This is a genomic window from Pseudomonas caricapapayae, assembly GCF_001400735.1.
GTDB lineage: Bacteria > Pseudomonadota > Gammaproteobacteria > Pseudomonadales > Pseudomonadaceae > Aquipseudomonas > Aquipseudomonas caricapapayae.
Genome location: NZ_LJPW01000150.1, coordinates 1 through 103261 on the forward strand (window position 1 = coordinate 1; position 103261 = coordinate 103261).

Sequence of the window (103261 nt, forward strand, 5' to 3'; positions counted from 1 at the left end):
GACGCTCTGCGTCCGATCTTGAGTGCACGGTGTCAGCACCAGCATGTGACGCGGAGCGTCACGAACGGCATGCCAACGCGGAGCATTGGCACGATAGTCAGAGCGTATTTAAAGGCTACGAATTACTTACCGACCACGTCGCCACGCATTGGCGCCAACCGGGCGATCAAGCGGTTCTGAACCGGAACCGGGACGTTCTCGGTGTCCATCGCTGCGATCAGATTTTCAACCAGCGCGTTGAAATCGCTGGGGGTAAGGTTCTGGCCCTTGTGCGACTCGGCCATACTGTCACCGGTGTAGCGGCACGGACCGCCGGCCTCGACGCAGAGCTTCTCGACCAGTTTGTCGCGTAGACGCACGATGTCGACCTTCTTGAAGTGCTCGACAATCCGGTCATCCCTGGCCACGTTCATGAGCATGCCTTCGACAATGCGCTGGATGCCGGCACGCTGGCCAAGGTCTCGATAAAGACTGTCATCCCTGGGGGGCTGTTGCTGTTGGGCGCAACCGGCCAGTACCGTCAGCATCAGACAGATCAGCAAGCGTCTCATCAGAAACTCCCCTGCACAGACAGATACGTGCCGTTCTGGTTATCCAGCGTAGCGATTTCGCCCAGGCGGGCGTAAGCCAATACAACGGACAAATGCTTGTTGGGGAAATAACCGAGAAACACATCAGCCCAGTCACTTTCGCCCGCAAACGACAGGTTGTCCGGTTTTTCGCGATATTCGACGCCCAGCGCCCAGCGCGGATTGAACAGCACCGCTACCGAACCCTCCTTGAGCAGGCTGCGGCTGTCACGCCGATCCCCGCCAAAGCCCAGCAGGCCGGTTTCATTCGCGCGGCTGTAACGCACGCCGCCGTTGACCACGACGTTGTAGCCGAATGCCGCTCCCATGAACAGCCGGCTGGCCGTCAAGTAACCTTCGACATCCGAATCACGCTGAGCCCCCACCAGGCTGGGGATCAGGAAATCGTTCTGATGCTTGTACTGCACACCCAGAGAGACCTGCGGCAGGCTTTCGTAGATCAGGTCGCCGAACAGGCGCACCTTGACGCCGAATACGTCCTGGCTGAGGTTATCGTCCGGCAGGCTGAGTCTGTGCTGAAGGTTGCTGATATCGAAACGTTGATGAGCGTAGGAAAACTCGACACGGTTGCCGTAGGCGACGGCGAGCCCTGCCACATCAAGGTTGTAATCCGGCAGATTGACGTGCGTGGCGAAGGCCGTCGCGCCCCATTCGCCCTGCTCGCTGTAACCGGTGATCACCGCCCAAGGGGTTATACCGCCCCCAGCACTGCCTTCAATGCTGGTTGCGCCGCCCGTGGCGATCAAACGGCCGTTGTCAGCCCATGCAAGCGCCGGAACGACGCCCGCCAAGCCTGCCAGCAGATACCCCAACAGCAATGATGTTTTGTAGAGCATGGATTAATTCACCATAAGACTGGGTGATGCCTGGAACGTGGCAATCCATGCCTCGAATGCTGACGCCGTCAGCGGTCGACTGATCAGGTAACCCTGGGCCGTATCGCAATGCCAACGCCGGAGCAGGTCCAGACTGTGTTGGTACTCGACACCCTCTGCCACCACCTTGAGTCCGAGGTTGTGGCTCATTTCGATGGTCGACCGCACGATCACCGCGTCTTCGCTGGTTTCATCCAGGTTGCGCACGAAAGACTGATCGATTTTCAGCTCCTGCACCGGCAGACGCTTCAAGTGAGCCAGTGACGAGTAACCGGTTCCGAAGTCATCGACCGACAGGCTGATGCCGCAGTCGCGCAGACGATGGAGGACAATCAGCGCTTTTTCCGGCTCGCTCATCACCGCGCTCTCGGTGATCTCGAATACCAGTTGTTCGGCAGGGACCGCGTATTGCTTAAGCAATTTCATGACGTAACCGGCCAGGTCGTCGCCGAGCAGATCGTCAGCGGAAATATTCACCGATACCTGCAGCACCAGACCACGCTGGCGCCAGTCGGCCAACTGGCGCATCGCCTCTTCGATAACCCAGTTGGTCAGCAGATGAATGCTGCCAGTGCGCTCGGCCAAGACGATGAATTCAGCCGGCGATACGTTGCCGAACTGCGGATGAGTCCAGCGCAGAAGAGCTTCGGCCTGGCGTACATAGCCCTGACGGATATCCAGCTTGGGCTGGTAATGCAGCATCAGTTCGCCATTTTGCGGTGCCTTGCGCAGGTCGCGAATCAGACTGATCTGACGTTGATGGGCGAGGTCGCGCCCGTCCTGATAGATCTGCAGGCGACCGGGCAGGAACGTGGCGTCCTTGCGGGCAATCGCTGCGCGGTTGACCAGTTCGTGAGCAGAGTCACCATGTTCCGGATACACCGTGATGCCAATGCAACACTCCAGCACCAGATCATGGCTGTCGATGCGCTGCGGCTCACTGAGCAGCCGCTGCACGGCGTCGGCCATGCCCACCGCACCGTCGCTGGCAGTATTGTCCAGCAACAAAAGAAATTCGTTGGCCCCCAGCCGCGCCACGGTGTCGCCAGCCCGCAAATTGCTCTGCAGACGCTGACCTACCTGGCGCAACAGTTGCTCTACACCTTCGGCACTTGCACTTTCGCTGATTGTGGCCAGGTTCTCGATGCCCAGATACAACAGGGCGACCGCACGATCTGCTGCAATCGAGCTGCCCAGGCGCTCCATTACCAGCGCCCGATTGGGCAGCCCGGTCAGGTTGTCGTGCAAAGCGTTGTGCGCCAACTGCCCTTCACGCACGGCAATGCCCTGCTGCATGGTGTTGATCGCGTCGGCAAGCATCCCCAACTCGTCGCTGCGAACCAGGGTTACCGGTGTTTTGTAGTCTCCATCTCCAATGCGTTTGGCCGCGATGGCCAGTGCCTGCACCGGCAGCGAGACGCTTCGGGCAAGCGCCAGCGTACCGACCAGCGACGCCAGTAACGCGGCCATGGATATCCAGAAGATCTTTTCATTCAGCGGCGCGAATGCCTGATAGGCCTTGTCCAGCGGGCTCTGTAACAGTGCGATCACTTGCCCGTCACCGCCATTGCTGCTTTTGGCGAGCATCAGGGTCTGGCTGAGAAAGTTAAGGTTCGATTGCTCGGTCAGCAGCATCTGGCCTTCAGAGGAGCTGCGCATCAACTCGATCAGCCCTGCGTGCAAGGCTTCTGGCTGGGTGCTGATCAAATCGCCGGTCTTACCGTCTTCTACCGTGAGAAAAGATACTTCCAGCCCGCTGAGCGAACGCAGTTCTTCGGCGATATCGCTGTCGATGGTAAAGCCCATGACCACGCGGCCGATCGGCAACGGTGCGAGGACAGTGCTCTCCACCAGCAAATGTGGATCTCCGCCGCCCGGCACAATGAGCACTGACTGACCGGCACGTTTGGCGTTGCGCAACGCCTGATCGTAAACGAATCTGGAACCTTCGGGCACTTCGGGCACAGTGCTGGCAATCACGACGCCATCCATGCCCAGCAGAAACATGTCACTGGCATTGATGCGTTTGCCATGATTCAGCAACACCGACCGGATGGTCGATGAATCGGCACTGGCCACAGCATCGCGAAACCCGAAATCGGCCGCCACCAGTTGCACTGTGTCGCGCAGCCGTTTGCCGCGCAGATCAATCAGCCGCTCGAACACTCGGCTACCCACTTCCAGTTGCGCCTGAGCCTGGGTGCGCACCGCATCGCCGGTGGCCACCTTGACCGCAAGAAACACCGCGCCCACGACAATCAGCAGCAGGGCAATGAGAACCCCGGCGATGCGCGTCTGAAAGCTGGCTTTAAATTTCATTCATGCGCGGCCTTGTGAAACGCGTCGCCGAAACCACCGGGTGCGGGCTTGCCGGGTTTGTCCTCGGCTTTAACTTCGACCGTAAGGTTGAAACGCTGAGTGAGGCCCGCTGCGGGCACATCGAACTCGCCGCCCGACACGGGCTGCATGTCTTCGATCTGTGGATGCCAGAGCGTGGCCGCGTAATGTCCGGTGGGTACCTGATCCAGTTTGAGCAGGCCGTTGCTGTCCGTCACACCGAACCATGGCTCGTCGGTGACATAGATGTAGCCGACCATCCAGTCATGGATATTGCAGCCGAGCACCACCACACCGGGTTTGTCGAACAAGAGCGGGTCCGAGGGCGTGCCCTCGTAAAGTCGCAACTCGAAGCGTTTGGCCGGCGAGAACGAGTACACCTGATGGCGAATGTTGTCGCTGTTGGGAAACTTGACCTGAGTACCCGTGTGGACGGCCAGCACATGCGGCGCAAACTCCTGATCGCGCTGGTCCATTGACGCTTTCAGCACCGAGGGCGACGGGGCGGGCGGCCCTTTGAGCGTTACGACCGCATCGGCAAGGGGCTGACCCTCCTTGTCCATTACTTGCGCGGTAAAAGTAGACGCCGATGCATTCGCAGCCGATGCCATCCATAGTCCAGCCAGCACTGCCGAAATAAATACGTTGGTCATACCTGATTCAACCCGTAACGGCAGCGCCGTAAGTAAAAATAAGCTCGCTTTGGCCCACACCGGCTGGACCAACTGGTGATAAATGGCGGTTTTACAACCGCTTTACAGACTATCGACCAAGACTATTGAAACCTGAGGGCCGCCGCCCCATCTAAGAACCATGTTCAACTTCTCAGGTGCCCCATGAGCGACCAGCAGACAGACTCGCCAGATTTGCCCAATGACGCAGACGAGCACGATGTGTCTCTGAGTTCCGACAGCACCTCACTTGCCTTGCCCGGCCAGAACCTGCCCGACAAGGTCTACATCATTCCGATCCACAACCGCCCGTTCTTCCCGGCACAGGTATTGCCGGTCATCGTCAATGAAGAGCCGTGGGCCGAAACGCTTGAGTTGGTCAGCAAGTCAGAGCATCACTCGCTGGCGTTGTTTTTCATGGACACGCCGCAGGAAGATCCACGTCATTTCAAGACAGATGCGCTCCCCGAGTATGGCACTCTGGTCAAGGTTCACCATGCCAGTCGCGAAAATGGCCGGTTACAGTTCGTCGCACAGGGCCTGAGCCGGGTGCGCATCCGCACCTGGCTCAAGCATCACCGCCCGCCGTATCTGGTAGAGGTCGAGTACCCGCAGCAACCCAATGAGCCGACCGATGAAGTGAAGGCCTATGGTATGGCCCTGATCAACGCGATTAAGGAACTGCTGCCGCTCAACCCGCTGTACAGCGAAGAACTGAAAAACTACCTCAACCGCTTCAGCCCCAACGATCCGTCGCCGCTTACCGATTTCGCTGCGGCCTTGACCTCGGCCACCGGCGTAGAGCTGCAAGAAGTACTCGACTGCGTGCCGATGCTCAGGCGTATGGAGAAAGTCCTGCCGATGCTGCGCAAGGAAGTCGAGGTCGCCCGCCTGCAGAAGGAAATCTCTGCCGAGGTAAACCGCAAGATCGGCGAGCATCAGCGTCAGTTCTTCCTCAAGGAACAGCTCAAGGTCATTCAGCAAGAGCTGGGGCTGAGCAAGGACGACCGCAGCGCCGATATCGAGCAGTTCGAGCAGCGTCTCGAAGGCAAGACCCTGCCACCGCAGGCCCGCAAAAAGTTCGACGAAGAGATAGGCAAGCTCAAGGTTCTGGAAACCGGCTCACCGGAATACGCCGTGACGCGTAATTACCTGGACTGGACCAGCTCGTTGCCGTGGGGCGTCTACGGCGCGGACAAGCTCGACCTCAAGCATGCGCGTAAAGTGCTCGATCAGCATCATGCCGGCCTTGATGATATCAAGGCACGTATTCTTGAATTCCTTGCGGTAGGTGCCTACAAGGGTGAAATCAGCGGCTCGATCGTGCTGCTGGTGGGGCCGCCGGGTGTCGGCAAGACCAGTGTCGGGCGCTCGATTGCCGAGTCACTGGGGCGACCGTTCTACCGTCTGAGCGTAGGCGGCATGCGCGATGAGGCCGAAATCAAAGGCCACCGTCGTACGTACATCGGCGCACAGCCGGGCAAGCTGGTGCAGGCGCTTAAAGACGTTGAGGTCATGAACCCGGTCATCATGCTCGATGAAATCGACAAGATGGGCCAAAGCTATCAAGGCGATCCGGCGTCTGCCCTGCTGGAAACCCTGGACCCTGAGCAGAACGTCGAATTTCTCGATCACTATCTGGACCTGCGTCTGGATCTCTCCAAAGTCCTGTTCGTGTGCACTGCCAACACGCTGGATTCGATCCCCGGCCCGTTACTGGACCGGATGGAGGTGATTCGCCTGTCCGGCTATATCACCGAAGAGAAGCTCGCAATTGCCAAGCGCCACCTGTGGCCCAAGCAACTGGAGAAAGCAGGCGTTGCCAAAGGCAAGCTGAGCATCAGCGACAGCGCCCTGCGCGCCGTCATCGAAGGCTATGCTCGCGAAGCAGGTGTGCGGCATCTGGAAAAACAACTGGGCAAGCTGGTGCGCAAAGCCGTTGTCAAGCTGCTGGACACGCCCGACTCAGTGATCAAGATCGGTCCGAAAGACCTTGAAGCGTCGCTGGGCATGCCGGTGTTTCGCAGCGAACAGGTGCTTTCGGGCACCGGTGTGATCACAGGTCTGGCCTGGACCAGCATGGGCGGTGCCACCCTGCCGATCGAAGCAACGCGCATTCATACCCTGAATCGCGGCTTCAAACTGACCGGGCAACTGGGCGACGTGATGAAAGAGTCGGCTGAAATTGCCTACAGCTACGTCAGTGCCAATTTATCTAAGTTTGGCGGCGACGCGAAGTTCTTCGATGAGGCGTTTGTGCACGTCCACGTTCCCGAAGGTGCAACGCCCAAAGACGGTCCGAGCGCGGGTGTGACGATGGCCAGCGCCTTGCTGTCCCTGGCTCGCAACCAGCCGCCGAAAAAAGGCGTGGCCATGACTGGCGAGCTGACACTGACCGGGCATGTACTGCCCATCGGTGGAGTGCGTGAGAAAGTCATTGCCGCGCGACGTCAGAAGATTCACGAGCTGATCCTTCCGGAACCTAACCGTGGCAACTTCGAAGAACTGCCGGACTATCTCAAGGAAGGCATCACCGTTCACTTTGCCAAACGCTTTGCAGATGTGGTGAAGGTGTTGTTTTAAGGGTTGATGCAGCGCAGGTCCCACGCTGGCTATCGTTTCCGGCGTGGGGGCGCATTTCGGTATGATCTCAGTCCAGCCTTGAATGTGCGGCGCGGCTGGATGTGCGACGCAGAGCGCCACACCTGTCGTACTCCCCCACAAAACTCCGATCAGTTATCCTTGCGCCTCGTCTCGCAAAACCGGATCTTGCCATGACCCCTGCCCGTTTCATTGCACCGTTGAGCCTTGCGCTGCTGACGGCGTGCGCGCAAACCCCGAAAAACATCGTCTCCATCGAGGCTGAAAACGATTGCCCACTGACGCTCCAGAGCGGACAGACGCTGATCCTCACCCTGCCCAGCAACCCGACAACCGGCTTTCGCTGGCTGACCCAGAACCCGGCGCAGAATATCCTGCGCAGCCTTGGGCCGGAGGTGTATGCCAACGCCGAGAGCAAGGAGATGGTCGGTAGCGCCGGCCAGTCGGTATGGCGCTACAAAGCAACCGACGCCGGCACAGGAAGGTTGATGATGACCTATCAGCAGCCATGGGCTCCGGAGGTCCCACCGGAGCAGACCTTCGAGTGCGCGATTACCGTGAATTGACGCTTTCGGCCCGGCCTGGCTTGCAGCACGCGCTGCACCATGCATCCCGGCGACAAGTTGGCTAGAATGCCCGCTTTTCAAAGCCGTCACCGGAACCGCCGTGAGCAAAGAAACCGACCGCATTTTCGCCCAGCCACTGGCCCAGGTACCTGATTTCGCCTTCAACGAAGACGTGGTGCGGGTTTTCCCGGACATGATCAAACGTTCGGTACCCGGCTATCCGACGATTGTCGAAAACCTCGGCGTGCTCGCGGCGCAGTTTGCCCAACCGGAAACAGTCCTCTACGACCTCGGCAGTTCGCTGGGTGCCGTGACTCAAGCCTTGCGCCGCCATGTGCGCAGCGAAGGTTGTGAAGTCATGGCGATAGATAATTCCAGCGCGATGGTCGAGCGCTGCCGCGAATACCTGAACGCACAGGATTCGATGTTCCAGGAGCTGTTGCCGGTGCAGGTCGTCGAGGGCGATATTCTGGCACTGGAGTTCAAGCCTGCCTCCGTGGTGGCGCTGAACTTCACTCTGCAATTCATCGCCCCTGATCAGCGCCTGGCGCTGCTCGGGCGCATTCGTGATGCGCTGGTGCCAGGCGGCGCATTGATTCTCTCGGAAAAACTGCGGTTCGATGACGAGCAGGAACATGCACTGCTGACGGACCTGCACATCGCTTTCAAACGCGCGAACGGCTACAGCGACCTGGAAATTGCCCAGAAGCGCAGTGCCATCGAAAACGTCATGAAGCCCGACAGCCTTGATGAACACCGCCAACGTCTGCTTGCCGCAGGTTTTTCCAAGGTGGTGCCCTGGTTCCAATGCCTTAACTTTACCTCGTTGATTGCCCTGCCATGATTGATCTCGCTCCGCTTGTCCGCCGTCTGGCGGGAACCCCTCTGGCTGACTGGGCCAATGGCCTGCAAGCACAACTGGATACCAAGATGGCCAAGGGTCATGGCGATCTGCAACGCTGGCAAAGTGCACTGGATGCCCTTCCGGATCTGCAGCCCGAGCGAGTCGACCTGACCGACAGTTTTACCCTTGAGGGCAGCTGCAACGGTGAAACCCGCACCGTACTGCGCAAGGCATTGCTGGGCCTTTCGCCGTGGCGCAAAGGGCCATTCAATGTGTTTGGCGTGCACATCGACACCGAATGGCGCTCGGACTGGAAGTGGTCCCGGGTATCGCCGCATCTTGATCTCAAGGGCAAACGCGTCCTGGACGTTGGTTGCGGTAACGGTTATTACCAGTGGCGCATGCTGGGCGCCGGGGCTGACAGCGTGATCGGCGTGGACCCCAACTGGCTGTTCTTCTGTCAGTTTCAGGCGATGCAACGCTACCTGCCTGACCTCCCCGCCTGGCACCTGCCGTTTGCGCTGGAAGACCTGCCCGCCAACCTGGAAGGCTTCGACACCGTGTTCTCTATGGGTGTGCTGTATCACCGCAAGTCACCTATCGACCATTTGCTGGCATTAAAAGACTGCCTGGTAAAAGGTGGCGAGCTGGTGATGGAAACGCTGGTGGTGCCGGGCGATGTACACCAGGTACTGGTGCCGGAAGACCGTTACGCACAGATGCGCAACGTCTGGTTCCTACCGTCGGTGCCTGCGCTGGAGCTGTGGATGCGCCGCGCAGGATTCACCGATGTGCGCTGCGTCGATGTCAGCCATACGACGGTCGAAGAACAGCGCAGTACCGAATGGATGCGCTTCCAGTCACTGAGCGACTATCTGGACCCTGCCGATCACAGCAAGACCGTCGAAGGCTTGCCCGCGCCGATGCGCGCTGTGATTGTAGGGCGCAAGCCTTGAACGGTGCTTAGCGGGCGGCCGCCACGATCAACGCCTTCATCTCTGCCACCGCCGCCTTGAAGCCCACGAACAGAGCATGAGCCACCAGCGCGTGGCCGATGTTCAGTTCGTTGATGCCCTTGATCGCCGCGACCGCTTCGACGTTGTGGTAATGCAGGCCATGTCCGGCATTGACGATCAGGCCTTGTGCAAGACCAAACGTCACGCCGTCGGCGACCCGCTGCAGTTCTTCGGCGACTTCAGTCGGGGTCTGAGCATCGGCATAACGCCCTGTGTGCAACTCAATGGCTGGCGCCCCGACACGCTTTGAAGCGGCAATCTGGCGCTCATCGGCGTCGATGAACAGCGAAACCTCGCAGCCGATTTTCGCCAGCCGCTCGACCGCTGCCTTGATCCGTGCTTCCTGGCCTGCGACATCCAGCCCGCCTTCGGTGGTCAGCTCCTGTCGTGTCTCCGGGACCAAGCAGATATGCGCAGGACGAATACGCTCGGCAAACGCGAGCATTTCTTCGGTCACGCCCATCTCGAAATTCATTCGGGTCTGCAGCACATCCTTGAGCAGCAGCACGTCGCGCTCTTGAATGTGCCGACGGTCTTCACGCAGGTGAACGGTGATACCGTCGGCACCTGCTTCTTCGGCATCCAGTGCCGCCTTGACCGGGTCCGGGTAACGTGTGCCGCGGGCCTGACGCAAAGTGGCTACATGGTCAATATTCACGCCGAGAAGGATGCGAGTGCTTTGGGTCACGGTTGTCTCCAGAAAAATGGGCGAGCTGATCGAAGCAGGTTGTAGAGAATAAAGCTTGATCAAGGCTTGCGAAACAGTTCACGACTGACAAGTGGACGACCACCCAGATGCACCGCCAGCGCGTGACGCATCAGACGCTTGGCAGCAGACAACGCACCGGGAACGCTCCAGTCCGCCTCTGACATGGCGAGCAATTCTGCGCCTTGAAACAGGCCTGGTTGAAGCAGATATACACGCTCAAGCCCGGCATCCACCTGCAGACGGTACATGCCCTCGACTGCCAGCGGTTCACCGTTGATGTCGGCGTCCATTGCGAAGCCGTAGCCCAGATCGTCCAGCAACCGCCATTCAAAGGAACGCAGCAACGGTTCCAGCGGACGGCCCAGCCCGAGGGCCAGCAAGGTCGCGGCATAATGTTCGAATACCGCTGGATGCGGATCTTCAGCGGGCAACAGGCGAATCAGCAGCTCATTGAGGTACATGCCGCTGAACAGCGCCTCGCCAGTCATCCAGGTGGCGACACCTGCGCTGTCCATGCGACCGACATTCTTGAGCTCGCCGCGCCCTCGAAACTCGACTTCAAGCGGCACGAAAGGACGCGCCAGTGAGCCCGCCTTGCCTTTGGCACTGCGCAGCACGGCACGCAGCCGCCCCTGGGGCGTGAGAAAATCGACCAGCGCGCTGTTTTCGCGGTATGCACGGCTATGGAGCACATAAGCAGGTTGGCCGGTGGGCGTGCTCATCAGGCTGGCTCGAAAGAGAAGTGTTCGCCCGACCGCAGAGGGTCAGGCGAAAAGAGGGCTTACAGGTCGCCGTAGCCGAGGGAGCGAAGTGCACGCTCGTCATCGGACCAGCCACCTTTGACCTTGACCCACAGGTTGAGCATCACCTTGGAGTCGAACAACAGTTCCATGTCGCGACGCGCATCACTGCCGATACGCTTGATACGGTCGCCCTTGTCACCAATGATGATCTTCTTCTGCCCGTCGCGCTCGACGAGAATCAGGGCATGGATATGCAGCGTGCGCCCCTGCTGCTTGAACTCTTCGATCTCGACGGTGATCTGGTACGGAAGTTCGGCACCCAACTGGCGCATGATCTTCTCGCGAACCAGTTCTGCGGCCAGAAAGCGGCTGCTGCGGTCGGTGATCTGGTCTTCCGGGAAGAAGTGATCATTTTCGGGCAGGTGCGAGGCAATCAGGCTTTCAAGCGCTTCCAGGTTATGGCCGTGCTGTGCGGAAATGGGCACGATGGACGCATTCGGCAGTTGACCTTGCAGCCACTCCAGATGCGGCATCAGTTCGCTCTTGTCTTCGATGCGGTCAGTCTTGTTGATCGCCAGAATGACCGGCCCCTGCACGTACTGAACGCGCTCCAGAACCATCTGGTCTTCGTCTGTCCAGCGGGTGCGATCCACAACGAAGATTACTACGTCGACGTCTTTCAAGGCTGCCGAAGCGGTCTTGTTCATGTAACGGTTGAGCGCTTTCTCGCCATTCTTGTGCATGCCGGGAGTATCGACATAGATCGCCTGCACAGTGCCCTCGGTCTTGATGCCCAGCATGTTGTGGCGCGTGGTCTGCGGCTTGCGCGAGGTAATCGCGAGCTTCTGACCCAGAATATGGTTGAGCAGCGTGGACTTGCCTACGTTGGGACGGCCGACAATGGCAACATAGCCACAGCGTGTTGCGGTTGTATCATTCATGACCGTTCTCCACGCCCAGGGCGATGAGTGCTGCTGCAGCGGCGACCTGTTCGGCGATCCGGCGGCTGACACCCTGTCCTCGGCTTTTTTCATTCAATAGGTTGATCTCGCATTCGACGAAAAACGTCCGGCAATGCGGTTCGCCCTGGATATCCACCACCTCATAACGCGGCAGTTCGCAGGCCCGCGACTGGAGAAACTCCTGCAGTCGGGTCTTGGGGTCCTTGTTGGTGTCCACCAGCGTCAGGCTGTCGAACTCGGTCGTCAGCCAGGCCAGAACGCGCTCGCGCGCCGCCTCCATGCCTGCATCCAGATAGATCGCACCGATCAACGCCTCAAGGGCATCGGCAAGAATCGACTCGCGACGGAAACCGCCGCTTTTCAGTTCGCCGGAACCCAGACGAAGGTACTCGCCCAGGTCGAAACCACGAGCCAGCAGCGCCAATGTTTCGCCTTTCACCAATCGCGCACGCAAGCGGGACAGCTGGCCTTCACGAGCCTGGGGAAAACGTTCGAACAACGCCTCGCCCGCCACGAAGTTGAGAATGGCATCGCCGAGAAATTCCAGACGCTCATTGTTGCGACCGGCAAAACTGCGGTGGGTCAGGGCCAGGACCATCAGTTCCTGATCCTTGAAGGTATAGCCGAGCTGACGCTCAAGGCGGCTCAAGGATACGCTCACGGTTTACCCACACTGAATTGCTTGTCGAACTTCATCACCAGATCGATGTTCTGGAACCACGGTTCACGCTGCTCATAATTCAAATGAGCCTTGAACGCATTGTTCTCCACCGTCACTTTCAACGCCTTGTTCAAATCTATATCCCGAATACTGTTGACCTGCATGTTCTTACCGACATAACCGTAGAAATCGTCGACCGTGGTAATGTCCATGGCCTGATTGTTGTCGACCGCTTCGATGATTTTCTTCATCGTCATGTAGTCGAGGTAGTGTGGAATCAGCTTGAAGGCCGTGCTGGTCGCGAACGCGACCAGCGCCAGTACCAACAGCCATCCCACGAACGAAAAACCTTTTTGAGAAGTAGAGAACGTCATGTTCGACTTCGACCTCAAGAGTGAACCGCCTGCCCGACCGGGTCGACTCAGGATTCAGAGGCGTTTCCAGTCAGCCCAAATGACATACGGCGCTGCTCCAGGCAGCGCCGCATCGATTACTTGATCAACCCTACGCGTGCAAAATTAGGGAAGTGGCTCAACTTCGGCTCCGGCCAGCTCATCCAGACCGCGAACGCCTTGCCTACGATGTTCTTGTCCGGAACCATGCCCAGTTCGTCCTTGGGAATATTGGGATCATCCCAGTAACGGCTGTCATTCGAGTTGTCGCGGTTGTCGCCCATCATGAAGTAGTGCGCAGCAGGCACTGTCCACTCACTGTCAGGCGGCGCGCGGTAGCGGCTCATTTCCTGACGGATCTGGTGTTCGACTGCGCCCAGTTGCTCTTCGTACAGTTCCGCGCTGCCCAGTGTGCCGGGCTCGGTGCCGATCAGCTTTTTGGCCACCAGCTCACCGTTGATGAACAACCGCTTGTCGCTGGTGTAGCGGATGCGATCGCCCGGCAAACCGACAACACGCTTGATGTAGTTGACGCTCGGGTCACTTGGGTAGCGGAACACCATCACATCGCCACGCTGTGGGTCACCGAGCTGGATGACCTTCTGGTCCAGTACCGGCAGGCGAATGCCGTACGCGAACTTGTTGACCAGGATGAAATCACCCACGTCCAGTGTCGGTTTCATGGAGCCCGAAGGAATCTGGAAAGGCTCTACCAGAAACGAACGGAGCACCAGCACGATAAACAGCACCGGGAAGAACGACTTGCCGTACTCAACCAGCAAAGGCTCCTTGTTCAAGCGCTCCACGACAGCAATGTCAGGTTCGCCGACGCTTCCCTGATAATTCGAAATGGCGGCCCGGCGACGGGGCGCCAGGATGACCAGATCAATCAGTGCAAGCACGCCACAGACGAAAACAGCGATGACCAACAACAGCGGGAAATTTAGTGACATAGGACCTGACTATTCCAACCTGAGCACTGCAAGGAAGGCTTCCTGTGGAATTTCCACGTTGCCGACCTGCTTCATGCGTTTCTTACCGGCCTTTTGCTTCTCCAGCAATTTACGCTTGCGGCTGACGTCGCCGCCGTAGCATTTGGCCAGTACGTTCTTTCTTAGTGCCTTGACGGTTGTCCGTGCCACGATCTGACCGCCAATGGCGGCCTGAATTGCCACGTCGAACATTTGTCGAGGGATCAGCTCTTTCATCTTCTCGGTCAACGCACGCCCTTTGTAGTGCGCGTTGTCGCGATGAACGATCAACGCCAGGGCATCGACCTTCTCGGCGTTGATCAGAACGTCGAGCTTGACCAGGTTGGCCGACTGGTAACGATCAAAATGATAGTCCAGTGAAGCATAACCGCGGCTGACAGACTTGAGACGATCAAAGAAGTCCAGAACCACTTCGTTCATCGGCAAATCGTAGCTGACCTGAACCTGGGTGCCGAGGAACAGCATGTCGTGCTGCACACCGCGTTTTTCGATGCACAACGTAATGACGTTACCCAGGTGCTCCTGCGGCACAAGAATATTTGCGCGAACGATAGGCTCGCGCATGTCCTCAATGGCCGACAGGTCAGGCAGCTTGGATGGGTTATCGACATAGATCGTTTCGCCGCTCTTGAGCAACAGCTCGAAGATTACGGTGGGTGCGGTGGTGATCAGGTCGAGATTGTATTCGCGCTCCAGACGTTCCTGGATGATCTCCATGTGGAGCATGCCAAGGAAGCCACAGCGGAAGCCAAAGCCAAGTGCATCGGAGCTTTCCGGCAGGTACTGCAGTGAAGAGTCGTTCAGCGTCAGCTTTTGCAGCGCTTCACGGAAGTCCTCGAAATCGTCCGAACTGACCGGGAACAAGCCAGCATAGACCTGCGGCTGAATCCGCTTGAAACCTGGCAGCACGTCTACGTCAGGTGTGGAGCTCAGAGTCAGGGTGTCACCGACCGGCGCACCGTGGATGTCCTTGATACCGGCAATGATGAAGCCCACTTCGCCGGCTTTCAGATCAACGGTTGCAGTGTGCTTGGGATTGAACACCCCTACGCTGTCGACCAGATGCAGCTTGCCGGTGGACTTGACGAGAATCTTGTCGCCTTTCTTGACGCGCCCGTGGCGCACGCGCACCAGGGACACGACACCCAGATAGTTGTCGAACCAGGAGTCGATGATCAACGCTTGCAGCGGATCTTCGATGTTGCCGGTCGGTGCCGGGATGGTTGCGACCAGACGCTCGAGCACCTCGTCCACGCCCATGCCGCTCTTGGCACTGCACGCCACGGCATCGGTGGCGTCGATGCCAATGATCTTCTCGATCTCTTCCTTGACGCGGTCCGGATCGGCCTGCGGCAGGTCCATCTTGTTCAGTACCGGCATGACCTCAAGGCCCTGCTCGATGGCGGTGTAGCAATTGGCGACCGACTGTGCCTCGACGCCCTGCCCCGCATCGACCACCAGCAATGCGCCTTCGCACGCGGCCAGGGATCGGCTGACCTCATAGGTAAAATCGACGTGCCCGGGGGTGTCGATGAAGTTCAGCTGGTAGGTGATACCGTCTTTGGCCTTGTAATACAGGGTAACGCTGTGGGCCTTGATGGTGATCCCGCGCTCGCGCTCAAGATCCATGGAGTCGAGCACCTGCGCTTCCATTTCGCGCTCGGACAGGCCGCCGCACATTTGAATGAAGCGGTCGGCCAGCGTCGACTTGCCATGGTCAATGTGGGCGATGATGGAGAAATTGCGGATATGACTCAAATCACTCACGGATCAACACTCAAAAAGGTTGCAGGCAGATTGCCCGCCGAAAAATAGCCGGGAATTGTACCTGAACTAAGCAAGAGGCGTCACGCTTACAGGCACCCGGTTCGGCGCACGGTAATCAAACAGGCACAAAAAAGGGTGACCGCAGCCACCCTTTTCGATCAGACGGACCTGTTACTCGGACAGTTTGAAGGTGATGAAGGTCGCACGGCCTTGACGCAGAACGCGCATCGAGACAGAACGATCCTTGGGCAGGCTTTTCGCCACCTCTGTAAACTGCTTACTGGACGTAATCGCCTGATTATTCAGGTGAGTGATCACATCACCCGGCTGCAGACCAATCAGCGACGCCGGACCACCTGTAACTTCCTTGATGGCGACACCACCCTTGAGGTCCAGGGATTTCTTCTGCTCGGCAGTGAGCTCGATCACCGACACACCCAGCCTGTTACTGCTGCGCTCGGCGCCCGCACCGGCAACATCACCCATCTCCTGACCTTCATCAGGCAGCGCGCCTACGGTAACTGTCAGCTTCTGACGCTTGCCGTCGCGAATCACTTCAAGCTCAGCCTTGCTGCCGTCCTTGAGGTTGCCTATGAGGTGCGGCAGATCAGCGGACATGATGATTGGCTGGCCGTTGGCACTCAGAATCACATCACCGACCTGCAAACCGCCCTTGGCAGCAGGGCCGTCTTCAAGCACCTGGGCAACCAGCGCACCGGCAGGCTTGTCCAGACCAAACGATTCGGCGAGGTCCTTGTTCACTTCCTGGATAACAACGCCCAACCAACCGCGGCTGACTTTGCCATTGGCCTTCAGCTGGTTAGCCACGTCCATCGCGACGTCGATCGGAATGGCGAACGAAAGTCCCATGAAGCCGCCGGAGCGGGTAAATATCTGCGAATTGATCCCGACAACCTCACCGGCCATGTTGAACAGTGGACCGCCCGAATTACCCGGATTGATCGCCACATCGGTCTGAATGAACGGCACGTACGTGTCGTTCGGCAGGCTGCGACCCTTGGCGCTGACGATACCTTTGGTCACGGAATGATCGAAGCCGAACGGCGAACCGATGGCCAGCACCCACTCACCCACCTTGAGCGTATTGGAATTGCCCAGCTTGGCTGTCGGAAGGTCCTTGCCCTCGATCTTCAAGACGGCAACGTCGGTACGCGAATCGGTGCCAACCAGCTTGGCTTTCAGCTCGCTACGATCAGACAGGCGAACCAGAATCTCGTCAGCACCGTCAATCACATGATTGTTGGTCAGTACGTAACCGTCCGGGGAAATGATAAATCCCGAGCCCAGCGACTGAGCCTCGCGCTGACGATCTCCCTTGCCAGCTCCCGGCGGACGCGAGCCTGGCGGCATGCTGCGCTCGAGAAACTCGCGAAGCATGGGCGGCAAGCCTTCCAGATCAGGCATCTGCTGATTGGCAATGGCGCGGTCCGGCAGTTTCTGACGCGTACTGATGTTCACCACAGCAGGTGACGCCTGCTCGACCAGCCCGGTGAAGTCCGGCAGGTTCTCGGCCTGAGCCGTAGCGACCTGACCGAGCATCAGCACAGCAGCAATCAGTGAAAAGTAGGATTTCATGCGTGGTATCGACATATGGCTCCCGTTCGTAACGAGCAAAATTAAGCAGTACAAAGCAACTGACTCAAAGACCTCGAGCAGCGATGCTCATCCCTGGATCAGCGACATGGCCCCTGAAAATGACAAAAGGCCAAAGCTGCGAGGCTGTGACCTATAGAAAAAAACCAGAGCTTTTGCAATCTGCAAACCTCACCAAACATTTCAATGCCTGCGCCCAAGCCAGGTTGGATGCGGCCTGGCGACTCCTGAAACCCAGGATGAAAATTTTTACATCCAAGGATTCGTGACTTCAAATGTTTATTTTTTGGCTGGAGATTCGTCGTAACGCATCGACAAGGCTATACGCTCTGCAGTGCCCATTGGAATTTCTCCGACGACGGTCACCATCATGTCGCCCTGCGGCGTTGCAAGACGACGCGAAACTGCAACAGTAGGCCCTAACTGAGTCCGGATATCCGTGGAGGGACCACCCTTCACCGCCTCGATAAACACAGAAAAACGTGCCAGACCGTCGCCGTACATCAGACGTGTGACCGACGATTGAGCGGACGCATTCTTGCGCACACCACTGCTGCTTATTTCAAAACCGGGCGGCAGCCAGTCGGAGTGCCAAGCCACAGGACCTATGGAAGACTCGGGCCTGACCTTGACCGCAGAAACAGGCTTGCAGTCGGCACTGACCTTGAGCATCTGATCCGACAAATTACCAGCGGTATCGAGATCAGTGAACTGGAAACGCTCCAGCAACTGACCCTTCTCACTCAGCAGGAGTGACTTGAGTACAAGACCGGTTTCGTTATCCAGGTGCAATTCGAGACCATATCGGTGCTGGTCCTTGGGCGACAGCGCAACAATGGTTGCCTGACGACCAGCCACACGAGACTTGCCGACAATTTTTATGTCGTACCAGGCGGAGAGTTTCTTGACATCGAATGCACGGGAGGTGGAATCAGCCGGATTGGCTACACCCGCTTCGAGTGTACCGCTGACGCACTGGGTCAGCCCGTCAACACGCAGAACTTCCTGAGCAGAGCCATCAAGCTGCAGCAAACGCTCCTGAACCTTGCCTTCCGCTATGCGGTGCCAGATTCGATGGGTAGAAAAACTACCGTTGCGTTCGTATACAAAAGTGCCTTGATAGCTCTGCTGCTGATCAACCTTGGCAAGACGATTGATTGCGTCTTGCGCATCATCAGCCTGTACCGGGAGGGCAAGCCATCCACCAAGCAGTAACGGCAGTAGAGGGATGGCTCGCATGATCCTCCTTAACGGTTTTCCAGACTCGCAGCACGAGCGTACGGCAGCGCGCTTTCAGTACCTTTCAACGCAGCTTCCTGGGCATGCTGGCGCAGGTAACCCGGCAAACGTTGATCACCTTGACCAGCACCCTGCAATACGCCGTTGGCCATTGGGCCAGGCGCCTGCTCGGCACTTTCTTCAGTGTAACCCGCCAGTACGGCCGGGCCTTTCACTTGCGGAACGGTCAGGTTGGCAGGCTGTTGGGTCTGCTGTGCCAGTTGCGCACCGGCAATATCGTCCTGGTTGTACAGGCGGACACCGGCCAAAACGGCTACGGTAACCGACGCTGCAACTGCCAGACGACCCAGCGTACGCCAAGGTCCGCGCGCCGCCTTGAGCGGGCTGACTTCGTCTGCAATCGCAGCAGACACGGCTGCCGAAATATCCAGATGAGGGATCAGCAGCTCTTTGTGCATTGCTGCACGAGCGACTTGGTAACGCGACCAGGTGGCACGAGTATCAGCATCGTCAATGGCATTCAATACCCGACGTAATTCCAGTTCGTCCGCTTCGTTATCCAGTACCGCGGACAGCGATTCCTGCAGGGCTTCACGACTCATGGCGGGTTCCTCTCTTGGGCTATCGCCGCTGTCTCAGGATTCCTGCAACAACGGCTGCAGGGCTTTATCGATGGCTTCCCGAGCGCGGAAGATCCGAGAGCGCACGGTACCAACAGGACACTGCATGACGCTCGCAATGTCTTCATAACTCAGACCATCGAATTCACGTAAAGTTAGTGCCGTACGTAAATCTTCCGGGAGAAGCTGGATGGTCCGATGGACGGTGCCCTCGATCTCATCCCTCAACAATGCACGCTCCGGCGACTCGATGTCCTTGAGGCCGTGATCGCCGTCGTAGAACTCCGCGTCTTCAGACCTTACATCGCTATCTGGCGGTCGCCGACCTCGCGACACCAAATAGTTTTTCGCCGTGTTAATGGCGATGCGGTACAGCCAGGTATAGAAAGCGCTGTCACCACGAAAATTTCCGAGCGCACGATAAGCCTTGATAAAGGCTTCCTGTGCAACATCCTGAGCCTCATGGGTGTCGTGCACGAAACGCACGATCAACCCTAGAATTTTGTGCTGATACTTCAGCACCAACAGATCAAATGCCCGCGTATCGCCACGCTGTACGCGCTCGACAAGCTGCTGATCCTCTTCCTGGGTTAGCATGAACACTCCTCGTTGAGCATGAAGGAGTGTTGCAACTGACATTGTTCAGGCTCGCAAACATAGACTCGGGCTTTTCGCAAAAGTTCTCCCCCTTCAAGCAAGTTTCCTGCAAGCCATCATGAAGCCTGCACGAAAAACGCAGCTCGACACGGTCGGCTGCGCGAATAGTCTTGTCGCCAGTTTCGCAGTTGATGATCACTTATCTAAGCCTGCGAAAACGACGCTGTTCCTGTGTAGGCAACCTGCTATTGAGCATGGTTCTTAGCAAAAAGTTCCATTGACACAATCACAGGCGTGAGCGGCAAACTGCGCAAAGTCCCCTGAAATCAGTGCACTGGAGCATTTCCAGTAACGGATCACAGGGAAAACAATAGGCATGACATCCGGGACTGGAGCACAATCCAGACCCGCCGTGGTCTCACATTGCCATGTAGGCGCGGCTATTGTGCCGTTACCCCAATACTTATACTAGTGGTCGCCAAGGGCAGAATTCGCAGATGAGTCAACATTTTCAGCATGACGTACTGGTAATAGGCAGCGGCGCTGCCGGGCTGAGCCTGGCACTGACCCTTCCCGAGCACCTGCGGATTGCGGTTCTGAGCAAAGGTGATCTGGCCAACGGCTCGACATTCTGGGCTCAGGGTGGCGTGGCAGCGGTGCTGGATGACACCGACACGGTGCAGTCTCATGTTGAAGACACGCTGAATGCCGGCGGCGGTCTCTGCAACGAGGAGGCTGTACGCTTTACTGTCGAGCACAGTCGTGAGGCGATTCAGTGGCTGATCGACCAGGGCGTCCCGTTTACTCGGGGCGACGCCGCCGACACCGATGAAAGCGGCTTTGAATTCCACCTCACGCGCGAAGGCGGTCACAGCCATCGGCGGATCATCCACGCCGCCGATGCCACCGGCGCAGCTATTTTTCGCACCCTGCTGGAACAGGCCAGCAAACGGCCGAACATCGAGTTGCTCGAACAGCGCGCCGCCATCGACCTGATCACCGAACGACGCCTCGGACTGGACGGCCAGCGCTGCCTCGGCGCTTATGTGCTCAATCGCACCAGTGGTGAAGTGGACACCTACAGCGCGCGCTTCATAATCCTCGCGTCAGGCGGTGCTGCCAAGGTCTATCTGTACACCAGCAACCCTGACGGTGCCTGCGGCGACGGTATCGCCATGGCCTGGCGCTCCGGTTGCAGAGTGGCAAACCTTGAGTTCAACCAGTTTCACCCGACCTGCCTGTACCACCCCCAGGCCAAAAGCTTTCTGATCACCGAAGCACTCCGCGGCGAAGGCGCCTACCTCAAGCTGCCCAATGGCGAGCGTTTCATGCAACGATTCGACGAACGGGCGGAGCTGGCACCTCGCGACATCGTTGCCCGTGCGATAGACCACGAAATGAAGCGGCTGGGTATCGACTGCGTCTATCTGGACATCAGCCATAAACCGGAAGCCTTCATCAGGGCGCACTTTCCGACGGTCTACGAGCGATGCCTGGAGTTTTCCATCGACATTACCCGAGAGCCGATCCCGGTGGTTCCGGCGGCGCATTACACCTGCGGCGGCGTGATGGTCGACAGCAAAGGCCATACCGACGTACCCGGCCTGTACGCCATCGGCGAGACCAGTTTCACAGGCCTGCATGGCGCCAATCGCATGGCCAGCAATTCATTGCTGGAGTGCTTCGTCTATGCCCGCTCGGCGGCGGCAGACATCGAGAGGCAACTGGCTGACGTGCAGATGCCCGTGGACCTTCCGGCCTGGGACGCCAGCCAGGTCACCGACTCGGACGAGGATGTGATCATCGCGCACAACTGGGACGAACTGCGGCGATTCATGTGGGACTACGTCGGCATTGTGCGCACCAACAAACGCCTGCAGCGCGCTCAGCATCGCGTGCGCCTGTTGCTGGATGAGATCGACGAGTTCTACAGCAACTACAAGGTCAGCCGCGACCTGATAGAGCTGCGCAACCTGGCACAGGTGGCGGAGCTGATGATCTGCTCCGCCATGCAGCGCAAGGAAAGTCGCGGCCTGCATTACACGCTGGACTATCCCGACACGTTGCCGGAAGCACTGGACACTATTCTGGTGCCGCCCACCTATGCCGGCTGAACTTCAGGCGTACGCGCAGACGTCGGTGAATATCCGGCGTCAGCGCGTCGAGCGGGATACAGCAGCTCATTCTCGACCAGGCTGGTTTACCGTTGATGATCGGGCGAAAACGCAGAATCACCACCCAGGGTAACGCAAGGCTGTCCGGGCATAACTGCACAGGCTGCCAGCCATCACGCTCATTCCATAACTGCCAGCCTTGGGGATCGCGCTTCAGCGCGGTGAACGCTGCCGAATGGCTAAGCAGGATGGAGCGCGGCAACACCCAGGCAGCATGCGCAACGCAGACCAGCACACCGGGCGCTATAACCCAACCAGAGATATCCAGCGAGAACAGTGCGACAAGCGCCAGCAACTGAACAGCGAGATACAGTGCCAATAGCAGGCGCGAGTCCTGCCAGTGGCATTCAAAACGATCACTTGGGCTGGACACGGTCCAGAATCATGCGAACCATACGCTGCAATTCAGCGTCTTCGGACTCGGCGCGCTGCATGAACCAGCCGAACATGTCCTGATCTTCACAGGTGAGCAAACGACGGTACAGATCGCGATCCACGTCATTCAAATGCGGATAGACCTCACGGACAAACGGCACCAGCAGCACATCCAGTTCAAGCATGCCGCGGCGGCTGTGCCAGTAAAGGCGGTTGAGTTCAACGTCTTCGACCATGGAGCGCTCCTCAAAGTAGGCCGCAAGTATACAGCCGCGAGCCGGGCACGCGAATCTTGCAATGGTCGCAGCAGTTTTCACGTACCCCGTATGCATAACCTCGACTCGGCACTATGATGTGCCCCCGGACTTTTTTCCCAATTTGCGATGACCATGGCCCACACAGCTTTTTTCTGCACGCTATCCCATGAGGGCGTTCTCGCCGTTCGCGGCGTGGATGCCAGCAAGTTTCTTCAGGGTCAATTGACGTGCAACCTCAATTATCTGAATGAAGACACGTCCAGCCTCGGCGCACGCTGCACGCAAAAGGGCCGGATGCAGTCGAGCTTTCGCATCGTTTTCGAGGGCGACGGCTGCCTGCTGGCGATGGCCAGCGAACTGATCGAAGCGCAATTGCTGGATCTGCGTAAATACGCAGTGTTCTCCAAATCGAAACTGACCGACGAAAGCGCAGACTGGGTGCGCTTCGGCCTGCAGGACGGTGATGGAGCGCTGGCCAGTCTGGGCCTGGAGCTTGCGCAGGAAACCGACTCGGTGGCGCGGGCCGGTGAAATGATCGCGATTCGCGTCTCGCCGGGCCGGGCCGAACTCTGGGTGCGCTCCGAAAACGCGGACAGCATCAAGTCAAATCTGGCATCGCAACTGAGTGAAGGCCCACTGAATGACTGGCTGCTGGGCCAGATACGCGTTGGTATCGGTCAGGTGTTCGGCAGCACTCGAGAAGAGTTCATCCCGCAGATGATCAACCTGCAGGCGGTCGGCGGCGTCAGCTTCAAAAAGGGTTGCTACACCGGCCAGGAAATCGTTGCGCGAATGCAATACCTTGGCAAACTCAAGCGCAGGCTCTACCGCCTGACCCTGAGCAGCGAAGAGATCCCGGAGCCCGGAACGGCATTGTTTTCACCCGTACATGCCAGCGCCGTAGGCAATGTGGTCATCGCCGCGCACTCCGGCCAGGGCGTCGAACTGCTCGCTGTACTGCAGGGCGACGCGGCAGAAGACGGCCGCGTAAATCTTGGCTCGCCAGAAGGCGCAGCGCTGCAAATGAGTGATCTGCCCTACATACTGGACAGCAAACTCGAAACTCAGCGCTAAGCCAGACGAACACATTCAGGTTCCTAGTGTCTCTAGAGCGTTCCAGTGCACATGCTGGCGCTCTGCAGAGCGCGCGGAAAACTCTGGACACCCCCAACGGCTGCGAGATGCAACATGAGCAAGATGGCTGACGAGGTGCAGAGAAACTTGATCAAGGCCATCGACAGAGATGCCTTGTTTCTGCCTACCCTGCCGGAAGTAGCACTGAGAATTCGCCTTGCCGCCGAAGACACCGAAATCAGTATTTCGGCCCTGAGCAAGGTCATCGGTAGCGATACAGCCCTATCCGCACGCCTGATAAAGGTCGCGAACAGTCCTCTGCTGCGTCCGAATTTTGAGGTCAGCGACGTCAATACCGCGATCCGGCGGCTGGGCGTCAATTACACCTGCAACCTGGCCATCGGCCTGGTGGTCGAGCAAATGTTTCACGCCAAGTCTCCCGTCATCGAGCAGAAGATGCGTGATATCTGGAAACAAAGTCTGCAAGTGGCCGGCATCAGTTACACGCTCTGCCAGCACTACACCACACTCAAACCCGATCAGGCCACGCTCGCCGGCCTGATCCATCTGATCGGAATCCTGCCGATCCTGACGTACGCAGAAGACCATTACGAGCTGCTGTCCGATCCGATCAGCCTCAACCACGTGATCGACAGCATTCATCCGGTCATCGGCGAACGCTTGCTGCGCTCATGGGATTTCCCCGAGCCGCTGGCCTGCGTGCCAGGTCAGTTCCAGAACTTCTCGCGCGTGTCCAAAAGCCCGGACTACACCGATCTGGTACAGATCGCCACCGTGCATATCCACAGAAATACCGACCACCCTTTCAGTCTTGTGGAAATGGTCGACCTGCCTGCATACAGTCAGCTGCGGCTTGCCAGAGCCGAAGGAATGCTGAGCGCTCAGATGGACGAAGCCAAGAGCATGCTCTACTAGGTTCATTATCAGGTCGCGACAAAACTGACCCGCACTTTCAGGCCCCGCTCGGCACCATCGTGCAACGTGATTCTGGCCAGGTGCGCACGACAGATTTCCCCCACGATAGCCAGGCCGAGCCCGGCACCACTGCCCTGCTGACTGCGTCGGTAAAAGCGCTCGAAAACCCGCTCGCGCTCATCTGACGGAATGCCGGGGCCATCATCCTCGACTTCGAGCACACCCGGCGCATAGACCCGCAACACGACGTTGCCGCCCGGAGAGGTATGGGCCAGCGCATTGTCGATCAGATTGCTCAGTAACTCGTTCAGCAATGTCGGCTCACCACGCAGCCAGACCGGTTCCTCAGCCTCCAGCGCCAGTGCGATGCCGCGAGAATGGGCCAGCGGTGCCATGGCCATACCCAGCTCTCTGGCCAGTTGGCTGAGGTCAAGCTGTTGTGCGCCGCCTTCGGCAATAGCCCGGGCACCGTTTTCAATCCGCGCCAGTGATAACAACTGATTGGCCAGGTGTGTGAGCCGATCGGTGCCAAGCGCCGCAGACTCCAGCGTACTGCGCCAGTGTTGCGGGTCGCGCTCGCGCAGGCCCAGCTCAACCCGCGCCTTGAGCGCGGCGAGCGGCGTGCGCAATTCATGGGCGGCGTCGGCGATGAACTGCGCCTGCCGCTCGAACTGCAGGCGCAACCGCTCGGTGAAGTGATTCAGCGCCCCGACCAGCGGACGCAATTCGTGCTGCACCTCAACCATGGGCAGCGAGCGCAGATCGTCCGGCTGACGTTCCTCGACTGCCGTACGCAACCGTTCCAGCGGTCGCAATGCAGCGCTCACGGTGAACCAGACCAGCAGCAACGCGCCACCGCCGAGCATGCCCAGGCGCAGCAATGTGTCAGCCATCAGGCTTCGCGCCATGCCCTTGCGCGCCTCCTGGGTTTCGGCAACGCGGATCTCGGCAGTGCCATTCATGCCTGGGTCAGTCACCGGCTTGAGCAGGCTCACCACACGGACATCCTGACCTTGATAAACGCCGTTATAAAACTTGGCCAACGCAGGGTAATCGTCGGTGCGCAACGTTCCCGGAGGTGGCGAAGGCAGATTTTCGTAACCGGAAATCAGCTTCTGATGAATGTCGTTGACCTGGTAATAGATTCGCCCTTCGCTGTCATAGGCGAAGGTGTCCAGCGCCACGTAGGGAATGTCGGCGCTCAACGTGCCATCACGCTGGGTCAGGCCAGCGGCAATGGTCCGCGCTGAAGCCAGCAATGTACGGTCATAGGCGGTATCGGCCACTTCGCGACCATTCCAGTAAGCGCTCATGCCGCTGGCCAGCATCAACACCACCAGCAGCAAAGCCAGGTTCCACAACAACCGCCAACGCAGGCTGTCGTTAATCATCGCGGCTTTCAAGCAGATACCCCAACCCTCGAAAGGTCACGATGGCCACGGAATGCCCATCGAGCTTCTTGCGCAGACGATGGACGTAAATTTCAATGGCGTCAGGGCTGGCCTCTTCATCGAGCCCGAACACCTGCGCGGCCAGTTGCTCCTTGCTCATCACCCGGCCAGGTCGGGCGATAAGCGCTTCCAGCACCGCCTGTTCGCGTGAGGTCAGGGTGAGTAGCTCTTCACCCAGCGTGAAACGTCGTGTGTCCAGATCATAGGCCAGCACGCCACAGCGCTGCTGCCGCTCGCCGCCCAGCACACTGCGACGCAGCAATGCCTTGACCCTGGCCTCCAGCTCGGAGAGCTCGAAAGGCTTGGCAAGGTAGTCGTCGGCCCCCAGATTAAGGCCATGAACCCGATCCTTGACGTCGCTGCGTGCGGTCAGCATGAGCACCGGCAGGTTCTTACTGCGCGCTCGTAAACGCGCCAGCACCTCAAAACCGTCCATGCGCGGCAGCCCTACATCGAGAATGGCGACAGCATATTCTTCACTGCTCAACGCCAGGTCGGCAGCCACCCCGTCATGCAGTACATCAACGGTCAAACCCGCGCCCTTGAGCGCCTGCGCGACACTTTCAGCCAATTGCAGATGATCTTCCACGAGAAGAACACGCATCGCCGTCTCCTGATTGTCACTGTTGTTATCGATCTGGGTATCGATGCTTGTGGCGATGGAGTTTACAGGCCGGCCGCCGTCTGTGAAGGCCAGAAACGATTTGCTACGTGCCGATCGCGACGTGAAAGGAAGCTGAAAGGTTTGCGAAAGGTTCGTCATTTAGCATCGCCAGACGACCCGACAGAAGGGTACGTATGAAACAGGCGCCTGGATGCGTCTGAAAAATAAAAACAATAAATCGTCAAACGGAGTCACCTCATGTCTACGCCAGCCCTGGCTTGCCAGTTCAGTGAGCACAATCCATCGCGAAGTGCTCAGCGCCAGCTTTACCCCCTGCTCCGCCTCCCTGCAAAACATCAGCGTACAGCGCTGTACCGATGGCACGTGTGTGTCGGCGAACAACGCTCGTCGTGCACGTAAAAAAAGCCCCAGCTGAACAGCTTCTCTCTACCAAAAACAAGAATAGCTCTGGAGACTGAACATGAAATTCCCCCTGCGTCAGATAGCCGCCACCGCCGGATGCATGCTGCTTGCCAGCCAGTTGCTTGCCGAGCCAAAACGTCCGGAATGCATTGCGCCCGCGTCGCCGGGTGGCGGATTCGACCTGACCTGCAAGCTGGTGCAAAGCGCACTGATCAACGAGAAGGTTCTGACCTCACCCATGCGCGTGACCTATATGCCGGGGGGTGTTGGCGCAGTAGCCTATAACGCAGTCGTGGCTCAGCGTCCTGCCGATGCAGGCACACTGGTCGCCTGGTCAAGCGGTTCGCTGCTCAATCTGGCACAGGGCAAATTCGGCCGTTTCGATGAAAACGCCGTGCGCTGGCTCGCCGCTGTCGGCACCAGTTATGGTGCCATCGCAGTGAAAAGCGACTCGCCATACAAGAATCTCGACGATCTGGTCAAAGCGCTCAAGGCCGACCCGAGCAAAGTCGTGATCGGCTCTGGCGGCACCGTAGGCAGCCAGGACTGGATGCAGACTGCACTGATCGCCAAGGCCGCAGGTATCAATCCGCGGGCCTTGCGCTACGTGGCGCTTGAAGGGGGCGGTGAAATCGCCACCGCCCTGCTCGGCGGCCACATCCAGGTCGGCAGTACGGATATTTCCGACTCGATGCCGCATATTCTGAGCGGCGATATGCGCCTGCTCGCCGTGTTCGCCGAGAAGCGCATCGACGAACCTGAAATGAAAGACATCCCCACTGCCAGAGAACAGGGCTACGACATCGTCTGGCCTGTGGTGCGCGGCTTCTACCTGGGGCCTAAGGTCAGCGACGAAGACTACAACTGGTGGAAAGCCTCGTTCGACAAGATCCTGGCGTCCGAAGATTTCGCCAGACTGCGCGACCAGCGCGAGCTGTTCCCCTTCGCCATGACGGGTGCGGAACTGGACACCTACGTCAAGAAACAGGTCGCCGACTACAAACTGATGGCCAAGGAATTCGGCCTGATTCAGTAATTGAACCCAATTGACTGACTTTCAGTTGCGCCCGCACAACGGGCGCGATTCAGGAGCTTCTCATGGTCATACAACGCATTTTCGCTGCCGCACTGCTACTGGCATGCGCTGGTCTGGCCCTCATGGCCTGGCCCTATCAAGCGCCCTTCTCCTATGAACCGGTCGGCCCGCGCGCTTTCCCTCTGCTGATGCTCGGACTGATGGGGGTCGCCCTGCTGTACCTGCTGATTCGGCCAACGCCCATCGTCCATACCGAAGAGGAACCGGCGCTGGACCGCGAAACCCTGGTCAAGATCGGTGTGTGCATCGTCCTGCTGCTGATCTTCGCAGGATTGTTCGAACCGCTCGGCTTCATCCTCAGCAGCATTCTGATCGGCATTCCCATGGCGCGCCTGTATGGCGGTCGCTGGCTGCCCGGCATTGTGGTGGTAACTCTGATGAGCGTCGGCCTTTACCTGATGTTCGACAAGGCCATGGACGTCCCCTTGCCTTTAGGCCTGCTCAGCGTTCTGGAGAACTGACATGGATACTTTCAGCTACCTGGGCCAGGGCTTCGGCGTCGCCCTCACCCCGTACAACCTGATTACTGCACTGTCCGGCACACTGATCGGCACCGTCGTCGGCCTGCTGCCGGGGCTTGGGCCGATCAATGGGGTGGCGCTGCTGATCCCCATCGCCTTTGCGCTGGGCCTGCCGCCCGAATCGGCACTGATTCTGCTGGCAGCCGTGTACCTGGGCTGTGAATACGGTGGGCGCATCAGTTCCATCCTGCTGAACATCCCGGGCGAAGCGTCCACAGTCATGACCACGCTGGACGGTTACCCGATGGCCCGCAAGGGGCTGGCCGGGGTTGCACTGTCGTTGTCGGCGTGGAGCTCGTTCATCGGTGCATTCATCGCCACCTGCGGCATGGTGCTGTTCGCGCCCCTGCTCGCCAAATGGGCGATTGCCTTCGGCCCGGCGGAATACTTCGTGCTGATGGTGTTCGCCATTGTCTGCCTGGGCGGCATGGCCGGAGACAGGCCGTTGAAGACGTTCATTGCGGCACTGATCGGGCTGTTTCTGTCGGCGGTTGGCATCGATGCCAACAGTGGGGTGTACCGCTTCACGGGCGATAACATTCATCTGACCGACGGCATTCAATTCGTGGTGCTGGTACTGGGCCTGTTTTCGATCAGCGAAATCCTGTTGCTGCTGGAGAAGACCCATCGCGGCCAGGAAGCGGTCAAGGCCACCGGGCGCATGATGTTCAATGCCAAGGAAGCCGCGGCGGTCTTCGTGGTGAATATTCGCTGTGGCTTGCTGGGTTTCATTCTCGGCGTGCTGCCGGGTGCGGGTGCGACGCTGGCCAGTGCGGTCGCCTACATGACTGAAAAACGTATCGCCGGCCCTGGCGGCAAGTTCGGCCAGGGCGACATGCGCGGCCTGGCGGCACCCGAGACAGCCATCGGTGCAACGGCCTGTGGCGCGTTGGTGCCCATGCTGACGCTGGGTGTTCCCGGCTCGGGCACCACGGCAGTAATGATCGGCGCGTTGTCGCTGTACAACATCACGCCCGGTCCGATGCTGTTTCAGCAGCAACCGGACATCGTATGGGGCCTGATCGCTTCGTTGTTCATCGCCAACATCATGCTGGTGATCCTTAACATCCCGATGATCCGTATTTTCACGCGCATCCTCGCCGTGCCGAACTGGGCGCTGGTGCCGGTGATTGCGATCATCACAGGGATCGGCGTGTATGCGGTGCACGCCACGACATTCGACCTGTTCCTGATGGTCGGTATCGGTATCTTCGGTTACATCCTGCGCAAGCTGGATTTTCCGTTGTCGCCGATCCTGCTCGGCTTCATCCTTGGCGGTCTGATGGAGCAGAATCTGCGTCGCGCCCTGTCGATCTCCAACGGCGAACTGGGAATTCTCTGGGCCAGCCCGATCACCCTCGGGGTCTGGGTAGTGACCGTGTTCATGCTGCTGTTCCCGCTGATCCGTATCTGGCGCAAGCGCACAAAGCAGCAAGCTGCCGCAACGCATGGCTGATTCGTCTCTGCGCCAATGGTGGGCAACGCCACTGGTCGGCCTGCTGGGCGGCTACCTCGCCAGCCAGGTCGGCTGGCCGTTGCCGTGGATGGTTGGCTCGTTGCTGGCAATCATCCTGGTGCGTTGCCTGACTCCCTGGCAACTGGCGCAGATTCCCGGCGGTCGCAAATGTGGCCAGTTGATTATCGGCACAGGCATCGGCCTGCACTTCACGCCGGTGGTTATCGAGCAAGTGCTGACGCATTTCGGACTGATTTTCTTCGGTGCGCTGATCACCAGCCTGTCGTGCCTGGTCGGCGTATGGCTGATGCTGCGTACCGGAGAGGATCGTCCCACTGCATTCTTCTCGAGCATGCCCGGCGGTTCCGGGGAGATGGTCAACCTGGGCGCACGTAACGGTGCGACGCTCAGCAGTGTCGCTGCCGCGCAAAGCCTTCGGGTGCTGGCCGTGGTGCTGTGCGTACCGGCGATCTTCAAGTACCTGCTGGGCGACGGTGCGCCTTCGCTGCATGCAACAATGGTCGACTGGCGCTGGCTGGCCTTCCTGCTTCCAGTCGGCGCAGCGCTGGCCTGGGTGTGGCAACGTCTCAAGCAACCCAACCCCTGGCTGTTCGGCCCTCTTCTGCTCAGCGCGGTCGTGAGTGTGGTCTGGGACTTGAAAATCGGACTGCCAAACGGTGCCAGTCAGCTTGGCCAGTTGCTGATCGGCAGCGGGCTGGGCTGCCATTTCAATCGGGAATTCTTTCGGCGTGCGCCCTCGTTTCTGGCGCGTACACTGTTGGGCACCGCCCTGACCATGCTGATCGCTGCAATCGCGGCGCTGGGATTGAGCGCCCTCACCCACCTGGACCTTCGCTCGCTGACACTGGGCATGATGCCGGGAGGTATTGCAGAGATGAGCCTGACCGCAGAGGTGCTGCAACTTTCGGTGCCGCTGGTCACGGCCATGCAGGTGATGCGCCTTCTATTCGTACTGTTTCTCGCCGAGCCGCTGTACCGGCGCTGGAACACGCGCCTGTCTGACTGAGCGCGTCAGTCAGACAGGCGGTAAACGCCAATCGATCGGCGCGATGCCGTTTTGCTCAAGGTACTTGTTGGCCCGCCCGAAGTGCCCGTTACCCAGAAAGCCTTTGTAGGCTGACAACGGCGACGGATGGACAGAGGTCAGCACCAGATGCTTGGTCGCATCGACCAGTTTCTGCTTGCTTTGCGCATGAGCGCCCCATAGCAAAAACACCAAATGCGGTTGATGCTCGCTGACCACTTGAATGATCCGGTCGGTGAAATGCTGCCAGCCTTTTCCGGCATGAGAGGCTGCGTTGGCGCGCTCGACGGTAAGCGTGGTATTAAGCAGCAGTACGCCCTGATCGGCCCAGGATTGCAGGCAACCGTGATTCGGAATATCGATATTCAGATCGCGCTTGAGCTCTTTATAGATGTTGACCAGTGACGGGGGTGTCGGCACACCGGGCTGCACGGAGAAGCACAGGCCGTGAGCCTGATTCGGGCCGTGATAGGGGTCCTGACCGAGAATCACCACTTTCACGTTATTCAGCGGCGTTGAGTTCAGCGCATTGAAAATCAGCGGTCCCGGCGGATAGATTTGCTTGCCCGCGGCATGCTCCTGGCGCAGAAACTCGCGTAACTGCGCCATGTAAGGCTGTTCGAATTCGTCGCGCAGAGCTTCCTTCCAGCTGGGCTCAAGCTTGATGCGGTCGTCGCTAGTCATGGTTACATCCGGTAAAAACAATGCGCGGACACTAGGAAAGCCGGACGGCAAAGTCAATGCCGGTTGCGCTATGCGCTTTCAAGATCGGACGCAGAGCGTCCAGAAAGACGTGCCGACGCGGAGCGTCGGCACCATATTCAGTTTGCAGCAGTCAGTTCACAAGTCAGTTCACAAGTCAGTTCACAAGTCAGTTTGCAGCAGTCAGTTCACAGCGTTGACATGATCGTGAACGCGCGGATTTCAGCTAGCGATGCCCGCCACGACCATCGCCGCGCCCGCCCCGTCCATGATCACGGCCATCTCTTCCGCCGCGCCCACCGTGGTCATCCCAGCCACGATTGCCCCGGTCGCCGCGGAAACCGTCATTACGTCCGAAACCGCCATTGCCGCGAAAGCCATCATTGCGGCCGAAGCCATCGTTTCTCCAGCCATAGCCCGGTGGACGTCCCGGCTGGTAGTAGCGCGGCACGGGCGGTGGCGCGTAATAGCGCGGTGCCGGGGCGTAGTAGCGGGGTTGAGTGTAATAGCGTGGTTGAGGCGCGACGTAGATGCGCTGCTCCTGATAGTAGGTAGAGCGGTAGCCATTGTCATACGCGTAAGCGCCACCGACGACAGTTGTCGGCTGCGTGTACACATCGGATTCGTAGTAACCAGGACCTGCGTAGCAACCAGCAAGGAAAAGGGTCAGCAACGTGATAAGCAAGGGTCTTCGATACATGGCGGCCTCCTGGACCGCTATTGGGCACGAACCAGCGACGCTGGTCGGCGTCCGCCAAAGCGGTTGGCGGACGAAGAATCAGACACCGAAAAGGCATTCTAGTGCCTTGGGACAGGGGCGCGGTCACTGGGTTATTGGTCATCACATGGCCCCAAAAGGCTCTGAAACCAAGGCTTGCAGGCGTGTTTCAACTTGCTACAAACATGCTACAAAACATTTCACGGATACGCGCATCATCACGGTGCGCCCTCGCACCAGCACAAGGCAGCTTTCAGCGTGCTCCGCCGCCGATCATTCGGGCAGGCCTTGAAAAACAAAGGTCCTGGCAAGTTGGCACAACTCTCGCTTGATGACAGGTGTGCAGGAGTCAACACAGGTTCGCGGCACCACAATTTGCAATAGCCGACTAGGGTTCCGGCTTGCCGACAGGCAAGTGGCTGGTCCGAGAGTTGGCGACCTCCAGTAGAGGTTACACGGCGGGACAAAAGCCCGGGAGACAGGGACACCAGTGGTGTCACGTTGCTCTTGGCCGCCTTTTTTCCACTACTGGAGATTTCTCAACATGCAAAAGTCTCGTCTCTTCGGTCTGCTCACGGCAGGCCTGCTTGCTGCGTTGAGCCTCTCGGCGAATGCCGCCCAAAAAGATCACTTCAATGTCTGCTGGACCATCTACGCAGGCTGGATGCCGTGGGAATACGCAGGCAGCCAGGGCATTGTCGACAAGTGGGCGAAAAAGTACGGCATCAAGATCGATGTCACTCAGCTCAACGACTACGTCGAATCCATCAACCAGTACACCGCCGGCCAGTTCGATGGCTGCACCATGACCAATATGGACGCGCTGACCATCCCGGCCGCAGGCGGTGTGGAAAGCACAGCACTGATCGTCAGTGACTTCTCCAACGGCAATGACGGCATCGTGCTCAAGGGCGAAGGCAAGAAAGTCGCCGACATCAAAGGCATGGACGTCAATCTGGTCGAGCTATCGGTATCCCACTACCTGCTGGCGCGTGCGCTGGACAGCGTCAAACTCAGCGAAAAAGACCTCAAGGTCGTCAACACCTCGGATGCCGACATCTCGGCCGCCTTCAACACCGACGATGTGCAGGCGGTCACCACCTGGAACCCGATGCTGTCGGACATCAAAGCCAAACCTGGCGTGACCGAAGTGTTCAATTCCAGTCAGATTCCCGGCGAGATCATGGACATGATGGTCGTCAATACCCAGACCCTGAAGGACAATCCGGCGCTGGGCAAAGCGCTGACCGGTGCCTGGTTTGAAGTGGTTGCGCTGATGAACGCCAAAAACGCCCAGAGCAAAGCAGCGCTGGAGCACATGGCCAAGGCGTCGGGCACCGATCTGGCTGGTTTTCAGGCACAGCTGGACACCACAAAACTGTTCGCCACACCAAAGGAAGCGCTTGAGTTCGCGACCGGCAAACAGCTGCCGGACACTCAGCGCAAGGTCGCCGACTTCTCGTTCGCTCATGGCCTGCTTGGTGAAGGCGCACGTGATGCCAACGCAGTCGGCATGTCGTTCGCCAATGGCGTGAACCTTGGCGACAAAGCCAACATCAAGTTGCACTTTGACCCCAGCTACGTGCAGATGGCCGTCGACGGCAAGCTGTAAATCACGTTCCGCAAAAAGGTCATTGCCATGCGTTTGATAAACCGCCATCCGGACCGTGCCGGTCGCCTGATTCTGGTGATCCTGCCGTTCGCCCTGTTGCTGTTCGCCTATTTCATGGGCTCGGCTACCCGGCTCGCGGAGAACCCTACCGACAAACTGCTGCCCAGCGCCGTGCAGATGGCCGATGCGGTCAAACGCATGGCGTTCACTGCCGACACTCGCAGCGGTGATTATCTGCTCTGGCAGGACACGGCATCGAGCCTGCAACGTCTGGCCATCGGCCTGGGAGTCAGCGCGCTACTGGGCCTGTGTCTGGGTATTGCGGCGGGCATCCTGCCGCTGCTCGGTGCACCGTTGTCACCCTTGCTGACGGTCATGTCGATGGTGCCGCCGCTGGCGATTCTGCCCATTCTGTTCATCGTCTTCGGGCTGGGCGAGCTGTCGAAAGTGATGCTGATCGTGATTGGTATCACACCGATTCTGGCCCGCGACCTGGAACAGCGCGCCCATGAAATCCCGGTCGAACTGCTGATCAAAGCGCAGACACTCGGTGCCACGACATGGACGCTGATCCTGCGGGTAGTCCTGCCGCAACTGCTGCCGCGCCTGCTGATCGCCCTGCGGCTGGTGCTGGGTTCGGCCTGGCTGTTCCTGATAGCGGCCGAAGCCATCGCCTCGACTGACGGCCTGGGTTACCGGATCTTTCTGGTTCGGCGTTATCTGGCGATGGACGTGATTCTGCCGTATGTAGTGTGGATCACCCTGCTCGCCTGGCTGATGGACTGGAGCCTTAAAGCCCTGACCCGACGCGCCTTTCCCTGGTACGAAGGAGCGCGAACATGAGCTTTATCTGTGTGCGCAATGTCTGGCAACAGTACGACGACCAAGTGGTGCTTGAGGGCCTGAATCTGGAAGTGGCCGAAGGCGAGTTCTGCACGCTGGTCGGCGCCTCGGGTTGTGGCAAATCGACCTTCCTGCGCTTGTTACTGGGCCAGGAAACCCCGCGTCGCGGTCTCATCACGCTGGATGGTACGGCTCTGCGCAATGAGCCGGACGCCAGTCGTGGCGTGGTGTTTCAGCGCTATTCCGTCTTTGCGCACCTGTCGGTACTCGACAACGTGGCGCTGGGCCTGGAGCTGCCCCGCTCACGGTGGATAGGCCGTTTGTTCGGTCAGAGCAAAAACCAGGCCCGGGAGCAGGCCGCGCAACTGCTGGACAAAGTCGGCCTGATCCACGCCCTGGACAAGTACCCGACACAACTGTCGGGCGGTATGCAGCAGCGCCTGGCGATTGCTCAGGCACTGATCATGAAGCCCCGCGTCCTGCTGCTGGACGAGCCGTTCGGCGCGCTCGACCCCGGCATCCGCAAAGACATGCATCACTTGCTGCTGGACCTGTGGCGCGAAACGAAGCTGACCGTGTTCATGGTCACCCACGACCTGTCCGAAGGCTTCAACCTCGGCACCCGTCTGCTGGTCTTCGACAAGGTGCGCCACGACCCGCATGCGCCCGGTGCGTATGGCGCGCGCATCACTTACGACATCCCCCTCAACAGCGAACGCCGCGCCGAGCGCGCCGCCATCGATTCGCTGCTCAACGCCTCAGAGGAGCCCGTTCAATGACTGATTCAACCACCCTGTACCCGGTGTTCGCCGAAGAACTGCTGCCCGGTGGCGGCCATCGCTCGTTCATCCTCAAACGGGGCGAACTGCTGCGCCTGACCGACCTGCACGGCAACGCCAACGTCAGCCTGACGCTACTCAATGCCGGCGAAAAAACCGAACGCCTGAACCTGCCGGACAGCCTCAAATGCCAGCACACCGCCAGATTGAGCAACGGCCATTGCCTGTATTCGGACATGGGCCGCGTATTGGCGGCCATTGTCACCGACACCTGCGGCTGGAGCGATAGCATCGGTGGCGTGCTTAACGCTCAGGAAGTCGCCGACAAATACGGTCAGGGTCGCTACCAGGAGCTACGCAACGGCTTCTTTCGCAACGGCGTCGACAACTTGCTGGTCGAGCTGGGCAAATGGGGACTGGGGCTGTCCGACCTGCTGATGACACTCAACCTGTTCAGCCGCGTCGACGTCGATGAAACCGGCGCACTGCACTTCGTCCCGAACAATTCGAAAGCCGGTGATTACATCGAACTCTATGCACCGATGGACACGCTGGTGGTGCTGACTGCCTTGCAACACCCGATGGACCCCAACCCGCACTACGCACCGCAACCGCTGAAACTCGGCTGGATGAAAGCCGACGCCAGCATTGCCGAACACTGCCGCACCTCGCGCCCGGAAAACGAGCGCGGATTCATCAATACCGACCGCCTGTTCGCCTGAGGAGCCCTGTCATGAATACCGATACCCACTCTTGCTGCGACGCGACCATTCCGGCAGGCGAACCGTTTCTGGCCGAGGTCAAGGCCGGGCAGACCGTGCGCATCCTTGATCTGCAAGGCAATCAGGCGGTGGACACGCTGTTTTTCAGCCTGGACAACCCGCGCGAACGCTATGACGTACAACGCACCTTGCGCCGCCAGAACAGCGTGTACCTGACCACCGGCAGCGTGCTGTTTTCCAATCTGGGCCGCCCCATGCTGACCATTGTCGATGACACTTGCGGACGTCACGACACATTGGGTGGCGCGTGCGCGCAAGAGAGCAACACCGTGCGCTACGCCCTGGAAAAACGCTACATGCACAGCTGCCGCGACAATTACCTGCGCGCCTGCCTGCATGACGGCCGTCTGACCAAGACCGACATCGGTCCGAACATCAATTTCTTCATGAACGTCCCCGTGACCGCAGAGGGCGGCCTGACCTTCGAAGACGGCATTTCCGCCCCCGGCAAGTACGTTGAACTGCGTGCCGAAATGGACGTGATCGTGCTGATCTCCAATTGCCCGCAGCTCAACAACCCGTGCAACGGCTACAACCCGACGCCTGCGCAATTGCTGATTCGCGACTGACCCGGCACCCGCCCTCAGCAACGGACGACCTTTGCGTAGACAGATAAACAGCGGGACGGCCCGCTTCCCATCACGAAACCGAGCGCGCCTGGGTTTCCGGGGGTTATGCCATGTTCGACAAACTGCTGATCGCCAATCGTGGCGCCATTGCCTGCCGCATCCTGCGGACCCTGCGCACCCTGCAGGTGAAAGGCGTGGCGGTGTATTCCGAAGCCGACGCTGCCAGCCTGCACCTGATGCAGGCCGATGAAGCTCACAGCCTGGGTGAAGGCGGCGCAGCCGAGACTTATCTGGCGGTGAACAAGATCCTCGCCATCGCCAAAGCCAGCGGTGCCAAAGCCATTCATCCAGGTTACGGCTTTCTCTCCGAAAACGCCGCGTTTGCCCAGGCTTGTGAAGACGTCGGTATCGCCTTCGTCGGCCCGACGCCCGAGCAACTGCGCGTATTCGGTCTCAAACACACTGCCCGGGCGCTGGCCAGGCAACAGGGCGTGCCCATGCTGGAAGGCACCGAATTGCTCGACAGCCTGGAATCAGCCCTCCTGGCAGCTCGTACCATCGGCTATCCGGTCATGCTCAAGAGCACTGCGGGTGGCGGTGGCATTGGCATGCGTGTGTGCCGCAGCGCTGAAGAGCTGGCCGACTCGTTCGAGGCGGTAAAACGTCTCGGTCAGAACAATTTCAGCGATGCAGGCGTGTTCATCGAGAAATACATCCAGCGCGCCCGGCATCTGGAAGTGCAGGTGTTCGGCGACGGTCAGGGCGAAGTGCTGGCACTGGGCGTGCGCGACTGCTCGGTACAGCGCCGCAATCAGAAAGTGCTGGAAGAAACCCCGGCCCCCAACCTGCCGGACGGTATGGCCGATGAGCTGTGCGCGGCGGCTATCAAACTCGCCAAAGCGGTGAATTATCGCAGCGCCGGGACTGTCGAGTTCGTCTTCGACAGTGAGGATCAGCGCTTCTACTTTCTGGAAGTTAACACGCGCCTGCAGGTCGAACACGGCGTGACCGAACAGGTGTGGGGCGTGGATCTGGTCAGCTGGATGGTACAACTGGCTGCCGGTGATCTGCCCCCGCTTGCTCAGTTGCAGGTTGGCCTCAAACCGGTTGGCCATGCCATTCAGGCGCGGCTGTACGCTGAGGATCCGGGCCGCGACTTCCAGCCCTGCCCTGGTTTGCTGACCGCTGTAACTTTCCCTCCTGCCGATGGCCGCGCACTGCGCATCGACACCTGGGTCGAAGCCGGTTGTGAGATACCGCCGTACTTCGACCCGATGATCGCCAAGCTGATCAGTTGGGCGCCAACCCGCGAGCACGCCAGCGCCGGGCTGATCGATACACTCGATGAAACGCGCCTGTACGGGGTGGAAACCAATCGAGGCTATCTGCGGCAGATCATCGCCGACACCCCGTTCGCCAGCGGCCAGCCATGGACGCGCTGTCTGGAAGATCTGGTGTACCAGGCTGATACGTTCGAAGTGTTGACTGGCGGAACGCAGACCAGCGTTCAGGATTATCCGGGGCGGCTGGGTTACTGGGCAGTCGGTGTACCGCCGTCGGGGCCGATGGACAGCCGCGCGTTACGTCAGGGCAATAGCCTGCTGGGCAACCCCGAAGGATGCGCCGCGTTGGAAATCACCATGAGCGGCCCACTGCTGCGCTTCAATACCGACGCGGTGGTCGCAGTAACCGGTGCGCAGATTCCGGTCACGGTCGACGCTGAACCCGCTGCCATGAATACCGCCCTGCTGGTACGCGCGGGTTCGACCCTCGCATTGGGCACTATTGCCGGCGCCGGTGTACGCAGTTACCTGTGCGTGCGCGGCGGGCTCGACGTACCGGACTATCTGGGCAGCAAAAGCACCTTCACCCTCGGCCAGTTCGGCGGGCATGGCGGCCGCGCGCTACGGGCTGGCGATGTGTTGCATATCGCGCCCTTGGTGGATCGCAGTGCAGGCCAGCGGATTGCCGATGAAGCACTTGAAGCGCTGACCGACGTCCGCCAGATGAGGGTCATTTATGGCCCCCATGCGGCCCCGGAATACTTCACCGAAGCGTACATCGAGAGGTTTTTCGCGACTGACTGGGAAGTGCATTTCAACTCCAGCCGTACCGGCGTGCGCCTGATCGGCCCGAAGCCCGAATGGGTCCGCGCCGACGGGGGCGAGGCAGGTCTGCATCCGTCCAATATTCACGACAATCCCTATGCGGTCGGCGCAGTGGATTTTACTGGCGACATGCCTGTGATCCTCGGGCCGGACGGCCCGAGCCTGGGCGGATTCGTGTGCCCGGTGACCATCATCGAGGCAGACCTGTGGCAGCTGGGGCAATTGAAGGCTGGCGACAAGATCCGGTTCACGCCGGTGAGCGTCGAGGCGTGCCATGCGGCAATGGCCGCAGTGTTGCCGCAAACTATGCAAAACACTGATGCCCTTGGCAGCGAATTTGTTCGCGAAGGCGTCAGTCCGAACGCAGGAAATGCCGCTAATGCGCCGACCCCGACGCCCGTTCGCATAGAGGATCTGCACACTCCGGTCATCCTTGATATCGGTCGGGACGATAAACGTCTGGTTGCACGTCTGTCCGGTGATGCCCATCTGCTGCTGGAAATCGGGGCGCCAGAGCTGGATCTGGTGCTGCGTCTGCGCGGCCATGCCTTGATGCTCGCGCTAGAGGCCAAGGCACTGGCGGGCGTGATTGACCTGACGCCGGGTATTCGCTCCCTGCAGGTTCACTACCGTCCCGAGCAACTGCCGCTTCGGCAACTGCTCGACATCGTCGCCGGAGAATGGGGCGTGGTGTGCGCAGCGAAAGACCTGCAAGTGGCGTCGCGTATTGTCCATCTACCGTTATCCTGGGACGATCCGGCCTGCCAGCTGGCCATCGAGAAATACATGACCACCGTGCGCAAGGATGCTCCGTGGTGCCCGAGTAACCTGGAGTTCATCCGCCGTATCAACGACCTGCCCAACCTCGACGAAGTGCAACGCACAGTATTCGACGCCAGCTATCTGGTCATGGGCCTGGGCGATGTATACCTCGGCGCTCCGGTTGCCACGCCGCTGGACCCGCGCCATCGGCTGGTGACCACCAAGTACAACCCGGCGCGCACCTGGACCGCCGAGAATTCGGTCGGCATCGGCGGTGCCTACATGTGCGTGTATGGCATGGAAGGCCCCGGTGGCTATCAATTCGTCGGCCGTACCCTGCAGATGTGGAACCGCTACCGCGACGTCGCTGCCTTCGAGGGCAAACCGTGGCTGCTGCGTTTTTTCGACCAGATCCGTTTCTACCCGGTCAGCGCCGACGAACTGCTGCGTATCCGTCGCGATTTTCCGCTGGGTCGCTTCGACCTGAACATCGAACACTGCACCTTGAACATGGCCGACTACCAGGCCTTTCTGACCCGCGAAGCCGACGGCATCACGGCATTCCGAACCCGTCAGCAATCCGCGTTCAGCGCTGAGCGAGAGCGCTGGAACGCCAACGGTCAGGCCGACTTCCAGAGCGATGAGGGGGCTGCCCCGAACAGCGAAGAACAGCCCTTGCAGGCCGGTCATCAGGGCATCGACAGCCACATTGCCGGCAACCTCTGGCAGGTTCGGGTGCAACCGGGCGAGCACGTGGATGCGGGCGACGTGCTGGTGATTCTGGAGTCCATGAAAATGGAAATCCCTCTCCTTGCCCCGGTCGCCGGTGTGGTGCAGGAGGTCAGGGTGCAACCCGGATCGGCAATACGCGCAGGGCAACGGGTCGTGGTGCTGGCAACTGAATGAATCGATCACCTTTTCACTGTCAATGGAATCCCGTCATGAACGACACAGCACTGCCCAATGACCTGCGCCTGGACACGCTGCGCACCGCGTACCAGTCCGGCCGGATTTCACCACGCCAGCTGATTCTGGCGTTGCGGGAAAAAGCCGAACGGCTCAACACGGATTATCACGCGTTCATCTACCTGCTCGGCACGGACGAACTGGAGCCCTATCTGACCGCACTGGAGGATCGCGATGCTCAGAGCCTGCCGCTCTACGGCGTGCCCTTCGCGATCAAGGACAACATTGATCTGGCTGCCATTCCAACCACGGCCGCCTGCCCGGATTACGCCTACACGCCAGAGTGTTCGGCGACCATCGTCGAACAACTGATTGCACTGGGCGCGGTGCCTATGGGCAAGACCAATCTGGACCAGTTCGCCACCGGCCTGAATGGCAGCCGTTCGCCCTATGGTGCCTGCCCCAACAGCGTATTGAAGGGGTATCCGTCCGGCGGCTCAAGCGCTGGTTCATCTCTGGCCGTCGCGCTGGGGCTCAGCAGCTTCTCGCTGGGCACCGACACGGCGGGCTCGGGGCGTGTACCCGCAGCGCTGAACAACCTGGTGGGAACGAAAGCCAGCAAGGGGCTGATTTCTACCGCAGGTGTCGTGCCAGCCTGCCGTACGCAGGACTGCGTCTCGATCTTCACTGCCACGGCGAGGGAAGCCAGCCAGTTACTGGGGCTGGTCGCCACGCTTGATCCGCGCGATGAATACAGCCGACGCAACCCCCAGTGGAACGACGCTTCGGCGTTTGGTGCCCCTCGCCCGTTTCGCTTCGGCGTACCACGCGCTGAAGATCTGCAATTCTTTGGCTGTACCGAGGGGCCGAAACTGTTCAGCACTGCTATCGACCACCTCACCGCGCTAGGCGGCGAAGCGGTCACAGTGAACCTGTCACCGTTTCTTGAAGCTGCTCGACTGTTGTATGAGGGTCCTTGGGTGGCCGAGCGCTATAGCGTGGCAGGACAGTTGATGGAAGACCGTCCGGAGGCGGTATTGCCGGTGATTCGCGATGTACTGGCCAAGGCCCCCAGCGTCAGCGGAGTCGATACGTTTCGTGCGCAATACCGTCTGCAAGCGCTCAAGGCGATTTGCGACCGGGAGCTTGAAGGGCTGGATTGCGTAGTAACACCCAGCATCGGTCGCCCGGTCACCTCGGCAGAACTGGTTGCCGAGCCGGTGCTGCGCAATTCTGAGCTGGGTTATTACACGAATTTCGTCAACCTGCTCGACTACGCCGCCATCGCCGTGCCAAGCGCTTTCATGGGCAACGGCCTGCCGTGGGGCGTGACGTTATTCGGACGGGCGTTCACCGATCAGTATCTGCTCAGCCTGGCCGATGCTTTTCAGCGGCAAACCGCGCTGCCCCTGATTGGCGGGGAAATACCTGAATTATCCGTGCCACAGACCGTCGCACGTAACGATAAGGCACAACTGGTGGTGTGTGGCGCGCATCTGGACGGGCTGGCACTGAACTGGCAACTCAGGCAACGCGGTGCGCGTCTGCTGGAGACCACACAAAGCTCGGCCGACTACCGACTGTATGCGCTGGCCGGTGGGCCGCCGTTTCGCCCAGGCATGGTGCGGGTTGCCGAACGGGGTGTAGCCGTTGAAGTAGAGGTCTGGGAGTTGCCCAGTGGCGAATTGGGGTCGTTTCTGACCGGTATTCCGGCACCGCTGGGCCTCGGTAAAGTGCAACTGGCCGATGGCCGTTGGGAGACCGGTTTTATCTGCGAAGCCTACGGCCTGGAGGGGGCTGTCGATATCAGCCATCTCGGTAGCTGGCGTGCTCATTTGCAGCAGCTGTAAGCGAACATGCGGCGTGCCCAGGCGTGCCGCCGTGTTTGAGACGGCTCGGGTATTACATAGTTATGTCATACCCGGACCGCCTTCACGACATAGTGAGCATCCACTCACTTCGACCGGCCGTCATGAACCACATCTGGAGTCCGCTTCGTCAGGACACCCTTTTTCACCCCTCATCTTTTCTGCTGGAACAACCGAGCATTCTGTTGCCCGAGTACAGCAGCAACCGACACGATACGCTCAATGCTTCAGTGCCATTCGCACTGCCAGCGCTTCAGCTTGCGCCTCGCGAACATCCACTGCCTCCACCGACCGAAGAGCACGAGCCGCAGGCCCCGGCCGCACACATCGAACGTCCCCTCAAAGCGTTGCGTAAAAGCCCTGGCTTCCCATTGATTGCCGACTCGGTCTTGCTCCTCAAGGCTTGCCAGCTGGACATGGATCTCCCGCCAAACCGAAAACACCATGTTCGCCAACAGCTCGTCGCGCTGCTCACCGACCGAACCGGCAAGGCACTGGACCCCGATACGTTATGGGTCACGTTCAGCACCCAGAACCTGCCCGTATTGAACGACGAGGGGCACGAGTCTTACAGCATCGAGCTGTCCCTGACCGACGTGGCATTGGCCGCGACCTTTGATCCGGGGCAGTTCGTGCGCCTGTATCGCAGTGAAATCACCAGTACGAACTGGCCTGAAGAGGCCTCGTCACTGAGCGCAACGCAGCTGGTCAAGTGGATCAGCGAAGCCCATCTGGATCGTGACTACAGCACAACACTCGAGGTTTTTCGAACTCGGCACGCAGCCACTTTCCGCACCTTGTCACGGTTGGGCTTTCTGGATGTGCTGGCTCGCCAGTTTCTCTCCCGGCGCATCAGCCGGGCCGGCTATTTCCTGACGCTGGACGCTTTGGGTCTGAGCGATTTCCCTGCCGACCTGGCGACCCTTGAGCAAAGCGGTCGCGGTCATAAATCCGAGATCCGCATGTTTTCACTCAATGGCGACACCGTGCAGGGTATTTTTCAGGTGAGGTCGAAAGCCACCTCCCACTGTTTCATTCACATACTGGGTGCCAAGGGCAACGTCATCGAATACATCAGCGAGGATCCGGGCGAGATGACCCGCAGGCTGCTGGCGGCCATGAACGCCTCGGGACTGTATGGCCACGCATTGCATGCGCTCGATCAGGACGCAGTCATCGTTGCCGACGCCCCGCTGCTCGCAGGCGATGTTTTTACCGAGTTGAGCCAGGCATCGCTTACAGAGACGCAATTCAACAGCGAAAACATCGACCTGCTCAAACCCGTATCACGCAGCCTTACGCTGGCTGGTGCGGCAGACCTCTGGCAAACAGCGTCCACTCTGCTGGAACAGATCCCCTCAGCCCCGAGGATGGCTGCGCAGGTCATGGCGGCCTATCTATTGAAACATCACAATCTGACGCTCAATCCCGATCACGTGTTCATTGCCTATCAATCCGGCAACTCGGTCAGCCCGCTGGGCAGCCCCCGCAATCCGCCCACCCATATTCACACACCCGCTGAAAAACCGATCAGCCTGAGCGAGGCGCTGATGACCAACTACCGGGTCGACTCCCCCGAGGGTTACATTGATCACGACGGTACTACAGAGGTCTTTCTGGATAGCACAGGCCAGGGCGAACGGGCTCAGGGCCAGAGACTGGCAATCACGCCGCAGGCACTTGAGGACTACATCAAGGCATTCGATTTTCTGACCTGGATGACCAGGCACATCCAGACATTCTGGAGGCAGCAAAAAACAGCCATCGAACAGGCATTCAGATCGGCCTTTATCAATCAGGCGCTGATCAGCCTGAAGCGCGGCAGTCTCAAACGCAGCGGCTTCGATCAGGTCGTTGAAGCCTTGGCTGGCTCTGCGCAAGAGCACTGGCTGGCACTCGGTTTTTTCGTTCAGGGTTCGCTGATCGACGGCATGGAACATCAATACACCGGGCTGCTGATACTCAAGCAAACCGGCAAACCGAACGTGCTTTATCAACCAGGGCACCCCGAGGCCTTTGTCCAGTTCTCGGACGACAGTGAACTTGAACGCTATCTGAAACTGAAAACCGCACATCCGGATTGGCGAGAAGCCGTGATGCGCTACGTTCCGCTACGTCATCACCAACGTCTGGACTATCTCTTCAAACTATGGGGCGGTGCTCAGGCCCCGACGCCGCCCGCCTCCCTCCTGCGCCCATGGACGGATGCGCTGTACAACCCTGACACACGAAAAGCCATGCACCACTCGCTGTGCGAAAAAAGGCTGGAAGGCTCGCCGTTTGCTTACCTGCACCAACTCCTCGAACAGAACTCGCTGGATGATGCCAAGGAGCAGATCGTGACCCCTGCACAGGTTTCACTGGCCTACTGGACAGACCGTCTACACAAGTTGCAGCGTTTGCTGGCACCCATATCGCTGTTGCTGACACCGGCATTTTTCGCGTCGCTGGCGGCGGAAGTCGGTCTTGCGGCTCTAAGCGTTGCTTCTGCAAATTTGCCAGGCAGGCGTTACGTAGAAAAACATCAGGCGCTGCTGGCAACATTATCACTGGGCTTGCTACAACTTGGGCCGCAGACACCGAGGCTGCTGCGCACGCTGACTAAAATCGTCAAACCTGCAGGTCATACGGCAGGAGTATCTTCAGTGCCGTCCGCTGGTGCGCGGGGCCCCGGTCGATTGAGCATACGACCAATAAAGCCGCGCCAGACCCGGCTGGAAAAATTCTTCCATACCGACGCGCTGCTCAAGCGCTGGACCATTACCGGCGCCGCAGCGCCCAGCCGGGTAGCGGTGCATGCCTGGAAGCTGGGCGGGCGTTTTCTGCTCTGGACATCGGACAGAGGTCAGGCGCGGACTCTGGTGGTCAGCACCCACGGTTATTACACACCGTGGACGGCAACAGTGAAAATCCCCAACGGCACAGAAATCCGAACCTATGCGCCTCATGGCTACAAATTGGTCGACCCCCAACTGCATCGCGTCGTCAACGGGAACGCCCGGCCGTTTGCTGCCTCCAGCACAGCAGAACATTCACTGATGCAGCCAGTGCTTGAACCATTGCTGATGACTGACAAGGTCATCTCCGGAACATCACTCCCCGGCAGGCTGAAAAACTACAGTCTGTCCAAGTTCCAGACACCCAGTGGCGAGAGCTATGACGATATTGCCCGCGTGGTAGGCAACTCCAATGGCTCGCCACTCAAAGGCTGGCTACCACCCACGCCAATGGATGTGTTGACGGTACGCAGCCGCTTCGGCATGACGCCCCCTTCGCTGAACGACCTGTTCAACAGCCTGTCGGCGCAGGGCATTCATTACGACAGGATTCTGCTGGTGCATTGCCGTTGCGCAGCGATATCTGCACTGCTACGCCGCGCGCCGGTTTATCATGCGCCCACAGCGCAGTCCATTGGCAGGAGCGCCTGAACTGACTACCACGATCATCGAGCACGGTGCCTGAACCCGCATGACAGCCGTCCTGAACGAAACGCGCCTTTGCCCTCTGTGCGGCTTCAGTAACCAATGCAGCCTGGCCGATCCGCGCACGGCAGCCCAGCCCTGCTGGTGTTTTTCGGCAAGCATCGACCCGATGCGGCTTGAAGCTCTGCCAGACGACATTCGCGATAAAGCGTGTCTGTGTCCGCGTTGCGCCGGTATCACGGATGCAGCGTCCGGTCAGGCCCCGCACCGGATCACGGAATAAGATGCGCCTCTCCTACCCCGCCCGCCGCTACCACCATGCGCCTTGATCGCTTCCTCAGTAACCTGCCGCGTTTCAATCGCAAAAGCGTGCGCCTCGCGCTGGCCAGCGGCAGGGTGCAGGTAGACGGGCGTACGATTCGTGATCCGCATCACGAAGTGCGCGAGTTCAGCCGTGTAACGCTCGACATGGAAATTCTGCAGGCGGGCAAGGCGGCACGCTACTTCATGCTGCACAAGCCTGAAGGCTGCGTCAGCGCGACAGTCGATACACAGCATCCGACAGTCCTCGACTTGCTGGACGAGCCTGACAAACACGAACTGCACATCGCCGGGCGACTGGACTTCAATACCACTGGGCTGATGCTGATTACCAACGATGGCCAGTGGTCAAGACGCCTCACACAGCCACAGACCAAAATGCCCAAAGTGTATTACGTCGAGACTGAACAACTGATCGACGAGCGCTATGCCGCCCTGTTTGCTGCCGGTATGTATTTCTCATTCGAAGGTATAACCACGCAACCGGCACAATTGACCTTGTTGGGTCCACGCAGCGCACGCCTGAGTATTGTCGAAGGTCGCTACCATCAGGTGAAACGGATGTTCGGCCACTTCGATAACAAAGTGTTGCGCCTGCACAGAGAGAACATCGGTGCGCTGGCTCTGGATCCTGCGCTGGCACCCGGCAGCTACCGGACGTTGCACGCCACGGAAATCGGCCTGTTCTGAAAGTCACAACCGTTTGGCGGATTACCCGAACAAGGTACGAACGGCACTTGCGGGTTGGTGAATCGACTGCTTGACTGCAATGGTCAGTCCTGATGCGACTGATGAGTCAATCCATTATTCCAAGAAACTCTTTGTCGTACAGAGCCACGGGCTCACGACAAATTGCCCGCCAATAATAATACCTGTCGAACAGACTATCGGATCGACATGGGCCTTTAATCGGCTATCGCCTGCCTGTCACGAAGCTCGTGCAACGTCATGTGCACGCATACCTGTTTACGCCAGGAGTTACACCTATGTCGCCAGAAAAAGCAGTGCTGGACATACAAGGACAGTTTCGGGTTTATACCGAGTTCTATCGCACCGACGCCGCCGCAAAGACCATCATTCTGGTCAACGGCTCACTGGCCACCACCGCGTCTTTTGCCCAAACCGTGCGTAACCTTTATCCGACATTCAATGTGGTGCTGTATGACCAGCCTTACTCGGGCAGATCCAAGCCTCACAATCTGCACGGTGCCCCTCTTACCCGGGAGGAGGAAGGCCTGCTCCTGCTGGAACTGATCGACCACTTCAACGCCGAGCACGTGCTGTCCTTCTCCTGGGGCGGCGCAGCGACACTGGTTGCGCTGGCCCACCAACCGAAACGCATTGAGCGCGCGGTCATCAGTTCGTTCTCCCCGGTCATCAACGGCCCCATGCGCGAGTACCTGGACAAGGGCCTCGACTACCTCAGCGCGCATAGCCGTTACGACATGGGCCACTTGATCAACAACACCATTGGCAAGCACTTGCCATCGCTGTTCAAGCGGGTCAACTATCGCCACGTCAGCAGCCTGGACGGCCATGAATACGACCAGATGCACTATCACTTCAGTCAGGTGCTGGAACTTGATCCGGACAACTACCTGACCGCAGGAAAGCGTATCAAGGCCCCGGTGTTGTTCATCAACGGTGCCTGGGACGAATACACCTCCGTAAAAGGCGCAGCGCAGTTCTCCAGGTACCTGCAAAACTGCAGCTTCAGTACCATCGAAGCCACAGGCCACTTTCTGGACATGGAACACAAGGCCGCCTGCCGCGACTCGAAACACGTGCTCATGAATTTTCTGCAACCGGCAGAAGCATCAACGAACGTCTATAGCCGGGTTCAGGGGCACCATGCTTTCGCCTTCTGAAACCCGAAAACGCCCCTCCATCAGCGCATGCACATGTGCTGCTGGCGGAGGGCTTGCGTGGGTATGAACGGACGGAAAATCGCTGCGCGGTGAAATTAGCGCTTCAAATCGAGGCAGGGTTCTGGTACAAAGTCAGCCGCTCAGAGCAGGTCCCAGAGCGGGTATAGTTTAGTGGTAAAACGAAAGCTTCCCAAGCTTTAGTTGAGGGTTCTTATCGGACAATCGCTTTTGTGAGCGAGCTTTTATGCAATGCGGGTATAGTTTATTGGTAAAACTATAGCTTCCCAAGCTATCGAGGAGGGTTCGATTCCCTCTACCCGCTCCACCCTCCAGCCCATGTCTCCGGGCCTTCCAACCGATTTCAGTACCCCTATCAGGCAATTTTTTCCTGAAGGTCAGACTCGCCAAGCACCCGCTATATGCCCGAGATTTTTGTGAACGGACAATTCTTGGTGATTTGTCCAACATCGCGCGCCTAGCACCTCAATAGCTCAAGATGGCGCGGCACCTTCCGCTTGGCTCACCCACACCTTATCACCTAGGCAATAATGCCGGATTGATAGAAACGACTAGGCAAGCCCCTTACCAGATCTGAACGAGCTTAGCCCGTCCTCCCAGCCACAGTTGAGGCCGGGGTTTAGCCCCTATGGACTGTTCGTTGTGACCCTCTCGTGGATGCAATTCATGACCTGGATGCTCAGATCGCATTGCTGCTCAGGCCCCCATACCACTGTTGGCCGAGGTTGCGATGAAGCCATCTGAAGGAAGAAGAGCATTACGAATACACCGGTGCCTCAGTCTCTCTCAGCCTCGATTCAAACTTGGTAATCAAATGCGCGAAATCTGATAGGTCGATAGCCAAGCCATAAAATGCCAATAGACATATTGCGATTTATCTATGATCCACGCCCCCTTTTGCGGTAGCAGTACCAACGATATCGCTGTATCCGACCACGCTGGAGTTAGCGGATACCATCACGATGGCTCCACTTCCGTGACTGATCATTGCCTTCGCAGCTGCCTGGGCGCAGTAGAAGTATCCACTAAGTTCAGTCGCTATGGTTTTAGCCCAGCTATCAGCTGGTGTCTCCAGCGCAGGTGCCAACTGATTGGCAGCAGCGTTACAAACGAGAATGTCCAGTTGGCCGTATTGGGAGACGCACTGTTCAACCAAAGCTGAGCACGACTTAGGATCGGTGATATCGAAACGCGCGGCGCTGGCCACACCTCCCTTGGAGTTGATGGACTCCGCAACCTCTTTTGCCACTACCAGATCCCTTGCCGCGATCAAAACCTTTGCACCGTTGTCTGCCATCGCTAAAGCAATAGCCCTGCCGATTCCCTTGCTACCACCAGTCACGAGCGCGACCTTCCCGGTGAGTGAGAGCGTTGTCATAGAACCTCCTCGCTGAATAATGGGAAGTAAAGGCGTACCCCCCCTTGATTCGGAATGTCGAATCGATTTCCGAGTGAAGCGATTACTTCAGAAAGCTTTCATCGAACGGATAAGACGTCAGATTTTCATACCCTGTCTCGGTGACCAGGAGCTGATTCTCAAGCTTGATACCGTCCCTGCCTCCGACGGCGCCAACATAAGCTTCAACACAGAGCGTCATACCTGGTTCGAGATAGCCGTCATACCCCCAACTTTCCTGATCCTCCGGATAACGAATACAGGGATACTCATCGCAAAGCCCGACGCCATGAAACATGACTCCATACCGCTGATCACGAAACTCAACGGGAAGCCGATGACCTTGCTTGGTAAGCTCTGAAAATGAGACACCAGGTCTGACGAGCTCGGAATTTGACATGATGTGCTCATAGGCAATCCGATAAAGCCTTTTCTGTTCCAGGGAAGGCTCCAACCCACCGCAGATCCAACTCCTCGAAATGTCGACACACATCCCGTAGCAGCCGATCAGATCTGTGTCGAAAGAAACCAAGTCACCATCACTAATCACCCTGGGCCCAGACTCTTGGAACCACGGATTTGTTCTTGGCCCGGAACTGAGGATCCGGGTTTCAATCCACTCACCACCTCGGCGGATATTGCCTGCATGTAGAGCAGCCCAAACGTGATTCTCAGTGGCCCCGTGCCAGAGGCTCTGGTGCATTTCACCTACAGCCGCTTCACAAGACGCAATGGCGCAGCGCATCGCCCTTAGCTCATCAAGTCCCTTTATAACCCTGGCATGCTCCATGACTTCTTGACCGCTACAGATCTCAAGTCCCAAGTTTACTAAGGCATTGACCCCAGCAACCTCAATGCGATCAATCGCAACACGCCTATTCAGACCACCGTGGGCCCTCACCAATTCGTCTATCTGAGCCGCGAATCGCGCTGCGTGCTCGTCAACCCGGTTGCCTGACTCGAAGTAGAAAAAGGCCGCCCCCCCACGTCTCTCATTGATTAGTGGTAGGTGGGCTGATAGGTGCGCGCAGTTATGAAAATCCCAAAGGACAACATATCCCTGCGCAGAGACGAAACATGCCCTGGCTGGATTGTGTGCCACCCAAAGCTGCATATTGCTGGTATCGGTAGCGTAGCGGATGTTCAGTGGATCAAAGAGAAGCACGCCAGTGATGTCGCGTGCATTTAGCTGTTGCCGGATCCGTTCGAGCCGATACTCACGCATATTCGCCAAACATGGACTTTCCAGGCCGAGATCGGCCCACTCTGAGAATGCCAAGGGTGTCGGCCCAATCTCTACCCTATCGTTACTGTCCTCAGATCCATCTGGCTTGAGTGTCTGGTTAGGATCGATGCGGCGATTGTGTGGAGCTACTGAAAATGGTGAGGCCGCCATATTGTTATTCTCCATGAATGCTCATCGGGTCTTTACATCCAGGCGTTAGTACGTTTCCCAACTGGTCTCAGGCTCACGGAACGTCGTGAAAGTCATCGAATCCCACACATAGGTGGCATTGCTATACGAGCGTCAACCGCCCTAAGCCGCCGCTGCGTGCAACCGTCATCCATGGAGCACGCAGGGTCTGTAAGCTTCTTAGAATACCGACGTGTAACTGCCCAGTTCGACTTGGACGGATTTCAGCCGAGTGTATTGGGCGAGAGAAACAATCCCATTCTCTCGGCCAACCCCGGATTGCTTGTAGCCCCCTACCGGCATCTGCGCAGGTGATTCACCCCAAAAATTGATCCAGCAGATACCAGCCTCCAGTTGATGGATCACCCGATGTGCCGTTGCAAGGTTCTCGGTCACGACGCCTGCCGCCAGCCCATATTCAGTGTCATTGGCCCGACGGATGACCTCCTCTTCGTTCTGGTAGGTGAGGATGCTCATCACAGGGCCGAAAATCTCTTCGCGCACGATGGTCATATCGTCTCGGCAATCGGTGAAAACCGTGGGCGCGACATAGGCCCCCTTGGCCAGCTTACCGGTATCCAGGCGCTCACCACCGCACAGGAGATGTGCCCCCTCAACTTTACCTTTTGCGATGTATTCCAGGACGCTTTCCATGTGCTGAAAGCTGACCATCGGGCCAAAATTCGTCTCTTCGTCTTGAGGGTCGCCAACTCGGATACGGGAAACTCGCTCAACGATCTTCTCTTCGAATGCTTCTTTCATTCCCGCTGGAATAAAAACTCGCGTGCCGTTGGTGCAGACTTGGCCAGAGCTATAGAAGTTGGCCATCATCGCAATGTCGGCAGCCTTATCCAGATCCGCATCGTCGAAGATGATCAGTGGAGACTTTCCACCCAACTCCATTGTCACCTCTTTGAGAGTGGAGGCAGAGGCGCTAGCCATCACATTTTTGCCCGTGCTTGTCCCACCCGTGAACGATACTTTCTCGATATCCGGGTGTTCCGTCAGTGCTGTTCCGATCTCCCGACCACTTCCCGTCAGGACATTGAAAACTCCTGCGGGCAAACCTGCTTCGGTGAAGACCTCCGCCAGCTTCAGCGTGGTCAACGAGGTGACTTCACTTGGCTTGAAGATCATTGCGTTTCCAGCCGCCAGCGCTGGGGCAGACTTCCATAACGCGATCTGGATCGGGTAATTCCAGGCACCGATTCCTGCGGTAACCCCCAAAGGCTCCCGTCGCGTGTAAATGAAAGAGGACTCGCGCAGCGGAATCTGCTCACCCTCTATGGCGGCTGCCAGACCAGCGTAATACTCCAGGACATCCGCGCCGGTTACAACGTCCACGTAACGAGTCTCGGAGTAGGCCTTGCCTGTATCAAGGGTCTCTAGCATTGCAAGTTCATCATTGCGTTCCCGCAGGATGTCGACGGCGCGACGCAATACACGAGACCGCTCCATCGCCGTCATCGCAGCCCAGATATTCTGACCCCTTTGAGCACTTTCGATCGCACGCTCTACATCAGCGGTGCCCGCACGATGGACTTTGGCGATCACTTCACCGTTGGCAGGATTGATGGCATCGAACGTCACGCCAGTGCTGGCATCAACGTACCCCCCATCGATGTAGAGCTTATGCGTTTCAACTTTAGGCACAACTACCTCCTACTGAATTTCAAAACTGCCATTGGCTTTACCTGCCCCACGAACCTTTCCGTTCAATCAAGCGCAGCGGCTTCTTGAAGGCTGAGTGAGCAAGTTTCAGGCGCGTACGCCCAGGAAACGGCTAGGCCTATCAAGGTGATAATCGCAGCTGCGTACATGGTGTTTGCTACGCCAATGCCACTGAGGGATGCAGGCACAAGGTACGTGCCCGCAGCTGCCCCAACTCTAGAAAATGACGCTCCAACGCCCACTGCGACCGAGCGCATTTCCGTGGGGAAGATCTCATTGGGATAGACAAGGCACAGAACCTGAGCCCCACCGATGAATAAGGCGTAGATGGAGAAAAAGAGAAGTATCAACCCGGCGGAACCGGTGTTGTAGGCACCGAGCCCTATCAGTGCGAGGCCGGAAATAAGGAAGCTGTAAATCAACATATTGCGACGCCCGACGACATTAATTAGACGCGTAGCCAATATGCAGCCCAACACAAAGAACATAGTTATGGCGATCGAGCTGACTGACCCGAAATCACCCGTCATGTTCAAAGCTGCCAGCACTTTGGGGGCAAACGCATACACCGCGAATATCGGCACAATGGAGCAAGTCCAAAACACCACGACAAACAGCATGCGCTTGCCGTAACCGGAATGCAGGAGCGCCCTCAAAGGCAATTTCTTCTCTTCGATTTGCTCTGGCAGATTCGCCAACGAGAAGCTGTTCCCGTAGATGCGCTTGATTACGGCGTCCGCCTCAAGGGTACGGCCATTGTTCAGCAGCCAGCGCGGGGATTCGGGGGTACCCAGCCTTACAGCAAAGAGAATTGCGCCACATATCGCGCCGCTCGCGATCGCGTACCGCCAAGCGTCTTGAACCCCGCTCCGTAAAATTAATTCACCTACCTCATACGCGACAGCTGCGCCAACAAACCACAAGATAGCGAGCGCAGCCAGTCGTGGCCCCCGGTACTGTTTAGGCATGAACTCGACCAGGAGCGCGGTGGCTACGGGGTACTCGATCCCGACCGCGATTCCGATCAGCAACCGCAAACAGAATAGAGACAGAGCAGATTCAGCCCAGAACTGCCCCAGAGAAGCCACGACGAAGATGACCGGGCCTACGAAGAAGATAATTCGCCTACCCATCAAGTCAGTTAGCCAGCCGCCGATGAAGCCCCCGAAGAAGATGCCTATCAAAGCAGAAGCTGCGATCATGCCCTCCCAAAATCCATCTAATTGCAGGTCGGAAGTCAATTGGAGCATGACAACTCCAACGATGCTGAGAACATAGCCATCGACAAATGACCCACCTCCTGAACGAACTGTGAGAAGTTGATGAAATCTACTTATCGAAACATCTTCAATAGAAACGTGGACGCTTTTCATTATTATTTCCTTGAGCGATGCCAAGCGCCTTAGCGATTGGACATCAACTGCCATAGATAGCGAAACTTCTATGGCAGCTAGCTTTTGAAAGAGGCCAGTTTAGCTACGCCTCGAACTGGGCTAAATTTGAAATCTATTGCTGCTGCGTCGCCACTGTCGCACCGCCCTTAAACATCGCGGTGAATGTGTCTTTATGAGAGGCGTAGTATTCAGCAACAACTTGATCTGCAGAGGTCTCGCGGGCTTTCTTCATCATACCCTCAAGATCCTTGAGCGGGAGGGTATAATGGGAGAAGAAATTAGCGACTTGAGGAAAATCGTTCGTAAATCCCTTACGCCCGACCGCATGAATCTGCTCGGCCTTGCCATAGACTTCTTTCGGATCGTCAAGGTAGCGCAGTGACCATGTGGAGAACATCCAGTGTGGACTCCAGGCGTTGAGAAGTGCCCACTGATCGCGCTTAAGGCTTCGATCGAACTCGTTGAGCATTCCCGTTTCCGAGGATGCTACCAATTTGTAGCCTTCTAATTTGTAATCAGAAATTGCACGCGTTGCCGTCTTGTACTGGCCATTTCCTACTTCAGATGTAAGGATCTTCCCCCCTAGCTTCTCCCTGACCTCAGGCTTATTGAGATCCTCAATACTTTTGATTTCGCTCTCAGGAATATTCGTCGACACTGCGAGACCTAGACGTCCCTCATAGATCACTCCCAAGTCCTCAAGTTTATCTTGGTATTTTTCCCAAAATGGTTTGTGACTGTAGGTTAGCCAAGCCATAGGGATCATATCGACCTTGCCGGCAGCCATGGCTTGGAACTGAATTCCGATATCAGCCATCACCAGCTTCACAGGCTGCTTCAGTTGATCTTCCAACGCCAGCTTAGCGAGCTTGGTAGTGATCTCTGCATCCGCCCAGTTCACCCACCCTACTACCACAGGCTTGACGTCCTCCGCCTGAGCAGCAAACGCAGCCGCTGTCAAAGCCAGCCCGGCCAAGAGCGAATGATATTTCTTTGAACCGAAAAAATTCGTAATCATCGAGCAACTCCAATTTTTGTAGTAGTAAGCATGGCAGTTTGATGATAAGACAACAGCCTCAATATTGTATTTTTTTGAGGCCGATTTATTTCGCTTCCTGCGTCATTGCCAACTCCAACGCCTCAAGTTAAATATTCGTAACGATTAACGATGGCTGAACTTATCTCCCAAATACCGTCGAAACCCTTTTCGATCGTTACATGATCACCCGGCTCTATTGCTACGGGATGATCATCCTGACCGAAAATAATTGCTCTACCTGCCTGCACGATAAAATGCACACTCTGATCGTATTGGTATTCAAATCGATCCACGTCGCCACTCTCCCAAACTTCCCATTGCTGAGAGTTAGCCTTTTCTTCATCTGTAGCTTTACGGCGGTTGATTTTTGCCATGTTTAGTTACTCACCAGATTAAAAAGTCTTTAGGCAGATGCCTTATTACTATCGATAGCAGGTATATTGCAGTGATAGGGTAAGGCCTCAGGCTGCAGCTGTTTACCCAGCAGGGTGTCACTCATCTTTTCAGCCAACATAATGGTGGCCGCATTGATATTGGCACTTGGCACTGTGGGAAAAACAGACGCGTCAATGACGCGCAGTCCTTCAACGCCCCGAACTCGAAGCTGGCTATCTACGACTGCCATCTCGTCCTTTGAGCTACCCATTTTGCATGTGCCACAAGGGTGGTACGCACTCGCAGCATCTTCACGAATAAACTCGTCAAGTGCCTTACCAGTACGAATGTGTCGGCCAGGGGTATCCTCTCGATAGTTGTAGCGCTTGAATGCCTCCTGCTCGGAGAACTCGATACCGAGCCTCATTGCTTCACGCATCACACGCCAGTCCTCTTCAGTCGCCATGTAGTTGGGATCGATTCGAAGGGGATCTGAAACCTTTGAGCTGAGCAGACGCACGTTGCCCCGGCTGGTAGGCCGCATCGGCCCCACCCCAATCCGGTAACCATACGTGGTGCTTACAGGAATCCAGTTTTTGTCAAAAAAGACAGGAAAAAAATGAAACTGGATATCCGGATGAGGAGTAGTAGACGCACTATTGAGAAACGCCCCGACGTGGCACTGGTTGACAGAGGCCACACCTTTCCTGAGGCCAAACCACTGCATTCCCGCCCACAACATTCGGTGGTACTGCAGCTCTCGGTTCAGCGAAACCGGCTCTTTGGTCTCGATCTGGATATGGCACTCCAAGTGATCTTGAAGATTTTCTCCGACACCAGGCAGATTGATTTTTGGCGCGATGCCATGCTCTCGAAGATGGTCTGCAGGGCCAATGCCTGACAGCATCAACAACTGGGGAGAGCCGAACACACCGCTGGAGATGATGGTCTCCCGATCGGCCCGCACGTCTACAAGACGATCTTTGTAAGCAACTCTCAGCCCAGTAGCACGCTTCCCCTCGAAGGTGATCTTCTGGACTTCGCAGCCCAGCCAAATGGTCAGGTTCGGATGGGCACCCATCGAATGGATGTAACCATATGCCGCGCTGTTGCGGATGCCATTGTGAACGCTCATTTCGAATCGAGACACGCCTTCCTGGCGATACCCATTCACGTCGTCGGTCAGAACAAATCCGGCTTGCTGCCCTGCTTCAAGAAACGCCGCGTTCAACGGGCTTAACTGCTCCTGGCGTTGGGCACGGATTGGGCCGTCATGCCCGCGATGGATTCCATCGAGTTTGCTACTCTCAATTTTTTTGAAATAGGGCGCACACTCTGACCAGCTCCAACCTGTGGCCCCCTGAGCCTCCCACCCGTCGTAATCCATCGGATGGCCACGCAGCCAGGTCATGCCATTGATAGAGGAAGATCCACCTAAGACCCTACCCCGAGGTTGCTGGACTTTCCGATTGTTGAGATGTTTCTGTTCTTCGGTGTAGTACCACCAGTTGTACTTCGAGGTCGGCTTGAATGCTGACCGAAGGCCAGCCGGCATCCGAATAATCCACGATTTGTCAGAGGGGCCTACCTCTAAAAGTAATACTTTGTGACCTGCATCGGAAAGCCGACGCGCTAGCACACATCCCGCAGAGCCAGCACCTGCAATCACATAATCGAACTCGGCTTTCATTATTTTTCTCCAACCTTTTCGCCAGGCCTATTCGCGTCACCACTGGAGAGAAAGTCTCGCCAGACAGCTGATGACGTTAATTTATCCAAGCTTTGGCCGACTGGATATTGAATAAAAAATAAGCCCAGCATAAATAAAATTTAACCCCCCTTACCCAGTCGCTCACAAGTAAATAAGAGGCGTCGGCACGATTGACAGCGCTTGTTTTTTGCACGCAAATGTCGACTACTGCTGCATTCTCCCTCCTGTTAATCTTCTGATTTCATAAGGATGGCCTCGTGGTTCACCTTGATCTGACACTCCTTCACAGCTTCAAAACCATCGCAGAATCGAAGAATATTTCGGTCGCCTCTCAGCGACTGAACAAAACCCAGGCTGCGGTCAGTATTCAGATGAAAAAACTCGAAGATCTGGTCGGTGAGCGCTTGATCGTGCGAGGTCATCAGACTGCTGAGCTCACAAGCCAAGGCGAGCGAATGCTTCAGTACGCAACCAAGATGCTTGCGTTGAGCGACGAGGCCATCGACTATTTCGTTAAGGGCGAGGTTTGTGGATCAGTGCGATTCGGCATACCTGACGATTACGCGAGCGCATTCCTCTCTCCGGCGTTGAAAGAGTTCACCCAGCGCCATCCTAGGGTGAACCTCAAGATCAGGAATGACATCAGCCAAAACCTATTCACTGCGCTTGAGGATGGCGAGCTGGATCTCGCCCTTGTCACTCAGCGCAATGCAGATGGCAACGGGGAAATTCTGCGGTGTGATCAGCTTCAGTGGGTGAGCGCAGCGGGTTTCAACGTCGACCCCAATGGGCCAATCCCTCTGGCGCTCTACCCACATGGGTGCGGATATCGCCGCCAGATCCTCTCGGCCCTTAGTGGATGTCCTCTCGATTACGAAATCGCCTTTGAATGCACAGGTGTGACTGGCGTACAGATTGCGGTAGAGAGCGGGTTAGCTATTGCTGCCACCTCAGCGCCGCTGATCCTACCAAGCTGGCAGATATTAGACAGCAAGACTACAGGGCTGCCTCCGCTCGGTAACGTGACCATCGAGCTTCGACAAAGTCCAGGTGGCAGCTCACCAGCAGTGAGGTTTTTTGCAGACGAACTGCGCAAACACGTTCCCCTCAGATAGGACACTTCCCATCCCATGAGCCCGATCTGCTGGAGGATAGCCGATGGTGTGACATGGAGCGCCTCGGCGACTGCTCTCATCTTTTGTCTGATTGAAAGCTCACCCATGGCAATCAGGCGGAAAGATCCATGAACACCCCATATAGGATGGGTACTAGCGGGCAACCCGACTGATCAGGTTCTGAGCGAAATACTGCACTCCAGCAGTTGACTCACCTCGACCGCGCCTGAGCTCAGTCATTGCATTACCTAGGTTTGGCAGGTGTAGAAGCTTTGCATCCAGAACCTGCCAGCCGGGCTGTATCAATGGCACTGCGGTCGCTGCAACAGCTAAGCCGCTCTCTACCGCGAGCTCGACCCCCTTCACGCCACTGCATTCAAACGCAATTTCGTAATCCCGTCCGCTACTACTCAATGCCGAAAGTATGCGGCGCCGATAGCCGCAACCGTGAGGATATAGTGCCAAAGGCAAAGGCCTATCCGGCTGCATTCTAAAACCCTCGGCGGCGACCCACAGCAGCGGATCGCATCGGAGAATTTCACCGTCATTATCACCGTGACGATGGGCGTCCAGCTCACAACTGGCTTGGCACATCAATGCCCTGCGAAACCAGAAAAGTCTGCCTCAATATCTGAAAGAAGCAGTCGAAAACCGGCGAGGCGATGCCACCGCGAGCGAAGCCATAAACCTTCGCCTGAAATTCATCCGTAACATGGTCTGCTTCCGGTTGCCTCGGGACATCATGGCCGTGAACAAGATTCAGACCGACGTGCTAGCTAAACGAGGTGTCGAACCTGGCGACTTCAGCTTCTTCGCAGAGCAGTTGGAAAACATGTTTCTCGACCCTCTCCTTACAGCATTGGATAAATACGGGATCCCCACTCAGATCTCGACACAAATCAAGAACCTCATTCTGCCCTCTGAACACTTGAACGACCTGCTGGCGAAACTCCGAGCACTGGCCCCGCGAGTCCCTCGCCTGAACTTAACTGGCTTCGAAAAAAGCTTGATGAGCTGGGCAGTTGCCGAAATGTAGCTTTTCACCCGTATACCGCTGTAACTGGCGGCTAGGGATTTCGGAGTATCGCATCATGACGGATAACATTCTGTGAGGAACTACAATGCCCAATCCATTGGTAATCAAAGATCAGAGCTTTTCATCCCAGATTGAAGCTGAACGGTTCTTTTACGGTCTACGTGACAAGAACCTGGCAAACGGTGGTGACATCACAGGCACTGACGACTTCGCGCTCTTACAGGACTTGTACGTGCGGTACTGCACCGCCACGAAGTGGAAAACACCGGGCAGCCCGGTTGCCTATTATGCTCGCAATATCGTCCGTGAGAGAGGCCCAAAGGGTGGCACCACGCAAGGCTTCGTCGCCAAATTCTGTGATGGCAGCGAGCAGGAATTTTCGATTAAGAAAGCCGTGAAGGCAGTTGCCGCGTCTTCATGAAGCTAAAGACTACTTGGGCGTCGGCATGAGTGAAGTTCAGACAACCATCACCGATACCTCTAGAGACAGGCTACCTCAATGACATTCGAAGTTTTCATCACAGCATTACTCGGCAGCATTACAGGCGCCATTGGAATGAGCATTGTCGTGTTCCTCTGCCGGACATGGATTACCGAGCGCCTAAAGCAGTCCATCAGCCATGAGTACGCCCTCAAGCTGGAGGAATGGAAGCAAGCAGAGCAAGTCCGAATCAAGTCTGAAGCTGTGGCGTCGCTACTCGCAGAGTGGATGAGTTTCCCGGACGAGCAAAAGACACTGAACAAATTGACATTTGAAGCCTACCTTTGGCTGCCTACCGAAATCCTACAGCTCCTAACCAAAACATTGGCCCATGATCCGACAGCGCCAAACGCCCGAGAAATTCTTTCGAAAGTCCGTCAGCACTTACTCAAGGACAGCTCGCTAAAAGCATCGGACATCATCATTTTCAAACAGGAGAGCGAGCGCAGAGCTTTCTCGGCAAGGCTAAGTGCGGCTACCGGATTTGAGGCATTTCGTGCTGCCAGTGCTACGGGCATGAAAGGTGTTCGTGGGAGAGGCGGATCGAAGCCCGCCAACCCTAAAGATCCAGGATGAGTCAGAGCTTTGCTACCCAAAATTATGTGTTCGTTCCACTAACCGGGCATGCCGACCGACCGAAAGACACGCAACACTGTCGATAACTCCATCAGCCGACGCTGCCCATCCCCGACCAAAAAGTAGACCGTGTTTCTGGTGACAAAGAACTTCGAATCGACGAACTCAACCATTGGCTGCGTACGCACCCAGCTCGTATCAATGTCCTGATCCAGGCTGTCGTATAGCACCTTGAAACCCAGAATCATTACCGGCTCCTGGCCCTGGTCTCTGATGCCTTGCAATACCTCCTCTGGGGCTTTCAGATCGAGCCAAACCCAATCGCTGACAACACAATGACTGCGGCCAGGAAAACGATCCTTCAACTGCTGCACAGCGTCACGAGTCTCGATCTGGACACCCTGTAGATGCCGCGCAGGCCCTGACAGCCTGGCCTTTACTTCGTCCATCCTAAGACTCCGATCAAATTGCAATTTATGGATATGTCGACCAGGGGCGAATGGCGAGACGCCATGGGAGGAGTAATTGCGTTGTAAGAAGCCATTGCTCGCGCCTGCCAGCTCTCAACGCCAACGCCCCTTATTCAGCAACGAAGTCCATAGCCACCTACCTGCAGCAGGAGCTCACTTCGGGCATGAGCGAACGGGGATCATCGGCCCAAGCATTCGAGGATATCAGACTCAATGATCGAAAGTAGAGCTCTAGAATAGGCGTTCTCGGTGGATTTGACGCGGGCTTGGCAGTGCCTTCAGCTTAGACTTAGCTACGTTTCTGCGAGGTATGCAGGACTTCCGTATTGGTCAGCGAAAATGCCGATGCAATCACGTAATAGTCGCCACCACAGACGGTACGTACAAGCGTCATGCCGTCCCGTTGGGCAACGCGTAAGACCGGAGGTGTTATCACGGTCATCCCATCGGCTGCTTGCCCCGAACGATCGGAAAACACAGACCCGGTGTAACGATTACCAACCTTAGCAGCGTTCACCAGGAAGGCGTCAACCAACACTTCCCACTCAAAAGAGCTAGCCAATACGACTTCCTGTGGGATCTCAAAACTCAAATCGGATGTCAGAAATTCACTATCCACTAAGCATTTCGCCTTCAAAATTCAACCACCTTCCGGATATCAAAACCGCAATCCTCACTTGGATAACCTCGCTGGTTGCTGATGAGCCGGCAGCCAGACAGCTCGACATCGATCGAGCAATGAGTATGTCCAAAAATCCAGGCATCAGCCTTACCGACAAGCGAGTGCCAAGAATTGCAGTAAGCAGCAGTCAAATGCCCAGAGTGCTCGCTTCCACTCACCTCGATGATCGGCGCGTGGTGGGTGATCACTACCGTTCTGCCTGCGAACGGAGTTGTTAGCTGAGAGGCAAGCCACTCTCTCGCCTCTCGATTTCGCGTGGCGACATCATCAGGACGCAACCGCCGAAAGTTCTGGTCTGCCCGGATTGCTCGAAAATCGGTCATCTCTGCGCGGGCCACCGACATCGCCGCAGCGACATCACCCGTTGCGGAGAAATCAGTCCAACCGCTGGTGCCGAGAAAGCGAACACCATTGGCAACATACGATTGATTTTCGAGGACATGCACGTGTTCTGCTGCGGCTGCCCTGGCTTTCTCAATGGTGCGATCAAAATGACCGGCGTAAAACTCATGGTTGCCCAAGACATACAGCACTTTCTGGGTGAAGGCCTCATTCGCCCATTTCACCCCTCTGTCCAGCTTGTGGATGTCCCCAGCCAGCACCACTAAATCCACCTCCGCTTCATTAAACTGGGGCGGGTCGAAATCGGCGAATTCAACGTGCAGGTCAGACAGGATGTAGACCTTCATCACGCTTCTCTTGGATCGATTTAGGCATAAATTGAATACTCCCTTATCCTCTCAGCGGGAGATGCGGGGATGTCCGATGCAGACCTTGAAAACGCCGATCAATCCCGTCGAGGTCAGGCGCATCATAACCCACTGGTTCTTATATTAACAACAGAAACTGTTTATTTGAACTGCGCCATTATGGCTCTATCCTTATTTTTCGGACGACCATGACGCTGAAGAATGAGATAGGTGCTGCGCTTCGGGCGATCCGGCAGCAGCGAGATCTGGGCTACGAAGATCTAAATGAATCGGTATTCCGTACGTCCTTGAGCCTTATCGAACGCGGAAAATCCAACCCAAGCATCGACAAACTTTCCTCACTGGCACAGGCCCTAGATTTTGACCTGGTTGCTTTCGTGGCCATCTGCGTGTCCCTTAATCGCGGTCAAGATCCGGATGAGTCGCTTGTTGCAGCGCAGAGTGAACTAGATCGATTCAAGGCCGCTGGTGGCATGAGTTTACTTCAGAAGCAGATCCAAAATGGTGAACTGCTGAGTCGCTCCAAGGGCAAGCCGGCGAACCAAGGGAACAAGGCCGCTGTGTTGGAGCTAAAGGCTGAAGGGAAAACCCAATCGGAGATACGGCGCGCGCTGAACTTGTCGAAGTCGACGGTTAGCCAGTACTGGCACTCAGAGCCTGAATGAACCCAACGGTTAGATTGAGGGCCTGTCGAACAAGCTGAGCGCTCAACCGCGAGTTTTAAAGCCCAGAAATCCAAGACGACCAGTCTTGTCTCACGGCAGCTACCTTGGGCGGCGCGAACAATTGCCGTGGTGATAGCTCTACATGGGTGGCAGTGGTGGACTACCGAAAATGGTTCACAGCTCAGATTGCAGGGGGGACAGAATTTTCCAGCCCTCCTCACATGTGAGCAAGTCGAAGACTACCCCTGCTGCACCGGCACGGGAACATGAAACTCAATAGATCCGGCCCGCACGGATACACACCTACACACTTGAAAACGAATCGAAATAAGTGTGCTCCTACACACATACACAGTTTCTAAACTCCCTGTCCTATAATGGTTCGATTCCCTCTACCCGCTCCACCGTTTTCAGTACAACCTGGTTTCTCAGCCGCCTGTCTTCCTCAGCTTTAACTCATCTATTTCGAATTACCGGCCCCTGTCGAAATACATTCATGCCCTGCAAAAGTGCAGCAAATATCGCTGTCAGTTTAAACATCGCTCCGACCAGCCCCTCGATACCAAGCGCCCGTCGACACAGCATCATGCTTTCGGACTTTCACCTCATAGTCCCGACATCTATCTTCCCTACACCGGCATCACGTGGCACCTGCACCCGGGCCTGTTCTGGAGGCATCGGCACCAACAGAAACTGCCGGTATTCCCTGAACGCGTTCAATACAGAGGCGTCCTGGGGGCGGTAGTCATCACCACTCAACCGTTGCTGATTTGCCACACATGCCCTTCCGATAGTTTTCATGCAGGCATCCTTGGTACTGGCTGAGCCCGGATCGAACAACGCGAATGCACTGCCCGGTTGGTCCACATCGTTGAACAGCGGGTGAGTTACTTTTTCGAAGTCGTTTCCTTCAACCAACAACTGTGAAGATGGCGTTCGCGACATGATTGCGCCTTGATAGGTCATGCGCTGAAAGACGTTGTTGACCAGTTGAGCGTGCACCTGCGCATTTTTCATTCCGCCGGAATGCGGCGCTCTTCCCGAGCCGTCGTGTATGTAATTTCTCGATAACGTCAGCGTGTCCTGATTGCCAAGGAACAGCCAGACCCAGTAATGATGACCATCGCAGGTCGACGAGTAAGGCGTGCGGCCGTCGAATTCGTTACTGGAAAGGGTGACGTGCGAGGCTGCGCCCCATCCGGTCACAATCATCTGTCTGCCGATACGTGCGAAGGTGTTGTGGTCGATCCAGATGCCATCCGCCTTGTTCAGCGTGAGTGCATCTCCGCCCCATACAACGCTGGGGTTGATATCGGACAGGGTCAGATTGCGGACAATCACGTTATGTGCGCCGTCACCAATGAACAGCCCCGCGCCTTGAATGCCAGCCTTGTTGCCCACACCAATCAGGGTTTTATTCGATCCGACCTTCAGAGGCTTCAGCCCGGCATTATCGTAGGTCACCATGACTGGAGGCCTCGACTGGCAAAAGTTGTTGGCACCATTGAGCGCAAACTGTTCGCCGCCATGCGGACACGGCTTGACCACACAGCCCGGTTCGGTGGTTTCGGTGCTGCCGCTGACAACAACGCTTCTGCGAAAGTCGAACACGTGGTCCAGAACGATGACCCGCGAGGTTTCATCGGTACAGGCACCGCGTGAATCGCGAGATGCGCACAACGCAGATCGAAGCTCGTCAAGTGTCGAGGGATGCACTGCCGTGGCGGCTCCGCCACCTGTAACGCCTTTGGCAAAACCTTCCGGCGCCTCGGCAGCCTGCAAGTGCTGTTCTAACGAGCACATCAGGAACAAAGCAGCAACGCATTGGAAAAGAGCACTTACAGGCCTCATGTGTTGACCTTCCGGACCTATTCGCAGGGGGTGCGAAAACAGTCTGCATGCTAAACGGACAGAAACCTGCCTTCCCCATGTTCTGCGACTTTGGTCAGCCTCTGTTCAGCCGCGAAGATCATTCCTCACAGTGCCCGCTCCATCCTCACACTGTCGATGCCAGGGCCATGCCCGTTCAGTTCGACAGCGCCCACGACAAACCCCAGATTCGAGTAGAAGTCCTGAACATGCTGGCTCGTATTGATAAAGGCGTGGGTGACGCGCGGTAACACCCTCATCAGATCAAGCCTCGCCTGGGTCAGAAACCGGCCAAGGCCGCTGCCGTGCAGCTCATTGTGGACCATGCCCCATGTGAGTTCGGCCACCGATGGGTCCGACAGCACAAGATAGCCCCCGCAAGCCACAACAGCGCCACCACGCTCGACAACGAAGTAATGACCCAATGGAGCCATCAGGAAGCTGGCAAATTGCTCGCGCTCCGCAGGATCAAAGTAATGCGGTACGTTGCTGTCGAAAATATCCAGGCAGACATTCCGATCCGTAAGGGTGTAGGGCCTGAGCGTTGCCATTTTTCAGCCTGTCTGTTCCGGTCGATCAAAGTGCCTGGCGAAATATCTCCTGGATCTGCTCAAGCCCGGCGGAACGCGGATTGGTCAGACCGCACGCATCTTTCAGGGCGTTGGTGGCCAGTATAGGAAAATCTTCTTCCTTGACCCCGAGCAGTGCCAGACCTGCCGGAATATCCACAGCAGCCGACAGTGCACGAATGGCATCGATTGCCGCCTGAGCGCCCTCCTCCGGAGAAAGGCCGCGAATATTGCAGCCCATGGCATGCGCAACATCGGTCAGGCGTGCAGCGCTGACGCTGGCGTTGAAGCGCTGCACATGAGGCAGCAAAACAGCGTTGCACACACCGTGTGGCAAATCATAGAAGCCGCCCAACTGGTGCGCCATCGCGTGCACATAGCCCAATGACGCATTGTTGAACGCCATGCCGGCCAGAAACTGGGCATAAGCCATGTTCTCGCGCGCAGTGATGTTCGCCCCGTTGGTAAAGGCATCACGCAAATTGTTGGCAATCAGTGCCATGGCCTGCAACGCGCACGCGTCAGTAATCGGGTTGGCAGCCGTCGAGACATAGGCTTCGATTGCGTGGGTCAAGGCATCCATGCCGGTCGCGGCGGTCAGCGATTTGGGCATGGCGACCATCATCTCAGGGTCATTTACCGATAAAAGCGGCGTAACGTTGCGATCAATGATAGCCATTTTTACGTGGCGAGCCTCATCGGTGATGATGCAGAAGCGGGTCATTTCGCTGGCGGTTCCGGCGGTGGTGTTGATCGCAATCAGCGGCAACTGCGGTTTTGCCGAGCGGTCGACGCCTTCATAGTCACTGATGTGCCCTCCATTGCTGGCGCACAGGGCAATACCTTTTGCGCAGTCATGGGGCGAACCTCCGCCAAGCGAGATAACGAAATCGCACTGACGTTCTTGCAGCAAGGCCAGGCCATTCTCTACGTTGGCGATGGTCGGATTGGGACGGGCACCGTCATACACCACCGAGTCGATACCCTGCTCCACCAGCAACCCGGCAACCTGACCGGCCACCCCGGCCTTTGCAAGCCCGGCATCAGTGACGATCAGGGCCTTGTGAAATCCGTATTTGCGTATGGCGAGCATAGCTTCATCAATACAGCCAGTGCCGATGATGTTCACAGCGGGGATAAAAAAGGTGCTGATCATGACGGACCCTCGTGGGTAGCGCGGATGCTTGGGTAATAGCTCAAGCATCCGCCTTGCGCGAGGTACGAAAGTTGACCCAGCGCAAGAAAAACCGTCATACGTCATACCGCTGGTCGAAGGTCGCACGCTACCGGGTAGCAGCCCCTCTATCAGCCGATGAAACCGTCCGCTTGCAGAAGTGTTTCCAGGCAATGCTCGCTGATGCCGTAGAACGTCTTGAGCTCCTGAATACGCGACAGCAACAGGGCTGGGTCGACCGGTTCGGCACGCTTGACGGCGAGGATCATCTTGTTTTTGTTGGTGTGCTCCAGAGAGATGAACTCGAACACCTTGGTTTCATAACCGCACGCTTCCAGCAACAAGGCACGCAGGCTGTCAGTGACCATTTCTGCCTGCTGCCCCATGTGCAGGCCGTATTGCAGCATCGGTTTCAACAAAGCCGGGCTCTGGATCTGCAGACGGATCTGTTTGTGGCAGCACGGCGAGCACATGATGATCGAGGCGCCGGAGCGAATGCCCATATGAATGGCGTAGTCGGTCGCGATATCACAGGCGTGCAGCGCGATCATCACATCCAGTGCACGGGGTGCCACAGTGCGTACGTCACCGTGCGCAAAGGTCAGACCGGGATGATCGAGCTTCACCGCAGCCTCGTTGCACAGCGTCACCATGTCTTCGCGCAGTTCGACACCGGTCACCTGCCCTTGCGCCTGCAAGGTATTGCACAGGTAATCGTGGATAGCGAAGGTCAGATAACCCTTGCCTGAGCCGAAGTCCGCGACCTTGATGGGTTGATCGAGCTTGAGCGGCGACGCACTCAAGGCATGGGAGAACACTTCGATGAACTTGTTGATCTGCTTCCATTTGCGCGACATCGCCGGAATCAGTTCATGCTGCCGATTGGTCACACCAAGGTCGGTCAGGAAGGGCCGGGTAAGCTCCAGATAGCGCTTTTTCTCGCGATCATGCCCTGCCGCGGGGGCCTGGCGCTCTTGCTGAGCCTTGCTTTTGAACAGCGTCGTCTTACCCTTCTTGCTGAACTCCAGCTGCACCTCGTCGGTCAGCGACAGCAAGTGTGCGTTCTTGAACGATTCGGGGATCAGGCTGGCAATAACGTCCACGGCTTCGGCAAGCGGAAAATTCTTGGTGATGTCGCGGGTCTTGTAGCGGTACACAAATGTCAGGCAAAGCTGCTCCTTGACAGTCAGCGGTTTGATGATAATCCGCTGCAAATCGACCTCGCTGCCCACGTGTTTGGCCAGGACCAGCTTGATCAACGAGTTCTGCGACAGGCGGGTGTCCAGCAGGCCGAGGAACTGCGTGCGGTGATCGCTCGCAGTGCTGGATGACGCAGGAGTAATGACTGACATTGAAGATGTGCCTCAACTGTCCCCAACGGGAACTTGAAAAATCAGACGTGCATTTTAGGCGGGTCGGCGTACCAAGGGCACCCCTATTTTTCCCTGAGTACACAGACGGTTCGCACACGCACGCCTGACAATTCGAAACATACATAACCCGTAAAACAATCTCTACCGAAAACTCAAGGCCATTACTTGTGCCCGGCACAAACAGCTTTATAGTTGCTCTGGCTGATTGCAGACAATCGGCCTCGCCTTTTGGAGCTTTTTGCTCCGACAGAATAACTCGCACAAGGAACGTGCATTATGTTGAGCCAAGCAGCACTCCTGGAAAACGAAGACATTGCACGGGTTACTTTAAAACCCCTGGAATACGTAAACGTTCTTCTTGATGATGAAAAAAAGGGTGGCCGAAGCGCCGCCTTTATTCTGAGCAAGGAAGACATCCTCAGCCTGAAACGTTACGAACGGTACGCACTTAATACCCCGACTTCACTTGCACGTGTCGAACAACAGCTGGGTTTTAAAAAAAGTGGCATTCTCGGGCTTGAGCCCACAGACATGCTGTCGCTTTATACGGCCATCAATAACCACGGCAAAAGCTGGCTGGTTATCGAGAATGGCATCAAGCGCAGCGGGTTCACCCTTGATCTGTTTGCCGCGCAGTTCTCGGATCAGGGTCGGCAGATTATCGGTCACATCGAAAAGATGGATTTTGCCAGGCAACTGGACCTGACCGTTAACGATTTGACCATCGAAGAAGTAAGCGATATACCGCCGATGCCACTGGGTGAAACCGACCGGAAAGGCTGTATCACGCTTTCCCAGTTCCTGAAAACAACCGCCTCAAAGATAAAGGATCATCAGGACGCGGCAGGAAAGCTGATGCAGCACATCGACACGTTCAGCACTGTCCTGAGCAATAAGCTCCTTCCTGATATCGATCACAAGGCGGGACTGGCGAAGCGCTCCGACGTGGATCAGCAGATCAAAGACCTGGAAAAAGACATCGAAGAGTTGACGATCGATATAGATCACAAAAACAAAGAATATAAAGCGACCAAAAACAGTATTGCCTGGGGTATTTTTGGCGGGCCTGTCGGGATCGCTATCACGGGAGGCATTTTTGGCGCAAAGGCAGAAAAAATTCGAAAAGAAAAAAATCGAATGGTCGCCTCCAAGAACCAGAAAGTTCAGGCACTCAAGGAAAAAATCCCCTTGGCCGCCGCCGTCCGCAGCCTGCAATCAATGTTTGAAGACATGGACATTCGCTTAAACGATGCTCATCAGAGCGCGACCGACCTGAAAGACCTGTGGGCCCTGCTGGCGGCGTACATCGATAGCTCAGCCGATGAACTGGCGGACATCAGCAACGATCAGGCGCTGCTGATTTTCGCGCTGCAATTTCAGGGCGTTGTAACACCGTGGCTGGAAATAAAAGGCATCACCACTCAGTTGCTGAAGCTATTTGAAAGTGCGCTTGATCAGTTTCAACGCGAAAAAATCTCCAGCACCCCAGGACAATGATCATGACTATTGAAGCTCCTGAAAAAGCGTTGGTCCTCACTCCGCCTTGCCATAAAGTCATGAGAGCCGCTCACCAGAATATTCTTTCGCAGGTGAGCGCTTTAAAACTGGACTTTCTGCCGGTCATGAAAGAAAAGATGCGACCGCTTCAAGCCGCATTGACGAGCGCAGACAAGGCCTATCACCATGAACTAGCCACTCTCACCGCGCAATTGAATAACGTGAATCTGCAGGTGATTGATCTGAAGCAACAGCAGATCGAGGCAGACAAAAGACTCAGCGATAAACAAAGACAGCAAGCGATCAGCCTGCTGAACGGACAGCGCATTCGTCAGGTGTCGAATCTCACGGAGAGTGTGCGCAAAAGCGCTCGCACCCTTGTCGAGCGCAGCGATGATATGACACAGATACATCTGACGCTGGAAGGCAATCGTCTGCAGGAAACACTCCAGCAACAAATCGACAGCATGACCGAACGTTCGGCCGGGCTGGAGAGCGCAATGAGTGCCATCGCGGAAGACCGACGCCTGCTCGATGCAACCATCAAGGCATTTGAAAAGTACCGCCTTGCCGATCAATTCAAGGAAATGCTGCCTACTCCGGAGGAGCTCAGACTGGTCACCCTGCCGTCACCGGAACTTGCGCTGGTTACTGCCGGGATTGCCAGGCTCGGAAATCTGCTCGGCAAGATCAGCAGTGCCCTGACTTATCTGGATCTGACTGAAGAACGCGACAGACTGAGGTCGCGCTATAACGCCCTGCTCGACCAGACCCGGACGATCACTCGGGAAGCCAGGGAGACCAAAGCGAAGCTCGATGAGCTGACAGGGCTCGCGCAGATCGATGAGAGCAAGGCGCTGTGGGTCAAAGAGGCCAGGAAGGTTTATCAATCGCTCTATAATTTTCTGGATCAGATCGCGTCGCAACCTGACTCTTCGGCGTTGATCAGCCAGCATGTCGAACACCTGAAGGCCTACATAAAATCGTTTTACGATGTAACGCGCGCACTCTGAGGCACACGTGTTTCAGGAAAGGCAGGTGCCGATTTCGTCGGCCCCTGCCTTTTGTCATTACCCCAGCACCACCAGCCGATTCGGCAACTCATTCCTGCCGTGGGTCACCGGAACATGATCGGCAAGCAACTCGCCACACGCATGAATACAGCCCAGAAACCCCTGCAAGGTCTGTCCGTCCCTGACCTGCTGGGTGAATACATCGACCATTGCCTTCCAGGTATCGTCGTGCAGACGGCTGGCGATGCCATGATCGACCAGAATTTCGACGTAACGCTCGGCTTCGCTGACAAACACCAGAATGCCTGTTCCGTCATGAGTCTTGTGCAGGTTTTGTTCAAGAAACTGTCGACGCGCCAGATTCCCGGCCCGCCAGCGCCGTACCGAAAGCGGCACCAGCAAGGCGGATACTTTCGATAACCGGCAGACCAGCGCCACGACGATGAACGTACTCATCTGCGCCAGCATCAATTCGTCCGCGCTCAGCCACTGGACCCAGTAATTGATCGTACCCGGCAGCAGCAGGCCGAGCAGCCCGGCCCAGATCAGCGGCATATACGCATAGTCGTCGGCGCGGGCAGCCAGTACCGTGACCAGTTCGGCATCGGTGCGCTGCTCGACGCGATCAATTGCCTCGGCCACCTGCCGTTGCTCTTCTGTGTTCAATAACGCCATGGTTCCCTCATTCCGAATCGTTCAACTACCAGTTGCCCGAAGCCCCACCACCGCCGAAGCGACCGCCACTCCGGTCAGCGGCTTTGTCGCGAGCAGGCCGGGCAGCACCACGTCTGATGCTGATGATCACAATGCCCAGCACGACAAGAGTCAGCACAATAGCGATCAGCCAGACCTGATCTTCACTGGTCTGCTCGTCATAATCGGACATCTGTCGGGTCGGCTCGGGATAATCCGGTATCTGACCACCCAATGCCGCGATGACCGCTCGTGTGCCACGCTCGACGCCGATCGTAAAGCGATTGTCGTCAAACTCGGGCGTCATCAGCATATCGATGATCAAGGAAGCCTGAGCATCATTGAGACGATCCTTCAGGGCAGCGCCAACCTCCATGAACACCTTGCGCTTGTCGCGGTAAACCATCAGCAGAACACTGTTGTCCTCACCATGAAGCCCCAGCCCCCAGGCATCGCCCAACCGAGAGCCGAATTCCTCAAGACTCGTGCCCTGCAGATCGGCCAGGGTCACCACCACCACGCGCTCGCCGGTTGCCTGCTCGTGGGCACGCAGAAGTCTGGCCAGACGAACCGTGGTCTGGCTATCAAGCATCTGTGCTGCATCGACAACACTGCCGGTCATCGGCGGAAAAACCAGTGCGGGCGGCTCCGCTTCGGCACGCAACCCCCCTCCCAACAGCATCACCACGTACAACACCCACTGTGAAACAGACTTCAAAATCAGACCTCCGGTGCTTTTTTGAATCTATTGAAACGACACGCCTTAGCCAAAACACAAGTTCCCCGGCATAATCCACCGCCAACGCCTGGTACGGTCAATAATTGATCGAACAGGGTTTGTACAAAAATCAATCAAACCACCATTTTCGTACACACCTTGGGGAGACTTCATACAGTCAAGCGCATAGCAACTATCCTTGCGCTCTGTACGAACCATAACGCCAAAGGTCCATAACCCAAAAACTGGCTGTCGGACATTAAACGCGAGTTACTGACAAAAGCCTTGAGAAATCATTCATGAATAAGCTGTGTTTATTAGGTTTGCTGGTCGGTATGGCCAGCCAGTCGGTGATGGCTCAAACCGCTGCCGCCACGGACAATACAACGCTTCAAGCCAAGAATGCCTTCATCGGCAAACTCATGAAACAAATGACTCTGGACGAAAAGATCGGCCAGTTGCGTTTGATCAGTATCAGCGCTGAAATGCCACAGCCGCAAATTCTCAAGGAAATTGCTGCAGGAAGAATCGGCGGCACGTTCAACTCCATTACGCGCTCGGAAAATCGCCCGCTGCAGGAAGCAGCTGTCGCTAAAAGCCGTCTGAAAATTCCGATGTTTTTTGCCTATGACGTTGTTCACGGTCATCGCACGATTTTTCCGATCAGCCTGGGCATGGCTGCCAGCTGGGACATGGACGCCGTCGCACTGATGGGCCGGGTTTCGGCGCAGGAAGCGAGTGCCGACAGTATCGACATGACATTCGCACCCATGGTCGATATTTCCCGCGATCCACGCTGGGGCCGCAGTTCTGAAGGTTTCGGCGAGGACACCTATCTGGTGTCACGCATCTCCGACGTGATGGTCAGGTCTTTTCAGGGCAAGAACGTTGCAGCCAATGACAGCATCATGGCGGCAGTCAAGCATTTCGCCCTGTATGGCGCAGTCGAAGGCGGACGCGACTACAACACCGTGGACATGAGCATGACGCGCATGTACCAGGACTACCTGCCGCCCTACAAGGCTGGCATCGATGCGGGTGCTGGCGGTGTGATGGTCGCGCTCAATTCGATCAATGGCGTTCCGTCGACCTCCAACAAGTGGCTGATGCAGGATCTGCTGCGCAAGGACTGGGGTTTCAAGGGCGTGACCATCAGTGACCACGGCGCACTAAAGGAGCTGATCGACCACGGCGTGGCCAAGGACTTCCGCGAAGCCGCCAAGCTGGCGATCAAGGCGGGCGTCGACCTGAGCATGAACGATGCGGCCTATGGTGAGCAGTTGCCCGGGCTGGTAAAAGACGGCGAGGTTTCCATGAAGGAAATCGACAACGCCGTGCGTGAAGTGCTGGGTGCCAAATACGACATGGGCCTGTTCGCCTCGCCTTACGGTCGCATCGGCGTTGCCGCCGATGACCCTGCCGACACCTATTCCGATGACCGCCTGCACCGTGCAGAGGCCCGCGATGTCGCGCGCAAGACCCTTGTACTGCTGAAAAACCAGAACGACACGCTGCCGCTGAAGAAACAAGGCACCATCGCGGTGATTGGCGGGCTGGCCCAAAGTCACCTCGACATGCTCGGCAGCTGGTCGGCTGCCGGCCGTGCCAACCAGTCAGTGACCGTATATGAAGGGCTGGCCAATGCAGTCGGCGACAAGGCCAGACTGGTTTACGCGCGTGGCGCCAATGTCAGTGACAACGAACACATCCTCAATTACCTGAACTTTATCGAGAAGGAAGTGGAGGTCGACCCGCGTCCGGCGCAGGAAATGATCGACGAAGCGGTCAAGGTCGCCGAGCAGGCCGACGTGATCGTTGCCGTGGTCGGCGAGTCGCGCGGCATGTCCCATGAATCGGCCAGCCGCAGCAGCCTGAACATTCCGGGCAGGCAGCAGGATCTGATCAAGGCACTCAAGGCCACGGGCAAACCTCTGGTACTGGTGCTGATGAATGGTCGTCCGCTGGTGCTGGTCGACGAACAGGAGCAGGCCGACGCCATGCTCGAAACGTGGTTCCCGGGTACCGAAGGCGGCAACGCAGTGGCTGATGTGCTGTTCGGCGACTACAACCCGTCGGGTAAGCTGGCCATGTCATTCCCGCGCTCGATCGGTCAACTGCCGGTCTACTATGCGCACCTCAACACCGGCCGCCCTTATCACGAAGGCAAGCCTGGCAACTACACCTCGCATTACTTCGAGGAGCCCAATGGGCCGCTGTTCCCGTTTGGTTTTGGTCTGAGCTACACGCAGTTCGACGTATCGGACGTCAAGCTGTCGGACTCCAGCATGGCGCGCAAAGGCAAGCTCACTGCCAGCGTGACCGTGAAAAATACCGGCAAGGTTGCGGGTGCCACCGTTGTGCAGTTATACCTGCATGATGTGGCGGCTTCGATCAGTCGTCCGGTGAAAGAACTGAAGAACTTCGAAAAAGTGATGCTTGAGCCTGGAGAAGAAAAAGTCGTGACTTTCACCCTCAGTGAAAGCGACCTGAAGTTCTACAACAGCGAGCTCAAGTACGCTGCGGAACCTGGAGAATTCAAGGTCATGATCGGCCTGGACTCACAGACCGTGAAAGAAGCGACCTTCAATCTGTTGTAATGCCCGTCCATGGCGCGTTCGCAGGCACTCGCCTGCAAACGCGCCGTGAAGTCCGATCAGGCCGCAACATGACGCTAAAGCATCGTTACTGGCGCATCACCCTGTACGTGCTATTGATTCTGGCCGGTGCAGCGCTGTCCGCCGGGCTCGCGATGCTTCAGGCCCAGCGCCATACGCTGTCGGAAGATGCCGTGCGTGCTGAAGGCCAGCTGGCACTCTACGCCAATACCCTGCACACCCTGATTGAGCGTTACCGCGCTCTACCCTCAGTTCTGGCTCTGGACCCGGAGATTCGTGCCGCATTGAATGGTCCGGTCACCGGCGAGATGCAGAACGCGCTCAATCTCAAGCTGGAAAAAATCAACAGCACGGCCCATTCATCGACGCTCGAGTTGCTCGACCTGCACGGATTGGCAATCGGCGCGAGCAACTGGCGCACGCCCAACAGCTATGTCGGTCACAACTACGGCTTTCGCCCCTACTTCCTGCAAACCCGCGCTCAGGGCACCGGGCGCTTCTACGCGGTGGGTGTGACAACCGGGATTCCGGGGTACTTTCTGTCCAGCGCGGTGGTGAACGATACAGGTGCCTTCATGGGCGCGATGGTCGTGAAGCTGGAGTTTCCGGACCTTGAGCAGGAGTGGGGTCAGGGTGATGATCTACTGCTGGTCAGCGATGAAAAGGGCATCGTGTTTATTGCCAATCAGTCAGGCTGGCGCTATCGCGAGTTGCTGCCCATTTCCGTGGAAGACCGTGCCGACCTGTTGCGCACCCGCCAATACGACAAGAAAGTACTGACGCCATTGCGCAGCCGGGTTATCGACAGCTTTGGCGAAAACAGTCACTTGAGCCGCGTCGAAGGGCCTGAGGGCACCACGGATTATCTCTGGCAGTCGCTGCCGTTGCCCGATGAAAACTGGACCTTGCACCTGTTGCGCAAGCCACCCGCGTCCAGTGAGGATATTCGCAATGCAGGGCTAGCTGCGGCGGGTATCTGGCTGGCTCTGGTATTTCTGGGCCTGTTTCTTTATCAGCGCTGGCGACTGGCGCGATTAAGGGAACGCAACCGGGACGAACTGGAGCGCCTGGTGCAGGAGCGAACCCGAGATCTGCAAACCGCGCAGGACGGTCTGGTGCAATCGGCCAAACTGGCAGCGCTGGGGCAGATGTCGGCAGCACTGGCCCACGAAATCAATCAGCCGCTGACTGCCCAGCGCATGCAACTGGCAACCCTGCGGTTGCTGCTGGATCAAGGCCGAATAGATGAAGCCTGCAAGGCGCTGGTTCCGGTCGATCAACAATTGACTCGTATGGCCGCCTTGACCAGCCACCTGAAGACCTTTGCCCGCAAAAGCCCCAGCGGTTTGCGCGAGAGGCTGGACCTCGCGATGGTAGTCGATCAGGCCTTGCTGCTGCTCGACCCGCGCCTGCGCGAGGAGCACATCGACTGCGTACTGCATCTTTCCCGCCCTGCGTGGGTACGCGGCGATGCCATACGCCTGGAGCAGGTGCTGATAAACCTGCTGCGCAACGCACTGGATGCCATGCGCGAGCGCCCGTCCAGACGCCTCGAGGTGCGTATCGACGCCATCGACGGCCACTGGCGTCTCAGCGTCAGGGACAGCGGAACGGGCATCGCTGCGGAGAATCTAGCCAGTATTTTCGATCCGTTCTTCACCACCAAACCGGTAGGCGATGGTCTGGGCCTTGGCCTGGCAGTATCGTACGCCATCATTCATGAACTGGGCGGACAGCTGACGGCGCAAAACCACGAGGACGGCGCTGTGTTCTCGTTCAGCCTGCCCAACGATTTTCTGGAGACCTGACCCGGCATGTTGAATTCGGTCATCGTAGTAGACGACGAGGCACCCATTCGGCAAGCCGTCGAACAGTGGTTGACGCTGTCGGGGTTCGAGGTGCAAGTCTTCACCCGCGCCGAGGAGTGCCTGACGCGACTGCCGGAGCATTTTCCCGGAGTCGTCCTGACCGACGTGCGTATGCCGGGCATGAGCGGTCTGGAACTGTTGAGCCGGTTGCAAGACAAGGATCGGGACCTGCCGGTCATCCTCCTGACCGGCCATGGCGATGTGCCAATGGCTGTGGAGGCGATGCGCGAAGGTGCCTATGACTTTCTCGAGAAGCCTTTCAGTCCGCAGACCCTTATCAGCAACCTGCGGCGCGCATTGGAGAAACGTCAGCTGGTGCTGGAAAATCGCCGTTTGCATGAACAGGCCGATGCAAGGACCCGGCTGGACGCTACGCTGCTCGGCGTTTCACCCAGCCTGCAGGCTCTGCGCCGCCAGGTGCTGGAACTGGCACAATTGCCGGTGAACGTGATCATTCGAGGAGAAACCGGCAGCGGCAAGGAGCTGGTCGCTCGCTGTCTCCATGACTTTGGGCCGCGCGCCGGAAAGCCTTTCGTTGCGCTGAACTGTGCGGCCATTCCGGAGCACTTGTTCGAAGCCGAGTTGTTCGGCCACGAAAGCGGCGCCTTTACCGGCGCACAGGGCAAGCGCATCGGCCGACTGGAGTATGCCGACGGCGGCACGGTGTTTCTTGACGAAATCGAGAGCATGCCCATGGCGCAACAAGTCAAGCTGCTGCGCGTCTTGCAGGACAAGCGCCTTGAGCGACTGGGTTCGAATCAGAGCATCGACGTCAACTTGCGGATCATCGCGGCAACCAAGCCGGATTTGCTCGAAGAGGCCCGCGCCGGACGCTTCCGCGAGGATCTGGCCTATCGGCTGAATGTTGCCGAGCTGCGCCTGCCGCCGCTGCGCGAACGCCTTGAAGACATCGCGCAACTGTTCAGCCATTTCGCCCGGGCTGCTGCCGCGCGCATGGGGCGCGAAGCGCCTGCCCTGAGTGCCGCGCGCCTGAGCCAGTTGCTCAGCCATGACTGGCCTGGCAACGTGCGCGAACTGGCCAATGCGGCCGAGCGGCAAGCGCTGGGCCTGGAACCAGCGCCTCTGGAAGCCGCCACACAATGGCAGGGGCAATCCCTGGCGGCGCGTCAGGAAGCTTTCGAAGCTCAATGCCTGCGCGCTTCACTGAGCCGTCACAAAGGCGATATCAAGGCTGTTCTCAACGAGCTGCAGCTACCCCGAAGGACACTCAACGAGAAAATGCAGCGCCATGCCCTGGCACGCGAAATGTTCCTCGGCTGACGGCTGCTGACATTCGGTGGGGCTTCTTCTGGCGACAACCGAACATTTCTCGCAGCACCGGGTCTGCATACTGTTCACGGCCATATAGGGTCGTGATGGCTGGATAGTTTACAGGCATAATGACATCATGCCCGCCTGGCTATTCCGCTCACTTTGACAGTCCGAAAGATGGGGAATTTTCTACCGTGAATACTCCCCTCGACCTCCCACTGGGAGGAGGCGAAATGGGCCGATTTATCCGAGAGACAGACTGGTCGACGTCTGCGCTGGGACCGAAGCAAGCGTGGCCCGCTGCACTGCTGTCATCAATGAACCTGATGCTCAGTTGCCCCGACAGCATGTACCTGCTTTGGGGGCCGGACTATATCGTGTTTTTCAATGATGCCTATTCCCAGGTGCTGCCCATCGCAGCCGGGCAGGCCCAAGGGCAACCCATCGCCTCGGTCTGGGGCGATGCCTGGGAGGCCGTGCGCCCGCTGGCCGAGCAGGCGCTGCTCGGGCACAGCTGCCGGTCCGACAATATCCAGCGCACCATTGTCCGCAACGGCAGGTCCGAGCAGACCTGGTGGTCGCTGTCCTACTCGCCCCTCTACGGCGACAGCGGCCTGATCGACGGCGTGTTCTGTCGGGTCAACGAAACCACCTCACAGGTGGTCGCCGAAGCCCGACAAAATGAAAACGAGGCGTTTACCGACCGTGTTCTGTCGAGCATCAATGACTGCATCAAGGTGCTGGACCTTGATTCGCGCCTGACCTTCATGAGCGAAGGCGGTCAGCGAATAATGGAAGTCAGCGATTTCAATTCGATTCGCGGCTGCCCTTGGCCCGACTTCTGGCAGGACCAGGGCAATCTGGACGCCATCGCTGCGATTGAAGCGGCCCGTTCGGGTCAGAACGCCAATTTCATGGGCTCGGCGCAAACCCTGGCGGGCACCGTCAAGTGGTGGCATGTGCAAGTCAGCCCGATTTTCGGCAAGGACGGCAAACCGGAGAAAATCCTTTGCGTTTCCAGGGACATGACCCAGCTAAGAGACGCTGAACAAGCGCTGATGTCGCTCAACGAGACGCTGGAGCAGCGTGTGGTCGAGCGCACCCAGGACCGTGATCGTATCTGGCGGCTATCGACTGACCTGATGCTGGTGGCGCAGTTCGACGGCATTATCTCGGCGGTCAATCCGGCCTGGACCCGAGCCCTTGGCTGGTCGGAGGAACAACTGCTCGACAGCCAGTTTCTGGCGCTTGTGCACCCCGAAGACGTGGATAGCACACTGGCTGCCATGAGCGGACTTGAAAACGGCCAGACCATTCCTCACTTCAAGAACCGCTATCGTCATCTGGACGGTTCGTACCGCACCATCTCGTGGACCGCAGTGCCGGACAATCAATTCATCCACGCCGTCGGCCGTGACATTCAGGCCGAAGAAGAGGCCAATGCAGCATTGCGGCTGTCCCAGGATGCCCTGCATCAGGCGCAGAAACTGGAAGCCATCGGCCAACTCACGGGCGGTGTGGCGCACGATTTCAATAATCTGCTGACAGTGATCCGCTCATGCAGTGACCTGTTGAAATCGCCGAACCTTGAAGAGCATCGCCGAGTGAAGTACGTCGAGGCCATTTCCAGCACTGTCGACCGGGCGGCGCGCCTCACCGGTCAGTTGCTGGCCTTTGCCCGCCGTCAGGCCTTGCAACCGGAGGTATTCGATGTCTGCAAGAGCGTGGCGCGCATTGGCGAGATGATGGATACGCTTACCGGCGCACGTATTCAGGTCAGCATCGACCTGCCTGACGAACCTTGCTTTATCTTTGCCGATGGCAGCCAGTTCGACACTGCGCTGGTCAACATGGTGGTCAACGCCCGCGATGCGATGTCCGGCGCTGGCCGGCTCAGCATAAAGGTTGAATGCGCAGCCTGCCCCACTGCGGACCGCCCCTCACTCAGTCATGGTGACTATGTGACGGTGTCGCTGACCGACACCGGCGCGGGGATCGCCAGAGAAAAACTGGGCCTGATCTTTGAACCCTTCTACACCACCAAGAGCGTGGGCCGGGGCACCGGGCTGGGTCTGTCGCAGGTATTCGGTTTTGCCAAACAATCGGGCGGTGAGGTGCTGGTTGAAAGCGAACTGGGCAGAGGCAGCTGCTTTACGCTGTGCCTGCCCAGCGCAAAAAATCATGAAGTCGTATCGGAGGACACACACTGTACCCTCGCTGCAATGCCCGGTCTGTGCGTCCTGATGGTCGAGGACAATCAGGACATCGGCACTTATACACGCCCTATGCTTGAGCAACTGGGCTTTCAGGTGCTCTGGGTAACGAGTGGTGCCGAAGCATTGCACGAGCTTTCCGGCAACCCGGAAAACTTTCATGTGGTGTTCTCGGATATCGCAATGCCGGGCATGAGCGGGCTGGAACTCTACGCTGAAATCGAAGCACGTTATCCGTGGATGCCGGTTGTCCTCACTACTGGCTACAGCACTGAGTTTGCGACGATCGCTCAGGATGAAACACACCGCTTCGACCTGTTGCAGAAGCCCTACTCCAGAGAAGATCTGGCGGCAATTCTGCACAGGGCCGTGAGTCGCACCGGGGATCGATAGTTTTGCGCGGCACCTGAACGCATTGCGCACTCAGGTGCGCAGATGCCAGGCGATCACACTTTTTCGTACCTGCCTCCTGAATTCGCGAATGCATAAAACGAAGACAACACCGGTTGCCTTGATTCAGAATCACGCAAAACATTGCAACAATCCTCGAGCAGGGAGCATTTTGAATGATCGTCGGTATTGATCTGGGCACCACCAACAGCCTGGTGGCTGTCTGGCGCGACGGCAGCAGCGAGCTGGTTACCAATGCATTGGGCGAAACACTGACCCCCAGTGTGGTCGGACTGGACGACGACGGGCAGATTCTGGTCGGTAAAGCGGCGCGCGAACGTCTGCAGACTCACCCGGACAAAACCACGGCGCTGTTCAAACGTTACATGGGCAGCGCTCAGGAGATTCGCCTGGGATCTGCCACCTATCGTCCTGAAGAGTTGTCGTCGCTGGTCCTCAAAAGCCTGAAAGCCGACGTCGAACGGGCGTTTGGCGAACCGGTGACCGAAGCGGTCATCAGCGTCCCGGCCTATTTCAGCGACGCTCAGCGTAAAGCGACGCGTATCGCCGGCGAACTGGCGGGGCTGAGGGTCGAAAAGCTCATCAACGAGCCGACAGCGGCGGCCCTGGCGTACGGACTTCACCAAAAGGAAGGCGAAACCTCGTTTCTGGTCTTCGACCTGGGCGGCGGCACGTTCGACATCTCGATCCTCGAACTCTTCGACGGCGTAATGGAAGTGCGAGCCAGTGCGGGCGACAACTTTCTGGGTGGCGAAGACTTCGATCGTCTGCTGGTCGAGCACTTTCTCGACCTGCACCGCGATGAGCGAGACTTTCCTGGCAAAGAGCTGGTGACGCCCAGCCTGCGGCGTGAGGCCGAGCGGGTGCGCAAGGCGCTGGGTCAGGAAAACAGTGCCGACTTCGTGCTCCGCCATGCCGACCGCGAGTGGCGCAAGACACTCTCTCAAGAGCAGATGAACGATCTGTTTGCGCCTCTGCTGGCCCGCCTGCGCGCGCCCATCGAGCGCGCCCTGCGCGATGCAAAGATCCGCGTGGCGGATCTGGACGAAATCCTGCTGGTGGGCGGAACCACGCGCATGCCGCTGATCCGGAAACTGGCCGCCGGGATGTTCGGGCGCTTTCCGGCCATCACGCTCAACCCGGATGAAGTCGTTGCACAGGGTGCCGCGATTCAGGCTGCACTCAAGCAGCGCGATGCGGCGCTGGAAGAAGTCGTGCTGACCGACGTGTGCCCCTACACGCTGGGTATCGAAACCACACAATACGTATTCAATGGCTACCAGTCGGGTCATTACCTCCCGATCATCGAGCGCAACAGTGTGGTGCCTGTCAGTCGGGTGCGTACCGTCAACACGGTTGCCGATAATCAGGAACACGTTCTGTTGAGAATCTTCCAGGGGGAGAGCCGCCTGGTCAAAGACAACATTGCACTGGGCGAACTGAATATTCCTGTGCCGAAGGCCAAGGCTGGCGAGGTCGAACTGGACGTGCGCTTCACGTATGACAACAACGGCCTGCTGGAGGCCGATGTGCGAATCCAGATGACCGGCGAAAGTCATAAGCTGGTCATCGAGAACAACCCTGGCGTCATGACACCCGCCGAGATCCGTGAGCGACTCAAGGTGCTGGAAGCGCTCAAGGTTCACCCGCGTGAGCAACAGGTCAACACTCACCTGACGGCACGTCTGGAAAGGCTCTATCAGGAGTATCTGGGCGAGGCGCGCGAAACCATCGGTGTCTGGGCCGCACAATTTCAGCGCGTGCTGGAAACCCAGGACGACCGGCAGATCAATGAATTGCGCAAACAGCTCGAGCAGGAAGCAGACCGTTTCGAACAAGGTGAATGGTGACGGCAATGGACTGCTGGAGCGTGCTGGACCTTGGGCACGATGCCGATGAGCGCAGCATCAAGCGCCAATACGCCAGACTGCTGAAAACCACGCGACCCGACGACGATCCGGTCGCCTTTCAGACACTGCGCGATGCTTACGAGCAAGCGCTGGACTTGGCTAGAAACCGTGCCGAAGACGATGACGAGGGCAGCGACACCTGGTCATCCACCGGCCAGGAACATCCATCGCAGACGTTCGACACGCCGGTGTCATTGGCCCGGCCGGAACATCGAGCGGTACTCCAGGCATTCGACATGGCCGAGCCCCCGGCCCGTCCTGCAGTAGAACTGAGCTGGTACGAGCAAGCCTGTCAGACCACACCGGAAAACCTGCATTCACAACGTCAGATTGCTCAGAATCAGGGCTGCGATGAGCTTTTCCAGCAACATCTTGCCCGACGCTGCCTGCTGGACCCCGAGGACAATCAGGCACTGATCAAGGCAGCGGTTGAACAACTGCAATGGCTGACACCCTGGCAATAAGTACAGCTCAGGGCGCATCAGTCGCATCGGCTGACCCAGGCACTGCTGGACGGCTCGCTCGGGCCATTGCATGCCTTGCTCGAGCGCAACGAAGAGCGCGCCTTCCTCGACGCACTCACGGCTCTCCGGCAACAGCCCTGGCTGACATCATTCGATCGCCAGGAGCAGCTTGAGCAGTGGGTCATGACGCTGCTGCTCAATAACCATGACTGGTCCCCTGCCCTGTTCGAACGTTTGAGCAGTCTCTTTGGCTGGGATCAGAAACATGATGTGTATGCCGGGCCGCTTTCCCTGTGGATGAACCTGGTCCAGCGCTGCGAGAAGAAAGCATTCATCGCCCGTCAGCAGCAATTGCTCGCTGCCCAAGGTGACACCCCTGAGGCCATCGCAGCACGTCTTCTTCTGCAACCGCCGCCACTGGACGAACGGCTGCGTCTGGCAAGGCACGGCGACGAAACCCTGTGGCAAGCCTGCGAAAAGCTCGCCTCCGACCTGATTCACCGGTTCCCGGATGCAATGGAAGCGTTTCCAGACGCAGATGTGCAGTCCTGGCGAGAATTACCGCAACAGGCGTCCTTCAACCCTAATCTCCGGGCCTATTTTTTCGGCGCACTGGTGATCCTGACGAATGCATTGCTGGACCCTTCCAGCATCAAGGCCACCTGGTACGAAGTAGCTGGCGTCGCGCTGACTGCGCCGGTGTTCCTGCTGCTTGTGATTTACGTGTTCATGTCGTTCTGGCGCACTTTCGCCGAGCGCGTCAAAACGGTGGACATGCGCTGGAGCGAGCGCCTGCTGCCCGACTGCCTGAGCTGGCCAGGCCATCAGGCACTGATACTGCGCCACGGTATTCCAGTGGTTACCCTGAGCTACGTCGTCCTGCAGGCAGGGCCGGTACTGACGGCGCTGTATGGCATCGTTCTGCTGCTGTGGATCGTGCTGTCGCCGTACCGCATATCCGGTTTTCAGGACGCCATCTCTGCCAGGACCGGAGGCTGGGACAGCGTGAAAGCCTACTGCGTAAAAAACACCTTCAAGGGGATCATGATCCTTCTAGGCCTGATGCTCGCCTTCGTGGTGGGCGTGATCGTTTTCGGCCCTGCACGCGGGCACTGATCTCGAGCCGATGCCCATCGGCAAGAATCCGCTTATCCGATATGCCCGGATAAGCGGATTCTTGCTCACCAAAATCGCTCAACCGCTCTGCAACAGGCCCCGACGGTGTGGCACAGCTCCTGCTATGGAACGGGTCAGGGCAACGCATGCCCCTCTAAAAATAAATAATGAAATCAAGGAACACCATGGACACTTCCAACCCCGCCTCCAACGGGCCGGCTGCCAGCATCGCCGGTCAGAAAACCACCTCCAGCCGCCTGAAATCCATTTTCAGCGGCTCAGTCGGCAACATGGTCGAGTGGTACGACTGGTACGTCTACGCCGCTTTCTCGCTGTACTTCGCCAAAGCGTTTTTCCCCAAGGGCGACACCACCGCGCAGTTGCTCAACACCGCTGCAATCTTTGCGGTCGGCTTTCTGATGCGGCCTATCGGCGGCTGGCTGATGGGGCTCTACGCTGACTACAAGGGACGCAAGGCTGCGCTGATGGCATCGGTGCTGCTGATGTGTTTCGGCTCGCTGATCATTGCCCTGACACCCGGCTATGAAAGCATCGGTGTCGGTGCCCCTATCCTGCTGGTGTTTGCCCGACTGCTCCAGGGTCTGTCTGTCGGCGGTGAATATGGCACCTCGGCCACCTACCTCAGCGAAATGGCGACCAAGGAACGTCGCGGCTTCTTTTCCAGCTTTCAGTACGTCACGCTGATTTCCGGCCAGCTCATCGCACTGGGCGTATTGATTGTGCTGCAGCAGACGCTGACCACCGAGCAACTGTACGCCTGGGGCTGGCGTATCCCGTTTGTCATCGGAGCACTGTGTGCGGTAGTGGCGCTGTTTCTGCGCCGTGGCATGGAAGAAACCGAGTCGTTCACACGCAAGAAAAAGGAAAAGTCCAAGGAAAGCCTGATGCGCACCTTGATGCGCCATCCCAAGGAACTGATGACGGTAGTCGGCCTGACCATGGGCGGAACACTGGCTTTCTACACCTACACCACCTACATGCAGAAGTACCTGGTCAACACCGTCGGCATGAGCATCACCGACTCGACCTCGATATCTGCAGCGACATTGTTTCTGTTCATGCTGTTGCAACCTGTCATTGGCGCGCTGTCCGACAAGGTCGGGCGTCGTCCGATCCTGATTGCGTTTGGTGTATTGGGAACGCTGTGTACCGTGCCGATCCTGACCACGCTGCATACCATCGATACCTGGTGGGGCGCGTTCTTCCTGATCATGGCGGCACTGATCATCGTCAGTGGCTACACCTCGATCAACGCAGTAGTCAAAGCCGAGCTGTTTCCGACTGAAATCCGCGCACTGGGTGTCGGCCTGCCTTACGCCCTGACCGTCTCGATCTTCGGGGGTACAGCGGAATACATCGCACTGTGGTTCAAGAGCATCGGCATGGAAACCGGTTACTACTGGTATGTCACCGCTTGTATCGCCTGCTCGCTGCTGGTGTATGTGTTCATGAAAGACACGCGCAAGCACTCACGTATCGAAACTGACTGATCGCACCTCATGACACAACATGAATGGCATGCGCTACCCGGCATGCCATTCATGAAGCTCTGCGCTTTTAGCGGACCTTCGGATGCAGCGCAACGCGTAAGATGCGTAACTCACTATCCATCCTGTCGATACAGCTGCGTAAAAGGGTGCCGACTTTCTTACAGCACCTGCAACAAAGTGTTTCAAGTTAGTGCACTTTTAAATCGATAATTTGCGTTAACACATTGAAAAAACTGCAGTTTCAGTTTGTCAAGAGGGTTTATTGCAAGGTTTTTCAAAATACGCACCCTAATGAAGCAATACCACCCAAGAAGCCCGAAATCGGAGCATCACAGGCAACTATCATTTTTAGCGATGATCGCTAGCACTCCTATTAACTTCTTAATAATCCGCTGGCGCGTAGCATTGCCTCCATACCGGGATGACAACTCACCCCGACACTCATTGGAGACATCATCATGAAAACTTCTAAATTGATCTTTGGCCTGGCGTTCTCTGTTCTGGCTTCCAGCGCATTTGCACTTCCAGCCCTCAACGTTCACAACGACTTGTCCAGCTCGACTGTGGTGGCCGAAGGCGGCACCAAGCACACTAACGTCGGTTCGATCCGCGTAGCCGCTGACGGTGCAGACCGTGTGGGACCAAATCGTCAGGCTGCCGACGGTGCAGATCACGTCGGTGCCAATCGTCTGGCGGCTGACGGTGCGGACCGTGTCGGTGCAAACCGCCAGGCTGCCGACGGTGCAGACCATGTCGGTGCCAATCGTCTGGCTGCTGACGGTGCAGATCGTGTAGGTGCCAATCGTCTGGGCTGACAGCTCATGCAACACCCCAAGCCCGGCCGATGTCGGGCTTCTTCATGTCTGGCCCAGGATGAAATACACACTGCGCTGGCGTCCTCCGCAAATGCGCAGCACTATGCTCACATCGCCTATTGAGCCCATCAGGAATCGAGCATGTCAGACACTATTCACTCCTACGAACCATCTAAAGGTCATGGCCTGCCACATGACCCGTTCAATGCCATTGTAGGTCCCCGCCCGATTGGCTGGATTTCTTCACAGGACGCCAACGGCAAATTGAATCTGGCACCCTACAGCTTCTTCAATGCGTTCAACTACGTTCCACCCATCATCGGTTTCTGCAGCGTTGGTCGCAAAGACAGCCTCAATAACATTGAGCAGACCGGCGAATTCGTCTGGAACCTCGCCACTCGTTCGCTGGCAGAAGCCATGAACCAGAGCTGTGCACCGGTCGCGCCGGACGTCAGTGAATTCGAGCTGGCAAACCTGACGCCATTGGCATCCCATATCGTTTCGGTGCCACGTGTGCTTGAGACGCCGGTGTCGTTCGAATGCAAAGTCACGCAGATCATTCAGTTGCAACGTGCCGACAAGGAACGGGTACCCAGCTGGCTGATTCTGGGCGAAGTAGTGGCCGTACACATCGAGAAATCCCTGCTCAAGGACGGCGTTTACGACACCGCCGCCGCCGAGCCGATCCTGCGTGGCGGCGGCCCTGCGGATTACTTCCAGCTCGGGCCGGAAGCGCTGTTCAAAATGTTCCGCCCAGGCGCCTGATCAGGAGTCGGCCCATACCGGCTGACCCTCGGCATCGATGCCGATCAGCCGCTGAAGCTCCTGCACAGCGGCCAGGTCGGCATCATCGGCGGTCTTGAACTTCTGATCAGGCAACAGCGCATGAAAGCGTGGTGCACCACCAGCGCCCAATGCCTTGACGGCAATCGCCGCGTTGTAACCCTGCTCGGAAGGCATGACTGCCGAGACTACTTCAAACCCGTTGTATTCCTTGCGTGCCATTGGCCTCGACCCTGCTTGTAAATCGGAGCGCGAATTCTAACGCGTCTTCCAGCGCATTCGTCATGCAGCATGCTGTGATGATGACAACCGACGTCCGCCCCAACCTTGTCCTACACTCTAATCAGTTCTTTCAAACTGCTCTGTAGCCGAGGTAAGGAGTGCGTCATGAAAGCAATAACAAGAAAGTGCATGGTGGTTATCGGTGCCCTCGCGGTAATGGCGGTATACACCGCAGGGGCCTATCGTAACGAACTGGCGCGTCAGGCTCCGCAGGTCGCCAGTTGCACGTTCGGCCACTGCGTGCCGACCGATGCAACCTTCAGCGCGTTGCGATGACGTCTGCACAGGATAAATTGCGCCATCGTTCAGCAAAGGCAGCTATCGATTAGCAAGCTATCGGATTAGACTGGCCAGACTCTCCCGCCACACTTGCGGCGGGTCACCACTGCCATCAGGTTTTGCCTTGACCAGTCTTACTCAAACGCCTCCGGCCATTCGCAGCATTCTATTCGCGCTGATGATGGCGGTACTGCTCAGCGCGCTGGATCAGACCATCGTTGCCGTCTCGATGCCGGCCATTTCCGCCCAGTTCAGAGATATCGATCTGCTGGCCTGGGTCATTTCCGCGTATATGGTTTCGCTGACCGTGGCAGTGCCGATCTACGGCAAGCTGGGCGATCTTTACGGGCGGCGTAAGCTGATGCTGTTCGGCCTGGGGCTTTTCACCCTGGCATCGCTGTTCTGTGGCATGGCGCAGAGCATGGAACAACTGGTGCTGGCACGCATTCTTCAAGGTATCGGCGCAGGCGGCATGGTTTCGGTAAGCCAGGCAATCATCGCCGACATTGTTCCACCGCGTGAGCGCGGCCGTTATCAGGGCTACTTCAGCAGTATGTACGCCGTGGCCAGTGTCGCAGGCCCGGTACTGGGTGGCTTGATGACTGAATACCTGTCGTGGCGCTGGGTGTTCCTGATCAATCTGCCTTTGGGGGCCGCCGCCCTGATCGTTGCGTATCGAACACTGGTCGGCCTGCCGGTGCCACAGCGCAAACCGGTTATCGACTACCTGGGTACGGTCCTGATGATCATCGGCCTGACCGCGCTGCTGCTGGGAATTACCGAAATTGGTCAGGGACATAATCTGGCCGATGTCGAGGTTCAGTTGTTACTGGGCACTGCCCTGCTGACGCTGGCCATTTTCGTCTGGTACGAACGTCGCACCGCCGAACCTCTACTGCCCATGCACCTGTTTGCCAATAAAAGCGCGGTGCTTTGCTGGTGCACCGTATTCTTTACCAGCTTTCAAGCTATTTCCCTGATTGTCCTGATGCCTTTGCGTTATCAGACCGTCACCGGAGGGGGGGCAGACAGTGCGGCCCTGCACTTGCTTCCGCTGGCTATCGGCATGCCGATGGGTGCCTATTTTGCAGGGCGACGCACGGCACAAACCGGGCGTTACAAGCCACTTATTCTGATTGGCGCATTGCTGATGCCCTTCGCAATCCTGGGCATGGCCTTCACGCCTGCGCAGTCGCTGATCGTGATGAGCCTGTTCATGATCCTCACCGGCATCGCCACCGGCATGCAGTTCCCCACTTCCCTGGTCGGGACCCAGAACTCGGTTCAGCCTCGGGATATGGGCGTAGCCACCAGCACGACCAATCTGTTCCGCTCGCTGGGCGGTGCAGTAGGCGTGGCATTGATGTCGGCACTGCTGCTGGCCATGTTGCAGCACACCGGGGTAGGTCAGCTCGGCGCGGGAGCGCTGGGTGGCGAAGGCAGCTCCGGGAATGTTCTGCTCGACAGCCTGAATGCAGCAACCGGACCGGCACTGGAAACGCTGCGAGCCGAACTGGCATTGACCTTCAGACACCTGCTCATGACCAGCGCTGCCATTTCGCTGCTCGGCCTTGCCGCAGCGGCGGTGATGCCGAATACGCTATTGCGAGGCCGGGACTAGTTCGACTTTAGGACTCAGGAAGGTACACCGGCCCAGAACCACTGGGTTTTCTTGCTCTTTATATGGGCGAACGCAGGCATGAGTTCACCTTCGTCGAAATGCCGCCGGGAGCCGAACTGCGCGCTGCTGAACCAGCAGCCCGAGCGTGGACATGCCTGCCCTGCATCGACTGGCGGCAGAGGTTTCTCATCGAATCGCGCATACCATTGCGCAGTGGTTTCTTCGGTAAAACCGATCCCGGGGGCAAGGTAGGGATGAAGGTTGCCGGTGTCCTGCAGGCGAATCGGTTTGATCATCCGGTTGACCGTCACATAGGCTTGCGGCGGCGGCAGACCTCTGCCCCCCAACTCAGGCACCGCCCCTGCCCGAATGATCAACCCGTTGCGATAGCGGTGGAACACGATGTCGCTGTGAGCGCTCATTTCGCCCCGCAATCTGTCGCTTCCTCCCAACTGCCTGACAAACGCCTCGCCCAACACCGTGTACCAGCTCACACCCTTGATGCGATCCAGCAAGCGCAGGCTTTCGATGTGCGGACCGGGATCGACCATCAACCCGATGTAGTCCTGAGCCAGTCGATATTCCCAGGGTAAATACTGATGACCATCGCAAGGCAATACACAGGCAAGCCCACCAAAACCATGCTCGGCCTGGACTTCACTGCTCAGATAGCGAATCCAGGCCTCGTAGTTTTTCAAGCCGTCGGGCTCGGTCAGGTAAGACCAGGGCAGTACCATTTTCAGACACGAACGATCATTGTCGGCCTGTCCCTCCGGAGTGTTCATGACAAACAGGCTGTACATGGCGACTTCGGCCTGGGTAGCGCTGGCGATAGACCAGATGAACTGTTCACCCGGCAGACTTTCGACAACCTGACGCCGGGTCGACGAAAACCCCGATCCGCTCAAGCGGCGCATGCGTTTGAACAACTGCCATTTGAGTTTCGTCTTGAACGCCTCGTAGAAACGCGAAAAACAGGCTTCGACCCGACGCTTCATCTCCACGGTGTGGCCGTTGCGAAAGTACAGCGTGGTAATCAACCCAAGCCGAATGACCGGCGTCCCCAATTCAGAATCCATCGCCACCCGTGCGGATTGGTGCGTGACTCCGGTCAGTAGCCTCACAGTATCAGTTGCGGTGTCCGACATGCCCCGCCCTCCGTTCGAAGGCGGGAGCCAGGTTTACGCTCAGGCCTGCATGCGCTTCACACGTTTCCATAATGCTCGACAGGCACCCGCACGCAGGCGCGCAAGGCCTTCGTCCACGCGTGTGCATTTCAGCAGATCTGGTGTTGATTTCAGGGCACATAGGCGCAAGATTCGGCAAAAACATGCAACCCTCCTCTCTTCTGATGTTTCAGGATGCGAAGAGTGAAGGGAGTTGTCCTGCGGGGCAATACTCGGAAATTACTTTGGGAAATCAGCTACATGTATCAGGAAATGTCCTACCTGCTTCCTACAATATTTTGTCGGATCGAGGCTTGATCGGCGGTAACGGTTCAGCGCAATCAAAGAAGTCAGGTAAACAGTCGGTAAACACACTGTATGAGAAGCACGAAATGGCGTTAGGCTGTGTATGAAAAGGAACGGCCGACTCAACCACCGAGCGCTACAGCCGGTTACCCTTCCTTCACTCAGGAAGCATTGGCGACCCGTAGCGTGGGGCTGAAACGCAGCATGTCCAGGCACACATCAACCAGTTGCTCAGCCTCTACCGGCAACGAAAAGCTGTCGGGAACCAGCAGCCATTGATAAATAATGCCGTTGACGTAGGAAAACAGGGCGACCGCGGCCCGGGACGTGTCCAGCTCTTTGGGGAGTTGCCCTTGGCGCACGGCATTGTTCAGCCCCAGAGTTATGCGGTCATGACACTGGATGGCGTTGTCCTGACGCTGCCGACGAAAATCACACATTTCGTCAGTAAACTCGCACTTATGAAACAGGATTTCATTGATGCGACGGGTTTTTGGGTCCAGTGCGAGTTCATGAAACAAATGAATCAACAGATTTCTCATGCAACCCAGCGGGTCTTCCTCCTCTTCGCTCTGACTGGCTTGCGCCATTTCGTCGAGCGGTTCCTGAAGGCTGTCGAGCATTGCCTGAACCAGATCGGCCTTGTTGTTGAAGTGCCAGTAAATGGCTCCTCGCGTTACACCGGCAAGGGTTGCGATGTCGGCCAGCGTGGTGCGGGCGACGCCTCGCTCATAAAAAGCCTGCTCGGCAGCCTCCAGAATCTGGCTGCGAGTGATCTGAGCTTCCTCTTTGGTGCGACGAACCATGGCAATAAAACCTCAAAAAATTCACCTCACGCATGCGTCTGGCGGCATGCCTGGAGATATGACCGGGCGGCATTTGTCTCGCCTTGTCCCGAATTGGCTGTCGGCACCGTGAATAGTGGCCGAATGCGCACGGCGGGTGTTTACAAACAGCCGCGAATGTAAGTATATTCCTTAGCATGCTACTTATCTAGCCGAAATATTTTTTAACACTTCAACGTACTGTTGAGAAAACAGGCTCCTGCCCCGAGGATCTTCATGCAATTCAAGCCAGCTGTTACCGTTCTGGTCACTGCCGTCGCCCTGGCAACCCTGCTCAGTGGCTGTAGCAAGAAGGAACAGGCGGCCCCGCCTGCGCAAACCCCTCAGGTCGGCGTCGTTACCCTCAAAGCACAGCCCTATACACTGACCACCGAGCTGCCGGGCCGGACCACCGCGTTCCGCGTGGCCGAGGTACGCCCTCAGGTCAACGGCATTATTCTCAAGCGTCTGTTTACCGAAGGCGGCGACGTCAAGGCCGGTCAACAGCTCTATCAGATCGATCCTGCGGTCTATGAAGCCAATGCCAATAGCGCCAAGGCGACGCTTCAGTCCGCCAAGTCGATGTCTGATCGCTACAAACAACTGGTCAGCGAGCAAGCGGTAAGCCGTCAGGAGTACGACACTGCGCTGGCGTCTACTCAGGAAGCTCAGGCCGCCCTGCAAACTGCCCAGATCAACCTGCGTTACACCAAGGTGCTGGCGCCTATTTCCGGTCGGATCGGACGCTCTGCCGTGACCGAAGGCGCATTGGTCAGCAGCGCCCAGACCGAGGCAATGGCAACCATTCAGCAGCTCGACCCGATCTACGTCGACGTGGTTCAGTCTTCCGCAGACATGCTCAAGCTGCGCAATGACCTGGAAAGCGGCAAGCTGCAGAAGGCTGGCGACAACGCGGCCAAGGTCAAGCTGACGCTGGAAGACAACAGTGTCTACGGCCAGGAAGGCAAGCTGGAATTTTCCGAAGTATCGGTTGATCAGACCACCGGCTCCGTGACCCTGCGCGCCGTGTTCCCGAACCCGGAACACCGTCTGCTGCCGGGCATGTTCGTCCATGCGCAACTGCAGGCCGGCGTCAACTCGAAAGCGATTCTGGCACCGCAACAAGGTGTGACTCGCGACCTGAAAGGCACGCCGACTGCCATGGTGGTCAATCAGGACAACAAGGTCGAAATGCGTACTCTGGTGGCCAACCGCACCGTGGGCAGCGACTGGCTGATCGAAGACGGCCTGAAAGAAGGTGATCGCGTCATCACTGAAGGCTTGCAGTACGTCAAACCAGGCGCGGAAGTGAAAGTCGCCGAAGCGACCAACGTCAAAGGAGCAAACCCGGCACCTGCCCCGGCCACTGATAAAGCCGCAGGCAGCAAAGGGGAGTAACCCATGTCGAAATTTTTTATTGATCGACCCATTTTTGCCTGGGTTATTGCCCTCGTGATCATGCTGGTCGGTGCGCTGTCGATTTCCAGCCTGCCGATCAACCAGTACCCGAGCATCGCACCGCCAGCCATCGGTATCCAGGTCACCTATCCGGGCGCTTCCGCCCAGACAGTGCAGGACACCGTGGTGCAGGTGATCGAGCAACAGCTCAACGGTATCGATAACCTGCGTTATGTCAGCTCGGAAAGTAACTCCGACGGCAGCATGACCATCACCGCGACCTTCAATCAGGGCACCAACCCGGATACCGCGCAGGTTCAGGTGCAGAACAAGCTCAACCTCGCGACCCCGCTGCTGCCGCAAGAAGTGCAGCAACAGGGTATCCGCGTGACCAAGGCAGTGAAAAACTTCCTGATGGTCATCGGCCTGGTGTCGGAAGACGGCAGCATGGGCAAGGAAGACCTGGCCAACTACATCGTGTCGAACATGCAGGACCCGATTTCCCGGACCTCCGGTGTCGGTGACTTCCAGGTGTTCGGTTCGCAGTACGCCATGCGTATCTGGCTGGACCCGGCCAAGCTGAACAACTTCCAGCTGACTCCGGTGGACGTGAAAGACGCAATCACCGCCCAGAACGTTCAGGTATCGTCCGGCCAGTTAGGCGGCCTGCCGTCCATCAGCGGCCAGCAACTGAACGCCACAATCATCGGCAAGACGCGTCTGCAGACCGCCGAGCAGTTCGGCAACATCTTCCTCAAGGTCAACACCGACGGCTCGCAGGTTCGCCTGAAAGACGTCGCCACGGTCGGCCTGGGCGCAGAGAACTACAGCACCGACTCGCAGTTCGACGGCAAACCGGCATCGGGTCTGGCGATCAAACTCGCCACCGGTGCCAACGCACTGGACACCGCCAAGGCCATCCGTGCGACCGTTTCGTCGCTGGAGCCGTTCTTCCCGCCAGGCATGAAAGTCGTCTACCCGTATGACACCACGCCCGTTGTCAGCGAATCGATCAACGGTGTGGTCCACACCCTGATCGAAGCGATCGTGCTGGTGTTCCTGGTGATGTACCTGTTCCTGCAGAACTTCCGCGCCACCGTCATTACAACCATGACAGTGCCGGTCGTATTGCTGGGTACGTTCGGCATCCTTGCCGCCTTCGGCTTCACCATCAACACCCTGACCATGTTCGGTATGGTGCTGGCCATCGGCTTGCTGGTGGACGATGCGATTGTGGTGGTGGAAAACGTCGAGCGGGTCATGGAGGAAGAAAAGCTCTCTCCGCGCGACGCCACGATCAAATCCATGACTCAGATTCAGGGCGCGCTGGTCGGTATCGCGCTGGTGCTGTCGGCGGTTCTGTTGCCGATGGCGTTCTTCGGTGGTTCTACCGGGGTGATCTACAAACAGTTCTCGATCACCATCGTCTCGGCCATGGCCCTGTCGGTCGTCGTGGCACTGATCTTTACCCCGGCGCTCTGCGCGACCATGCTCAAGCCCATCGACGAGAAGACCCACGGCCAGCCCAAACGCGGTTTCTTTGGCTGGTTCAACCGCACCTTCGACCGTAGCGTTCTGAGCTACGAGCGCGGCGTCGGCAACATGCTCAAGCACAAGTGGCCGGCATACCTGGGTTATATCCTGATCTGTGCAGGCATGGTCTGGATGTTCATGCGGATCCCGGCAGCGTTCCTTCCTGAAGAAGATCAGGGCGTTATCTTTGCCCAGATCCAGACCCCGGCGGGCTCATCGACCGAGCGTACGCAAGAAGTCATCGACAACATGCGTGAATACCTGCTGACCAAGGAAAGCGGCGCAGTGAAGTCGGTGTTCTCGGTAAACGGTTTCAACTTTGCGGGCCGCGGTCAAAGCTCGGCGATTGCATTTGTAATGCTCAAGCCGTGGGAAGAACGTGATTCCAACAACAGTGTCTTCGAACTGGCCAAGCGTGCTCAGGGCTATTTCTTCAGCCTGCGCGACGCAATGGTGTTCGCGGTCGTTCCACCATCGGTTCTCGAACTGGGTAACGCCACCGGTTTCGACGTCTATCTGCAGGATCAGGGCGGCGTTGGCCACGACAAGCTGATGGAAGCGCGTAACCAGTTCCTCGGCATGGCATCCCAGAGCAAGATTCTGGCAGGCGTGCGTCCGAACGGGCTGAATGACGAACCGCAATACCAGTTGATTATCGACGACGAGCGCGCCAGTGCGCTGGGCATCACCCTGTCGGACATCAACAACACACTGTCCATCGCGCTGGGTGGCAGCTACGTCAATGACTTCATCGACCGCGGCCGTGTGAAGAAGGTGTACATCCAGGGCGATGCGGGTGCGCGTATGACGCCTGAAGACCTCAAGAAGTGGTACGTGCGCAACAGCTCGGGCGAAATGGTGCCGTTCTCGGCCTTCGCCAGCGGCAAGTGGGCCTACGGTTCACCGAAACTGTCGCGCTACAACGGCGTGGCGGCAGAGGAAGTGCTCGGTACGCCAGCCCCTGGCTACAGCAGCGGCGAGGCAATGGCCGAGGTCGAAGCGCTGGCCAAGAAGCTGCCGCAAGGGATCGGTATTTCGTGGACCGGTCTGTCTTACGAGGAGCGTCTGTCCGGCTCGCAGGCCCCTGCCCTTTATGCGCTGTCCTTGCTGGTCGTGTTCCTCTGTCTGGCGGCGCTGTATGAAAGCTGGTCGATCCCGATCGCGGTCATCCTCGTCGTGCCACTGGGGGTCATCGGTGCGCTGATGGCAACCAGCTTGCGCGGCCTGTCCAACGACGTGTTCTTCCAGGTCGGACTGCTGGTGACGGTGGGGCTGGCGGCGAAGAACGCCATTCTGATCGTCGAGTTCGCCAAAGAGCTTCACGAACAGGGCAAGAGCCTGGTCGACTCGGCGATCGAAGCCTGCCGCATGCGTCTGCGCCCGATCATCATGACGTCCATGGCATTTATCCTTGGTGTTGTGCCGCTGGCGATTTCCACGGGCGCAGGTTCGGGTAGTCAGCATTCGATCGGTACGGGCGTAATCGGCGGTATGATCACCGCAGTTATTCTGGCGATCTTCTGGGTGCCCCTGTTCTTCGTCTCGGTTTCAGGGCTCTTCAAGGGCAAGCAGAAACATATTTCACACGATGAGGCTGGCCAATGAGCAAGTCATTGATCTCTCTTGCAGTTACCGCGTTCATTCTCGGCGGCTGCTCTTTGATCCCCGAGTACAAGCAGCCGGAAGCCCCGGTCGCTGCACACTATCCGCAAGGACCGGCGTACTCGCCGGTCGAAGGCGCCAAAATGGCCGCTGCGGAGCAAGGCTGGCGGCACTTTTTCAATGACCCGGCGCTGCAACAGCTGATTCAGACTGCGCTGCTCAACAACCGTGACCTGCGGGTTGCGGCGCTGAACATCGACGCGTACCGCGCCCAGTACCGTATTCAGCGCTCGGACCTGTTCCCTGCTGTTTCGGCCACCGGTAGCGGCACCCGTCAGCGCGTGCCTGCAGACCAGTCGCAAACCGGCGAGTCCCGCATCACCAGCAGCTATTCGGCCGCTTTGGGTGTCAGCTCGTACGAGCTGGACCTCTTTGGCCGGGTGCGCAGCCTCAGCGAGCAGGCGCTGGAGACCTACTTCTCCAGTGAAGAAGCGCGTCGCAGCACTCAGATCAGTCTGGTGGCCAACGTTGCCAACGCCTACCTGACCTGGCAGGCCGACAAGGAACTGCTCAAGCTGACGCAGGACACCCTCAAGACCTATGAAGAAAGCTATCGCCTGACCTCGCGCAGCAATGAAGTCGGTGTTTCTTCGGCGCTGGACCTGAGCCAGTCGCGCACCGCGGTTGAAAGCGCGCGTGCCAAACTGGCCCAATACCAACGTCTGGTGGCCCAGGATCAAAACGGCCTGGTGCTGCTGCTTGGCACCGGTTTGCCCGACAACCTGCCGGCCAGCCAATTGCTCGATTCCGACATGCTGACCGAAATGCCGGCAGGCCTGCCGTCCGACCTGCTGCAGCGTCGCCCGGACATTCTGGAGGCCGAGCATACGCTCAAGGCTGCCAACGCCAATATCGGTGCAGCACGCGCAGCGTTCTTCCCCAGCATCAGCCTGACGGCCAGTGCCGGGACCAGCAGCACCGAGTTGTCCGGCCTGTTCAAGGGAGGCTCGGGAACCTGGCTGTTCCAGCCGAGCATCAACATCCCGATCTTCAACGCCGGCAACCTGCGCGCCAGCCTGGATTATTCGAAAATTCAGAAGGAAATCAGCGTCGCCAACTACGAGAAAGCGATTCAGACCGCTTTCCAGGAAGTGTCCGACGGACTGGCCTCGCGCAAGACCTACGACGAGCAGCTCCAGGCACAGCGTGACTTCGTTGCAGCCAACCAGGACTACTACCGTCTGGCCGAGCGTCGCTACCGGATCGGCATCGACAGCAACCTGACCTTCCTCGACGCCCAGCGCTCGTTGTTCAGCGCACAACAAACGCTGATCACCGATCGCCTGTCGCAGCTGACCAGCGAGGTCAACCTGTACAAGGCCCTCGGCGGCGGCTGGTATGAAAGAACCGGACAGACCGAAACCATCTCCAAGGAGAAACCTTCGGTTCAACTGTTCTGATTGCAGCGCATAAAAAACCCACCTGATCAGGTGGGTTTTTTTAGGGCCGCAATAAAGCCGCGATCAATGATCCTGATGCAGATACTTCGGCTCTCTGGGCAGGCGCAGACTGAACAAAAATGCGACAGCCATCATCGCTGTCACGTACCAGTAGAAGCTGTTCTCCATTCCGGCGCTTTTGAGTTTCAGTGCAACAAACTCGGCAGAGCCGCCGAACACCGCATTGGCCACTGCATACGCCAGACCGACGCCCAGCGCACGGACCTGAGGTGGAAACATCTCGGCTTTGACCAGCCCGCTGATCGAGGTGTAGAAACTGACAATTGCCAGCGCAAGGGTAATCAGCGCAAACGCGATGAACGGGTTGGTCGTGGTTTTCAGCGTCATCAGGATCGGCACCGTACACAGCGTGCCCAGCGCGCCGAACCAGAGCATCGAATTGCGACGGCCGATGCGGTCCGCCAGCATGCCGAAGAAAGGCTGCATGCACATGTACAGAAACAGCGCGCCGGTCATGATATAGCTGGCGGTCTTGGCCTCCATGCCACCGGTATTGACCAGGTACTTCTGCATGTAGGTAGTGAAGGTATAGAAAATCAGCGAGCCACCGGCGGTATAACCCAACACGGTGATGAAGGCCGCTGCGTGATGCTTGAACAGTGCCGCAATACTGCCAGCGTCCTTGTCCTTACGGCTTTCGGCAGTTGTGGTTTCATTCAGCGTGCGCCGTAGCAGCAAGGCAATGACCGCCGCGGCCGCACCGATCACGAACGGGATACGCCAGCCGTAGTCACGCAACTCCTCGGTGGTCAGAAACTGCTGAAGAATGACCACCGTCAATACCGCAAGCAACTGACCGCCGATCAGGGTGACGTACTGGAACGATGCGTAAAAGCCGCGCTGCCCGCGCAAGGCCACTTCGCTCATGTACGTTGCCGTGGTGCCATATTCGCCACCTACCGACAGGCCTTGAAGCAAGCGCGCCATCAGCAGCAAGGCCGGTGCCCAGGCACCTATCGATGCATAGGTCGGCAGGCAGGCGATGATCAGCGATCCCGCGCACATCATGGTCACCGAGATCAGCATGGAATTCTTGCGCCCATGCTTGTCCGCCACACGGCCAAACAACCAGCCGCCAATCGGACGCATCAAAAAGCCAGCGGCGAAGACACCGGCGGTGTTGAGCAACTGAACGGTCGGATCATCGGAAGGAAAGAAAGCCGGTGCGAAATAGATCGCGCAGAAGGCATAGATGTAAAAGTCGAACCACTCGACAAGGTTCCCTGATGACGCCCCGACAATCGCGAAGATTCTTTTGCTTCGCTCCTCGCCGGTGTAATGCGGTGTGTTTGATGTTGTAGTCATTGTTTTCCCCACGCGGATTTATCCATAAGCAACAATCTGTAACATCCTCCTTACCCAAGCACAACAGCCCGGACCTGCAGATCGCCCTTTCGTGGAGGCAATCCGCTGATCCGGGCCATTGAACAGATACCTGTGCCGGGTTTTATGGACGCTCGATTGCCAGCGCAAGGCCTTGCCCGACACCCACACACATGGTTGCCAGGCCTTTGCGCCCTCCGGTTTTTTCCAGGTGATGCAGCGCAGTCAGAACCAGCCGTGCACCGCTCATACCCAGCGGATGGCCGAGGGCAATGGCCCCGCCGTTGGGATTGACCTGTGGTGCGTCGTCCGCCAGACCCAGTTCGCGGAGAACCGCCAAACCCTGGCTGGCAAACGCTTCGTTGAGTTCGATAACATCGAAATCAGTCACCGCCAGGCCCAGTCGCTCGACCAGTTTGCGCACCGCAGGCACCGGACCGATGCCCATTACCCGGGGTGCAACGGCTGCGCTGGCCATGCCCAGTACTCGGGCCCGAGGCGTCAGGCCGTGCTTGCGGACGGCCTCGGCCGAAGCCAGAATCAGCGCGGCAGCCCCATCGTTGACCCCGGAGGCATTGCCGGCGGTGACCGTTTTGTCCGGGCCGTTGACCGGTTTGAGCTTGCCCAGAGTCTCCAGACTGGTATCGCTGCGCGGATGCTCATCCTTGTCGACAAGGGTTTCGCCTTTCTTGTGCGCCACCCGCACCGGCACAATTTCTTCCTCGAAAAAGCCCGCAGCCTGGGCAACGGCAGTGCGTTGCTGGCTGCGCAGGGCGAAAGCGTCCTGATCGGCTCGAGAAATCCTGAAATCACTGGCTACGTTGTCGCCCGTCTCGGGCATGGAGTCCACACCGTAGCGGGCCTTCATGGCCGGGTTGATAAAGCGCCAGCCGATGGTCGTGTCCTCAAGCTTCATGCTGCGCGAGAACGCTGCATCGGCCTTGCCCATCACGAAGGGCGCACGGGACATCGACTCCACGCCACCGGCAATCGCCAGTTCGATTTCACCCGAAGCGATGGCCCGGAACGCCGTGCCAATGGCGTCCATACCGGAAGCACACAGGCGATTGAGGGTCACGCCCGGAACGTTTTCCGGCAGCCCCGCCAACAGTGCGGCCATTCGCGCAACGTTGCGGTTGTCCTCACCCGCCTGGTTGGCACAGCCGAAGAACACCTCGTCGATCTCTTCCCAGTTGACCGAGGGGTTGCGCTCCATCAATGCCTTGATCGGCACGGCGGCAAGATCGTCTGCACGCACCGAAGACAGGCCACCGCCGAAGCGTCCGATGGGGGTGCGAATCGCATCGCAGATAAACACTTCACGCATCACGCTTCTCCTGCAACCTGGCCATGAGCGGCGGCGGTCCGGGCTTCCAGATCACGCAGCGCTGTCAGCTCGACGTCGGTAGGCTCTTCGGACACAAGCACCGTGTCGGCAAAGCGGACTTCCCAACCCGTGGCTGCAATAACCTGCTCACGGGTCACGCCTGGGTGCAGCGTGGTCACGACGAACTCGTTGGTGTCGGCTTCCGGCTCCATGATGCACAGGTCGGTGATGATCCCCACCGGACCGGCACCGGGTAAACCCAGGCGCTTGCGCGAATCGCCGCCTTCGCCGTGGCCGACCGAGGTAATGAAATCCAGCTTGTTGACGAACGAACGCGCCGACTGCTTGAGAATGATCAGCACCGACTTGGCCGATCCGGCGATTTCCGGCGCGCCACCAGCGCCCGGCAGCCGCACTTTGGGATGGTGATAATCACCGACCACGGTGGTGTTGATATTGCCGAAACGGTCCACCTGCGCCGCGCCGAGAAAGCCGACGTCGACACGCCCGCCCTGCAGCCAGTAACGAAAGATTTCGCTGGTGGAGACCACCGTGTCCGCGGTTTCCGCCAGCTCGCCGTCACCAATCGACAGCGGCAACACGGTAGGCTTGGCACCAATCGGGCCTGACTCATAGATCAGCACCACGTCCGGCGCTGACGTCAGGCGTGCCAGGTTCGCGGCTTTGGACGGCAGACCGATGCCGACGAAGCATACCGAACCATTGCGCAAACGACGGGCGGCGGCGACGGTCATCATTTCACTGGTGGAGTAAGTCATTATTTGGCCTCCGAAGCGCGAGCCAGCTTGCTCTGGAATTCACTGAAATCTGCAGTGCCGTGGATGTACTCATCGATCCACGCCGTGAAGGTTTCCCGATCCCGGGCAATCGGGTCCCAGGCTTGATAGAACGGGTTGTCACGCTCGTAATACCCATGTGCATAGGACGGATGAGCCCCGCCGGGCACCAGGCACACCGCGCTCAATGCCCAGGTTGGCAGCACACAGGAGTTCATCGGTGCCTTCAGGTCATCGACGATTTCTTCCACGGTCACAATGCAACGCTTCGCAGCCAGCGCGGCCTCTTTCTGCGCGCCCAGAATGCCCCACAACAGGACGTTGCCCTTGCGGTCGGCTTTTTGTGCATGAATCACGGTCACGTCCGGGCGTACTGAAGGCACAGCAGCCAATACTTCCCCGGTAAACGGACAAGTTACGGTCTTGATCAGCGGGTTGACCCTGGGCAGGTCAGAGCCTGCATAAGCGCGCAGCACTGCGAACGGCAGGCCCGACGCACCCGCCACGTAGGCATTGGCAAGATCGGCATGGCTGTGCTCTTCAATTTCCATCGCGCGCGGCCACTGCTTTTCAACGGCATCGCGCAGACGGTGCAAGGAGCCAACGCCCGGGTTGCCGCCCCACGAAAAAATCAGACGCTTCGCACAACCTGCACCGATCAACTGGTCGTAGATCAGGTCAGGAGTCATGCGCACCAGGGTCAGGTCTTTTTTACCCTGACGGATGATTTCATGGCCCGCGGCCGTGGGGATCAGATGAGTGAAGCCCTCCAGTGCAACGGTGTCGCCATCGTTGACCAGTTGCTTCACCGCATCGCGCAAAGAAAGAATGTCTGCCATGAGGTGCTCCGAACCCAACATCACGTTCAATGATCGGCGCGAAGACCTGCGCCGGAATGAAAATGAGGTTATGCCTGAGCAGACGGGCAAACAATCCGATAATCGACTAACCGTTCGGTAATCGAACAAATTCAGCTGATCAGAACCGCCTGACCAGCCGGGTTCACTCGGTCAGGTGAACAACTGGGTGCTCAGGTCGCGGCTGGCGTCGAGCATGATGGGCAGAAAGCGCTGTTCAAGCTCGCTCCGCGCCACACGCCCGGCGCTGGTACTGACATTCAGCGCGGCCAGCACCTGGCCCGACGCATCATAAACCGGTACGGCAATCGAGCGCAGCCCTTGCTCCAGTTCCTGATCGACAATACACCAACCTTGTTGACGAACCAGTTGCAGGCATTCAAGCAGCGCTTCCGGCGTGCGGATGGTACGACTGGTCTTGGGCTGCAGATCGACATGGTCAAGGTATTCGTGCAGCGACACGTCATCCAGCGCAGCCAGCAGGATTCGCCCCATGGACGTGCAGTACGCCGGGAGGCGTCCGCCTACGGAGAGGTCAACCGAGATCAATCGCTGTGTGGTCGCAGAGCGCGCTATATAAAGAATATCGTCGCCCTCCAGCGTGGCCATGTTGCATGCCTCGTGCAGTTGGTCGCTCATACGGTCCAGATATGGCTGCGAGGATGTCGCCAGAGGCGTCGATGACAGATAGGCATGACCCAGCGTCAGCACTTTGGGCAGCAGAGAATACGTGCGGCCATCAGTGGTCGCGTAACCCAGCTTGATCAATGTGTGCAGGCAGCGCCGCACAGCCGCCCGGGGAATTTCCGTCCGATGGCTGATCTGAGCGATGGTCAAGTGCCGCTTGCGCTCCTGAAACGCATGAATGACAGCCAGTCCCCGTGCCAGCGACGTCATGAAATCCGGGTCGCCGGTCAGTGCCTGTATTCGCTTGGCGGGCGACGCCACGATGGGCGGTGCCAATGAGGCAAAAGATTTACGCAGTTCATCGTTCATTGACGCACCCTCTGTAACTCCCTTTCAGGCCCTGTAGAACGCAGGTTTCAGGTCTATTGGAGGCAGCGACACGACCCCCTGCCTGTGCGATTATCGAACAGGTGGCCGATAATCGCAATTGACCCACCGTAAATATACTTATACCTTTACCTCTGCCACGAAGTGACTTCTTGGAAATTACTGGTCAGGTACCCACTGAGAAGTCCAAGGCAGCGGCCTTGCTCACCAAGCAAGGCCGTTTTCATTGTGAAAATGCCTTGCACGCGTGAAACCGCCCCGTTTTTTCTCAATCGCCTCACAACTCCGAACGCACCACATATAAAGC

General features: G+C 57.7%; 88 protein-coding genes, 1 tRNA gene, 1 pseudogene and 1 riboswitch. Of the genes and pseudogenes, 44 read left to right on the forward strand and 46 right to left on the reverse strand.

All coding sequences use genetic code 11. The features are described 5' to 3' along the window. Positions 1-122: 122 nt before the first annotated feature. Genes ALO80_RS22175 through ALO80_RS22190 form a run of 4 tightly spaced genes read right to left on the reverse strand, consistent with a single transcriptional unit; the run spans position 123 to position 4455 of the window. Positions 123-551, reverse strand: coding sequence for a group I truncated hemoglobin (locus ALO80_RS22175; RefSeq protein ID WP_054984235.1), 429 nt, complete (start codon positions 549-551; stop codon positions 123-125). Next, positions 551-1426, reverse strand: a complete 876-nt coding sequence (locus ALO80_RS22180; protein WP_055010557.1) for a DUF3034 family protein — start codon at positions 1424-1426, stop codon at positions 551-553. The genes ALO80_RS22175 and ALO80_RS22180 overlap by 1 nt, the downstream gene beginning before the upstream one ends. A gap of 3 nt (positions 1427-1429) precedes the next feature. Then, entirely contained in the window at positions 1430-3784 is a 2355-nt protein-coding gene (locus ALO80_RS22185) for a bifunctional diguanylate cyclase/phosphodiesterase (protein ID WP_055010558.1), read from the reverse strand. After that, positions 3781-4455: a hypothetical protein gene (locus ALO80_RS22190; protein ID WP_055010559.1), complete on the reverse strand. Its 675-nt coding sequence runs from the start codon at positions 4453-4455 to the stop codon at positions 3781-3783. Before ALO80_RS22190 ends, ALO80_RS22185 begins: the two co-directional genes overlap by 4 nt. A 183-nt stretch (positions 4456-4638) precedes the next feature. Between ALO80_RS22190 and lon the strand changes: the two genes are divergently transcribed. The 4 genes from lon to cmoB all read left to right on the forward strand — a co-directional run bounded on the left by lon (position 4639) and on the right by cmoB (position 9440). After that, complete coding sequence (gene lon / locus ALO80_RS22195) at positions 4639-7056, forward strand: endopeptidase La (RefSeq protein WP_055010560.1); 2418 nt, start codon at positions 4639-4641, stop codon at positions 7054-7056. 191 nt (positions 7057-7247) lie between these two features. Continuing rightward, positions 7248-7640 carry a protease inhibitor I42 family protein gene (locus tag ALO80_RS22200; RefSeq protein ID WP_055010561.1) on the forward strand — a complete coding sequence of 131 codons (393 nt, stop codon included), beginning with the start codon at positions 7248-7250 and terminating at the stop codon, positions 7638-7640. A 100-nt stretch (positions 7641-7740) separates the two neighbouring features. After that, positions 7741-8484 (forward strand): carboxy-S-adenosyl-L-methionine synthase CmoA, encoded by a 744-nt coding sequence (cmoA, locus tag ALO80_RS22205; RefSeq protein WP_055006413.1) that lies wholly within the window; start codon positions 7741-7743, stop codon positions 8482-8484. Beyond that, a complete protein-coding gene (gene cmoB, locus ALO80_RS22210) occupies positions 8481-9440 on the forward strand; it encodes a tRNA 5-methoxyuridine(34)/uridine 5-oxyacetic acid(34) synthase CmoB (protein ID WP_055010562.1) in 960 nt (319 codons plus the stop codon). Before cmoA ends, cmoB begins: the two co-directional genes overlap by 4 nt. Before the next feature lie 7 nt (positions 9441-9447). On the opposite strand, the gene pdxJ is transcribed toward cmoB, so the two are convergent. The 11 genes from pdxJ to rpoE all read right to left on the reverse strand — a co-directional run bounded on the left by pdxJ (position 9448) and on the right by rpoE (position 19796). Beyond that, positions 9448-10188 carry a pyridoxine 5'-phosphate synthase gene (gene pdxJ, locus ALO80_RS22215; RefSeq protein ID WP_055010563.1) on the reverse strand — a complete coding sequence of 247 codons (741 nt, stop codon included), beginning with the start codon at positions 10186-10188 and terminating at the stop codon, positions 9448-9450. A 59-nt stretch (positions 10189-10247) separates the two neighbouring features. Continuing rightward, on the reverse strand, positions 10248-10931 hold the full coding sequence (gene recO / locus ALO80_RS22220) for a DNA repair protein RecO (RefSeq protein ID WP_055010564.1): 684 nt from the start codon (positions 10929-10931) through the stop codon (positions 10248-10250). Between the two features lie 59 nt (positions 10932-10990). Then, entirely contained in the window at positions 10991-11893 is a 903-nt protein-coding gene (era, locus tag ALO80_RS22225; protein WP_054984244.1) for a GTPase Era, read from the reverse strand. Continuing rightward, entirely contained in the window at positions 11886-12575 is a 690-nt protein-coding gene (rnc, locus tag ALO80_RS22230; RefSeq protein WP_002554906.1) for a ribonuclease III, read from the reverse strand. Before rnc ends, era begins: the two co-directional genes overlap by 8 nt. Next, positions 12572-12949: a DUF4845 domain-containing protein gene (locus ALO80_RS22235; protein ID WP_054984245.1), complete on the reverse strand. Its 378-nt coding sequence runs from the start codon at positions 12947-12949 to the stop codon at positions 12572-12574. Before ALO80_RS22235 ends, rnc begins: the two co-directional genes overlap by 4 nt. 116 nt (positions 12950-13065) lie before the next feature. Further along, the gene (lepB, locus tag ALO80_RS22240) at positions 13066-13920 is read right to left on the reverse strand and encodes a signal peptidase I (RefSeq protein ID WP_002554908.1); all 855 of its coding nucleotides are present in this window, start codon (positions 13918-13920) and stop codon (positions 13066-13068) included. 9 nt (positions 13921-13929) lie between these two features. After that, positions 13930-15726, reverse strand: a complete 1797-nt coding sequence (lepA, locus tag ALO80_RS22245; protein ID WP_054984247.1) for a translation elongation factor 4 — start codon at positions 15724-15726, stop codon at positions 13930-13932. A gap of 171 nt (positions 15727-15897) precedes the next feature. Next, positions 15898-17322: a DegQ family serine endoprotease gene (locus ALO80_RS22250; RefSeq protein WP_223813465.1), complete on the reverse strand. Its 1425-nt coding sequence runs from the start codon at positions 17320-17322 to the stop codon at positions 15898-15900. Positions 17323-17619: 297 nt separating this feature from the next. Continuing rightward, complete coding sequence (locus tag ALO80_RS22255) at positions 17620-18579, reverse strand: MucB/RseB C-terminal domain-containing protein (protein ID WP_055010565.1); 960 nt, start codon at positions 18577-18579, stop codon at positions 17620-17622. 8 nt (positions 18580-18587) lie between these two features. Beyond that, complete coding sequence (locus ALO80_RS22260) at positions 18588-19181, reverse strand: anti sigma-E factor RseA C-terminal domain-containing protein (protein ID WP_055010566.1); 594 nt, start codon at positions 19179-19181, stop codon at positions 18588-18590. Between the two features lie 33 nt (positions 19182-19214). Then, a complete protein-coding gene (rpoE, locus tag ALO80_RS22265) occupies positions 19215-19796 on the reverse strand; it encodes an RNA polymerase sigma factor RpoE (RefSeq protein ID WP_002554912.1) in 582 nt (193 codons plus the stop codon). A 497-nt stretch (positions 19797-20293) separates the two neighbouring features. Here rpoE and nadB point away from each other — a divergent pair, with 497 nt between their 5' ends. Beyond that, positions 20294-21910 carry an L-aspartate oxidase gene (gene nadB / locus ALO80_RS22270; protein ID WP_055010567.1) on the forward strand — a complete coding sequence of 539 codons (1617 nt, stop codon included), beginning with the start codon at positions 20294-20296 and terminating at the stop codon, positions 21908-21910. Here nadB and ALO80_RS22275 read toward each other — a convergent pair. Next, positions 21879-22343: a protein YgfX gene (locus ALO80_RS22275; RefSeq protein ID WP_055010568.1), complete on the reverse strand. Its 465-nt coding sequence runs from the start codon at positions 22341-22343 to the stop codon at positions 21879-21881. The genes nadB and ALO80_RS22275 overlap by 32 nt on opposite strands. Further along, positions 22327-22581, reverse strand: a complete 255-nt coding sequence (locus ALO80_RS22280; RefSeq protein ID WP_003378499.1) for an FAD assembly factor SdhE — start codon at positions 22579-22581, stop codon at positions 22327-22329. Before ALO80_RS22280 ends, ALO80_RS22275 begins: the two co-directional genes overlap by 17 nt. Before the next feature lie 153 nt (positions 22582-22734). Here ALO80_RS22280 and ygfZ point away from each other — a divergent pair, with 153 nt between their 5' ends. Then, positions 22735-23676 carry a CAF17-like 4Fe-4S cluster assembly/insertion protein YgfZ gene (gene ygfZ, locus ALO80_RS22285; protein ID WP_055010612.1) on the forward strand — a complete coding sequence of 314 codons (942 nt, stop codon included), beginning with the start codon at positions 22735-22737 and terminating at the stop codon, positions 23674-23676. A gap of 114 nt (positions 23677-23790) precedes the next feature. Beyond that, positions 23791-24612: an HDOD domain-containing protein gene (locus ALO80_RS22290; protein ID WP_055010569.1), complete on the forward strand. Its 822-nt coding sequence runs from the start codon at positions 23791-23793 to the stop codon at positions 24610-24612. Between the two features lie 8 nt (positions 24613-24620). Here the strand turns inward: ALO80_RS22290 and ALO80_RS22295 are convergent, their stop codons facing one another. After that, complete coding sequence (locus tag ALO80_RS22295) at positions 24621-26003, reverse strand: sensor histidine kinase (RefSeq protein ID WP_054984254.1); 1383 nt, start codon at positions 26001-26003, stop codon at positions 24621-24623. Then, entirely contained in the window at positions 25996-26667 is a 672-nt protein-coding gene (locus ALO80_RS22300) for a response regulator (protein ID WP_054984285.1), read from the reverse strand. Before ALO80_RS22300 ends, ALO80_RS22295 begins: the two co-directional genes overlap by 8 nt. 481 nt (positions 26668-27148) lie before the next feature. Here ALO80_RS22300 and ALO80_RS22305 point away from each other — a divergent pair, with 481 nt between their 5' ends. From ALO80_RS22305 to ALO80_RS22320, 4 genes are all read left to right on the forward strand, one after another. Next, the gene (locus ALO80_RS22305; protein ID WP_054984255.1) at positions 27149-28126 is read left to right on the forward strand and encodes a Bug family tripartite tricarboxylate transporter substrate binding protein; all 978 of its coding nucleotides are present in this window, start codon (positions 27149-27151) and stop codon (positions 28124-28126) included. 62 nt (positions 28127-28188) lie between these two features. Then, positions 28189-28647 carry a tripartite tricarboxylate transporter TctB family protein gene (locus tag ALO80_RS22310; protein ID WP_055010570.1) on the forward strand — a complete coding sequence of 153 codons (459 nt, stop codon included), beginning with the start codon at positions 28189-28191 and terminating at the stop codon, positions 28645-28647. 1 nt (position 28648) lies between these two features. After that, complete coding sequence (locus tag ALO80_RS22315) at positions 28649-30163, forward strand: tripartite tricarboxylate transporter permease (RefSeq protein ID WP_054984257.1); 1515 nt, start codon at positions 28649-28651, stop codon at positions 30161-30163. Next, complete coding sequence (locus ALO80_RS22320) at positions 30156-31190, forward strand: AbrB family transcriptional regulator (RefSeq protein WP_055010571.1); 1035 nt, start codon at positions 30156-30158, stop codon at positions 31188-31190. The genes ALO80_RS22315 and ALO80_RS22320 overlap by 8 nt, the downstream gene beginning before the upstream one ends. 9 nt (positions 31191-31199) lie before the next feature. Here ALO80_RS22320 and ung read toward each other — a convergent pair whose 3' ends face one another. Beyond that, positions 31200-31892, reverse strand: coding sequence for a uracil-DNA glycosylase (gene ung / locus ALO80_RS22325; RefSeq protein ID WP_054984259.1), 693 nt, complete (start codon positions 31890-31892; stop codon positions 31200-31202). Positions 31893-32136: 244 nt separating this feature from the next. Beyond that, on the reverse strand, positions 32137-32526 hold the full coding sequence (locus ALO80_RS29970; RefSeq protein ID WP_162491483.1) for a hypothetical protein: 390 nt from the start codon (positions 32524-32526) through the stop codon (positions 32137-32139). A 479-nt stretch (positions 32527-33005) separates the two neighbouring features. Further along, a riboswitch (guanidine-I (ykkC/yxkD leader) is annotated at positions 33006-33108 on the forward strand. Between the two features lie 64 nt (positions 33109-33172). On the opposite strand from ALO80_RS29970, the gene ALO80_RS22330 reads away from it, so the two are divergent. The 12 genes from ALO80_RS22330 to ALO80_RS22385 all read left to right on the forward strand — a co-directional run bounded on the left by ALO80_RS22330 (position 33173) and on the right by ALO80_RS22385 (position 48793). Beyond that, entirely contained in the window at positions 33173-34240 is a 1068-nt protein-coding gene (locus tag ALO80_RS22330; RefSeq protein ID WP_055010572.1) for a putative urea ABC transporter substrate-binding protein, read from the forward strand. Between the two features lie 27 nt (positions 34241-34267). Beyond that, the gene (locus ALO80_RS22335; protein ID WP_055010573.1) at positions 34268-35083 is read left to right on the forward strand and encodes an ABC transporter permease; all 816 of its coding nucleotides are present in this window, start codon (positions 34268-34270) and stop codon (positions 35081-35083) included. Further along, entirely contained in the window at positions 35080-35862 is a 783-nt protein-coding gene (locus ALO80_RS22340; RefSeq protein WP_055010574.1) for an ABC transporter ATP-binding protein, read from the forward strand. The genes ALO80_RS22335 and ALO80_RS22340 overlap by 4 nt, the downstream gene beginning before the upstream one ends. Beyond that, positions 35859-36584, forward strand: coding sequence for an urea amidolyase associated protein UAAP1 (locus ALO80_RS22345; RefSeq protein ID WP_054984263.1), 726 nt, complete (start codon positions 35859-35861; stop codon positions 36582-36584). The genes ALO80_RS22340 and ALO80_RS22345 overlap by 4 nt, the downstream gene beginning before the upstream one ends. A gap of 11 nt (positions 36585-36595) precedes the next feature. Continuing rightward, entirely contained in the window at positions 36596-37213 is a 618-nt protein-coding gene (locus ALO80_RS22350) for an urea amidolyase associated protein UAAP2 (RefSeq protein WP_054984264.1), read from the forward strand. Between the two features lie 110 nt (positions 37214-37323). Then, entirely contained in the window at positions 37324-40989 is a 3666-nt protein-coding gene (uca, locus tag ALO80_RS22355; RefSeq protein ID WP_055010575.1) for an urea carboxylase, read from the forward strand. A 35-nt stretch (positions 40990-41024) separates the two neighbouring features. Next, the gene (atzF, locus tag ALO80_RS22360; RefSeq protein ID WP_055010576.1) at positions 41025-42839 is read left to right on the forward strand and encodes an allophanate hydrolase; all 1815 of its coding nucleotides are present in this window, start codon (positions 41025-41027) and stop codon (positions 42837-42839) included. Between the two features lie 122 nt (positions 42840-42961). After that, the gene (locus ALO80_RS22365) at positions 42962-46285 is read left to right on the forward strand and encodes a dermonecrotic toxin domain-containing protein (RefSeq protein WP_055010577.1); all 3324 of its coding nucleotides are present in this window, start codon (positions 42962-42964) and stop codon (positions 46283-46285) included. 40 nt (positions 46286-46325) lie between these two features. After that, positions 46326-46562 carry a cysteine-rich CWC family protein gene (locus ALO80_RS22370; protein WP_055010578.1) on the forward strand — a complete coding sequence of 79 codons (237 nt, stop codon included), beginning with the start codon at positions 46326-46328 and terminating at the stop codon, positions 46560-46562. A gap of 35 nt (positions 46563-46597) precedes the next feature. After that, on the forward strand, positions 46598-47290 hold the full coding sequence (locus tag ALO80_RS22375; protein ID WP_055010579.1) for a pseudouridine synthase: 693 nt from the start codon (positions 46598-46600) through the stop codon (positions 47288-47290). 296 nt (positions 47291-47586) lie between these two features. Further along, positions 47587-48468: an alpha/beta fold hydrolase gene (locus ALO80_RS22380; RefSeq protein WP_055010580.1), complete on the forward strand. Its 882-nt coding sequence runs from the start codon at positions 47587-47589 to the stop codon at positions 48466-48468. 251 nt (positions 48469-48719) lie between these two features. Then, positions 48720-48793: transfer RNA gene (locus ALO80_RS22385), tRNA-Gly, on the forward strand. A 567-nt stretch (positions 48794-49360) separates the two neighbouring features. Here ALO80_RS22385 and ALO80_RS22390 read toward each other — a convergent pair. From ALO80_RS22390 to ALO80_RS22420, 7 genes are all read right to left on the reverse strand, one after another. Beyond that, positions 49361-49864, reverse strand: coding sequence for an SDR family NAD(P)-dependent oxidoreductase (locus tag ALO80_RS22390; protein WP_055010581.1), 504 nt, complete (start codon positions 49862-49864; stop codon positions 49361-49363). Between the two features lie 82 nt (positions 49865-49946). After that, entirely contained in the window at positions 49947-51293 is a 1347-nt protein-coding gene (dddP, locus tag ALO80_RS22395) for a dimethylsulfonioproprionate lyase DddP (protein WP_223813394.1), read from the reverse strand. Between the two features lie 183 nt (positions 51294-51476). Next, the gene (gene betB, locus ALO80_RS22400) at positions 51477-52949 is read right to left on the reverse strand and encodes a betaine-aldehyde dehydrogenase (RefSeq protein ID WP_055010582.1); all 1473 of its coding nucleotides are present in this window, start codon (positions 52947-52949) and stop codon (positions 51477-51479) included. 62 nt (positions 52950-53011) lie between these two features. After that, complete coding sequence (locus ALO80_RS22405; RefSeq protein ID WP_055010583.1) at positions 53012-54340, reverse strand: MFS transporter; 1329 nt, start codon at positions 54338-54340, stop codon at positions 53012-53014. Between the two features lie 133 nt (positions 54341-54473). Continuing rightward, the gene (locus ALO80_RS22410) at positions 54474-55379 is read right to left on the reverse strand and encodes a glycine betaine ABC transporter substrate-binding protein (protein ID WP_055010584.1); all 906 of its coding nucleotides are present in this window, start codon (positions 55377-55379) and stop codon (positions 54474-54476) included. A 122-nt stretch (positions 55380-55501) separates the two neighbouring features. Then, entirely contained in the window at positions 55502-55774 is a 273-nt protein-coding gene (locus ALO80_RS22415; protein ID WP_055010585.1) for a cupin domain-containing protein, read from the reverse strand. A gap of 29 nt (positions 55775-55803) precedes the next feature. Next, complete coding sequence (locus ALO80_RS22420) at positions 55804-57465, reverse strand: choline dehydrogenase (protein ID WP_055010586.1); 1662 nt, start codon at positions 57463-57465, stop codon at positions 55804-55806. 278 nt (positions 57466-57743) lie between these two features. Here ALO80_RS22420 and ALO80_RS22430 point away from each other — a divergent pair, with 278 nt between their 5' ends. After that, a complete protein-coding gene (locus ALO80_RS22430; RefSeq protein ID WP_083493376.1) occupies positions 57744-58601 on the forward strand; it encodes a LysR family transcriptional regulator in 858 nt (285 codons plus the stop codon). Between the two features lie 153 nt (positions 58602-58754). On the opposite strand, the gene ALO80_RS32645 is transcribed toward ALO80_RS22430, so the two are convergent. Continuing rightward, positions 58755-59195, reverse strand: coding sequence for a LysR substrate-binding domain-containing protein (locus ALO80_RS32645; RefSeq protein ID WP_055010589.1), 441 nt, complete (start codon positions 59193-59195; stop codon positions 58755-58757). Between the two features lie 154 nt (positions 59196-59349). On the opposite strand from ALO80_RS32645, the gene ALO80_RS32120 reads away from it, so the two are divergent. From ALO80_RS32120 to ALO80_RS22450, 3 genes are all read left to right on the forward strand, one after another. After that, positions 59350-59637, forward strand: coding sequence for a hypothetical protein (locus ALO80_RS32120; protein ID WP_235812507.1), 288 nt, complete (start codon positions 59350-59352; stop codon positions 59635-59637). An 85-nt stretch (positions 59638-59722) separates the two neighbouring features. After that, complete coding sequence (locus ALO80_RS22445; RefSeq protein WP_055010591.1) at positions 59723-60058, forward strand: hypothetical protein; 336 nt, start codon at positions 59723-59725, stop codon at positions 60056-60058. Between the two features lie 78 nt (positions 60059-60136). After that, positions 60137-60694, forward strand: a complete 558-nt coding sequence (locus tag ALO80_RS22450) for a hypothetical protein (RefSeq protein WP_055010592.1) — start codon at positions 60137-60139, stop codon at positions 60692-60694. A gap of 38 nt (positions 60695-60732) precedes the next feature. Here the strand turns inward: ALO80_RS22450 and ALO80_RS22455 are convergent, their stop codons facing one another. The 3 genes from ALO80_RS22455 to ALO80_RS22465 all read right to left on the reverse strand — a co-directional run bounded on the left by ALO80_RS22455 (position 60733) and on the right by ALO80_RS22465 (position 62535). Next, on the reverse strand, positions 60733-61143 hold the full coding sequence (locus ALO80_RS22455; RefSeq protein ID WP_055010593.1) for a DUF6957 family protein: 411 nt from the start codon (positions 61141-61143) through the stop codon (positions 60733-60735). Positions 61144-61453: 310 nt separating this feature from the next. Continuing rightward, positions 61454-61783: a hypothetical protein gene (locus ALO80_RS22460; protein WP_223813396.1), complete on the reverse strand. Its 330-nt coding sequence runs from the start codon at positions 61781-61783 to the stop codon at positions 61454-61456. 14 nt (positions 61784-61797) lie between these two features. Next, positions 61798-62535: a metallophosphoesterase gene (locus ALO80_RS22465; RefSeq protein WP_055010594.1), complete on the reverse strand. Its 738-nt coding sequence runs from the start codon at positions 62533-62535 to the stop codon at positions 61798-61800. A gap of 209 nt (positions 62536-62744) precedes the next feature. Here ALO80_RS22465 and ALO80_RS22470 point away from each other — a divergent pair, with 209 nt between their 5' ends. Beyond that, positions 62745-63221, forward strand: a complete 477-nt coding sequence (locus ALO80_RS22470) for a helix-turn-helix domain-containing protein (RefSeq protein WP_055010595.1) — start codon at positions 62745-62747, stop codon at positions 63219-63221. 600 nt (positions 63222-63821) lie between these two features. On the opposite strand, the gene ALO80_RS22475 is transcribed toward ALO80_RS22470, so the two are convergent. The 4 genes from ALO80_RS22475 to ALO80_RS22490 form a co-directional block, all read right to left on the reverse strand. Continuing rightward, positions 63822-65072, reverse strand: a complete 1251-nt coding sequence (locus ALO80_RS22475) for a pectate lyase family protein (RefSeq protein ID WP_055010596.1) — start codon at positions 65070-65072, stop codon at positions 63822-63824. 125 nt (positions 65073-65197) lie between these two features. After that, positions 65198-65641 carry a GNAT family N-acetyltransferase gene (locus ALO80_RS22480; RefSeq protein ID WP_055010597.1) on the reverse strand — a complete coding sequence of 148 codons (444 nt, stop codon included), beginning with the start codon at positions 65639-65641 and terminating at the stop codon, positions 65198-65200. A gap of 25 nt (positions 65642-65666) precedes the next feature. After that, positions 65667-66815: an L-threonine dehydrogenase gene (yiaY, locus tag ALO80_RS22485; protein ID WP_054984272.1), complete on the reverse strand. Its 1149-nt coding sequence runs from the start codon at positions 66813-66815 to the stop codon at positions 65667-65669. 149 nt (positions 66816-66964) lie between these two features. Then, positions 66965-68185: a class I SAM-dependent methyltransferase gene (locus ALO80_RS22490; RefSeq protein ID WP_055010598.1), complete on the reverse strand. Its 1221-nt coding sequence runs from the start codon at positions 68183-68185 to the stop codon at positions 66965-66967. Between the two features lie 297 nt (positions 68186-68482). Here ALO80_RS22490 and ALO80_RS22495 point away from each other — a divergent pair, with 297 nt between their 5' ends. Further along, positions 68483-69703 carry an alpha-xenorhabdolysin family binary toxin subunit A gene (locus tag ALO80_RS22495; RefSeq protein WP_055010599.1) on the forward strand — a complete coding sequence of 407 codons (1221 nt, stop codon included), beginning with the start codon at positions 68483-68485 and terminating at the stop codon, positions 69701-69703. Continuing rightward, positions 69700-70716, forward strand: coding sequence for an alpha-xenorhabdolysin family binary toxin subunit B (locus ALO80_RS22500; RefSeq protein ID WP_055010600.1), 1017 nt, complete (start codon positions 69700-69702; stop codon positions 70714-70716). Before ALO80_RS22495 ends, ALO80_RS22500 begins: the two co-directional genes overlap by 4 nt. A 57-nt stretch (positions 70717-70773) precedes the next feature. Here the strand turns inward: ALO80_RS22500 and ALO80_RS22505 are convergent, their stop codons facing one another. After that, positions 70774-71391, reverse strand: a complete 618-nt coding sequence (locus ALO80_RS22505; protein WP_055010601.1) for a TPM domain-containing protein — start codon at positions 71389-71391, stop codon at positions 70774-70776. Positions 71392-71416: 25 nt separating this feature from the next. Further along, positions 71417-72091, reverse strand: coding sequence for a TPM domain-containing protein (locus ALO80_RS22510; protein WP_055010615.1), 675 nt, complete (start codon positions 72089-72091; stop codon positions 71417-71419). Between the two features lie 335 nt (positions 72092-72426). On the opposite strand from ALO80_RS22510, the gene bglX reads away from it, so the two are divergent. From bglX to ALO80_RS22555, 9 genes and pseudogenes are all read left to right on the forward strand, one after another. Further along, the gene (gene bglX / locus ALO80_RS22515) at positions 72427-74724 is read left to right on the forward strand and encodes a beta-glucosidase BglX (RefSeq protein ID WP_055010602.1); all 2298 of its coding nucleotides are present in this window, start codon (positions 72427-72429) and stop codon (positions 74722-74724) included. A 68-nt stretch (positions 74725-74792) separates the two neighbouring features. After that, positions 74793-76550 (forward strand): ATP-binding protein, encoded by a 1758-nt coding sequence (locus tag ALO80_RS22520; RefSeq protein WP_055010616.1) that lies wholly within the window; start codon positions 74793-74795, stop codon positions 76548-76550. A gap of 6 nt (positions 76551-76556) precedes the next feature. Further along, entirely contained in the window at positions 76557-77891 is a 1335-nt protein-coding gene (locus tag ALO80_RS22525; protein WP_055010603.1) for a sigma-54-dependent transcriptional regulator, read from the forward strand. Positions 77892-78115: 224 nt separating this feature from the next. Continuing rightward, entirely contained in the window at positions 78116-80488 is a 2373-nt protein-coding gene (locus ALO80_RS22530; protein ID WP_055010604.1) for a PAS domain-containing protein, read from the forward strand. A gap of 173 nt (positions 80489-80661) precedes the next feature. Then, positions 80662-82356, forward strand: a complete 1695-nt coding sequence (locus ALO80_RS22535) for a molecular chaperone HscC (RefSeq protein WP_055010605.1) — start codon at positions 80662-80664, stop codon at positions 82354-82356. A 5-nt stretch (positions 82357-82361) separates the two neighbouring features. Then, a pseudogene (locus tag ALO80_RS22540) lies at positions 82362-83996 on the forward strand (molecular chaperone DnaJ). A 185-nt stretch (positions 83997-84181) separates the two neighbouring features. After that, positions 84182-85507, forward strand: a complete 1326-nt coding sequence (locus ALO80_RS22545) for an MFS transporter (RefSeq protein ID WP_054984280.1) — start codon at positions 84182-84184, stop codon at positions 85505-85507. A 458-nt stretch (positions 85508-85965) separates the two neighbouring features. Continuing rightward, positions 85966-86322 carry a hypothetical protein gene (locus tag ALO80_RS22550; protein WP_054984281.1) on the forward strand — a complete coding sequence of 119 codons (357 nt, stop codon included), beginning with the start codon at positions 85966-85968 and terminating at the stop codon, positions 86320-86322. 141 nt (positions 86323-86463) lie between these two features. Further along, positions 86464-87087, forward strand: a complete 624-nt coding sequence (locus ALO80_RS22555; protein ID WP_054984282.1) for a flavin reductase family protein — start codon at positions 86464-86466, stop codon at positions 87085-87087. On the opposite strand, the gene ALO80_RS22560 is transcribed toward ALO80_RS22555, so the two are convergent. After that, a complete protein-coding gene (locus tag ALO80_RS22560) occupies positions 87088-87327 on the reverse strand; it encodes a hypothetical protein (RefSeq protein WP_055010606.1) in 240 nt (79 codons plus the stop codon). It lies immediately after the preceding gene. Positions 87328-87492: 165 nt separating this feature from the next. On the opposite strand from ALO80_RS22560, the gene ALO80_RS31655 reads away from it, so the two are divergent. Together ALO80_RS31655 and ALO80_RS22565 are read left to right on the forward strand one after the other, a co-directional pair. Beyond that, positions 87493-87663: a hypothetical protein gene (locus ALO80_RS31655; protein ID WP_162838971.1), complete on the forward strand. Its 171-nt coding sequence runs from the start codon at positions 87493-87495 to the stop codon at positions 87661-87663. 127 nt (positions 87664-87790) lie between these two features. After that, positions 87791-89287: an MDR family MFS transporter gene (locus tag ALO80_RS22565; protein ID WP_055010607.1), complete on the forward strand. Its 1497-nt coding sequence runs from the start codon at positions 87791-87793 to the stop codon at positions 89285-89287. A gap of 14 nt (positions 89288-89301) precedes the next feature. On the opposite strand, the gene ALO80_RS22570 is transcribed toward ALO80_RS22565, so the two are convergent. Both ALO80_RS22570 and pmeR read right to left on the reverse strand, forming a co-directional pair. Beyond that, complete coding sequence (locus ALO80_RS22570) at positions 89302-90435, reverse strand: DUF3396 domain-containing protein (protein ID WP_054986152.1); 1134 nt, start codon at positions 90433-90435, stop codon at positions 89302-89304. 485 nt (positions 90436-90920) lie between these two features. Continuing rightward, positions 90921-91565 carry an auxin-lysine conjugate-binding transcriptional regulator PmeR gene (gene pmeR, locus ALO80_RS22575; protein ID WP_054986153.1) on the reverse strand — a complete coding sequence of 215 codons (645 nt, stop codon included), beginning with the start codon at positions 91563-91565 and terminating at the stop codon, positions 90921-90923. A 255-nt stretch (positions 91566-91820) separates the two neighbouring features. On the opposite strand from pmeR, the gene ALO80_RS22580 reads away from it, so the two are divergent. Genes ALO80_RS22580 through adeC form a run of 3 tightly spaced genes read left to right on the forward strand, consistent with a single transcriptional unit; the run spans position 91821 to position 97576 of the window. Then, positions 91821-92981, forward strand: coding sequence for an efflux RND transporter periplasmic adaptor subunit (locus tag ALO80_RS22580; protein ID WP_055010608.1), 1161 nt, complete (start codon positions 91821-91823; stop codon positions 92979-92981). Between the two features lie 3 nt (positions 92982-92984). Beyond that, entirely contained in the window at positions 92985-96119 is a 3135-nt protein-coding gene (locus tag ALO80_RS22585) for an efflux RND transporter permease subunit (RefSeq protein WP_055004915.1), read from the forward strand. Continuing rightward, complete coding sequence (adeC, locus tag ALO80_RS22590; RefSeq protein WP_055010609.1) at positions 96116-97576, forward strand: AdeC/AdeK/OprM family multidrug efflux complex outer membrane factor; 1461 nt, start codon at positions 96116-96118, stop codon at positions 97574-97576. Before ALO80_RS22585 ends, adeC begins: the two co-directional genes overlap by 4 nt. A 63-nt stretch (positions 97577-97639) precedes the next feature. Here adeC and ALO80_RS22595 read toward each other — a convergent pair whose 3' ends face one another. The 5 genes from ALO80_RS22595 to pcaR form a co-directional block, all read right to left on the reverse strand. After that, positions 97640-98941, reverse strand: coding sequence for an MFS family transporter (locus ALO80_RS22595; RefSeq protein ID WP_054986157.1), 1302 nt, complete (start codon positions 98939-98941; stop codon positions 97640-97642). A gap of 142 nt (positions 98942-99083) precedes the next feature. Then, on the reverse strand, positions 99084-100289 hold the full coding sequence (gene pcaF, locus ALO80_RS22600) for a 3-oxoadipyl-CoA thiolase (protein WP_174518971.1): 1206 nt from the start codon (positions 100287-100289) through the stop codon (positions 99084-99086). After that, the gene (locus ALO80_RS22605; RefSeq protein ID WP_174518972.1) at positions 100286-101068 is read right to left on the reverse strand and encodes a CoA-transferase subunit beta; all 783 of its coding nucleotides are present in this window, start codon (positions 101066-101068) and stop codon (positions 100286-100288) included. The genes pcaF and ALO80_RS22605 overlap by 4 nt, the downstream gene beginning before the upstream one ends. Further along, positions 101065-101922 (reverse strand): CoA transferase subunit A, encoded by an 858-nt coding sequence (locus ALO80_RS22610; RefSeq protein ID WP_026175054.1) that lies wholly within the window; start codon positions 101920-101922, stop codon positions 101065-101067. Before ALO80_RS22610 ends, ALO80_RS22605 begins: the two co-directional genes overlap by 4 nt. Before the next feature lie 171 nt (positions 101923-102093). Beyond that, positions 102094-102936, reverse strand: coding sequence for a pca regulon transcriptional regulator PcaR (gene pcaR, locus ALO80_RS22615; RefSeq protein ID WP_003363842.1), 843 nt, complete (start codon positions 102934-102936; stop codon positions 102094-102096). Between the last annotated feature and the right edge of the window lie 325 nt (positions 102937-103261).

Excerpts from the sequence above, each read along its gene's own strand:
- ALO80_RS22175 (WP_054984235.1), bottom strand. The coding sequence starts at position 551 with ATGAGACGCTTGCTGATCTGTCTGATGCTGACGGTACTGGCCGGTTGC.
- ALO80_RS22180 (WP_055010557.1), bottom strand. The coding sequence starts at position 1,426 with ATGCTCTACAAAACATCATTGCTGTTGGGGTATCTGCTGGCAGGCTTG.
- ALO80_RS22185 (WP_055010558.1), bottom strand. The coding sequence starts at position 3,784 with ATGAAATTTAAAGCCAGCTTTCAGACGCGCATCGCCGGGGTTCTCATT.
- ALO80_RS22190 (WP_055010559.1), bottom strand. The coding sequence starts at position 4,455 with ATGACCAACGTATTTATTTCGGCAGTGCTGGCTGGACTATGGATGGCA.
- lon (WP_055010560.1), top strand. The coding sequence starts at position 4,639 with ATGAGCGACCAGCAGACAGACTCGCCAGATTTGCCCAATGACGCAGAC.
- ALO80_RS22200 (WP_055010561.1), top strand. The coding sequence starts at position 7,248 with ATGACCCCTGCCCGTTTCATTGCACCGTTGAGCCTTGCGCTGCTGACG.
- cmoB (WP_055010562.1), top strand. The coding sequence starts at position 8,481 with ATGATTGATCTCGCTCCGCTTGTCCGCCGTCTGGCGGGAACCCCTCTG.
- recO (WP_055010564.1), bottom strand. The coding sequence starts at position 10,931 with ATGAGCACGCCCACCGGCCAACCTGCTTATGTGCTCCATAGCCGTGCA.
- era (WP_054984244.1), bottom strand. The coding sequence starts at position 11,893 with ATGAATGATACAACCGCAACACGCTGTGGCTATGTTGCCATTGTCGGC.
- ALO80_RS22235 (WP_054984245.1), bottom strand. The coding sequence starts at position 12,949 with ATGACGTTCTCTACTTCTCAAAAAGGTTTTTCGTTCGTGGGATGGCTG.
- lepB (WP_002554908.1), bottom strand. The coding sequence starts at position 13,920 with ATGTCACTAAATTTCCCGCTGTTGTTGGTCATCGCTGTTTTCGTCTGT.
- ALO80_RS22250 (WP_223813465.1), bottom strand. The coding sequence starts at position 17,322 with ATGAAATCCTACTTTTCACTGATTGCTGCTGTGCTGATGCTCGGTCAG.
- ALO80_RS22255 (WP_055010565.1), bottom strand. The coding sequence starts at position 18,579 with ATGCGAGCCATCCCTCTACTGCCGTTACTGCTTGGTGGATGGCTTGCC.
- ALO80_RS22260 (WP_055010566.1), bottom strand. The coding sequence starts at position 19,181 with ATGAGTCGTGAAGCCCTGCAGGAATCGCTGTCCGCGGTACTGGATAAC.
- rpoE (WP_002554912.1), bottom strand. The coding sequence starts at position 19,796 with ATGCTAACCCAGGAAGAGGATCAGCAGCTTGTCGAGCGCGTACAGCGT.
- nadB (WP_055010567.1), top strand. The coding sequence starts at position 20,294 with ATGAGTCAACATTTTCAGCATGACGTACTGGTAATAGGCAGCGGCGCT.
- ALO80_RS22280 (WP_003378499.1), bottom strand. The coding sequence starts at position 22,581 with ATGGTCGAAGACGTTGAACTCAACCGCCTTTACTGGCACAGCCGCCGC.
- ygfZ (WP_055010612.1), top strand. The coding sequence starts at position 22,735 with ATGGCCCACACAGCTTTTTTCTGCACGCTATCCCATGAGGGCGTTCTC.
- ALO80_RS22290 (WP_055010569.1), top strand. The coding sequence starts at position 23,791 with ATGAGCAAGATGGCTGACGAGGTGCAGAGAAACTTGATCAAGGCCATC.
- ALO80_RS22295 (WP_054984254.1), bottom strand. The coding sequence starts at position 26,003 with ATGATTAACGACAGCCTGCGTTGGCGGTTGTTGTGGAACCTGGCTTTG.
- ALO80_RS22300 (WP_054984285.1), bottom strand. The coding sequence starts at position 26,667 with ATGCGTGTTCTTCTCGTGGAAGATCATCTGCAATTGGCTGAAAGTGTC.
- ALO80_RS22305 (WP_054984255.1), top strand. The coding sequence starts at position 27,149 with ATGAAATTCCCCCTGCGTCAGATAGCCGCCACCGCCGGATGCATGCTG.
- ALO80_RS22310 (WP_055010570.1), top strand. The coding sequence starts at position 28,189 with ATGGTCATACAACGCATTTTCGCTGCCGCACTGCTACTGGCATGCGCT.
- ALO80_RS22315 (WP_054984257.1), top strand. The coding sequence starts at position 28,649 with ATGGATACTTTCAGCTACCTGGGCCAGGGCTTCGGCGTCGCCCTCACC.
- ALO80_RS22320 (WP_055010571.1), top strand. The coding sequence starts at position 30,156 with ATGGCTGATTCGTCTCTGCGCCAATGGTGGGCAACGCCACTGGTCGGC.
- ung (WP_054984259.1), bottom strand. The coding sequence starts at position 31,892 with ATGACTAGCGACGACCGCATCAAGCTTGAGCCCAGCTGGAAGGAAGCT.
- ALO80_RS22330 (WP_055010572.1), top strand. The coding sequence starts at position 33,173 with ATGCAAAAGTCTCGTCTCTTCGGTCTGCTCACGGCAGGCCTGCTTGCT.
- ALO80_RS22335 (WP_055010573.1), top strand. The coding sequence starts at position 34,268 with ATGCGTTTGATAAACCGCCATCCGGACCGTGCCGGTCGCCTGATTCTG.
- ALO80_RS22340 (WP_055010574.1), top strand. The coding sequence starts at position 35,080 with ATGAGCTTTATCTGTGTGCGCAATGTCTGGCAACAGTACGACGACCAA.
- ALO80_RS22345 (WP_054984263.1), top strand. The coding sequence starts at position 35,859 with ATGACTGATTCAACCACCCTGTACCCGGTGTTCGCCGAAGAACTGCTG.
- ALO80_RS22350 (WP_054984264.1), top strand. The coding sequence starts at position 36,596 with ATGAATACCGATACCCACTCTTGCTGCGACGCGACCATTCCGGCAGGC.
- uca (WP_055010575.1), top strand. The coding sequence starts at position 37,324 with ATGTTCGACAAACTGCTGATCGCCAATCGTGGCGCCATTGCCTGCCGC.
- atzF (WP_055010576.1), top strand. The coding sequence starts at position 41,025 with ATGAACGACACAGCACTGCCCAATGACCTGCGCCTGGACACGCTGCGC.
- ALO80_RS22365 (WP_055010577.1), top strand. The coding sequence starts at position 42,962 with ATGAACCACATCTGGAGTCCGCTTCGTCAGGACACCCTTTTTCACCCC.
- ALO80_RS22370 (WP_055010578.1), top strand. The coding sequence starts at position 46,326 with ATGACAGCCGTCCTGAACGAAACGCGCCTTTGCCCTCTGTGCGGCTTC.
- ALO80_RS22375 (WP_055010579.1), top strand. The coding sequence starts at position 46,598 with ATGCGCCTTGATCGCTTCCTCAGTAACCTGCCGCGTTTCAATCGCAAA.
- ALO80_RS22380 (WP_055010580.1), top strand. The coding sequence starts at position 47,587 with ATGTCGCCAGAAAAAGCAGTGCTGGACATACAAGGACAGTTTCGGGTT.
- ALO80_RS22390 (WP_055010581.1), bottom strand. The coding sequence starts at position 49,864 with ATGACAACGCTCTCACTCACCGGGAAGGTCGCGCTCGTGACTGGTGGT.
- dddP (WP_223813394.1), bottom strand. The coding sequence starts at position 51,293 with ATGGAGAATAACAATATGGCGGCCTCACCATTTTCAGTAGCTCCACAC.
- ALO80_RS22405 (WP_055010583.1), bottom strand. The coding sequence starts at position 54,340 with ATGAAAAGCGTCCACGTTTCTATTGAAGATGTTTCGATAAGTAGATTT.
- ALO80_RS22410 (WP_055010584.1), bottom strand. The coding sequence starts at position 55,379 with ATGATTACGAATTTTTTCGGTTCAAAGAAATATCATTCGCTCTTGGCC.
- ALO80_RS22415 (WP_055010585.1), bottom strand. The coding sequence starts at position 55,774 with ATGGCAAAAATCAACCGCCGTAAAGCTACAGATGAAGAAAAGGCTAAC.
- ALO80_RS22420 (WP_055010586.1), bottom strand. The coding sequence starts at position 57,465 with ATGAAAGCCGAGTTCGATTATGTGATTGCAGGTGCTGGCTCTGCGGGA.
- ALO80_RS32645 (WP_055010589.1), bottom strand. The coding sequence starts at position 59,195 with ATGTGCCAAGCCAGTTGTGAGCTGGACGCCCATCGTCACGGTGATAAT.
- ALO80_RS22445 (WP_055010591.1), top strand. The coding sequence starts at position 59,723 with ATGCCCAATCCATTGGTAATCAAAGATCAGAGCTTTTCATCCCAGATT.
- ALO80_RS22450 (WP_055010592.1), top strand. The coding sequence starts at position 60,137 with ATGACATTCGAAGTTTTCATCACAGCATTACTCGGCAGCATTACAGGC.
- ALO80_RS22455 (WP_055010593.1), bottom strand. The coding sequence starts at position 61,143 with ATGGACGAAGTAAAGGCCAGGCTGTCAGGGCCTGCGCGGCATCTACAG.
- ALO80_RS22465 (WP_055010594.1), bottom strand. The coding sequence starts at position 62,535 with ATGAAGGTCTACATCCTGTCTGACCTGCACGTTGAATTCGCCGATTTC.
- ALO80_RS22470 (WP_055010595.1), top strand. The coding sequence starts at position 62,745 with ATGACGCTGAAGAATGAGATAGGTGCTGCGCTTCGGGCGATCCGGCAG.
- ALO80_RS22475 (WP_055010596.1), bottom strand. The coding sequence starts at position 65,072 with ATGAGGCCTGTAAGTGCTCTTTTCCAATGCGTTGCTGCTTTGTTCCTG.
- ALO80_RS22480 (WP_055010597.1), bottom strand. The coding sequence starts at position 65,641 with ATGGCAACGCTCAGGCCCTACACCCTTACGGATCGGAATGTCTGCCTG.
- yiaY (WP_054984272.1), bottom strand. The coding sequence starts at position 66,815 with ATGATCAGCACCTTTTTTATCCCCGCTGTGAACATCATCGGCACTGGC.
- ALO80_RS22490 (WP_055010598.1), bottom strand. The coding sequence starts at position 68,185 with ATGTCAGTCATTACTCCTGCGTCATCCAGCACTGCGAGCGATCACCGC.
- ALO80_RS22495 (WP_055010599.1), top strand. The coding sequence starts at position 68,483 with ATGTTGAGCCAAGCAGCACTCCTGGAAAACGAAGACATTGCACGGGTT.
- ALO80_RS22500 (WP_055010600.1), top strand. The coding sequence starts at position 69,700 with ATGATCATGACTATTGAAGCTCCTGAAAAAGCGTTGGTCCTCACTCCG.
- ALO80_RS22505 (WP_055010601.1), bottom strand. The coding sequence starts at position 71,391 with ATGGCGTTATTGAACACAGAAGAGCAACGGCAGGTGGCCGAGGCAATT.
- ALO80_RS22510 (WP_055010615.1), bottom strand. The coding sequence starts at position 72,091 with ATGCTGTTGGGAGGGGGGTTGCGTGCCGAAGCGGAGCCGCCCGCACTG.
- bglX (WP_055010602.1), top strand. The coding sequence starts at position 72,427 with ATGAATAAGCTGTGTTTATTAGGTTTGCTGGTCGGTATGGCCAGCCAG.
- ALO80_RS22520 (WP_055010616.1), top strand. The coding sequence starts at position 74,793 with ATGACGCTAAAGCATCGTTACTGGCGCATCACCCTGTACGTGCTATTG.
- ALO80_RS22525 (WP_055010603.1), top strand. The coding sequence starts at position 76,557 with ATGTTGAATTCGGTCATCGTAGTAGACGACGAGGCACCCATTCGGCAA.
- ALO80_RS22530 (WP_055010604.1), top strand. The coding sequence starts at position 78,116 with ATGGGCCGATTTATCCGAGAGACAGACTGGTCGACGTCTGCGCTGGGA.
- ALO80_RS22535 (WP_055010605.1), top strand. The coding sequence starts at position 80,662 with ATGATCGTCGGTATTGATCTGGGCACCACCAACAGCCTGGTGGCTGTC.
- ALO80_RS22545 (WP_054984280.1), top strand. The coding sequence starts at position 84,182 with ATGGACACTTCCAACCCCGCCTCCAACGGGCCGGCTGCCAGCATCGCC.
- ALO80_RS22550 (WP_054984281.1), top strand. The coding sequence starts at position 85,966 with ATGAAAACTTCTAAATTGATCTTTGGCCTGGCGTTCTCTGTTCTGGCT.
- ALO80_RS22555 (WP_054984282.1), top strand. The coding sequence starts at position 86,464 with ATGTCAGACACTATTCACTCCTACGAACCATCTAAAGGTCATGGCCTG.
- ALO80_RS22560 (WP_055010606.1), bottom strand. The coding sequence starts at position 87,327 with ATGGCACGCAAGGAATACAACGGGTTTGAAGTAGTCTCGGCAGTCATG.
- ALO80_RS31655 (WP_162838971.1), top strand. The coding sequence starts at position 87,493 with ATGAAAGCAATAACAAGAAAGTGCATGGTGGTTATCGGTGCCCTCGCG.
- ALO80_RS22570 (WP_054986152.1), bottom strand. The coding sequence starts at position 90,435 with ATGTCGGACACCGCAACTGATACTGTGAGGCTACTGACCGGAGTCACG.
- pmeR (WP_054986153.1), bottom strand. The coding sequence starts at position 91,565 with ATGGTTCGTCGCACCAAAGAGGAAGCTCAGATCACTCGCAGCCAGATT.
- ALO80_RS22580 (WP_055010608.1), top strand. The coding sequence starts at position 91,821 with ATGCAATTCAAGCCAGCTGTTACCGTTCTGGTCACTGCCGTCGCCCTG.
- ALO80_RS22585 (WP_055004915.1), top strand. The coding sequence starts at position 92,985 with ATGTCGAAATTTTTTATTGATCGACCCATTTTTGCCTGGGTTATTGCC.
- adeC (WP_055010609.1), top strand. The coding sequence starts at position 96,116 with ATGAGCAAGTCATTGATCTCTCTTGCAGTTACCGCGTTCATTCTCGGC.
- ALO80_RS22595 (WP_054986157.1), bottom strand. The coding sequence starts at position 98,941 with ATGACTACAACATCAAACACACCGCATTACACCGGCGAGGAGCGAAGC.
- ALO80_RS22610 (WP_026175054.1), bottom strand. The coding sequence starts at position 101,922 with ATGGCAGACATTCTTTCTTTGCGCGATGCGGTGAAGCAACTGGTCAAC.
- pcaR (WP_003363842.1), bottom strand. The coding sequence starts at position 102,936 with ATGAACGATGAACTGCGTAAATCTTTTGCCTCATTGGCACCGCCCATC.